Below are 86428 nucleotides of genomic sequence, written 5' to 3'. Positions count from 1 at the left end.
CCCTCAAGGCTTCGGTGGGTACCGATCCGATCGAACGGCGACCCAGCTCGGGCCGTCACCCGGGCTGGGCCATTCCTCACGGAACGGCACCATCATACGCGATCGCGCTAATACAAGGGTGGGTTAGCGTAGCGTAACCCACCGCTTCTCCATCTGCGCGTTGACAGAAATCGGTGGGTTACGCCTTCGGCTAACCCACCCTACGCAGCTACACGACCGCTACTACCACCCCTCCAGCACGATCTTGCCGCGTGACTTGCCGCTTTCGAGCAACGCATGCGCGCGCTTGAGGTTGGTCGCGTTGATCGTGCCGAAGGTCTGATCGAGCGTGGTGCGAAGCACACCCCTGTCGATGAGATCGGCGACGTCGTTGAGCAGGTGATGCTGCGCGATCATGTCGGGCGTCTGGAACGAGGAGCGCGTGAACATCGATTCCCAGTGCACCGAGATCGCCTTGCCCTTGAACACGCTCATGGTGAATTCCGGGGGATCGTCGATCAGGCCGAACCTGCCCTGCGGCGCCATGATATCGGCGATCGCCTTGTAGTGCTGGTCGGTGAAGGTGAGGCTTGCCACCAGCGCGACCGGCGGCAGCTTGAGCTTCTCGATCTGCTCCTTCATCGGCTTGCCGTGATCGATCACCGCGTGTGCGCCGAGATCGAGGCACCATGTCTGCGACTCCGGGCGCGTCGCGGTCGCCAGTACCGTGAGCCCGGTGAGGCGGCGCGCAAGCTGGATCAGGATCGAGCCGACGCCGCCTGCGCCGCCTGTGATCAGGAGCGTGCGCGGATCGACGCTCTTGCCGGGCACGGCGCCCAGCCGATCGAACAGCAATTCCCAGGCGGTGATGGAGGTGAGGGGGAGCGCGGCGCCTTGCGCGAATGAGAGCGATTTTGGCTTGCGGCCGACGATTCGCTCGTCGACCAGATGGAATTCTGCATTGGTGCCCTGGCGCAGGATCGAGCCGGCGTAAAACACCTCGTCACCCGGCTTGAACAGCGTGACATCAGGTCCGACCGCATCGATCACGCCGGCCGCGTCATAGCCCAAAATCTTGACCTCGCCCTCGGGCGGGGCGGCACGCTTGCGCACCTTGTAATCGACCGGATTGGCCGAGATCGCCTTCACCGCGACGCGGATGTCACGTCCCTTCGGCTCAGGCTTTGCGGTTTCGAAATCGATCAGGGACTCCTGATCCTCGATCGGAAGCGATTTTTTGTAGCCGACGGCCTTCATGTCTCAAGTCTCCATCAGATGGTGAGATCGCCTGCCGGGTTAAGTGTCCGGGTAGCTCCGATTTGGCAAGTACTGTAAAAATGGGGATATAGTCCCCGCTTGGATACTATTGGGGAAACCTCGCATGAAACGGCGCAATTTTGCCCAGCGTCCGGGCTGCTCGGTGGAGGCCACGCTGGACCTGATCGACGGCAAATGGAAGGGCGTGATCCTCTATCACCTCCAGAGTGGCACGCAGCGCTTCGGCGAATTGCGCCGCCTGATGCCCGGCATCACCCAGCGCATGCTGACCAAACAGCTTCGTGCGCTGGAGGAGGACAAGCTCATCATTCGCAAGGTCTACGCGGAAGTGCCGCCGCGGGTGGAATATTGTCTCTCCGAGCTCGGTGAGAGCCTGCGGCCGGTGATCGACATCCTGAAGGCCTGGGGCGAGAGCCACCAAGAGCGGCTGTCCTGCGCGCCGCCGCCGGACGTCGTGAAGAAGCCGAAGCGCGCGGCATAGATGTTTTTAGCGAAGCGGTCGCCAAACACTTAGTGTCGTCCCGGCGAAGGCCGGGACCCAACCCCAGGGGTTGTCATTTCGCGAACCCGTATCTCCGAGTCATCGCAACCACATCTGCCTGTGGTTACGGGTCCCGGGCTCGCGCTTTCGCGCGCCCCGGGACGACGAGCGATAATCAGAACGCCCACTGCGTACGCATGGCGACCGCGTCGAACTTCGAGCCGACGTCCGCCGTCGAGACCGGAGAGGCCTGTCTGGACACCGTGCCATGCAGGTAGTCGAGCATGAAGCGGATGTTGTTATTGACGTACCAGTTGAGTGCCAGCGTGTAGACGTTCTGCCGTCCGCCAGCGATGCCGGTTGCGGTCGCAAGCTGATTGTTGAGGTCCATCGTCGAGAAGCGGCCCGCGATCTCCCACGCACCCCAGCCGCCGCCGTCGAGCGAGAACGGATGCGCCGGCTTGATGCCGCTATAGGAGGCGCTCGATGGATTGTAGGCATGGTTCTCGCCGGTCAGGACGTAGCCGGCCTGCGCATAGCCGCCCTGGAAATGCAGGCTCGGCGCGCCAATCGGCGGCAGACCGGTATTGGCGCTGCGATCGACGTTGAACCAGAAGTATTCGCCCTGCAGGATCAGTGGTCCATAGGTCGCCGCCGCTTCGACGCTGTAGACCTGCGCACCCGAGACATTGGCAATCGCGCCGGTCGATATCAGGGTGGTCGGATCGATCCGCAACTCCGGCCGGTCGCTGAGCGTCAACGTCTGCGCGCCCGTCACCTGATTGCGCGGCGGCTGGATCAGCCATTGTGCATCGGCGCCGAGATGCACCGAGTAGTCCTTGCCGCTGACGACCTGGCCCGCGACGCGGGCGACGGCGCCGTATTGCTCGCTCGTGCCGACTGCCGCCGGCGCTACGCCTGATGCGGAGTGGATTGCGCCCGTGGTCGGGCCGGTGACATAGGCGCCAGCCCAGAACACGTCGTTCCACCAGCGCGTGCCGACGGTCGAACGGAAGTCGCCGGCCGCGATATTCTGCGCGATGATGCCGGACGAGGCCCGCTCCATGAACAGGATGTCGTTGGAGCTCGTGGCTTCATCGAGCGTGTAGGGGATGTCCATGATGCCGCCTTCGACGGCCATTTTGCCACCGAACGGCTTGAGGCCCGTGTAGCTGATATAGGCGTTCTCGATGCCGGACACAGCGCCGCCCGGCAGCGATCCCGGCGCGGCGCCGCCAAAACCGTCCGCGGTGCCGCCGAAGTCGTAGATCAGGGCGAAATTCCAGTCGCTGAACAATTTGCCGATCACGCCGATCCGCGCGCGGCGGACGTTCTCTCCGCTATCCAGTTTCTGCGGTACCGTCGCTGCCGTGTTCGGACGATACTCGTAGCCGCCGACGTCCCAGTGCACCCGGCTCGTGATCGCGACACAGTTCTGTTCGTCCGCGGTGCAGATCGTCGGCCGGTTATTCGGCATGGTCACGACGACGCCGGACGGCGCCACCGGACCCTTGACCGGAATGGCGGCGTTGGCGTTTGCGACCACCGCCTTTGCCTCGGACCTCGCTTCGGCTTTGGCCTCGGCCTTTGCTTCGGCCTTGGTCTTCGCTGCGGCCGCCGTGTTCGCCGCGGTCTGACTTTGCAGTTTATCGAGCTTCTGCTCGAGCAGCTTCAATTGCTGCTTCAGGAGTGCGATCTCCTGTTCGCTGCTGTTCGCCGATTGGGCATGTGCCTGTGAAGCCGCGAGCGCGCCTGCAAGTCCGAGCGCTGCGGTTGTGAATCGTTTCCTGCTCACGTCATCCACTCCCTTGCTGATCAACATCCCCACTCACCACGGAGAGTCGTACGATCGGCAGATGACCACTCCGCGACGAACGCCGCGCACGATGCCGGTTCCCACTGATGCAAATTCGCCGCAGCCGAATCGTGCCTCCATTCACATTGGAGGATGACGGGCGTCATGCCAATCCCGCAGGACCGGTAAAATGGCCGTCCTGCGCCCCGAATTTGCCTGCAGGGGGCGGGCAAAGGGGGGCCAATATTGGCGGCTGCCGCCCTTCTATTGGGGAGCGAACATGCCTATATTCCGGCGTCTTTTCCGAGAGGTAGGAATGTTTCGATTGATCCGTGCCACCCTTATTGCCGCAAGTTGTGTGACCTTCCTGGGCAGTCTCGATCCCGCCGTCGCGCAGGACCGTCGCGTCCCGTCGTCTCCGGCGGAGCTCAAGCTGTCCTATGCGCCGATCGTGCAGCGGGTGCAGCCGGCGGTGGTCAACGTCTATGCCGCCAAGGTGGTGCAGAACCGCAATCCGCTGCTGGATGACCCGATCTTCCGCCGCTTCTTCGGCGTGCCGGGCCAGCAGCCCGAGCAGATGCAGCGCTCGCTCGGCTCCGGCGTCATCGTCGATCCCTCCGGCCTCGTCGTCACCAACGTCCACGTCATCGAGGGCGCCGACCAGGTGAAGGTGTCGCTCTCGGACAAGCGGGAGTTCGAGGCCGAGATCCTGCTCAAGGATTCCCGCACCGATCTAGCGGTACTGCGCCTGAAGGACACCAAGGAGAAATTCCCCACCCTCGATTTTACCAATTCCGATGAGCTGATGGTCGGCGACGTCGTGCTCGCGATCGGCAACCCCTTCGGCGTCGGCCAGACCGTGACCCACGGAATCATTTCGGCACTCGCGCGCACGCAGGTCGGCATCACTGATTATCAGTTCTTCATCCAGACCGATGCGGCGATCAATCCCGGCAATTCCGGCGGTGCGCTGGTCGACATGAACGGCAAGCTCGCCGGCATCAACACCGCGATCTATTCGCGCTCCGGCGGCTCGCAGGGCATCGGCTTTGCGATCCCTTCCAACATGGTGCGCGTCGTCGTTGCCACCGCCAAGAGCGGCGGCAAGGCGGTGAAGCGGCCGTGGCTCGGCGCGCGGCTTCAGACGGTGACGCCCGACATCGCGGAGAGCCTCGGCCTGCGCTCGCCGTCCGGCGCGCTGGTCGCAAGCGTCGTGCCGAACGGGCCTGCGGCGAAGGCCGGCCTGAAATCCTCCGATCTGATCGTCGCGATCGACGGGCAGGCGATCGACGATCTCAATGCCTTCGACTACCGTCTCGCCACCCGCCCGCTCGGCGGCACCGCGCAGCTCGACGTGCAGCGCGCCGGCAAGCCGGTCAAGCTCACAGTGCAGCTCGAGACCGCGCCTGACACCGGCCGCAATGAGATCGTGATCACCGCGCGCTCGCCGTTCCAGGGCGCGAAGATCTCGACCATCACGCCGGCGGTCGCCGACGAACTGCACCTCGATGCCGACACGGAAGGCGTGGTGATCACCGAGATCGGCGACGATACGACGGCTGCGGGCGTCGGCTTCCAGAAAGGCGACATCGTCCTCTCCGTCAACAACCAGAAGATCGGCAAGACTGCCGACCTGGAGAAGGTGGCGGGGACGTCGTCGCGGCTCTGGCGCATCACGCTCGTACGCGGCGGCCAGCAGATCAACGTCACGCTTGGCGGATGAGCGCGAAGCGACCACAGGAGACGCCAACGCTCTTTGCCGCGGCGGGGCTCGATCACGATGCCCCGCATCCGCTGCCTGATCGCCTGCGCCCGCGCGCGCTGTCTGAGGTCGTCGGCCAGGACCACATCCTCGGCCCCGATGGCGCGCTGACGCGCATGCTGGAGACGCGTACGCTCGGCTCGCTGGTGTTCTGGGGCCCACCGGGCACCGGCAAGACCACCGTGGCGCGGCTGCTCGCGGATGCCACCGACCTGCATTTCGAGCAGATCTCCGCGGTGTTCTCGGGCGTCGCGGACCTGAAGAAGGCCTTTGACGCCGCGCGCGCCCGCCGTGAGATGGGCAAGGGTACGCTGCTGTTCGTCGACGAGGTGCACCGCTTCAACCGCGCGCAGCAGGATTCCTTCCTGCCCGTGATGGAGGACGGCACGGTGGTGATGGTCGGCGCCACCACCGAAAACCCGTCCTTCGAGCTCAACGCGGCGTTGCTCTCGCGCGCGCGCGTGCTGGTGTTCCATTCGCTCGACGCCGCCGCGATCGAAAAGCTGTTCACGCATGCCGAGGCGGTCGAGGGCAAGAAGCTGCCGCTGGATGCGGAGGCGCGTGCCGCGCTCGCGCGCATGGCCGATGGCGATGGTCGCGCCGCGCTGACGCTGGTCGAGGAAGTCTGGCGCTCCGCGCGCGCGGGCGAGATCTTCAACGCCGCGCAGTTGCAGGACATTTTGCAGCGCCGCGCGCCGATCTACGACAAGTCCGCCGACGGCCACTACAACCTGATCTCGGCCTTGCACAAATCCGTGCGCGGCTCAGATCCCGATGCCGCGCTCTATTATCTGGCGCGCATGCTGGACGCCGGCGAGGACCCGCTGTTCCTGGCGCGGCGCGTAGTACGCATGGCGGTCGAGGACATCGGCCTTGCCGATCCGCAGGCTCTCGTCATCGCCAATGCAGCCAAAGACGCCTTCGATTTCCTCGGCCATCCCGAAGGCGAGCTCGCAATCGCGCAGGCTGTCGTCTATCTCGCCACCGCGCCGAAATCGAACGCGGTCTACACCGCCTTCGGCGCGGCGATGCAGACCGCAAGACAGGCCGGCTCGCTGCTGCCGCCGAAGCACATCCTCAATGCTCCGACCGGTTTGATGAAGTCGGAAGGATACGGCGCGGCTTACGAATACGACCACGACGCGCCCGACGCCTTTTCGGGCCAGGACTATTTCCCCGAAGCCCTGGGACGCCAGACCTTCTACGACCCGCCCGAGCGCGGCTTCGAGCGGGAGATCAGGAAGCGCCTGGAGTATTGGGCCAAGCTGCGGAAGGAGCGGGGCGGCTCGCGTTGAAATCGGCCATTTCGTCGTGACGGGAGGCCGCTTTTAGGCTAGGCAGGCGATCATGAGCCGCCGCATCAAGAGAATGAACCCAAAGCCCCGCTCGCGCGACGAGCGCAAGGAGGCGCGCCCGTTCAAGGCGCGCAGCGCGCACAAGGCGGGACCGCGGCCCGGCGGCAAGCCGGGCGCAAAACCGCAGCGCTTCGCGTCCGAACGCGCCGAGCGGCGCACGTCTGAAGCCGCGCCGAGCAAGCCCGTCGAGGCGTTGCTGCCGACCAAGGTGCAGACGGTCACCGTGACGGCCGACGAGAACAACATGCGCGTCGACCGTTTTCTGGAGGCGCGTTTCCCGGGACTGTCGTTCTCCCACATCCAGCGTGTCGTACGCAAAGGCGAGCTACGCGTCGACGGCAAGCGCGTCGACAGCAAGGACCGGCTGGAAGAGGGCCAGAGCGTCCGTATTCCGCCGTTGAAGCTGGATGCGCCGAAGCTGCCCGGAGCGCTCTCCGAAGCGGCGCAAAAGACGCTTCAGGCGCTGAAGGAGATGACGCTCTACGAGGACGATGACGTCCTCGTCCTCAACAAGCCGGCGGGGCTCGCCGTGCAGGGCGGCTCCGGCACCACGCGGCACATCGACCAGATGCTGGAGGTGATGCGCGACGCCAAGGGGCAGAAGCCGCGCCTGGTGCATCGTATCGACAAGGACACGTCGGGCTGCCTGTTGATCGCCAAGACGCGCTTTGCCGCAACCCATCTCACGGGCGCCTTCCGCTCACGTTCGGCGCGCAAGATCTATTGGGCGCTGGTGCCGGGTCTGCCGAAGCCGAAACAGGGCCGCATCTCGACCTTCCTCGCGAAAGAGGAGAGCGAGGACGACACCATCATGCGCATCGCCCAACATGGCGATGAGGGCGCGAGCCACGCGGTGACCTACTATGCGGTGGTCGAGACCGCCGGCAACAAGCTGACCTGGGTGTCGTTGAAGCCGGTAACGGGGCGCACCCACCAGCTTCGCGCCCACATGGCCCATATCGGTCATCCCATCATCGGCGATCCCAAATATTTCAACATCGAGAACTGGGAATTGCCGGGCGGCCTGCAAAACCGGCTGCATCTGCTCGCGCGCCGCATCGTGATCCCGCACCCGCGCGGCGGGGTCATCGACGCCAGCGCCCCGCTGCCGCCGCATATGCAGCAGTCGTGGAACCTGCTCGGCCTTGACGCAACAAGATTTGATCCGATCGAGAACGCGCCGGAGGAGTAATCTGGTTGCGAGACTATCGGAGGCGCACGACATGTCCTCCATGAAGGCCACGCTGCCCATCCTTTTGGTTCTAGCCGCGCTCTCGGCGGGGCAGGGTAGCTTCGCGCAAACGCTGGTGCCGGGCAGCTCGCCGCTGTTGCTGCCGCCGCCGCCGCCTCCGCCGCCACCGCCGAAGATCGAGATACCGAAAGTCCCGAAGCTCGATGCACGGCCGAGCTACAATTACAAGCCGCCGCAACGGCCCTCATTCAGCGACCGCATCAGCAAATGCCTCGATGACGCGGCTGGCGCAGGCCTGACCCCCGCCGATCGTGGCACGTATTCACGCATGTGCGCGAACCAGTAGGTATCTCGCCACACTCTCAGCCGTCATCGCCCGGCTTGACCAACGACCAACCTGTCAGTGATGTGTCCGAACAGGTGTCAGCCATGTCTCCGGACTAAACATCAAGCCGGGGCATGACAGCGGTGAGTGTGGTTGGGATCGCGACGCCCTAATTCCGAAATTGCTCCAGGAACATCCGTAGGCTGTCGTGCGGGCTCTCGACGTCGGTGATCAGCCAGCCTTCCGGACCGTTGACCAGGATGAAGTTCAGCGTCACGCGGCGGCCGTTATTGTCGAACAGCGCTGCGACATAGGTCTTGTCGTATTGCTTGCGAACGACCGAGATCGCGACCGGGCCGAGCGTCCAGGTCGGGCTCTGCACCAGGAAATCGTAGGGCTCGCTTCGAGGGCCGCTCCAGGCCTTGCGCAAACTGGGATCGAAGAACTGGCGCGTTGTCGCGGCATCCCGCGGCAGGCCCTTCGAGAGCTCCGGCGCACCCCGGCCGTAATAGGCATAGACGTTACGCACCAGCGATTCCGGCGAGCGGAAACCAGCCTCGGCGATGGCCGGCCAGAACCCGGCGAACAGGGCCAGAATGCCCGTGATTTCCTTCATGCCTGCCGCTCGCTTTATCGGCTGCCGGACTTACTTTAGAAGCCTAGGGCATGATCCGGAAAAAGTGTGTAGCGGTTTTCCGAACAAGATCATGCCCAAACAATAGCCCAAAGCGCGCTGCCATATCGCGTTTTGGTGGGATTAGGGTCGAAAACCGAATGCGTGAATTGTTTGACGGGGTCGCGGGCCAGTCCCGGCTCGATCCGCAGGAGGCGGTGCGGGCTGCCTCCCGTGCGCCCCTGCGCAAGCGCTTTTATGCGGAGGCGGGCGTCGTGGAGGCCGAGGGCGGCTTCGCCATCACGCTCGACGGCAAGCCGATCAAGACGCCCTCCGGCCGCCAGGTCGTCATCCCCGCGAAGCTTCTCGCCGACGCGGTCGCCGCGGAATGGGCCGGCCAGGCGGAGACGATCGATCCCATGACCATGCCGCTGACCCGGCTCGCCAACAGCGTGGTCGAGGGCGTGGTCGACCGCGTCGACCTCGTCAGCGATGACCTCGCAAAATACCTCCAGTCCGACCTGTTGTTCTATCGTGCCGGCCATCCCGAGGGCCTGGTGGCGCGCGAGGCCGCGCATTGGGACCCCGTGCTGTTCTGGGCGGCGGAAACGCTTGGCGCGCATTTCATCCTGTCCGAGGGCATCGTGCATGTCGCCCAGCCGGAGCAGGCAATCGCGGCCGCGCGGGCGGCCCTGCCCAGCGATCCCTGGTCGGTCGCGGCGCTGCATGTGATCACGACATTGACGGGCTCGGCGCTGCTGGCGCTCGCCCTGGCGCACGGGGCGCGCGATGCCGACCAGGTCTGGGCCGCCGCCCATGTCGACGAGGACTGGAACATCGATCAGTGGGGCGTGGACGAGGAGGCGGCCGGCCGCCGCGCCGCCCGGTTGAAGGATTTTGCCGCGGCGGTGACGGTCCTCGAGGCCGTGAACGGGCTCCCGACGCAAGGTCCTTAACGAGAGGTTTACGACGGACGGCTAGGGTTGCTCGCGTTCCGCGGGCCCTTAGAACATGCCGACGCCGATAAGCTCGATCGTTCCCGTCAGTGCCGCCACCTCCGTGGCCGATGCGGCAACGCCCGAGCTCGTGCTCCAGGCAGGCTCCGTCGTCGACGCCAAGGTCGTCAGCGTGATGGCCGACAATCTCGTGCGGATCGCGATCGCCAATCTTTCGATCGACGTGATGTCGGAGGTGGCGCTGTCGCCGGGCCAAAATCTCCAGCTCGCGGTGTCGCAGAACGATGGCACGGTGCGGCTTGCGATCGTCAACGGGGCGGGCGGGGCGGCGACCGATCAGGTCACGCTGACACCTGCCGCGGTCGCGCTTACCGACGCGCCGTCGCTCGTGCCGTCCGCGACCGCCGCCCGCAATCTCCTGACGCCGCTCGAGCAGATTGCCGTTTCGGTGGCCTCCACTGGGGCCGTGACCAGGCAGGGCAGCCAGGGGCCGCTGTTTGCCAATCTCGCCTCGGTCGTCACCAGCAGTGACCTGCCGGCCGGGCTGAAGCAGGCCGTGCTGGATGTGCTGGCGCAGCAGACACCGCTCAGTCCGCAGCTCGACGGTGGCGACATCGAGTCCGCGTTCCAGAAGTCCGGGCTGTTCCTCGAGGCCTCGCTGGCGTCAGGGCTGGCGCCTGCAAGCGGCAGCGTTCCCGATCTGAAGGCAGCGCTGCTGGTGCTGCGCCAAACGCTGGCGGCAACGTCGGGCGCGCATGAAGCCACCGTGCCGCAAGTGGCGGCACCGGCGACCGCGCTTCCCGCGGCGCCTGCGGCCGTCGCGCAGGCCGTGACGTCGTTCGAGCAGATCGCAGGCGAAGCGCTCCAGGCGGCGCCGCTGTCACCTGAAGCGGGCCCGAGCCAGACGCTGCCGGTGCCGCGTGGCGCCAATATCGCAGCAGCCGTGCTCGCCGAAGCCGTGACCGAAGCCGTGCTGCCGCGCGCGATGTCGCCCGGCGTTGCGCTGAGCCTGCTCCAGGAGGCGGTGCAGGAGCTGCCGCATGCGATGGGCGCCGCTTTCACCGCGCCCAAAGCCGCGGCGCCGGACGCTCACAGCCTCGACCTCACACCGCGCGCCGCCACAGCGCCGCCGCCATTCCGCGGCGCACTGCCGTCGCCGCAGGCGGTCGCGGCACCCTCGCTCGCATCAGATGCGCCGCTCAGTCAGACCGTGCATCGCCTGCTCGACGACACCGACGCGGCGATCGCCCGGCAGACGCTGTTGCAGGTCGCATCGCTTCCGGACCGCGTCGACGCCGGCGGCCATCGTGTCGATCCCTCGGCGCCGCAGTGGAGTTTCGAAATTCCCTTCACGACGCCGCAGGGCACCGCGATGGCGCAGTTCGAGATCTCGCGCGACAGTGGCGGCAGCGAGGCCGATCCTGCGAAGAAGGCCTGGCGGGCGCGCTTCTCGCTCAACGTCGAGCCGGCCGGTCCCGTGCATGCGCTGATCACGCTCAATGGCGACAAGACCTTTGTGCGGATGTGGGCGGAACGCCCCACCACCGCGCAGCAATTGCGCGACGGCGCCGGCGAGCTCAGCCAGGCGCTGGCCAAGGCCGACCTCAAGCCCGGCGATATCGTCATCCGCGACGGCACGCCGCCGCAGCCTCAACCGGCCCGCGCCGGGCACTTTCTGGATCGCGCGACATGAGCGAGGAGAGCAAGCTCGCCATCGCGCTGCATTACGAGAAGGGCAGCGGTGCGCCGCGGGTCGTCGCCAAGGGCAAGGGCACGATCGGCGCCAAGATCGTGGAACTGGCCAAGGCCCACGACATCCCGATCGAGGAGAACGAGGTGCTGGCCGGCGCGTTGTCCAAGGTCGAGCTCGGCGACGAGATCCCGCCGGACCTGTATAAGGCCGTCGCCGAGGTGCTGGTGTTCGTGCTGCGGCTGTCGGGCCGGGTGCGTTAAACAGCTGTCATTGTTTCACCACGAAGTCGGCTGCACTCTCGCCGCCTCATCGAATGGATATCGCCCTTGCTGACCCGTCGCTCCACGCTCGGCCTTCTCACTGCGGCCGCCATCTTGCCGTCGCGCGCGCTCGCCAATGTCGCGCCGCCGCTCAGCGAAGTTCGCGATAGCCTTGCGAAGCGCTTTGCAGATGCCGGCACGGCCGGGACCTTCGTCGGCTACAAGGTCGACGACTACATGATCATCCTGAGCGACAAGGAACGCTCCGCCGAGCCGCGGCTGCCGGCCTCGACCTTCAAGATCCCGAATTCGTTGATCGCGCTCGAAACCGGCGTGGTGCAGGACCCCGACAAGGACGTCTTCCCATGGGACGGCGTGAAGCGCGACATCGAGGCCTGGAACAGGGATCACACGCTGCGCAGCGCCATCGCGGCGAGCGCGGTGCCGGTCTATCAGGAGATCGCGCGCCGCATCGGGCAAGAGCGGATGCAGCACTATGTCGATCTCTTCGAATACGGCAATCGCGACATCGGTGGCGGCATCGACCAGTTCTGGCTGACCGGAAACCTGCGCATCGATCCGATGGACCAGATCGACTTCGTCGACCGGCTGCGTCGCCGCGCGCTGCCGATTTCCGGACGCAGCCAGGATCTCGTCTGCGATATCCTGCCGGTGACGAAGGTCGGCGCCTCCATCATCCGTGCCAAGTCGGGGTTGACCGGGAAAGAGCAGGGCTCGCTCGGATGGATGGTCGGTTGGGCCGAGAAGGACGACGCCCGCACGGTGTTCGCGCTCAACATGGATTGCCGCGAGCCGCGCCACATCGCCGACCGCATGACGTTGACGCAAGCCTGTCTTGCCGATATTGGCGCAATTTGACGTAGCAACTCTGGCCTCTGTCGCGCCGCTCGACTAGCATCGCTCCGCCGCCAATGGGCCGTGCGGCGCAATCGCTGCGTACGAGACCTTGTATGATGCTGCATCGTCGCTCGGTTCTGCTCGGGAGCTCCGCACTTCTTCTCGGCGGGGCGCGGCTGCATGCGCAGTCGGCGCCTGAGCAGGAGCTGGTTGCGCTACTCAGGGAGCACATCGAGGCCGGCCACGAGACGATGGGGCTCGTGGCGGGCCGCATCGATGATGGCCGCCGCATCGTCGCGACTTATGGGCGCTCTGGCGCTGCCAATAATCGCCCGCTCGACGCCGACACCGTCTTCGAGATCGGCTCGATCACGAAAGTCTTCACTGCTCTGCTGCTGGCCGAGATGGTCGGGCGGGGCGAGGTGGCGCTGGATGATCCCGCTGCCAAATTCCTGCCCGAGCGGGTGAGGATGCCGGAGTACCAGGGCGTGCCGATCACGTTGCTGGATCTTGCGACCTACACCTCCGGCCTGCCGCGCATGCCCGACAATTTTGCGCCAAAGGATCCCGCCAATCCCTATGCCGACTACACCGCCGATCGGCTCTACGATTTCCTGTCGAGCCACAAGCTCGGCTTTACGCCGGGCAAGCACTACGAATACGCCAATCTCGGCTTCGGCCTGCTCGGGCACGTGCTGAGCTTGCGCGCCGGCAAGAGCTATGAGGAACTCGTCACCTCGCGCATCTGCGCGCCGCTCGGCATGGACGACACGCGCATCACGCTTTCCGCGGCGATGCGCGAACGCCTGGCGCAGGGCCACGATACGGCGTTGGCGCCCGTCGCGAATTGGGACCTCGATGCGCTCGCAGGCGCCGGCGCGCTGCGCTCGACGCTGAACGATCTCTTCAAATTCGTCGAGGCCTATCAGGGCACGCGCGACACACCCCTCGCAGCCGCCATGAAGATGACGCTGTCGGTGCGGCGTCCAAGAGAGTCGCAGCGCGACGTCGCCATGGGCTGGTTCACCAGCCTGCGGTTCGACGACGAGGTGATATGGAAGGACGGAGGCACCGGTGGTTACGCGACCTTCATCGGCTATTCGACCAGGACGGGGAAGGCATCCATTCTGCTGTCGAATGCGAACGACTATGCCGCCAACACCTCGCTCGCGGTGAACATGATCAACCCGGCCTATCCGCCGCCGAAGATCAGGCGCGAGGTCCCCGTCGATCCCGCGCTGCTCGCGGCCTATGTGGGCCGCTACCAGATCGTGCCGACCTTCGTGCTGACGGTGCGTGCCGACGGCAGTCATCTGTTCGTGCAGGCGACGGGGCAGGCCGAATACGAGGTGTTCGCCGAGAGCGAGACGGATTTCTTCTATCGCGTCGTCGATGCCCAGCTCACCTTCGCGAGGCCCGGGGACGGCGCCGCGCCGATGCTGACGCTGCACCAGAACGGCAAGGACATGCGCGGGCGGCGGATGCCTTAGAACGCGGCGGAGGTTAGGCTTGATTGCTGCGACGAAGGTGGTGCCCTCCCTCTCCCGCTTGCGGGAGAGGGGTGGGGTGAGGGTGCTTCCGCATTGGGATTGTCCCGTTGCGGAAAAAGCCCTCACCCGGCGCTGCGCGCCGACCTCTCCCGCAAGCCGGATAGGTTGAGCGAACTCGCGGCCCAATCGATTCAACCTAAAGCCATTCCGCCCTAAAGCGCGATGAGATTAGGATGAATCGTCATCGCGCTTTAGGTTGTTGTTTGCGCATGATCTTTTCGGAAAACCGCTTCACACTTTTCCGGATCATGCTTTAGGAATCAGCGGCCTTCTTCGCCGCCAGCGCCTGGTCGATCGCGCAGCCGCCGATCTCGCTGATCGCGTGCGAGATCACGTCGCCGTTCTTGGCAAAGCCGTCCGACAGGATATCGAACTGCGTACGGGCGAGGCGTAGCATTACGATCGGCACCGCCACCGCGGTCTCGTTGAACGCGTCGACGGACTTGCGGAGCGCGTCGAACTCGGCGGTCACATCGGCGACATGGGCTTCGGCGTCCTGCATCAGCTTCAGCATCCGCCCGCGCTCCGCTCCGAAGTGTGCACGCTCGGTCGCGCCGGTCGCGGTGATCTCCGCAAGCTGCGCGCGCAGCCCCTCGACCTCCCGCAGCAGCCCGTCGGAGGTGACCTCGGCGATCTCGCGCAGTTCGGCATTGCGCGTGCTCTGCTCCAGCTGACGGTGATAGAGCTGCTCGGCCGATGTCGCCCGCTGCGACAGCGCTTCGATCGTTGCGGCGGCGCGCATCAGCATCTCGCCGTTGCGGCCCGAGACCATGCTGGCCATCCGCCGCAGGAAATCGACGGTTTCGTCACCGGTTTGGGGTGGCAGGGATACGACCGTGGCGGACATCCGTGATGCCTGGGAGCGGGGTCAAAAAATAGCCGAAGAAAACAATCGAGCGTACTGATCGCCGCCGTACCGACTGAAAGCTCACGCGAACCCATCGGCGCTGATCGTTGATCGAAACAAGCCTGAATCGGCGGGATCGGTCAATCCGCCCCGAGGCCCAATCGACCGGAAAGGCACGGCCGAGCCAGCCATTCACGCTTTCCCCAAGGGATCCTTGGCTCGTCCGATCCGCCCGAGATGGGTGAAGCCGAAGCCGGCCTGATATTTCAGCCCGTAGCCCAGCGCCCGGTCGAGGCCGATATGGGCGAGCCAGATCATGGCGATGGAGAGCAGGAGCGGCCATTCCAGCGCAAAACCCACGGTGAGCAGCGCCACCGGGACCATGTAGCTGTGCGCGGCATTGTAGACGATCGCGCCCGACCGGCTGTCGGCGAGGTATGCCAGGAAGCTCAGATCGGGGGCCAGGAAGAGCAGGGCGAAGACTGCCCAAGACCCGCCCCAGACCGCATAGAGCAGCACCATGCCCGCAAACAGCGTCAGCCCCTCCAGCCGGAGCAGGACCTTGACGCCGCCGGTCACCTCGCCGGTCGCCGTGACTGCATCATGCATCTTTATCGCCTCCGATAGGCCCCTGTAATTCCTCGGGCTTTTAGCCGCCTTGGGCGCGGCGGGCATGCGCAAAGCCGCTTCCCGGTCCGCAAAATGCCGTGTTAGAACCGCCGCCAATCGCACCTTAAGAACTGGCGGGAGCAAATGAAACACATCCTGGACGCCCTCGAAGAACGTCGCGCCGGCGCCAAGCTCGGCGGCGGGGAAAAGCGCATCGAAGCGCAGCACGCCCGCGGCAAGCTGACCGCGCGTGAGCGTATCGAGCTCTTGCTCGACAAGGGATCGTTCGAGGAGTTCGACATGTTCGTCGAGCACCGCTCCATCGAGTTCGGCATGGAGAAAAACAAGGTGCCGGGCGATGGCGTTGTGACCGGCTGGGGCACCGTCAATGGCCGCAAGACCTTCGTGTTCGCCAAGGATTTCACCGTGTTCGGCGGCTCGCTGTCGGAAACGCACGCGCTGAAGATCACGAAGCTCCAGGACATGGCGATGAAGGCGAGGGCGCCGATCATTGGCCTCTATGACGCCGGCGGGGCGCGCATCCAGGAGGGCGTTGCGGCGCTCGCGGGCTATTCCTACGTCTTCCGCCGCAACGTCATCGCCTCCGGCGTGATCCCGCAGATCTCCGTCATCATGGGCCCCTGCGCCGGCGGCGACGTCTATTCACCTGCCATGACCGACTTCATCTTCATGGTGAGGAACACCAGCTACATGTTCGTCACCGGCCCCGACGTGGTGAAGACCGTCACCAACGAGGTCGTCACCGCCGAAGAGCTCGGCGGCGCCTCCGTGCACACCACGCGCTCCTCGATCTCCGACGGCGCGTTCGAGAACGACGTCGAGGCGATCTTGCAGATGCGCCGCCTGATCGACTTCCTGCCGTCGAACAACGCCGACGGCGTGCCGGAATGGCCGAGCTTCGATTCCATCGAGCGCATCGACATGTCCCTGGACACGCTGATCCCCGACAATCCGAACAAGCCCTACGACATGAAGGAGCTGGTGCTGAAGGTCGTGGACGAGGGCGACTTCTTCGAGATCTCGGAGGCCTTTGCCAGGAACATCATCACCGGTTTCGGCCGCATCGCGGGCCGCACCGTCGGCTTCGTCGCCAACCAGCCGATGGTGCTGGCCGGTGTGCTCGACAGCGACGCGTCACGGAAAGCCGCGCGCTTCGTCCGCTTCTGCGACGCCTTCAACATCCCGATCGTCACCTTCGTCGACGTGCCGGGCTTCCTGCCGGGCACCGCGCAGGAATATGGCGGCCTGATCAAGCACGGCGCAAAACTGCTGTTCGCATACTCGCAGTGCACAGTGCCGCTGGTGACGATCATCACCCGCAAGGCCTATGGCGGCGCCTTCGACGTCATGGCGTCCAAGGAGATCGGCGCCGACATGAACTACGCCTGGCCGACCGCCCAGATCGCCGTGATGGGCGCCAAGGGCGCGGTCGAGATCATTTTCCGCAGTGACATCGGCGACCCCGACAAGATCGCTGCGCGCACGAAGGAATACGAGGACCGCTTCCTGTCGCCGTTCATCGCAGCGGAGCGCGGCTACATTGACGACGTGATCATGCCGCACTCGACGCGGCGGCGGATCGCGCGGGCGCTGGCGATGCTCAGGGACAAGAAGGTCGAGATGCCGGCGAAGAAGCACGACAATTTGCCGTTGTAGGGGAAAGCGTAGGGTGGGTTAGGCGAAGCCGTAACCCACCTGCAAACCAACCGCGTGTCAAAGCTTTGGTGGGTTACGCTACGCTAACCCACCCTACGGTTTGATCTTGATTGCAATGACCGAAGACGATCCGACCGACGAGATCTCAGACATCGAAGCGCGGATCGAGGCGCTGGCCGAGATCGCCGAGCGATGCCGGAAGTTCATTCTGGCTTCGAAGATCGCGATCGCTGGCGGCGTTGCGTTGCTGCTTCTCACGATCCTCGGCCTGCTGGGATCCGGTCAGATCACAGCGCTTGGATCGATCGCCTTGGTGCTGGGCGGAATCGTCTCGCTTGGATCGAATGTCAGCACGTTGCGACAGACCGATGCCGCCATCAGCGCCGCGGAGGCGCTTCGATCCCAACTGATCAGCAGGATCGACCTTCGCATGGTTGCTGATGCGCCAATGAAGCTGATGTGATGCGCTTCGCAGGGTGGGTTAGCGTAGCGTAACCCACCATTTCGTTTGATGCATGCGTTGGTGGATTACGCTTCGCTGATCTGCCCTACGAGCTCTCTCCGGGAAATCCTGCCATGTCCACGCTTTTCGCCTTCCTCCATCACCTCTGCGCCTTCACGCTGGTTTCGGCCGTCGCGATCGAGTTCACGCTGATCCGGCAGGAGATCACGGCCGCCATCGCGCGGCGGCTCCAGGTCACCGATCTGGTGCTCGGCATTGCCGCAGGCGCGCTATTCATCATCGGGCTGCTCCGCGTATTCTTCTTCGAGAAAGGCTGGGATTACTATTTTCACAGCCATGCCTTCCTGACCAAATTCGCGCTCTTCATCATCATCGGGCTGCTGTCGATCGTCCCGACGCGCGAGTTCCTGTCGTGGAATGCGGCGCTGAAGGCGGGGCAGGTGCCGGTGATCGACGCGAAGCGGAAAAGGCTGGTGACGGCGATCATCCATGGCGAGCTTGCCGCCATCGTCATCATCGTGCTGTGCGCGGCCATCATGGCGCGGGGAGGGTGGGTCTAGCCCCATGGCAACTCGCTCGTCACTGTCCCGGCTTCGCCAGCGCGGAGCCGGCCGCCTTTGGCGGCTTGCAATCGTCGTCCATTGGCCTACCATGATTTGCGTGTCTACCTTGAGGGAGCGCAGCCATGGAACTCACCGTGGTGCCCATCATCAAGCCGGACGCCGCCAACTTCATCTTCGGCCAGTCGCATTTCATCAAGACCGTGGAAGACCTCCACGAAGCGCTGGTGGGCGCCGTCCCGGGTATCCGCTTCGGGCTGGCCTTCTGCGAGGCCTCCGGCAAGCGGCTGGTGCGCTGGTCGGGCAACGACGAAGCCTCACTTGCGCTGGCGCGCGACAACGCATTGGCCATCGGCGCCGGCCACACCTTCCTGATCTTCCTCGGCGACGGCTTTTTCCCCGTCAACGTGCTGGCCGCGGTGCGCGCCGTGCCGGAGGTCTGCCGCATCTACTGTGCGACAGCCAACCCGACCGAGGTGATCGTCGCGCAAACGGAGCAGGGCCGCGGTGTCCTCGGCGTGGTCGATGGCGCCTCGCCGCTCGGCGTCGAGACTGACGCAGACATTGCGTGGCGGAAAGACCTGCTGCGAAAGATCGGCTATAAGCTGTAGTGGCTGGATGCAGCCGAAGTGACGGGCCTGCATCGACACTCTCGTCGAACCCACGATCGTGAGACGCCCGGCACGTTAACCACCGGCGCTCTCAAGCTCCAGACCCGAGGAGCAACAGCATGAAGCAGAACATCCCCGAAGAAGTTTCCACCGGCTTGATGGATCGGAGCCGCTTTGTGATCACGGTCAGCGCGATGCCGCCCCGGGATCCTGATGACGAAGACGATGACGATGACGATGACGATGAGGAAGAAGAGGAGGACGACGACGAACCGGCGGTCGTACGCGAGCCGGACGAAGACTAGAAAAGTGGATGGCAGTTGGCGTACAATGTCTCCCATGAGTTGGGATGCGAAAGACGTAGCGCTGCTCAAGAAGCTCTGGGTCCAGGGACAGAGTGCCGCACAGATCGCGCGCCGTCTCGGGTGTAGCCGTAACGCCGTCTGCGGCATGCTGACCCGCTTGGGCCTGAAGCGTGGCCACAAACCGCCAACGGCAAAACCCAAGATAAGGCCGGTCCGGAAGCAAGAGCCGGCGTTGTTGGTGGCCTGTGCCCAGCCGGTGGCAAAGAAGGTCTCGCGGAAGACAACAGACAAGCAGCCCAAGGAATTCAGCAAGCGCCAGCTTTACGCCATGCTGGCTGAAGCGGTCAGGAATACGGGCTAGCGGCTCACGGTGGCGCCGCTGCGGCGCTATTTCGATAGCGGGCAGCGATAGCGCCGCCAAATGGCTTGGGTTGCCAGCCCTGCGACATGCACGTCCTTTCAGCCGCGATATCGTGCTAGGTTCGTGCGCAGCAGGGAGCACCTGCTTCCTGCTTCATAACGAACGGGAGGACGACATGCCTGAGAGCGTCTACAAGGTCATAGAACTGGTCGGTACCAGCAGCGACTCCTGGGAAAAGGCCGCTGCCAACGCGGTCGAGCAAGCCGCGAGATCTCTTCGGGACCTTCGCGTCGCAGAGATCGTCAAGCTCGATATGCAGCTGGATGCCAAGGGAAAAGTAGAGGCCTATCGCGCCAAACTCAACGTGTCGTTCAAGTTCGAGGGCACCTGAGCTTAAGCAAACCTCGCCTCGCTTGCGGGGCGAGGTCGGATCTGACGCGCAGGGTAGCGCTCAAGCGGTCGACGTGAATTGTGTCCCTCCTGGAGAGCGCACGATCATGAAGGTCTTGCCGCTGCTCGTGTTCGCCATGGGTGTCGTCGCGTGGGAGGCGACGGCACAGGACGCACAATGCGTCCGCGAACGCGCCGCCATGGTCGAGACCATCCGGGCCTACGCCCGGTCCGCCGCCGGTGTTTTGGGACAGCAGGGCGTGTCGGAGGGGGTCCTTGAGGTCATGGCGCAAACGAAACGCCATCTGTTCATCCCTGAGCGAACTTGCTCCGTCGCATACGCGGATACACCGGTACCGATCGGCCTCGGCCAGACCATATCGCAGCCGTACATCGTGGCCTTGATGACCCAGTTGGCCGAGGTCGCGCCCGATCACACCGTGCTCGAAGTGGGTACGGGTTCCGGCTACCAGGCCGCCATCCTTGCGCGCCTGGCTCGAAAGGTCTGCACCATCGAGATCATTCCGCAATTGGCCGAGACCGCCGCGAAAACCTTAAGAGACCTTGCGTATGACAACGTGAGCGTCAGGCTTGGCGATGGCTACGATGGCTGGCCCGAATGTGGTCCTTTTGACGCAGTCGTCGTGACTGCCGCGCTCGGGGAGTTACCGCCGCCGCTGATTGAGCAGCTTAAAGTAGGTGGCCGACTCGTCATGCCGGTGGGACCCGGTTACAGCACCCAGCAGCTCACGGTCGTCGAAAAAATCGCTCCTGGCAAGACGACGACGCGCGCCGTCGCCCTGGTGCGCTTTGTCCCGTTTACGCGTTCACAGAACTGAAGGCCGGCAACGACCCGGCGTATCAGGCGGGTTAGGCGAAGCCGTAACCCGCCGCTTCTGCGACTGACCGATTGGCGATTGACGCTAGCGCCAATCCGCCCTTCGAGGCCTACGCCGCCTTGTTTTGCTGCTTCATGGCCGCGGCCGCGCGCTTCTTCAGCTCAGCCGGCGATACGTCCTCGATGTGGGTGCCGATGTGCCAGCGGTTGCCGGCCGGATCCGTCACGCCGCCGCTGCGGTCGCCATAGAACTGATCCGATGGCTCCATCAATGACGTGCCGCCAGCCTTGATCGCCTTCTGATAGACCGCATCGACATTGGGCACGTAGAGATACAGCATCGTGGAGGTGGCTTGTGCGCGCTCCGAGGCGTCCGAAATCATCACGATTGAGTTTCCGATTTTGAACTCCGCATGTCCGACCTTGCCGTCGGGGCGCATCAGCGGCTCGAAGACCGGTTGGGCACCGAAAGCCTCTTTCATGAAGCGGATGATCTTCTCCGCGCCGTCGACGACGAGATAGGGCGTGATGGTGTGGTAGCCCTCGGGAACCGGCTTTACCTGTGTTGCCATGGCTGTCTCCTCTGGTCTGCTGGGTTTGATCCATGCTGGACGACCCCGCGCGCCCCCATCTTGTTCGAAATGTTCGATCCCTTCTTTGGACAAAGTATGACGGCCGTTGTGTCATTCTGACCGCGTGCATGCTTGTCAGTTTTGCGCAATCTACCTGAATGCAAGGTTCAGCCTGAGTTCATTTCCTCGGCGCGACACTTCCTTCGCATCATTCAACGCTGATTGAAGAGGAAGACATCATGGAGCGCCGGGACTTTTTGAAACTCGCATTCGGTGCTGCAGCTGGTGCCGCTGCATTGACGGCGGCCGCGCAGGCCGCGCCGCTGGCGCCACAACCCATCGAAGGCCCGGCCAACCTGCCGCGCGGCAATCCCGAGGTCCATCCCGCAGTCACCAGCAGCGAGGAGGCCGGGCAGCTCAAGCCCGAGCAGGTTCGCTGGCACGGCGGCGGTCATCACTGGGGCTGGCACCACCACCGTCATTGGGGCTGGCGCCGCCGGCATTGGGGTTGGCATCACCGCCATCGCCACTGGGGCTGGCGGCACCGCTGGCACCGCCGGCACTGGCGTCATTGGTAGGGTGTGCTGCAAGCAACAAGTCGAATCAAGAAAGGGGATCGCGGTGGCGATCCCCTTTCTTGCCCGTGAAAACGGCGGGCGCTCAAAAAAGAAGATGGCCGCGCACTGGAGTGCGCGGCCACGCTGCTGTGCAAAATCAGATCAGACCGGGCGGCAGCGGCCAGCCCACCAGCGGAAGCCCCACGGACAGACGCGCGGACGGGGAGCGACGACCACGACCGGCGCGGCGGGGGCGACCACGACCGGACCGCCCATCGGACGGCAGCCGCCATAGGGGCCGCGATACCACCCCGGTCCGCAACCGCCGGCAGCGCTGGCTGCCTCGCTGAAACCTGCAACAGCGCCGGCGAGCAAGACGGCGGCAAGAAGATATTTCATATGAGCTCCCTCTCTGGTCCTTGGGTCACGCCCTTGCGGCGCACAATGAATCAAAAGGTACGATTCGGCGTGTTAAATTTTGGCGACATGCCGAAGCGGCGCGATCCAAATTGGCAATCGTGACCTGAATACGGCATGAACACCGCTGTTCATGCTGTTTGAAGCGACATAAAGGCTTTTAGCGGCCGAGAAAGTCGAGCACCAGGTCGCGATATCTCTCGGGCGCCTCGAGAAAGACGAGGTGGCCAGTGTCGGGAATGATCTCTGCCCGCGCATTCGGCATCTTTGCAGCGAGCGCTTTGGCGAGATCGGCATTCTGCCCCATCTTCGGCCGCAGCGCCTCCGGCGCATTCGGTCGGCCCGGCGCGTTGTGGTCGTCGGCCCCCATGATGAACAACGTTGGTTGCGTAATGAGCGGGATCTCGTGCGCCACCGGCTCGCGATAGATCATCTGGCCCGAGCTGACGAAGGCGCGCAACCAGCGCGGATAGTCGGGGCTGCCCTTGAGGTTGAAACGTGCGTCGATGAACGGCGTGATCGCTTCAGGCGGCAGCTTGATCGCGTAGTTGGTCTGGAGCTGCTTGCGATAGCCCTCGGCCGTGAGCCTGTCCTCGGTCTCGATGATCTTTTCGGTCGGCACCGGCGGCACATAAAGGCGGTAGTCTTCAAGCCCGATCGGCACGGTCAGCACCAGATGCGACACGCGTTCCGGATAGGCCCGCGCGATGCGTACCCCTAACATGCCGCCCATGGAATGGGCGACGATCTCGGCCTTGTCGATCTTGAGATGATCGAGCAGCGCGATGGTGTTGCGCGCCAGCGTATCGAAATGCAGCTCTCCGAGCGGCTTGGACGATTTGCCGAAGCCGATCTGATCGGGCACCACGACGCGGAAGCCGGCCTCGCTCAGCATCTTGATCACGGGCGCCCAATAGCTCGACGGAAAATTCCTGCCGTGGAGCAGCACGACGGTGCGGCCGTTCGGCTGCTGAGGCGCGACGTCCATATGGGCCATGCGAAGCTCTTCGCCGTCGTTGACCAGCGGCAGCAGGCTCACGGGGTAAGGATAGGCAAGGCCCTCGAGGCCGATGCCGTAGGGCTCGCGCGGTGCGGGCTCGGTGGCGCTAGCGGAGGTGAGCGGAAAGGCGAGGAGGGCGGCCGCGAGCGCGGCCGGGAGGATGCGGGTCATTGAAGGCTCTGATTGGAACTGAAGCTGCGAGACACAGTCTCCGTTATGCCCTGGCGCAAGCACGAAGCAGCTCTTCGCACAGATGTTCCGGGCATCCACAGTGCGAGCCGCAATAAACGCGCGGATGGCCGGGTCAAGCCCGGCCATGACGGAAGCCTTCGTTCACACGCGATTGTGTAACTACTCGTGCCCGCTGCCGAACAGCGCGGCAAACTGCTTCTCGCCGGCGCGGGTGAAATTCACCACGCGGCTGCCGGGCGTAGCATCGCGCGCCGCCCATTTCAATTCGGTGAAGCGCTTCATCATGGCCGCGCCCAGCGTGCCGGCGAGGTGATGCCGCCGCTCGCTCCAGTCGAGGCACGCTTTGCAGACCGGTCGGCGCGGATGGGTGAGCATGTCGGGCGAGATCTGCAAATGCCTTGCGAGGAAGCGTTCGCCCTCGACCGTGAGCTCGATGTCCTGCTTCTTCTGCTTCACCAGGCGCCGCTCGCGCAGGCTGTCGAGCATCTGCACGCCGAGATCGCCGGCGAGATGGTCGTAGCAGATCCGCGCCCGCCGCAGCGCCGGATCCTTCGGCCCGGTGCGCACGCGCATGTGGCCGGCGCGGGCGGCAAGCCCTGCGAGGCCTTCGAGCACGCCCGCGACATCGGGATCGGTGAGGCGGTAGTAGCGATGGCGGCCCTGCTTCTCCGGCTCGATCAGCCCGCCGGCCTCGAGCTTTGAAAGATGCGAGCTCGCGGTCTGCGGCGTGATCCCGGCCTCCTGCGCAAGCTCGCTCGCGGTGAGCGCGCGGCCGTTCATCAGCGCTGTCAGCATATTGGCGCGGGCGGGGTCGCCGACGAGCGAAGCGACCATGGCGATGTCAGGTCCTGCTTTCATGCTTCGATGATAGCCGAAGCATTGTGGTCGAGCAAGGGCGTAGGCTTGCAGCCGCAAACACGTCATTGCGAGCGAAGCGAAGCAATCCAAACTGCTTCCGCGGCGACGGTCTGGATTGCTTCGTCGCTTCGCTCCTCGCAATGACGGGAAACACCGGAGCAAACCATGTCCATCACCGTCTTCATCCGCTACCAGCTCGATCCCTTCAAGCGCGCGCAGTTCGAGGAATATTCGAAGCGCTGGCTCACCATCATCCCGAAATGCGGTGGCGATCTGATCGGCTACTTCATGCCGCACGAGGGAACCAACAACATTGCGTTTGCGCTGATCTCCTTCGAAAGCCTGGCGGCGTACGAGGCCTATCGCACGCGGCTGCGCCAGGACGCCGAGGGGATGGCGAACTTCCACTCCGCCGAGGAGAACAGGTTTATTCTCGCCGAGGAGCGGACGTTCCTGCGCAAGGTGGTATTGTAGGCGCAAACAACAACAAGGGAGGCGCCCATGATCGCCGTGATCTTCGAGGTCTGGCCGAAGCCGGAGCACCGGCAGCACTATTTCGATCTCGCGGCCGATCTGAAGCCGATCCTGCAAACCATCGATGGCTTCATCTCGGTCGAGCGATTCGAGAGCCTGACCGAGACGGGCAAGATCCTGTCGGTGTCGTTCTGGCGGGATGAGGCCGCCGTGGAGGCCTGGCGCAAGACGATGGAGCATCGCCGCGCGCAGGCCAAAGGCCGCGGAAACTTCTTTGCCGATTATCGCCTGCGCATCGCCAGCGTCGTCCGCGACTACGGCATGACCGATCGCGACGAGGCGCCGAAGGACAGCCGCGCCGTGCACGACGCGCACTAGCGCGAACCTGCTCGCATCCCCATGTCTGCGCGACCAACAAGGGAGAAGAAACATGCACGTCACGACCGCGGACAAGCGCGCGACATTTCGCAAGATGCACGAAAGCGGCTGCTTCATCCTGCCCAATCCGTTCGACGTCGGCAGTGCCAAGGCCTTGCAGCATCTCGGCTTCAAGGCGATCGCCTCATCGAGCGCCGGCTTTGCCTGGACCATCGGGCGCGCCGACAACCGCGTCACCGTCGACGATGTCTGTCAGCATCTGGCAGCATTGTGCTCGGCGGTCGACATCCCCGTGAATGCGGATTTCGAGGGCGGCTTCGCGGTCGAGCCGGACAAGGTCGCGGAAAATGTCGAACGCGGTGTGCGGACCGGCGTTGCCGGGCTGTCGATCGAGGATTCCACCGGCGACAAGGACAAGCCGCTCTATGATCGCGCGCTCGCGGTCGAGCGCATCAAGGCGGCGCGCAAGGCGATCGGTGATAGTGGCACGCTGCTGGTCGGTCGCTGCGAGGCCTACTTATGGGGCGTGAGCGACCTCAAGCTTGTCATCGACCGGCTCGCGGCTTACGCCGATGCCGGTGCCGATTGCCTTTACGCGCCGGGCCTGAAGACGCGCGAGGACATCGCAGCCGTCGTGAAGGCGGTGCATCCAAAGCCGTTCAATCTCCTGATCGGCGCACCCGGCCTGTCCCTGCAAGAGGCTGCCGATCTCGGCGTGCGCCGGATCAGCGTCGGCGGCTCGCTCGCCCGCGCCGCCTGGGGCGGTTTCATGCGCGCGGCGAAAGAGATGGCGGAGAAGGGCACTTTCGCCGAGCTTGGGAGCGGCTATCCCGGCGGCGAGCTGAACAAGATGTTCAGCTGACGCATGACAAAAGCGGCGGGACACTATCGTCCCGCCGCTTTCGTATTTCAGGAGCGTTACTGCGCCTTGCCGCCGTCAGACGGCGCAGCCGGAGCTGGCGAAGCCGGCTGGCTTGGCGCCGCACCCGTGGTCACGCCCGGGGAGGCGTTGTTGCGCGGCGTCACGTCGCGCATGCCCGGAGGCGCGGCCGGATTGGCAGGCGTCGTCTGCGCGGTCTTTGCTGGCGGCTCGGTCGTGGCCTGGTTCACGCTGGTATTGTTCAAGCCGTAGAACACTGCGCCGAGCACCAGCGCGATCGCGACCGCAAACAGCGCGATCTTGCCGCTGGAGGCGGGGCCTTCGCCGAGCTCGGGGTCTGCCTGAAGGTCGGCATCCCGCCGCGCCGCGCGCAGATACTCATCCTCGCCGATGGGGCGATAGGGGTCATTCGGAAAACGCTCGTCGGCCATCGCTTGATCTCCTCGAATGGACTGACGAGACAACCCGGGCATGCGAAGTTCGGTTCCGGGGGATCTCATGCTTTCGTCGGATGTTGCCGCGCGCGCGGGAATCGGGAACCTGTTCACGTCGGATGAAACCTTGTTCATCCTGGAACTTGCGACGTAAGTTCCGCTCTCGAAACGGGATGACAAGCGATGTGGAGCCTGCCACCAAGCGACAGCGTGCTGAATTTCCTTTCCCTCGTCGCGGTCGCGGCGCAGGGAATGACGGCGGCGCTGGCCGCGGGCCGGCGCAGCATGGACTGGCTCGGCGTCTGCTTTCTCGGCTGCATCACGGCGCTCGGCGGCGGCACGCTGCGCGATCTCTTCCTCGGCCATTATCCGCTCGCCTGGGTGCAGCACCCCGTTTATCTCGTGCTGAGCGGCGGTGCCGCCTTCATCACGATTCTGATCGCGCGCCTCGTGCATCGGCTCAAGCTCGCCTTCATCGTGCTCGACGCGATCGGGCTCGTGGTCTTCACCATGGCCGGCTGCGACGTCGCCTGGCAGATGAATGCATCGCTTCCCATCGTGATCGTCTCCGGCATGGTGACGGGCTGCGCCGGCGGCGTGTTGCGCGATGTCCTCTGCAACGACGTGCCGCTGCTGTTTCGCTCCGAGCTCTACGCCAGCGTCTCGGTAGTGACGGGCCTGTTCTATGCCACCGCGTTCGGGCTGAAGATCAACGACGAGCTCTGGACCATTCTCACCTTCGTGCTCGGCATCAGCTTCCGCCTGCTCGCCGTCCGCTACAAATGGGAGATGCCGAAGTTCGTGTTCACGGGCGACGAGGATTGACTACGGCCCCTGGCTCCGTGCCTTCCCGACCTGCGCGGCCGTGACCAGCGACGCGGCATTGCCCCAGGAGTTGCGGATGTAGTTCGTCACCGCTGCGATCTGCTCGTCCGACAATTGCTTGGCATAGGCCGGCATCTCGCCGGTGTTCGGTGCGCGCGGCGTCGTCACGGTGTGCGCGCCGTCGAGGATGACGCGGAGCGTGGAGGACGGATTGTCCGATTGCAGCAGCGCATTGCCCGGCAGTGGCGGATAGATGCGCGGCGCACCGGAGCCGTCGGCTTCATGGCAGGCGATGCAGAAGCGCGCATAGACGGCCTGGCCCGCCTTCATCTCGCTTTCCGATGGCGGCGTCGTCGCGGCCTCGTTCGGTCCCGGCGGCAGCCCCTTCAGATAGACTGCGATGGCGCGCACGTCGGCATCGCTCATCTTCGAGGTCGAGTTGACGATGACCTCGGCCATCAGCCCGTCGGCGTGGCTCTTGGCATTGCGGCCGCTTTGCAGATATTCGGCGATGTCGTCCACGCTCCAAGATTTCAGCCCGCTGCGCGCGGCGCTATCGAGCCTTGGTGCGAACCAGCCGCCGACCTCGTTGCCGGAGAATGCCAGCTCGCGCTTGTCGGCGCCAAAATAGTTCTTCGGCGAATGGCAGGCCCCGCAATGGCCAAGCCCCGTGACGAGATAGCCCCCGCGATTCCAGGCCGTCGTCTTGAACTGGTCGGGCTCGAACAGGCCGGGCTTGAAGAACAGCCAGTTCCAAGCGCGCATCAGGGATCGATAGCGAAATGGCCAGCGCAGCTCTGGCGGCTTGACGCGGTTCGCAACCGGTGTCTGCGTCGCAAGATACGCGCGGATCGCCAGGGTGTCGTCCTTGGTCATTTTGGTGAAGTAGGGGTAGGGGAACGCCGGATAATAATAGGAGCCATCCGGCGCCACGCCGAAGCGCAGCGCGCGGGTGAAATCGGCGTCCGTCCAGCCGCCGATGCCAGTGTCGCGGTCCGGCGTCAGGTTCGGCGCATAGATGCCTCCAAAGGGCGTATCGATGCGTTTGCCGCCCGCGAACGGCTTTGCGGGATCGGCGGTGTGGCAGCTTGCGCAGTCGCCGGCTTCCACCAGCGCCTTGCCGTGGGCGATCGCCTCCGGCGACGGCTCGCTGGCGGTTGCTGCAACTGCACTGCACAACGCGAGCCCCGACACCAGAGATGCCAGAATCGTCCGCATTCCCAGCCTCCCCCTGCGACCAATCGCCATGGGGCGCATTATAGACGCGTTACGTCGTTTCGCGACGCCCCGGGTATGCTGACACAAATTGAAAAGGGCGGGCCGATTTGCCGCCACGAAATTGCGATTTTCGCCGGTGCCCCGCTCTGGACCAGATTTGTGATGCGGAGGCTTAAAATTCCGACATAGAGTGGCGCGGGCACCCGGGGCGCCCTAGCTAAAAACAACGGGCACGCCAACGACTTAAGAGGGCGAAGAGGACAAAAATGGGTATCAACCAGGGTCCGATCAGTCTCGATCAGAAATACACCCAATCCACCGGACACGTGTTCACCACCGGCATCCAGGCGCTGGTCCGCCTGCCCATGGCCCAGATCCGGCGCGACCGCGCCGCAGGGCTGAACACCGCAGGCTTCATCTCCGGCTACCGCGGCTCGCCGCTCGGCGGCTACGACCAGCAGCTTTTCGCCGCCCGCAAGCACCTCGAACAGTACAACATCAAGTTCCAGCCCGGTGTGAACGAGGATCTCGCCGCCACCGCGATCTGGGGCTCGCAGCAGCTCAATCTCTCGCCCGGCGCCAAGTACGACGGCGTGGTCGGCATCTGGTACGGCAAGGGCCCCGGCGTCGACCGCTGCGGCGACGTCTTCCGGCACGGCAATGCCGCGGGCTCGGCCAAGAACGGCGGCGTGCTCTGTCTTGCCGGCGACGACCACGGCGCAAAGTCCTCGACCGTCCCGCATCAGTCCGACCACGCCTTCATCTCGGCGCTGATGCCTTACCTCTATCCATCCAGCATCCACGAGATGATCGAGATGGGTCTCCTGGGTATCGCGATGTCGCGCTACTCGGGCTGCTGGGTCGGCATGAAGGTGATTACGGAGACGGTGGAGACCACCGCCGAGATCGATCTCACCGACGAGATGAAGCCCTTCATCATTCCCGCCGATTTCGAGCTGCCGCCCGGCGGCCTCAACCTGCGCTGGCCCGACGATCGCTTCGAGCAGGACCGGCGCCTCCAGGACTACAAGGGCTATGCGGCGATCGCTTTCGCCCGCGCCAACAAGGTCAACCGCGTCACGATGGATTCGCCGAACGCCCGCTACGGCATCATGGCGTCGGGCAAGAGCTACGAGGACGTGCGGCAAGCGCTGCGCGAGCTCGGCATCACCGAGGAGGTCGCGGCCAAGATCGGGCTTCGCCTCTACAAGATCGGCATGCCCTGGCCGCTGGAGCCGGAGGGCGTGCGACAGTTCGCGGTCGGCCTCGAGGAGATCTTCATCATCGAGGAACGCCGCGAGATCGTCGAGAACCAGGTCAAGCAGGAGCTGTTCAACTGGCGCGACGACGTCCGCCCGCGCATCATCGGCAAGATGGACGACCACGACAAGCGCTTCCTCACCTTCGCCGCCGAGCTCAGTGTCGCCTCGCTTGCAAGCTCGATCACCGAACGACTCCTTCGACTTAATCTCAACCCTGAAATCGCCGAGATGCTCCGCGCCAAGGCCGACTGGTTCAACGGCCGTCAGGCCACCCAGATGCAGGCGACCGCGCCCGTCTCCCGCACCCCGTACTTCTGCTCCGGCTGCCCCCACAACACATCCACGAAGGTCCCCGAAGGCAGCCGCGCGCTTGCCGGCATCGGCTGCCACTTCATGGCGCTGTGGATGGATCGCTCGACCGAGACTTTTACGCATATGGGCGGCGAGGGCGTGCCGTGGGTCGGCATCGCGCCTTTCACCAACGAGAACCACATTTTCGCGAACCTCGGCGACGGCACCTATTTCCATTCCGGCATTCTGGCGATCCGGCAGGCGATCGCCTCCAAGGCCAACATCACCTACAAGATCCTCTACAACGACGCGGTGGCGATGACCGGTGGCCAGCGCCATGACGGCGACCTCTCGCCGCAGCAGATCACCTTCCAGCTCCATGCCGAAGGCATCCGCGAGCTCTATCTCGTCTCGGAAAATCCCGACGCCTATCCCGCAGATACCATTGCGCCCGGCGTGAAGAAGTATCATCGCGACGAGCTCGAGAACGTCATGAAGATGTGCCGCGAGTACAAGGGCACGTCCGCGATCGTCTTCGTGCAGACCTGCGCCGCCGAAAAGCGTCGCCGCCGCAAGCGCGGCCTGATGGAGGATCCGGCGCGCCGCGTGATGATCAACCCGGCGGTCTGCGAGGGCTGCGGCGACTGCTCGGTGCAGTCGAACTGCATCTCGGTCGAGCCGCTGGAGACCGAGTTCGGTCGCAAGCGCACCATCAACCAGTCCTCCTGCAACAAGGACTATTCCTGCTTGAAGGGCTTCTGTCCGTCCTTCGTCACCATCGACGGCGGCGCGCCGCGCCATCGTGCGCCGGCGGAGCTTGCTGATATCGGCGAGCTGCCGGAGCCCGCGTCGAAGCCCTCGCTGGACAAGCCCTACAACATCGCCGTCGGTGGCGTCGGCGGCACCGGTGTGCTCACGATCGGCGCGCTGCTTGGCATGGCCGCCCATATCGAGGGCAAGGCCTCGATGATCCTCGACATGTCGGGCCTCGCGCAAAAGGGCGGGGCGGTGCTGAGCCACGTCCGCCTGTCGGATCATCCGGCGGAGGTGACGTGCTCGCGCATCGTCACGGGCACGGCCGATCTCGTGCTCGCCGCGGACGAGGTCGTCGCGGTCGCCAAGGACACGATCTCGCTCTGCGATTCCAGCCGCACCCGCGGCATCATCAACAGCCACGTCATTCCCACCGCCGATTTCATCCTCAACCGCGACTTCAACTTCCAGACCCGCAAGCTGAACGCGGTGCTGGAAACCGCTCTGCACGAGGACTCCACCTTCTTCGACTTCACCAAGCCAGCCGAGCAGCTCCTTGGCGATGCGATCGCCACCAACATGATGATGATGGGCTATGCCTATCAGAAGGGCCTCTTGCCGGTTGGCGCCGAGGCGATCGAGCAGGCGATCGAGGTCAACGGCGTCTCGATCAAGATGAACAAGGAAGCCTTCCGCCTCGGCCGTCTTGCGGTCGCCGATCCCAAGCGGCTCGCCGACATGCTGAAGGGCCAGGACGATGTGGTCGCGCCGAAGAGCCTTGAGGCAATGACGCTGGATGAGATCATCGAGCATCGCTCCAAGCATCTCACCGCCTACCAGAACGGCCGCCTTGCCAAGCGCTATCGCAAGCTGGTCGACCGGGTCCGCGACGCCGCGGTGAAGGGCGGCCATGGCGATGCGCTCCCGCGCGCTGTGGCGATCAACTACGCCAAGCTGCTGGCCTACAAGGACGAGTACGAGGTCGCGCGGCTCTTTACCGACGGCCAGTTCGAGCAGCAGCTCCGCGACCAGTTCGAAGGCGACTTCAAGTTCAGCTTCAACCTCGCGCCGCCGATCCTCAGCAGTGGCGTCGATGCACAGGGCCGCCCCAAGAAGCGCGCCTTCGGCCCGTGGATGCTCGGCGTCTTCCGCTGGCTCGCAAGATTCCGCTTCCTGCGCGGCACCCCGCTGGACATTTTTGGCTACTCGGCCGACCGCAAGCTCGAGCGCGACCTGATCAACGGCTACGAAAAGGACGTCGCCACCGTGCTCGGCCTGTTGTCGCCGGTCACCCATGACACCGCAGTGGAGCTGTTGTCGCTGCCCGACCGCATCCGCGGCTACGGCCCGGTCAAGGACAAGGCGGTGCAGGCCGCGAAAGCCCGCTATGCCCAGCTCGCCGCCGACCTCGCAAGCCCGCCGCCCGCGCCAAGGCAGATCGCGGCGGAATAGGGTGGTCGCTTGATGAGCGAGTGGCTGGGGCTCCACTGGGGCGAAGTGTCGCTCGGTTTCGTGTGCGGAGTGATCTGCTCGCCGACCAAGCTTTTTTGGGAAAGAGTCTTGTTCGCAGGCGGGCTTGTCCTCGCGATCTACTTCCTGATGGTTCGCGCGGTGGCCCATGCCGGATTCAGGTGGAACAACGAAATTGCCGCCCTTTGCCTGCTGGGCGCATTTCTCGGATGCCTTGTGCGCCCCGCGCTGCTCCTTTGCATGGGGTTGATTTCGAAAAAATAGAAAATAGCTTGTGCCGTCGGGCAAATCACCTTTATGATCTTGGCTAATCTCTCTTGCCCCGGACGCAGCGCAGCGCCTCTTAGCGGTGCGCTGCAGAGCCGGGGCCGATTTCGCAACGATGCGCGCGGCGGCATGGGTCCCGGCTCTGCGCAGCAACGCTAGAGCGTTGCAGCGCGTCCGGGACACGAGACATCTGCCCACTTGCGCCAAGCCGCTGCCCGCTCGCCCGACGGAATATTTCCGCGCTTGCCAATACTGGCCCGGCGCGTCAGAAAAACCGACAGAAGAAACGTCAGCGGAGACTCCACTTGACCATCAAGGGCAAGGCCTACATTGCCGGGATTTATGAGCACCCGACCCGGCATGCGCCGGACAAATCCACCGCGCAGCTCCACGCCGAGGTCGCCAAGGGGGCGATCGAGGATGCCGGGCTGAGCAAGGACGACGTCGACGGCTATTTCTGCGCGGGCGATGCGCCGGGCGGCGCCTGGCCGATGGTCGATTATCTCGGCCTAAATACGAAGAAGCTGAGCCACGTCGATTCCACCGAGACCGGCGGCTGTTCCTACATCATCCATCTCGGCCATGCGGCAGAAGCGATCGCCGCGGGCAAATGCTCGATCGCGCTGATCACGCTCGCGGGCAAGCCGCGCACCGGGGTGATGCCGCCACGGGCGGCCGGTGCCGAGCTCGATTTCGAGGCCGCATACGGCGCGACCACCCACAATGCCTATGGCATGTGTGCCATGCGCCACATGCACGACTATGGCACCACGAGCGAGCAGCTCGCCTGGATCAAGGTCGCGGCCTCCCATCACGCGCAATACAATCCGCACGCGATGCTGAAGGACGTCGTCACCGTCGAGGACGTCCTGAATTCGCCGATGATCTCCGATCCCCTGCATCGGATGGACTGCTGCGTCGTCTCCGACGGCGGCGGCGCGCTGATCGTGACGACGCCGGAGATTGCCAAGAGCCTGAAGAAGCCGCAGGTGCGCCTGATCGGCCATGGCGAGGCGATGAAGGGGCCGCGCGGCGGCAAGGATCTCGACCTCACCTACTCCGCAGGCGTGTGGTCCGGCCCTCGTGCCTTCGAAGAAGCGGGCATCACGCCGAAGGATATCAAGTATGCCTCGATCTACGACAGCTTCACCATCACGGTGCTGATGCAGCTCGAGGACCTCGGCTTCTGCAAGAAGGGCGAGGGCGGAAAATTCGTCGCCGACGGCAATCTGATCTCGGGCGTCGGCAAGCTGCCTTTCAACACCGATGGCGGCGGCCTGTGCAGCAACCATCCCGTCAACCGCGGTGGTATGACCAAGATCATCGAAGCCGTCAGGCAGTTGCGAGGCGAGGCGCATCCGAAGGTGCAGGTCAGGAATTGCGATCTCGCCATCGCCCACGGCACCGGCGGATTGTTGGGCGTCCGCCATGCCGCCTCGACGGCCATTCTGGAGCGCGTGTGATGGGTGATGCAAAGAAATATCCGGCACCGGTGACGAGCGCGGAGACGGCGCCGTTCTGGGACGCCGCGAAGCAGGGCAAGTTCATGATCAAGCGCTGCACGGCGTGTGGCGAAGCACATTACTTTCCGCGCGCGATCTGTCCGTTCTGCTTCTCCGACAAGACGGTGTGGGAGGAGTCTTCGGGTGAGGGCACGATCTACACCTACAGCCTGATGCGGAAGTCGCCGACCGGACCTTATGCGATCGGCTACGTCACGCTGAAGGAAGGTCCGTCGCTCCAGACCAACTTCGTCGATTGCGATCTGACGACGCTGAAGATCGGCCAGAGGGTGAAGGTGGTGTGGAAGTCCACCGACGGCGCGCCGCTGCCGTTCTTTACGCCGGTGTAGGTCTTTGTTCCTTCTCCCCTCGTGGGAGAAGGTGGCGCGAAGCGCCGGATGAGGGGTTCTCTCCATGGAGAGACTTTCGCTGCGGAGCGAACCCCTCACCCCAATGAGTTTGTTGCGACGAGAGCGCAGCCCTCTCCCACAAGGGGAGAGGGCACAACAACTGGCGACGTCGCTCGCGGAAAGGATCTCTGGAGGAATGCGATAATGTCGGCCAGATATGAAGAACTCAAAGGCCTGAAAAACCTCGGGCAGAAATACGCCTACAGCGATCGCGAGGTGATGCTCTATGCCTATGGCATCGGGCTCGGCGGCGATCCCATGGACGAGAAGGAACTCGCCTTCGTCAACGAGGGCACGCTGACGCCGCGGCCGCTCAAGGTGGTGCCGACGTTCGCCTCCGTCGCGGCCTGGGGTTCGGGGCCGGGCGAGATGAATCTGAATCGCGTCATGGTGGTCGACGGAGAGCGCGACATCACTTTCCACCAGCCATTGCCGGCCGCGGCTCACATCACCGCCGACTCCTCGGTGCTCGAGGTCTACGACAAGGGCAAGGACAAGGGCGTCGTGATCAGCCACCAGACGGTTCTCAAGAACGAGAAGGGCGAGAAGCTCGCTACCCTCGTCGCCTCGCGCTTTGCCCGCGGCGACGGCGGCTTCGGCGGGCCGAACCTGACGCAGCCCGATCCCCACAAGATTCCGTCGCGCGAGCCCGACAGGACGATCGACATCTCCACGCGTCCCGACCAGGCGCTGGTCTATCGCCTCTGCGGCGACCGCAACCCTCTGCACAGTGATCCCGAGTTCGCCAAGAAAGCCGGCTTTCCGCGACCGATCCTGCACGGCATGTGCACCTACGGCATCACCTGCCGCGGCGTGCTCCAGACCTATGCCGACTACGATCCAAGCGCCTTCCGCCAGCACATCGCGCGGTTCTCATCGCCCGTCTATCCCGGCGAGACCGTAACCATGGAGCTCTGGAAGGACGGCAACGTGATCTCGTTCGAGGCGAAGGTGAAATCGCGCGGCGTCACCGTGATCAAGAACGGCAAGACGGTGCTGGGTTAGGAAGGTCTCGTGCCCCGGACGCGGCGCAGCACGTAAGAAATGCGCCTCTGAGCCGGGACCCGAGAAAAACGAGAACAGGGAGAAGCCATCATGGGACTACTCGACGGCAAGGTTGCGCTGATCACCGGCGCGGGCGGCGGGCTCGGTGAGGCCTACGCAAAACTGTTCGCGCGGGAAGGGGCGGCGGTCGTCGTCAACGACCTCGGTGGCCCTCGCGATGGCTCAGGCGCTGACAAGTCGATGGCCGAGCAGGTGGTCGACGCGATCAAGGCCGAAGGCGGCCGCGCGGTCGCCAACGGTGCCGACATCTCCACCATGGAAGGCGGCCAGTCCGTGTTCGACGACGCCATCAAGCACTTTGGCCGCGCCGACATTCTCGTCAACAATGCCGGCATTTTGCGCGACCAGACTTTTGCCAAGGCCGCGGAAGCCGATTGGGACCAGGTCATCAAGGTGCATCTGAAGGGCACCTTCTGTTGTACCTTGCCGGTGTTTCGCTGGATGCGGGAAAATGGCGGCGGCGTCATCGTCAACACCTCCTCGACCTCGGGCCTGATCGGAAATTTCGGCCAGACCAATTACGGCGCGGCCAAGGGCGGCATCTGGGGCCTGTCCAACGTGCTGGCGATCGAGGGCCGCAAATACAACATCCGGATCTGGACGCTGGCGCCGGGCGCGCTGACCCGCATGACCGCAGACCTGCCCCGCTATAAGGAGAACCCAGGTGCGGCGCTCGGGCCGGACGGCATCGCGCCGGCCGTGCTATACATGGTCAGCGATTTGTCGGGCGACCAGACCGGCAAGGTGCTGGGCGTGTCCGGGCCCCGCGGCGTGCGCGAAATGCGGATGATGGAGATGGAAGGCTGGAAACCGCCGCACACGGGCTGGAAGGCCGAGGACATCGCAGATCATGCCAAGGAGATCTTCTTCTCCGAGGAGGAGATCAGGAAGTCGGCGCGGCGGTTTTGATTTTTGGAGAGTCGTTCCAGGGCATGCCAAGCATGAACCTGGAACCTCGAGACTCCGGGTTCGGTCCTGCGGACCGCCCCGGAATGACTGATGAGAGGATAAAGGACGAATGAAACTCACCGCCGAAGCCAAGGGCACCTTCGCGATCGCGCCGACGCCGTTCCATGATGACGGCCGGATCGACGAGCGCTCGATCGACCGCCTGACCGATTTCTACGCGGAGGTCGGCTGCGAGGGCGTGACGGTACTCGGCATCCTCGGCGAGGCGCCGAAGCTCGATGCCGCGGAAGCCGAGCAGGTGGCGGTCCGCTTCGTCAAGCGCGCGAAGACAATGCAGGTGATCGTCGGCGTCTCCGCGCCGGGTTTTGCCACGATGCGTTCGCTGGCGCGTGCCTCGATGGACGCAGGCGCCGCCGGCGTGATGATCGCGCCGCCGCCAAGCTTGCGCACCGATGATCAAATCATCGGCTATTTCAAGCAGGCGGCCGAAGCGATCGGCCCCGACGTGCCGTGGGTGCTTCAGGATTATCCGCTCACGCTCTCCGTGGTGTTCACGCCCGCGGTGATCCGCAAGATCGTCATGGACAATCCGAACTGTGTGATGCTCAAGCACGAGGACTGGCCGGGACTCGAAAAGATCTCGACCCTGCGCAATTTCCAGAAGGACGGCTCGCTGCGCCCGCTCTCGATCCTCTGCGGCAATGGCGGCATGTTCCTCGACTTCGAAATGGAGCGCGGCGCCGACGGCGCGATGACCGGCTATGCCTTCCCCGAGCTGTTGATCGATGTCGTTCGCCTGTCGAAGGACGGCAAGCGCGATGCCGCGCACGATCTGTTCGATGCCCATCTGCCTCTCATGCGCTACGAGCAGCAGCCCGGCGTCGGCCTCACGGTGCGCAAATACGTGCTCCAGAAGCGTGGCATCATCGCCTCCAGCGCGCAGCGCAAGCCCGGCGCGACCATCACGCCGGCAGCGAAGGCCGAGGTCGAGTATCTGCTGTCGCGCGTGGCCCGCGTCGACAAGCGCGCCAATCTCCAGCCGCAATCGAGCGCGGCGGGTTAACGCGATGGCCGAGATCGCCGCCACGCGTCCCGCTTCGACCATCCTCCTGCTGCGCGACAGCGCAGCAGCGAAGGAGATCGAGGTCTTCATGATGGTGCGTCACCATCAGATCGAGTTCAACTCGGGCGCGCTGGTGTTTCCCGGGGGCAGCGTCGATGCCGGCGACAAGGAAATCATCGCGCGGCCTGCGCTTTACGCGGGCGGCGAGGGGCTCTCCGAATCCGATCTCGGCTTCAGGATCGCGGCGATCCGCGAGACGTTCGAGGAGAGCGGCATCTTGCTGGCGCGCGAGAAGGGCTCTTCCGCGCCGGTCGACGCCAAACGTGCCGGCGCGATCGCGGATGCCCATCGCATCGCGCTCAACGAGCACAAGATCAGCTTCCTCAGCATCCTCTCCGACAACGGCCTCCAGCTCGCGCTCAACGCGCTGGTACCCTATGCACACTGGATCACGCCGGAGGGCATGCCGAAGCGCTTCGACACCTGGTTCTTCCTCGCCGCGGCGCCGCCCGACCAACTCGGCGCCCATGACGGAAGGGAGTCGACGGACTCGATCTGGATCTCCCCGCGCGAAGCCGTGGCGGGTGGTGAAAGCGGCCGCTTCAAGCTGCCGTTTCCGACCACGCGCAACCTGATCCGGCTTGCCAAGCAGCCGACCGTGACGTCCGCTCTCGACCATGCCCGCGGCATGTCCATCGTCACGGTGATGCCGGTGATGAGCAAGACTGAAACGGGTCGCCAGCTCCGCATCCCCCGCGAGGCCGGCTATGACGGCGAGGTGTTCGAGGTCGGCGCCCTCGGCTGACACACTTCGATACGGAGCGAAGTATTATCGGCTGCGTGCGCGGTAGGTTGCGTCTTGCTCATAGCGAGACGGAACGCGCGCCATGGACGGCTCACATCGGGAATCGTCGATCACCTTCGAGCTCGCATTGCTGCTCCTGCTTGCGACGCTCTGGGGCGGCTCCTACACCTTCATCAAGCTCGGCGTCGCCACCATTGCGCCGATCACGCTGATCGCGGCGCGCACGGCGATCGCGGGCACGCTGCTGTTGATGGTGATGCGCCTGCGCGGCATCGCCATGCCGGCTGATCTTGCGACCTGGCGCCGCTTCGCGTTTCAGGCCTGCCTCAACAGCGTGGTCCCCTGGACCCTGATCGCCTGGGGCGAGCGATATGTCGATGCGGCGCTCGCCACCATCCTTAACTCGGCCGCACCGATCTTCACCTTCCTGTTCACGGCCCTGGTGACCCGGCACGAAGCCACCACGGCGCGAAAACTGCTCGGCGTCATCGCCGGCATGGCCGGGATCTGCCTGATTGTCGGCGCCGATGCATTCCATGACATCGGCCGCGGCCTCGCCGCCGAAGCTGCGATCGTCGCGGCGACGCTCTGCTATGCCTGCGCGGCGATCTTCAGCCGCGGCTTCAGGGGGCTCGATCCGATGGCGCCCGCAGCGGGCTCGCTGCTCGCGGGCGCCGCGGTCCTGATCCCGGCCTCGCTTGCCATCGAGCAGCCCTGGACGCTGTCGCCCTCGGCCAGTTCCGTCCTGGCACTGCTGGCGCTCGCCGTGTTCTCGACCGCGGCGGCCTTCGTGATCTATTTCCGCCTGATCCAGACCCTCGGCTCGGTCGGCACCACCGCACAGGCCTATCTGCGCGTGCCGATCGGCGTCGCTATCAGCGTGGCGTTCCTCGGCGAGAGCCTGAGCCGGACGGCATGGATCGGGCTCGTCTCGGTCGTCATCGGCGTCGCCGCCATGACCATCCCGGGAAGCGCCGCGCGGATGGCTAAAGTATAGTAAAGACCAGGCCGCCCGGCCGGTCGAGGCATGTTCCCCCGGGGGTGGAATACGTCGTATATTGGGGCCGTATGGAGTCCGGTCCTGACCAAATGCCTGCCGAACTGACGCCGAATTCGCACCCGAAGCGAGCGTTTTCGCTTTCTATCGGTCAACTGACGTTCGGCAGCTTCATCCTGGTGCTGGCCGTGATCATCGTCACCTCGACTGCGAGCGTGATCGCGATCCGCCACATCGGTTCGACCTTCGCCGAGCTGCAGCGCCTGCAAAGCGTGGGCGACCTCGCCGAGGATATCGACCGTCGCATGAACGACTTGCGGCTCACCGCGCGCGACTTCGTCACCGATCCCGGCGCCGGCATCCAGTTCAAGCAGGTTGGCGAAGCCGCCTCGACGCTGAGCGACATCCTGAAGAAGACCCGCATCGAGCTTGCGCCCGAGCAGCAGGACATGATCGACGGGGTCACCGAGCGGCTTGCGACCTATCGCAGTGGCCTCGACCGGATCTCGACCATAATTGACCGTCGCGCCCAGCTGCTGGCCGGCCTGCCGCCGCTGCGCGACCAGTTCGACGCCGCCGTCGCCGCAACCGCGGACCGGGAACTCGCCTCGCGCCTGTCCGAAGCCCAGAGCCATATCGCGCTGGGGCTGCTCGCGCGCAATCCGTCCGCTGCCGAGCAGGCGGCGCAGAGCATGCGGACGCTGACCATCGCCGATGCCAGGCTGAAATCGGCGGTCGACGATTATGCCGAAGCCATCATCGCGGTCGCGGTCCGTGAGCGTCAGATCGCCGATATCGATCGCGAGGTGCTGGGCACCGAGGGACGCCTGATCGGGCGCGTCACCGAGCTGCTGCGCGAGGTCAGCGCGCGGCGCGGGCATGTGCTGTCGCGCGATTTCGCCCGGACGCTGGCGGAAGCGAGGTGGCAGAGCATCGTGCTCGGCACCATGGGCGTGCTGATCGGCATCATCGCTGCCGGGTTCGTGGTGCGACGGACGGTGCGTCCGCTGGCCCAGATTGCGCGATCCATTCGCGCTCTTGCGGCGGGCGAGAAGAACACGTCCATCCCGTCCGCCGATCTCGACAACGAGATCGGCGACATCGCGCGCGCAGCGGAGGTGTTCCGCCGCGCCCTCGAGGAGGCCGACACCGCGCGCGAAGCGGCGGTCCGCGCGCTCACCGAGCAGCGCCTCGCGGAAGAAAGCTATCGCAAGCTGTTCGAGGGCTCGGTCGACGGCATTTACGTCACCACGCCGGCCGGCGATCTCCTCAACGCCAATCCGGCGCTGGCGCGGATGATGGGCTATGACAGCCCGCAACACCTCATCGACAGCATCAACGACATCGCCCATACCATCTACGTCCATCCCGAGGCGCGCGCGGAGTATCAGCGGCTGATGGAGCGAGACGGCATCGTGCGCGAGTTCGAGTACCAGGTGCGCCAGCGCAGCGGCGATATCCTGTGGCTCTCCGACAGCGCAACCGGGGTGCGGGGTGAAGACGGCAAGATCATCCGCTACGAAGGCACGCTGCGCGACATCACCGACCAGAAGCGCGCGGAAGACGCCATCGCCGAAGGCCGGCGGCTGTTGCAGCAGGTCATCGACACCGTGCCGGCCGTCATCAACGTGAAGGACCGCGACCTCCGCTACGTGCTGATGAACCGCTATATGGCCGGCATCTTCGACATCGAGCCCGGTGACGCGCTTGGTCGCACCACGGCCGACCTGATGTCGCGCTATGGCGCGGCCAAGACCGACGAGAACGACAAGCGGGTGCTGAAGTTCCGCAAGGGTCTCGGATTCTACGAGGAGGAGTACCAGGACGCCTCCGGCAACATGCGGCAGTGGCTGGTCAACAAGCTACCGCTGCTCGATGCCGATGGCGAGATCGAGCGGATCGTCACCGTGGCGCTCGACATCGGCGAGCGCAAGCGCGGCGAACAGGAGATGCGCAAAGCGAAGGAGGCCGCCGAAACTGCGCTGCGCAATCTGCGCGAGACCCAGGCCTCGCTGATCGAGGCGGAGAAGCTGGCGGCGCTCGGGCGGCTGGTTGCCGGCGTCGCGCACGAGGTCAACAATCCCGTCGGCATCAGCCTGACGGTGGCGTCCGCGCTGGAGCGCAAGACGGCGGTGTTCTCGGCCGATGTCGAGCGCGGCGAGCTGCGCCGCTCGAAGCTCAACGACTACCTCAACACCAGCCGCGATGCATCTTCTCAGCTCGTCGCCAATCTCAATCGTGCGGCCGAGCTGATCCAGTCGTTCAAGCAGGTCGCGGCCGACCGCAACTATTCGGACCAGCGCACCTTTGATCTCGCCGATCTCACCGAGCAGGTGGTGCTGAGCTTGCGGCCCGGCCTGCGCAAGCACAACCTGACGCTCAACGTCGAGTGTCAGCCCAACCTGATCATGAACAGCTATCCCGGCCCGTACGGGCAGGTGCTGACCAACCTGTTCCTCAACTCCGTCGCGCACGCCTTCCCGGACGGGCGGCCCGGGCTGATCGATATCCAGGTGCGCGAATCCGGCAAGGACAATGTCGAGATCATCTTCTCCGACAACGGCTGTGGCATGTCGCTCGACGTCCGCCGCCGCGCCTTCGATCCGTTCTTCACGACGCGGCGCGACCAGGGCGGCACCGGGCTTGGCCTGCACATCGTCTACAGCATCGTCACCAACCGGCTGGGCGGGCGGCTCGATCTCGACTCCGAGCCCGGCGGCGGCACACGCATCCAGATGATCCTGCCGCGCGTTGCGCCGCTGGAACAGGCCGCGGAATAGCGCGCATCTAAAGCACGATGAGATTGGGATGAATCGTCATCGCGCTTTAGCTTGTTGTTTGAGCATGATCTCCGCGCAAACGCGTTCCGCGTTTGTCGCGAGGGAAAACCGCTTCGCACTTTTCCGGATCATGCTCTAATCAATGTCTGCGAGCTTGCGCAGGGTGGCGCCAAAGATCTGGCTCGCCTTGCCGACGAGCGCGGTTCCCGTCATCTCCGCGCGCGTATCGGTGAAGGTGCCGCTGACGCCGACGCCGACGGGTGCCGGACCGCCGAACAGGGGATTGTCGTCGCCGCGTGGGGAAGTGTGCCGCTGCACCAGCACCTCGCCCTTGAAGGCGTTGTCCTTCACCGTGTAGCTGCCAGTGTAAAAGAGGTAGGCATCGCCGCCGAGAATCTGGCCGTCGCGAAACAGGATCACGCCGCTGCCTTTGCCGACGCGTCCATCGAGCAGCGTCACGTGGATCGAATAAAGACCGTTCTTCATGACGTCCCGTGGCCGGCTGCCTTCGCCCTCAGCACGCCGATGTTGTGTTTATGCCAAAGCGCCATCGCTCGTGCAACGCGGCAGTTCACCCGCTGGCCGCGCGGCGAGCCGTAGTTGTCCTGGCTTGCGCATGACAAGGGTATGACGGCCTCATAATGCAGCGAGGCCCTGTGAAGCGAATCAAGTTGGCCCGCGAAATGCATAAACCCTAGTTGCACCGGCCGCGGGGTGCTGGAGCAAGACGAACGTGACCAACTGGATCAATTCCGGCGGCGATGAGCCGCGTCTATGCAGTGCGCGTGTAGACAATGTCAGTTGTGAAGCAAGCCTTTGTAAGACAAGTCATGGGCAGATCGGCCGTTCGACGCGCTGGAGACGCGCGGCGAAACTCGGTTGTGCCATACTCCTGGTGGTGCTTGCGGTCCCCTTCGGGCACGCACGCGACCGCGGCCAATTCGTCAACACCAATGCCGAATTGAAGGCGTGGTTTGACGGCTTGCGCAGCGGCAAGGGGCCGTGTTGCTCCGATGCCGACGGGTCGGCGATCTCGGATTCCGATTGGGAAAGCAAGGACGGGCACTACCGTGTCCGCGTGCCGCGCTATGGCTTCATGATCAACGGCCAGCAGCAGGAGCTGGTGTGGGTCGATGTCCCGGAAGAGGCCGTGATTTCGGAACCGAACCGGGTCGGGCGCACCATGGTATGGCCGATCTACGGCTACATGGGTGTCACGATCCGCTGCTTCATGCCGGGCAGCATGACATGAGAATGTCCAATCCGGCGTAGCTCGGTGGTGCCGCGCCGGATGGATCGGACGATGCGGCACGTCGCAGCCTCAGGCGTATTTCTTGTCGCGCTCGAGCAGCTCGACCGAAATACCTTCCGGGCCGCGGATGAAGCAGACGCGAACACCGGGCCGGATCGTGGTTGGTTCGCGCGTGAACTCAACGCCTTTCGCCTTCATCTCGGCGGCGACGGCGTCGATGTCCTTCACCGTGACGCCGAAATGGTCGAGGCCCTGATGGGGATGAGGCGGGGGCGGGTTCATGGGCTTGCCGGGCTCAAGCGGTGCGATGAAGATGTTGGCGCCGCCGAGCTTGACGTCGATGCGTGCCGGGCCGCGCACGATTTCGCCACCCAGCACGTCCCGCAGCCAAGCCGCCGTCGCCTCCGGGTCGGGGCTGCGCAGATGGACATGGTCCCAGGTGACTACCGGCATTTCATTCCTCCCGTCGAGCTTTGCGGCGTTGCGGTCATGTTAGCGATCCCCTCGGTCGATCGCCACTTGCGTATTCCTGTTACCCGAGATTCGGCTGCCTACGGGAACCCAAATCTGCCTCGCGGGTTGAAGGGGCGGCCCGGCGCAGCGCCGCAGAACGGCCGTATCGGCGCGTTAGGGCGGAAGACGGTACGCGCGAGACGCGCGTCGTCGCATTTTGGGTGACGCATCCATGCTCGCAGGGCTCTATCGCGTCGATCTCAATAGTCTCGTCAAGCTCGGTACGTTGCTGAGACCGGCTTTCTCAGTCAAGCGAAGAAGCCCATTGTGGCTTGCGGCAGTGGTCCTGGTCGGCGCCAGCGCCTGGGGGCTGATGTCCGCTTCCGAAGGCAATGAGAGCGACGGGATCGAGTTGGCAACCGTCCAGCCTGAGCCTGCGCAGTCTGTGCCACCCGAAGCCGCAGCGACCCAGGCATCCGTGCCAGCCGAACTCGATCGCTTGCACATTTCGTCGCAATCCTGGCGCCGTGGCGGGCTAGGATCGCGGGCGCTGGTCACCTTCACTGTGCGAAATGACAACGACTATGCCGTGAAGGACGTCGAGATCCTCTGCGCCTTCGCCCGCCGTGACGGCAGCCACCTAACCGATCGCAGGCGCGTGCTTGCCGAAGCCGTGAGCATGAAAAGCCGCAAGACGTTTGCGCATGTGCCAATCGGCTTCGTTAACGTAAACGCCAGTCAGGCCAAGTGCTCGCTCGCCGCAGCGCGACGTGTCTAAAGGACCATTGTCGCGCTGGCGGAAAAGTTACCGTCATGCCGCCGATCACGAAAAAAGTTCGCGTTGACGTTGAACCGGGCGGGCTCCACAGGAACCAATTAAAGGATCGCCAGTTGAGGCGAAGGGCCCGTGCGCTGCTGTGCGGGTGGAGCGCTGCCAGATGCCCATCCTTCGGTATTTCATGTATGTCGGCGGCGCGCTGCTCGCGCTGCTGTTCGCTGTGAACCTTGGGCTGCCCGAAGCGCCGGTCGCCCAGAACATCGTGACATCGAGCAATGAAGCGCCGCTGATCCGGATTCGTTCGGATCGCAAGCTGCCGGAACGTGTGGTGCTCGATACCAGCCAGGCGACGATTGCGCCGCCCGCACCGGCAAAGACGGCGGGCGTTGCCACGCAACCGCCTGCGCAGCCGAACGCGTCCCCGGCACTCGGTGATATGTCGGCCAAGGCGCGGGTCCGCGAAAGCTTCGCCCAGTTCACCCCAACGGAACCGAAGGGCGATGCGGCGTCGGTCAAGAAGCCGGTCCAGCCAAAGCGCAAGGTCGCCAGGCGGTCTCCGCCACCGTACTATTACGGGCAACCGACCTATTTTGGCCAGCCGACGTTCGGTGGGCCGGTGCGGATGGCTCAGCAGCCCCATTTCGGCCTCTTCAACACGACGTGGTGAGCGTCCCTGTACCTGCCCGGATCGGGCAGGTAGGGCTTTTGCTCGTTAAACCTCTCTGCTAATCCCATTGCATCCGAACAGCCGGGCGCCCCAGCCTGACGAAACTCGGAACTGGCCCGGTCCCGGGCAGGATGCGCTCGTAGCTCAGCTGGATAGAGCATCGGATTTCGATTCCGAGGGTCGGGAGTTCGAATCTCTCCGAGCGCGCCAGTTATCAGACTGATGCCCAAGCACTTTTGGCAGCCTCCCGGTTCTCATTCTGAACGCCGTCAGATGCCGCATTCTGGATAGATGTCGCCGTTTCGTTCGCAAGGCGATGCGCGTAACGCTTCCTGGTCGCCGATTGCATGCACTTGGTCGTTTTCTTGGCGTAGCCTTCGTAGGCCTTCTGGGGCTAGTGAGCGGACAGGGCGCGGCCTTGACCATCCGTTAGCTCTGCCTCCTCCAGCTCTGTCATCCCACCATGCCGGCAGGCGTCTAAAGCGCGATGAGATTAGGATGAATCGTCATCGCGCTTCAGGTTGTTGTTTGCGCATGATCTTTTCGGAAAACCGCTTCACACTCTTCCGGATCATGCCTTAACGTGAAGTGCGGCGGCACACCGTCGATCTTCTTACTAAGCCGCGCCACGGCATGGTTAAGAGAGCTGTAGATCCACGGGACGGCCACCCCCTCGTTGCGCTTCTCCTTTTTGGACTTCTTGCCAACCTCCCGCAGGATCATCGGCACGCCGAGCGCTCAGCTTCTCGACATGGACCTATCCGTCGTGGTTTCGGTGCACGTCGAGTTCCAGCCCGGGAGTTGGCCGAACTTTGGAACCGCTCGCAGGGGCGCTCTCCAAGCGCACAATACAAGGCGCATTCGCTTACCTGCGCCTACCCCAGAAATATTCACAGAGTTTGAATGAAAAGCGTTAGCAAATTCAATGCCATGAGACGGTTTGCAGCATTGGCCGCATTTGTGAGAGAAATGTGGTTCATGGGGCTTACGTTCGGGCTCCGTCGCCGCGGCGACATAGGCGAGAACCGGAGCGGATAATGGCCGATTGGGCAGCCTATTGTGCCAGCCTGCTAGCAGAAAGAAAAAGCAACGTGGTGGCCATACGGGCCGAGGCGATATGATCCTAAGCACTCACGCAATTGTCGGCGGCGCCATCGCTAGTCTGTTCCCGTCGCACCCAGTCCTCGTTGCGGTTGCGGCCTTCGCAAGCCACTTTGCGATCGATGCGATCCCGCATTGGGATTATCCACTTCGAGCGATCAGATCAAAGCCCGGCGCCAACAATCGCCGTCTGCTAGCCGACCCGAAGCTTTTCCTCGATTTAGCTCTTATCGGCTGCGATGCTTGCGCGGGTCTATTAATAGCAATTTGGCTTTTCGCGACGCCGGCAACGATTGGAGTGATCGCGCTCGGCGCCCTCGCTGGGATGACGCCAGACCCCCTACAGGTCGTGCACAGGTTGCTTCCGAAGCAGCCCCTGACGACATTGCAACGATTTCATAGATGGGCCCACACGAAGCGGAGGCTTAGGTGGCCGCTCGGCATCAGCTCGCAAGCACTCTTTGCCGCAACCGTATCCTGGATAGTTTTGACCGTCCGGTGAGGTGGCAACATGATGCAGATGAGGGTCTGAGTGAAGTCCGAGACAAAGTCTAGGATGGCGCTACTACAAGACCGTAGCGCGTCGCGATCCGAGCGACCGCAGGGGGGATGCTTCACCGCCTCAGCCTCCAGCCGTATTCTTGGTGTGGAATCGTGGCGGTGATGTCGGCGTCCGCGTCGGCCGAAAGTCGCCAGGCTGCCACTCCGACGAATAAGGTCAGGGTCAGCGCGGTGGCAAGCAAAAGCACTGAGACAAGCTGGCTCACGCGGGTACACCCAGAAATGTAAAGCCTTTAGGCAAGAGCGAGCACGGATTGCCGATTCGGAAAATGCAGAGGCGCTGACCTAAAGCTAGATTTCCCCAGCCTGATCGGAAGTCGAGCGCAAGGGGCGTTCAGTGCGACCCCAAAAGATCGCCATGACCAGCAGAGATTCTCTGGCGAATGCTTCGTGTAAGAAAGGACTTCGTGTCCGGTTCCAAGCGGCTGGCGTGTTACAAAGTAGTGCCATCGAGGAGCCTATGGTGAGTATCGAAAGCACAGAAGACAAGTTGCCGAATAGAGACCGAGTTGCAGTTCTTCTCGCGGAATACAATTCGCTCCGAACCGAGTCGCAGCATCGTGTGACACTCGTTATTCAGTCCGCTACCATTTGAGCCGTCGACTTTTCGCGGCTCAGCGGGGCCTATCCGTAGAGCACCGACCGGCAAATCAACGACGTGTCTGGATCATACGCGCCTTTGCATTCGCTGGCTCACGATGCCAGAAATGACGAGCCCGAAAGCGAGCATGGTAAACACTATCCCGACCATAATTTCCCCGATCGTTGCGATGCGCGCTGTCGGCGATAGTGGCGCGATGTCGCCAAATCCCGTCGTCGTGAGCGTCGTCAGGCTGAGGTAACTCGCGCTCCCGAAATCGAGTCGATGCTCGGCGCTTCTTGCGAAGGTGAAGGCGTTCGCGTCGGGCCGATCAATAAGAAGGTAAAGATAGGCGAAGCCCTCGACAAAAAGCGCGTAGGCCAACAGGACAAGCTGGATCGCGCGCTTGAGCAATATCGACCGCGCGTCGCGCCCGCCCAGCATCTGGTTAGTCGCCACCGTGAGCGCGCCGAACGCGATTGAGATGAGCATGACAGCGCTGATCCCAGCGTATATCTGCATAATCTTGCCGTCGGCCGTATTTCGCGCGATTAGAATTTCGTACGTCACCGGCACAGCGAGCGCGATAATTGCCATACCGATGACCAACGTGCCCGTGGCAAAGGGTAAATCCCTGCCACTATTGGTGGATTTGCTGCTTTCAAACTTCCGCTGCGCAAGTTCGATCACCAAGTTCACTAGGGCAGGAAGCCCGATGAAACCGATCGTCACGACATTCGAAAGTTCCGCCACGAGCGCCCAGCGCGATCGGCTTGTGCACGCGTAGATATCTCCGTAACCGACCGTGGCAAAGGAGATAACGGTGAAATAGATGGAATCGATAATGCCGAATTGTTTCGGATCGATCGGATCCGCGCCAGAGCAGAAGGGAAAGTGTGCGTCCTCTGCGGTCCGCGCAAGAAAGACGTAGAAGTAGGACCACATAGCGATCAGAAGGAAGAAATAGACGGCGAGGGCTATAGCGGGCACCGCGAAATTGGCGGGCGGGTGTTTCTTTATATTTTCGAACCACAGCAAGAAAATCCGGATGGCCAGCCAAACCAGCAGACCCGAGCCGATAGCCGCAACAAATGAAAGTAAGGTGGTCGCAGGCGATGGAGTCACGAGCCAATAAAAGAACCCACTAGAAAGCAGCCACCCCACATTCATGCCGGTAGACTTCAGCAGTGCTCTCGTTGGGTCGTCCATCTAGTGTCTCCTCTAGGTTTGATGACGGGCCTAAAGGTGTGCTTGCTCACGCTAGTATCGATCAAGGGGAGGCTGCCGGCGCACTCTGATTGCCGACACCCTTGCGGTGAGAGCTTCCTGCTGTGCATTAACGCCCGTCACGCAAGTCATTGCACCGGCTATGACGCTTGGTGCCAGACCACGCATTTAGATGCTCGCACCGATGATCGCTTATCCTTTCGCAACCAGAGAACGAGCGCAAGGGGGAGGGCGAGTTGCAGAACGAGCCACTCGTGTTAGAAGGCCGCTCCCAACCAATCGGAGTGATGATGGCCAAGAAGACCAAAAAGAAGGTGGTGCGCCGTGAGTATACCAGGGCAGACATCAAAGAGCTGCGAGCGCATTCGAAAGCTAAGACCCCCGTAGCTAAAATCGCAAAATTGACGAAACGCAGTGTAGGATCGTTGCGCCAGAAGGCGCTCAAACTCGGGATCAGCCTTGGCCATCGCCGCTAGCGTGCGAGCGTAAGGGGGGGAGGCGTGCCTCATCCATTGAGCATCGCCTTCACCGCATCCCCGCCCGAGGGATCGATCAATGACCACACCGGCTATGACACAGTCGAGGCGGGCGTATTCTCGACGCTCGACGGCATCAGGCTCGACCCGTGGCAAGGCAATGCGCCGATGATCATTTGCGAGTAGCGGTCGCTGTCGAGCGTGCGGGCGAACATCGCCCACGAATATCGCGTCAAGATCGCGTCGACTGTCGCGCAAACCCCTCTGAGATGATCGGCGCGCAGTCTAGTGCTAATGAAAGATCAGGCGCTCTTTATTCGGACAATCCCATAGGACGGAAGCTCAAAGGTTCCCACCTTGCGGATAAACGCGCTGTCGCTGTTGAGCCAGGCGGGATCGTGCACCGCCGCTTCAAAGCTTTTTTCGTCGAGAACGTCCAGTCTGGCACGGCCATCGAAGCCCTTGACCTTCAGGCGTTGAGGTTCCCCTGACAGGTTGGCAAGCCAAAGCACGTCACCAGCCTTGTTGCGATGGGCAAGAGCGGCAAGCTTTGAGGGTGCAGACGAATCCGTATCGATGCGTCTTGCTCCGCTGGCAGCGGCAAGACCTGCAATCACATGATAGATTGGGAAGAGTCTGGCGTCGCGGCCGTCGAACCACGGCTGCGCATGGGCCAATTTGCGATAGATCATCCCTTGGGATCCGGTGGCAGAGCCGAGGGCCACGGCGTCGACACCGGCTCTTGCCGCTGCCGACACATAGCCGAGGTTCCATGCGGCGGCGAACAGGCCGCGCTGTCGAGGATCTAAATCGGAGAGACAGACCCGCCTGTTGTCGGGGTTGGGCGCAACAGCAGCGCCATAAGGGTTGTCACGACATGGAATACTGGTCGGCCCGATGTGATAGGGTACCTTGCCGATCATAGCGCGTGCTGAAGCGAATATCCACGGAAGGGTCTCAAGCGTCTCCATGACCGAGATGTCGTCTGGCGCATGCACAATTGGGCAGCCGGTGTGCGTGATGAAGTCAAACACGCCCCTTGGCACCGGCTTGCGGTTCAGTTCGGTGAAATAGGAGAGCATGCCACCACCAAGCAGTGCATTCGGGAAAGAGGCTCGGGTCGCCGTCGCCATTTCCTCGTAGGTGGGCCCCCAGGGTCTCGGTGTGTTGGGCTGAAACGATTTGAGATCGTGCATCTGGGTGATGACAACGGACGCGGGTGTGAGCCCCGCAGCATTCACTTCGCTCGCGATCGCTGCCACTTCCTTATCGGCAGGCTCCCTGGCCGGCAAAATGATCTCAAGTGTGACCGGAGCTCCTGTCTGGCTTGACAGATCGCGGAAGCTTGCGGCGGCCTCTTCCTGTCCTTGCTCGCGTCCGTCGATCTGACAAACGAGCGCCTGAGGCTTCGCCGCGGCGATGAAGTCCACAGCCTCGAGTGCCGCTGCGGCTTCCGCCATCGGCACGCCGACGCCGATTTGCGGGATGCGGCCTTTCGTGCCCCCAAGGGTTATGGTCGTGCCGGCATCGGAGGTCCTTGGCCTAGATTTGGGCGGTTTGCCCGAGACTGTGAGTGTGATTGACTGGCTGAAGCTCTTGCCTCGCTCGAGCGTGTACGGCCAGGGATCGAGCAGAGAGCACACATAGGTCTTGTAGGAGGCATCCATCCAGTTTCGATGGTCCTCCATCTCGAACTTGTTTCCCTCCATAAGGACGGTCACCGCAACTCCGGACAATGGCTCGTGCTTAAGTGAGCGGATTTCGAAGATAGGCTGACCTGGGCTGATGAATTTCGGAAACTTACGTTTTTCTCTCTTGCCATCCGTGTGCACGACTTCAACCGGTCGTCCCACCGTTCCTGCTAGCGGATGCAGCACGACAAAGCCCGTCCTATTGGTGAGGAAGTCGGAAAGCGGTGTTGCTTCTGCCGAGAACTTCAGTGTCCCATCACCGCTTGCGTCGATCTGCGCGGAATAACGGATCGCCTGGTTCTGGTCCCTGCAGGTGGCGTGATAAGCGATGGCAAAGCCGTTCTTGCTTTGGCGGATCTTCAGGTTCTCGATTGCCGGAGTATAGGTACCCCAGTCCTTGTCGCGCACGAGATAGGCAATTCCGCGCAAGACTTCTTCGCCGTGATAGCGGATGTAGCGCAAGGCGCCGCTGTCGAAGACTGCCGAGATTGGTCCCGCTCTCAATTCGCGGCGTTTACCGTCAGGGGCTTCGGTTCCGAAGAGCTTAACAGCACGGGTCGGCTTCTTCTGGGCCATGGCGGCTTCCTCAAATGACCTTGTCAGTTTGCGGATCGATCAGAACGGCGCGGGTCATGTCGATGTCGATGCGGACCTGTTCGCCCGGAGTGGTGACCTCGTGGGCTGCGAATTCCGCGGTGATGCTGATTCCGCCGAGCGGGATGTTGACCTGCACCCGCGAGCCGGTCGGTTGGACGAGCTCAACGGTGGCGGCCAGTTGCGCGTGACCCGGCGCAGCGCTCGCACCCGCCTTGGCAATGTGCTGAGGCCTGAGCCCCAAAACGACGGCCTGGCCGTTAATCGCGTTGCGCGCGGCGGGCAGGGGGAGCCTCGTTCCGTCGCGAAGGATCACTTCGCCGGCTTCGATGGTGGCAGAAAGGAAGTTCATCTTCGGGCTGCCGAGGAAGCCGGCCACGAAGCGCGTTGCTGGCCGCTCGAACAAATCGAGCGGCGTGCCGAGCTGTTCAATCCTGCCGTCGCGCAGCAGCGCGATGCGGTCAGCGAGCGTCATCGCCTCGATCTGGTCGTGAGTGACGTAGATGATGGTGCGGCCGAGCTCGTGGTGGAGCCGTTTGATTTCAACCCGCATGTCGTCGCGAAGCTGGGCATCGAGATTGCTCAGCGGTTCATCGAATAGAAATAGCAGCGCGTCGCGAACGATCGCGCGGCCGATCGCGACGCGCTGGCGCTGGCCACCAGAAAGCTCACGTGGAAATCGGTCGAGAAGCTGCGCGATGCCGAGCATGTCGGCGGCACGCTTCACGCGTTTGTCTATTTGGGTGGATGCAACTCTCCTCGCCCGCAAGCCAAATGCTATGTTCTCGTAAACGTTGAGATAGGGATAGAGCGCATAGTTCTGGAACACCATTGCGATGTCGCGATCGCGCGGGCGTGCCCACGTGACGTTCTTTCCGCCAATTTCAACGGTGCCAGCGCTCGCTTCCTCGAGTCCTGCTATGGTGCGGAGCAGAGTTGATTTGCCGCATCCCGATGGACCAACCAGTACCGTGAATTCGCCCGAGGGCACCTCAAGATCGATTCCCTTGACGGCATGGTATGTGCCGTAGTGCTTGTGGAGCCCGGTAAGCTTCAGGTCTGACACGAGTTAACCCTTGACTGCGCCCATGGATATGCCGCGGACGAGATAGCGCTGCAGCGTTGCGACGGTGATGAACACGGGAATGGTCCCGAGCACCGACATCGCGGCGATCTTGGACCAGAAGTTCGATTGGCCGCCAAAGTAATGCGTGACCTGTACCGTGTAGGTCATGACCTCGGTGCGCGTGAGGATCAGTGCAAACAGAAAGTCGTTCCAGGAAAAGACGAAAGTGAAGACGGCGGTGGCGAACAGCCCGGAGCGCGCCATCGGAAGCACCACCTTCCACAGGACCTCCCAACGATTGCAGCCATCGATGAGAGCGCTCTCTTCGAGCTCTAGCGGGATCTCCTCGATATAGCCGCGCATCATCCAGATCACATAGGGCAGGCTGAACGCCGTATAGAGGATGATGAGCCCGATGTAGGTATCGACCCAGCCGAGCCAGACATAGAAGAGGAAGATCGGGAATGCGATGGCCACGGGAGGCATCATGCGCTGCGATATGATCCATACGGCGAGGTTTTCGCCGCCTGTCTTGAAACGCACCAGCGAGTAGGCGGCGATGGTGCCGAAGATCATGGCGAACAAGGTGGATACCGAAGCAAGTACCAGGCTGTTGCCGACCGTTTTGGCATCGCCATCCTTGAACAGCACCGCATAATTATTGAACTGGATGCTCTTCGGATACCACACCGGCGGAAAAGCGAAGATCTCGGCTGGCGTCTTGAACGAAATGGCAAACAGCCAGTAGATCGGAAAGACAAAGATGACGACGAGGAACGCCGCGATGAGATAGCGCAAGACGAGCTTCGTTTCCTTTCGACGATGAAACGGTACGCCTTTCATTTTGCCAGCCCCATGCGCCGAATGGCCCAGGTCACGATGACGGTGAGAAGCGCGATGACAAGGAAGGCGATCGCCGCCGTGTAGCTCGTTTCGAACTGCCTGAAGCCCTGGACATAGGTATAGACCGAAATGGTCTCGGTCATCGTGCCGGGACCGCCCGCCGTGAGTGCCCAGATGATGTCGAAGATGCGGAAGAGGTCGAGGCCGCGGATCAGAATGGCGATCGACATGACCGGAAAGATTGCGGGGAGGACAACGTAGCGGAAGCTGCGCCAGAACCGCGCTCCGTCAATCTCAGCGGCCTCGGTCAACGAGCGGTCGACATTGGAAAGGGCGGCGAGCAAGATCAGGAACATGAACGGCGTCCACTGCCAGATCTCACAGAAGATGATGGCGGGATAGACGAGTCCGGGATTGACTGTCCACAGTGCGGGCACAGGGTGGCCAGCGAACCAGCCAATGATCTGGTTGATCGGCCCATATCGGTTATCGAACAAGAGCCGCCATGTGGCGCCGGCGACGATCGGTGAGATGATTGTTGGCAGCACCAGCAGCGAAACCAGAAGCTGGCGACCGGGTAAGCGGTCGAGGAACAGATAGGCCATGGCGAGGCCGAGGAGCAGCTCGACCGGCAGCGCTATGACCATAATGAGCACCGTGTGGAGGAGCGACTGCCATAGTCTCGCGTCATGAAAGAGCTGGGCATAATTCGCCAATCCGGCAAAGGATGTGTCGGTCTCCAGCATGGTGACGCGCATGAAGCTCACCACCAGCGAGAAGATCAGCGGGAACAGGCCGACCAGCAAGAGCAGGAAGATGGCCGGCGAGATCAGCCAGTATTTGAAGTTGCGGTCGGGATGGGCGATGGCGGTCATGGCTGAAGTCGGGATGCGTTCCGCTTGGCCTCGTGCTGTCGTCGACTGCGGGCGGAGCCTCTCCCGCTGGAAGGCGGGAGAGGGCAGGGGCGTGCTTATGTTTTTGGATAAGCGCCGGACTCAGCGGCCCAGGCCGCATAGACCATCTTCTGCTTATCGACACCGATTTTCTGCGTAATGTCGTTCCATTGGGCGGCCGCCGCATCGAGGATCGTTTTCGGATCGTCGCCCGCCCAGAGCTTTGAAATCGCCTGGCGCATGACCTCCTCGTATTTGTCGGTCTGTAGGAGCGACAGATCGAGAAGGCCCGTCTGCGAGGCCTGCTTCAAGGCTGCCAGATAGTCCTTGGCGTTTGGCCAAAGAGCGAGATAGCCAGGATCCGAATAGTGCGAGTCGCGGAACGGATCGCGTAGCGTATAGGGAAGTTGAACGCGCTGGCGGCTCACATCTTCGCTGTTGAGCCACTGGATGAACAGATAGGCGGCATCTTTGTTTTTCGAGGTGGACGAAACCGACAACGCAAAGCCTGCAGCGAGCTCGGGATGTCCCCCGGGCGGTAGGGCGTAACCCACCTTGCCTGCGATGGTTGTCTTCGGGACCCAGTTCAGTGCCTCCTGGTCCGTACCATAACCCTCGGCCCAGCGCCCATAGGGTGGCCAGGAGATGGTCATGGCCGATTGGCCTTGCAGAAAAGTCGCGAGATTCTCGACAAAGCCGAACTGCTCCACGCCTGGCGGCATGAATCTGTTCTCGTTGCGCATGGCGGTGAAGACTTTGACGCCGATATCGGAGTTGATCGTGGCCTTCATGGTGTCAGGATCGAAGAACTTGCCGCCTTCATTACGGAAGCGTTCCTCGAACATGTACATCGCGTAGGGGGGCTGCCGGAAGAAGGAGGCGCCGTAGATTCCCTTGTCCTTTAGGACGTCCGTAAGACCAGCTCCGACGACATCGAAATCCGCCCATGTCTTCGGCACTGCGAGGTCCTTGCCTGTCTTGTCCTTGAAGGCCTTCTGTACGGCTGGATCCTCGAAGAGGTCGCGCCGATAGTACATCAGGAAAACGTCGCCATCGTCGGGGAAGCCGTAGATCTTGCCGCCCACTTTCATCTGGTTGTCGCGGTAGGTCGGCGCAATTGTCTGTAGCTCGGAGGCGTAACCGTATTTCTCGACATAGGGGTCAAGCGCCTCAAGCGCGCCGGCCTGGGCAAGATCGGGCATCCAGGCTGGAATCACGTTGAGAGCGTCATAGGCGCCGGCTCCCGACTTGTAGTCTTGCATGATCTTGGTGAACATCTCGGCAGTAGCGACCTCGACCACCTTCACGTCCATCCCGGTCAACTCCTTCCACTTTGGACCGGAGAAGTGAGTGGGATCGAGCGACTGAAGTCCTGCCTCCCAGACAATCGTGATCGTGCGTCCCTTGTATTGCTGGGCGGCCTTGACGGCGGTGTCGGCAGCCGACGCGGCCCATGCCGGCCGTCCCATTGTCGCGACGAGGCCGGCACTAAGACTGATCTTTCCGAAATCACGTCTATTGATCATCGTGTCCTCCCGTTCCTTGATTGACATTTCAAATGTCCCTCGCTCGTTTGCGGCGAGGAATTCTCAATTGGCAAATTGGCGGCGGTACTCCTCTAGTTTGCGTTGGAAGTTCGGTTTCTCGAGTACCGCGCGATTCACGATACCGCGCGGGATTCGCCCGTGCTGAATGTCGAGCACAGCCCTGATATCGGCTGCACCATTTCCGGCGAAGCACTGATCGGTCCAGCAAAGTGCGTGAGGCGTCACGATGACGTTGTCGAGCGCGAAAAGAGGATCGGACGGATCGGTCGGTTCCAGCTCGAACACGTCGAGGGCCGCGCCAGCGATCCGCCCTTTTGCTAGAACGTCTGTGAGCGCCTTTTGATCGACGATTGGTCCGCGCGCGGTATTGATGAAGAAGGCGGTTTTCTTCATCAGGGCGAGGCGGTCGGCGTTCACGAGGTGGCGCGTCTCGGTCGTCAGTGGACAGTTCACCGTAACGACGTCGGCTCGGGCGAACACGTCGTCGAGACCAACGAGTTCGACTCCGACCGCGGCCGCCAGCCCGGTATCCGCAAATGGATCATGAGCGATGAATCTCATGTCGAACGGCTTGGCGAGCCGGAACAGCTCAGCGCCGATATTACCGATACCGATCGACCCCAACACCTTGCCGACCAGACCAAAGCCCATATGCTCGCCGCGGGCCGCAAAGCCCTCTGGACCTTGCCGGGTGAGCTTATCCTTCACCATCAGCTTTCCGGCGAGGGCCAGAATGAAGGTCATAATCGACACCGCGACTGGGCGGCGCACGCCGTCCGGCGTGATCGCTAAAGCGATGTCCGCAGCGGTACAGGTCGGCACATCCACCGTGTCATAACCGACGCCAAAGCGGGCGATGATGCTGAGCCTGCCGTTTTTCGGCGCGCTTTCGGGCGCGAAGCGGTGAGCCAGCAGGATAAGTGCGTCGAAGTCTTCAAGATCGCTGCTGCGAAGAGGGTTGGCGTTATCCAAATAGGCTATTTCCACGCCGGGGGCCTCCAGCAGAGGCGTCAGATCGAAATCAGCATAGACGGCCGAGCCATCGGCCTTCTTGAAATCGCCTGAAAGGGCAACACGGAAAGGCGCGTTCATGTCATGCATCCCTTCCGCAAGGTGGTGATTGCGGCGGCCAATGCATCCCGAAGCACCCACACGTCACCCGAATAGCAGCAAAAATCGAAGCCCTGCTTGTAAAGCGCTATGCCGACTTCGGTGGTCGGTACAAGGCGGCCCAGTGCCTTCTTGTGCTTCTTGGCCGCCGCAATTGTCTGCTCAACCGCCCTCAGAAAATTCGGATGGTCGAACTGGCCGGGGATGCCTAGCGATACTGACAAGTCAAAATGGCCGACCCAAAGGCAGTCGACGCCATCGACGGCGGCAATCCCGTCGGCATTCTCGGCGCCTTCAGCAGTCTCGATTTGGCAGAACAGCGTTGTCCGCTCGTTGGCAGCCGCAAGCTTCTCGGGCACGGGGCCCTGCCCATAGGCATCATGCGCAATACTCAAGGCAACGCCACGTCGCCCGTCCGGATAATATTTCATGCAATCAACGACAGCCTCTGCTTCTGCGGCAGTGCTAACCATCGGGATCATGATCCCTTCCGCACCCGTATCGCACGCGCGCGCGATGTGATGATATTCCTTTGATGGCACGCGTACGATGGCCGGTAACCCTGCGGCTTCAAAATAGCGTGCAGCACTTTTGACGGTTTCGAAGCCGAAGCCGGAATGCTCCAGGTCGAAAAGTGCGAAATCGCAATCCGCTTGTTTGAGGATATGACCGATTCCCGGAGTGGCAAACTCGACGATGAAATGACCAAGCTTGGCCTCTGGCGTGCGGGTCATCTGCTTGAGTCCGGCACGAGCCATTGTTCATCCTCCCGTTTGGCGTCTGTTGTTCGATCCCTCGAATTTGGGATCAAACCCAGTCAGCGTTCTTGTTCACGATCAGGTCGGCGTCGGTCCTGTTGAATGCGCTAGGCACGGTGGTTGATAGTGCGTGTCGAACGCCGCGCGACGATTGTAGAGTTCATAAGGCTGGGCGCGTTCGTCGACCTACCGATACGACGGCGAAGCGCAGACGCGGCAACCCGGCTCGCGCTCGCGCAATCGATGAGCTTGCGCCATCGCAGTCGGCTTTGGCTTGAACTCGGTGGAGACCATGAACCGTTCACTTGGCCGCCCTCCGGACTTTCCAGTAGAGCTTACCAACTTGATCGAGGTGCGAGCGCATGCGGGCATCGGCAAGTTCCGGATCGTGTGCCTTGATCGCTTCGAAGATCGCGACATGCGCATCGAAAGCGACCCGGTTCTGGCCGGGATAGCTTAGCGTCACACGTCTCTGGTCGACGAGCCAATCGATAATGGCCCGGTGCATGACCAGATAAATGGGGTTCTTGGGAATCGTAGCGATCGCGTAGTGAAACGTTATATCGGAGTCCTCAAAGCGTCCGACGTCGCCAATGGACTTGTAGTTCGCATCAAGCGCATCGCTCAGGTAGCGGATATCCTTGGCGGTGGCATTGCGTGCAGCATCACGTGCCAGGCCGGTCTCAAAGAGGGCACGCGCATCTTGGAAATGACGGATGCCGTTGTCATCGGAGAGCAGATATTTGGCGCTGCTCGACAGCGACGTCATAACGACTTCAGCATTCGGGGCTGTGACCCGTGCCCGCGAACCCGCCCGGAGATCAACAAGGCCCGCGCGCTGCAGATGAAACAGTGCCTCGCGGATAGCTGTCCGGCCGACGCCAAACTCCGCCATGAGCTGACGTTCTGATGGCAACTCGGCACCAGCCACCAATTCCCGACCGCGTATCCTCTGCTCGAGGATATCGACGACCTGCTCAAAGAGACGCGATCGTTTGAGCTGACGGGACATTGGTATACCTAGTATACCAGCATACGCTAGGTCCTGCTGATGGCGCTGTCAATAAGCGCCATGATCGACGAGACTTTTCCGAAGAGATGGCTCTAGCTTACAAGCGCAGCAAATGTCGACATGCGAGCCTTTAATGCAATGCGCCATACGCCCTTCGCAAAAGCGGACTATCGAAGCAGAGTGTCGGGGCACGGTTGTTTCGCGACCGACCGGCCGTTGGGGCGCAGCTAGTAGGAACAGGATCAAAAAGTAGGGTGGATCTCCCCTCTCGACGAACTCTTGGCCATTACCGATTAGAATGAGGCAAAAGGAACGAACGCATTCCGGTGTCTCGGCCAGGCGAACGGAGGGAGCACTGAGCGCCTGCCGTATATGGTAGGATGGCCGTGGCCGACTTCCATCTACAGCAGATTATGGTGGGGCCAACTTTCGCCCTGCTATCCCGAAAACGAGATGTCTTAGCCGAATAAAAATCGAAAGAGGACGCGCTCATGCAGTGGCTTGAGGAAACCTTTCATGTCAGCAAGCCGATCATCGCCATGTGCCACTTGCAGGCATTGCCGGGCGATCCCGGATACGATGCGGCCGGCGGCATGAGGAAGGTGATCGAAATGGCCTTTGCCGATCTCGACCATCTTCAGAACGGCGGTGTCGACGCCGTAATGTTTTCCAACGAGTTCAGCCTGCCTTACCTGACCAAGGTACGTCCCGAAACCACCGTGGCCATGGCACGCGTCATCGGTGAACTCATGCGCTTCATCAAGGTGCCGTTTGGCGTCAACGTCCTGTGGGATCCCATTGCTTCGATCGATCTTGCCGCCGCCACCGGAGCAAGCTTCATCCGCGAGATCATGAGCGGGGTGTACGCCAGCGATTTCGGGCTCTGGAATACCAATGTCGGTGAAACGGCGCGCCACAAGGCAAGGCTCGCCCCGAAGCTTAGGCTTCTATTCAACATCGTGCCCGAAGCCGCCGCCTATCTGGGTGACCGCTCGATTGCAGATATCGCCCGCTCGACTGCGTTCAACAACCGGCCTGACGCCATCTGCGTATCGGGCCTTACTGCTGGTGCCGAAACCGACACCCACGTCCTTTCCACGGTCAAAAAGGCCGTGCCGGGTACAGCCGTGCTTTGCAACACGGGTTGTCGGCTCGACAATATCGAACGGCAGCTCGCTGTTTCGGACGGGGCAGTCGTGGGATCGACTTTCAAGGTCGACGGCCTCTTCGAAAACCCGGTCGATCCGACGCGGGTCAAAGCCTTCATGGAAAAAGTTAAGGTGATCCGCTCTGCCTCGCGCGCGGTCGTTTAAAAAACGCTCAGCTTGATCCGGCACTCCCCGGCGCCGGTTCGATCCAGATTTGATGAACAGCAAAGGTCCTTTGCCGGACCGGATTGGACCCAAGTGACGATTGACCAGCACAGCCTCGCCCGCATCGAGACATGGACCAAGGAGCTCTGCCTGATATCCGGTCTTTCCGGTTACGAAGATCCGGTGAGCGACTACATCCGGGCCGCCTTTTCCGACCGCCGCGTCGAGAATCACCTCGATGCGTTCGGAAATCTGACTCTCACGGTGAAGGGGACCGACGCCGCAGCTCCATCGGTGATGGTCTTCGCTCATACCGATCAGCTTGGCCTGTTGGTACGGCGGATTGAAGCGAACGGCTTCGTTCGGGTGGAACGGCTCGGGGGCGTGCCCGAACGTGTGCTGCCGGGCCTGCGTATGGTGATCATGAACAAATACGGCAAGCAGGTTCCTTGCGTCATCGGTATCAAGGCGCACCATGCCACGTCGCAGGATGAAAAGAGCCAAGTGCTCGGCTATGACAAGCTCTTCCTCGATCTTGGCGCCAAGTCGGCGGAAGAGGTGCGGGCCCTCGGCGTCGAAATCGGTGCGCCCGTCACTTACTGCCCCGCTTTCGAACGGCTGGCCGGTACGCGTGTGTCCGGAACGGCGGTCGACGACCGCGCTGGCTGCGCCGCGCTGATGGACCTTGTGCAGAGAGTTTTGGATGAACCCGTTCCCACAACGCTGCATGCGGTGTTTTCGGTTCAGGAGGAGTTCAACCTGCGGGGCGCCATGCTTGCGGCCAACCGTCTGAGGCCAGATGCTGCCATTTCGATCGACATCATGGTCGCTTCCGATACACCGGATCTCGCGGAGCGCGGCGAACTGCAGCTCGGCGGCGGCCCAGCGCTCGGCCTCTACAGCTTCCACGGACGCGGCACGCTCAATGGTACGCTTGCCCATCCCGCACTCCTCAATCATCTTGTGGAGACAGCAAGTCGTGTCGGCATGCCCATCCAGCGCAGCGCTCATACCGGCTGCCTCACGGATTCCTCCTATGTTCAGCTCGTGGGCGAAGGAATTCCCTCCATCGATATCGGCTACCCGACACGCTACACGCATGCGCCGATCGAAACCTGCGATCTGGCCGATCTTGAACAGATAGCGGCGCTGCTTGCCCTGGCTCTGCGCGATATGAAAGCAGGTTTCTCCTTCAAACGGAGGAGATATTCATGCGCCACCTCCTAGGCATCGATATCGGCAGTTATTCCAGCAAAGGCGTCCTCCTCGATGAGTCCGGTACTATTCGGGCAACGGCGCAGCGCAAGCACGATATGAGCGTGCCAGGGCCAGGACTCGCTGAACATGATGCGGTGCAGGATTGGTGGGAGGGCTTTCGTACGCTGAGCCAGCGGCTGATCGCGGACAGTGGGATCAACCCGGCCGCGATCGCTGCGGTCGGGTGCAGCGGGATTGGCCCCTGTGCACTGCCTGTGACGGAAAGGGGCGAGCCCCTACGCCCGGCGATCCTATATGGGGTGGATACACGCGCCGAAGCCGAAATCGATGAGCTCAATGCTGACCTCGGCGCGCAGGCAGTACTGGCCCGAACCGGCAATCCGCTGACGACACAATCTGTCGGCCCGAAAGTGCGATGGCTTGCCAAGCACGAGCCTGACACCTTCCGCAGAACGGCGCGGATCGTCGGTTGCCCTACCTTTATCGTCCACCGATTGACGGGACGGTGGGTCGTCGATCACTACGGCGCGTCCTGCTATTCGCCATTCTATGACCTCGCCGCCAAGGCCTGGCATCGGGAGACGACCGAACGGATTTGCCCTGTCGACTGGCTACCTCAAATCGCCTGGACCACGGAGGTTGTCGGCCACGTGAGCACTGAGGCCGCAGCAGAAACCGGGCTTGCCGCCAGCACGCCCGTTATTGCTGGCACCATCGATGCGGCGAGTGAAGCGATCAGCGTCGGCGTACAAAAGCCGGGTGACTTGATGATAATGTATGGCACTACGGCCTTCTTCATCCAGGTCAATGCCGATCTCGTCGTCGATTCCCGCTTCTGGGCTGCGCCGTTTCTGTTCGAGAACACCTGGAGCGTCATGGGCGGGCTTGCGACTGGAGGCGGTCTCACCCAGTGGTTTCGCAAGGAAATGACCGGACTTTCCGACGATGATTCATCCTTCCAAGCGCTGATGGAAGAGGCATTCAAAAGCCCGCCCGGCGCGAACGGCATTTTGATGCTCCCCTATTTCAGTGGTGAGCGAACGCCGATCAATGATCCGCAAGCCAAGGGCCTGATCTTCGGGTTGACGCTCGCGCACCGGCGTGGCGATATCTATCGTGCGCTGATCGAAGGGATCGGACACGCGACCCGGCATAATCTCGATGGCTTTGCCGAAATTCAGCCGGCCCGAAGCATTTATGCGGCTGGAGGCGGAGTGCAGAATCGACTCTGGACACAGTGCGTCAGCGACATTGCGGGCATCCGTCAGAATATACGCCGGGAGACGGTAGGTGCTGCGCTCGGATCTGCCTTTCTCGCAGGTATAGGCTGTGGGATCTTCGCGCCGGAAGATATCGACCGCATTAACCCGATCGCGTCCAAAATCGTGCCGAATGAGGCCAACCGTATTCGCTACGACGCCGATCACGTGGCCTTCAAAGCGCTTTACGTCAACAACAGAGCCGCGATGCGATGGTCCACCGCGAGCTAGTCATTCGCCCTTTTTGGGGGAGCGGCCGCGCACATACCCGCGGAGGAGTGAGCTGCCTAAAGGGTTGGGTCGTTAGGGCAGGGACCTCATGCTACGACTGAGGAGTTGGTCGCGCTCCTCAGTATTAGAGCTCTGTACTGGCCTGATCGCGAATAGGCGGAAATCGCAGTGTGACCAAAATCGTTGTCGTGGGTGCGACGGCAAGGACGCCGACGGCCCGGCCCTTGCCCTATGAGCGTAGATGGCCGGGGCGCTTCCGTGGCGGGCGCGTACTGTCGCGGAGCGCTAGAGTGGCGGGAAGATTAATATCCTTCCGCAGCCCCGCTTTGCCGGTCGTCATCAGAGCGATCAGTTCGGCCGCGGCGGTGGCCCCAAGGTCCCGGCGCGGCTGGACAATGGTCGTCAAGGTCGGCTCGCAATAGTCGGCATAGGCAATGCCGTCGAAGCCGACGACGGAGAGATCATCCGGGATCTGGAGGCCGGCTGCGTGCACGGTCTTGATCAGGCCGATCGCCATTTCGTCATTGGCCGCAAACAGTGCGGTCGGACGCGCTACGGGCTCGAGCGCAAGCAGCGCCCGGCCGGCCTCGACACCGGCGCGGAAGGTGAAATCGCCGGGCAGAATCAACCCCGCATCGGCCGCAATTCCCGCCTCGCGCAGGGCCTGCAGATAGCCTTCGAGACGCTGCTGCTCGAGGATGTTGGATTTGGGCCCGGACAGATAGGCGATACTTGCGTGGCCCAGTTCGATGAGGTGTCCCACCGCCTCGCGCGCAGTGCCGACATTGTCGATTGTGACCTGCGGGAAGTTTTCGCGGGGGATGTATTCGCAAGCGGCAACCAACGGCACGCGCGCTTCGCGCAAGTCGCGGTCGGGGCTACGGATCACGTGGCCGCACAAGAGCAAAACGCCGTCGGCCTGGCCCGCGCAGACCAGGTCGACGTAACGCGCCTCCTTCTCGGGCGGGCCGGCCAGATTGGCAATGATGAGTCCGTAGCCGGCGACCGACAGCGTGTCGTCGATGCCCTGTAGAACCTCGGCGAAGAACGGGTTGGCGATGTCCGGCACCGCCACCAGCACGACCATGGTCTTTCGGACGCGCAGGTTCCTTGCGGAAATGTTCGGCATGTAGCCGGTATCACGCACGGCAGCGAGCACGCGTATGCGGGTTTCCTCAATCACGACCTCGGGGCGGGCCAGCGTCCGGCTGACGGTCGCAACCGATACTCCTGCCAGCCGCGCAACGTCGGCGATCGTGGCTGCCTTTTGGCGAGTCACTCTGGTTCGCTTGGCCATATCGAGGTTCGCCATCTCGGCGTCATGACGGGACTTGCAAAATCTTGAAGTTCTGCTAGCATGAAAATGTAATCGATTACATGCGGCATGTAAAGCCACAGCGAGTCCATAAGGGCCGTAAGACGAATTACACAGGCCTGCAAAGGCAAATCCGGGAGGGAATGATGAAGCGCACCTTGTTCGCATCGGTAGCGATTGTCGCCATGGCCTGGGCCTCGGCGCCAGTTTCCGCGGAAGAGATGAAGGCCGAAGTCATCCACTGGTGGACCTCCGGCGGCGAGGCGGCCGCTGTGAAGGTGTTTGCCGACCAGTTCACCAAGGCCGGCGGCACCTGGATCGACAGCGCGGTCGCCGGCGCTGCGAATGCGCGAAACGCCGCGATCAGCCGCACCGTCGCCGGCAACCCGCCGACCGCCATGCAGCTCAACACCGGCAAGCAGTTCGACGAGTTGGTGGAAGGCGGTCTGCTCGCAGACGTCGATGCGATCGCAACCGAAGGCAACTGGAAAGGCGTGATGCCCGCCGCGATCATTGCCGCGGCGACCCGCAACGGCAAGATGTATGCGGTGCCGATCAACATCCACGGTCAGAATTGGCTCTGGTACAACAAGGCTGTGCTCGCCTCCGTCGGCGCCGCCGAGCCGAAGACCTGGAATGACGCTCTCACCATTCTCGACAAGCTTAAGGCCGACGGCAAAGTGATCCCGTTGGCATTCTCGGGCCAGAAGAACTGGGAGCAAAACCTGTTCAACTCGGTCATGATCGGCGTCGGCGGCGCCCAGATGTGGACCGGCATCCTCGGCAAGCGCGACGTGTCGCTGGCGCGGAGCGCCGAATTCAAGGCGGTCGCCGTCACCTACAAGAAGCTCAAGGACTATGTCGATGCCGGCGCGCCCGGCCGCAACTGGAACGACGCGACCAACCTCGTCATCCAGGGCAAGGCCGGAATGCAGATCATGGGCGACTGGGCCAAGGGCGAATTCATCGCGGCGGGCAAGGTCGCCGATAAGGACTATGGCTGCACGGTGCTGTCCAATGGCAGCGGCGGTTATGTGATGGGCGGCGACGTGTTCGTATTCCCGAAGGCGAAGGACTCATCCGCCACCAAGGCGCAGATGACGTTGGCGAGACTGATGCTGACGCCCGAGACCCAGATCCAGTTCGCGCTGAAGAAGGGCTCGATCCCGGTGCGTAGCGATGTCGATACGTCCGCACTCGACGCTTGCGCCCAAAAGGGCATGCGCTATGTCGCAGACAAGGCCCAGCAAATGCCGTCCGGCGACATGCTGGCACCGCCGGCGCTGATCGGTGCGCTGCAGGATGCCATCTCGCAGTATTGGAACACCAATATGAGCGCCGATGAATTCTCCGTCAAGGTCGCTGCGGTGCTGAAGTCCCAGGAGTGATGCATCACAAATGGCGGCTGACGAACTGTCGGCCGCCTTTCCTGCCCGTGGACCTCTCTTCAATCCGGCGATGCGATGCGTCTTTCGCTGAACTCGCGACTTTCCACGATCTCCGCGCTCTTACCGGCGCTGCTGGTGATGCTCGTCGTCTATATCGGTGCCACCAGTTGGACCGTGTGGATGTCGCTGACCAATTCGCGCATGCTGCCGAACAACAATTTCGTCGGGCTGCGGCAGTATGAGTTGTTGCTCGGAAACGACCGCTGGATCACCTCGGTCCACAACATCGTCATCTACGGCGTGCTGTTCGTTTCACTCGCGCTTCTGGTCGGCTTCCTGCTTGCGGTTGCGATCGATCAGCGGGTGCGCGCCGAAGACACGATCCGCTCGATCTATCTCTATCCCTACTCGATGTCCTTCGTCGTCACGGGCCTGGTCTGGCAGTGGTTGCTCAACCCGACGCTGGGCATCCAGCATGTGCTGCGCAGCTGGGGCTTCGAAGGCGCGACCTTCGACTGGATCGTGCGGCCGGAGACCGCAATCTACTGCCTGGTCATCGCGGGTGTCTGGCAGGCATCCGGCCTCGTGATGGCGATCATGCTCGCTGGTCTGCGCGGCGTCGACGAGGAGATCTGGAAGGCGGCGCGGGTCGACGGCCTGCCGAAATGGCGGGTCTATGTCTCCATCATCATTCCGATGATGGGTGCAAGCTTTGCGACCGCCGCGGTGCTGCTATCGACCGCAGTGGTACGCCTCTACGACCTGTCGGTCGCGATGACCAATGGCGGGCCCGGCATCGCGTCGGAGGTGCCTGCCAAATTCGTCATGGATCATTTGTTCGAACGCGCCAATATCGGGCTTGCGACGGCGGCGGCCACCACCATGCTCATCACGGTGATCGCGGTGGTCGCGCCTTATCTCTACTGGCGCGCGCGCAAGGGAGAGGTGCGATGACCGCGGTAGCGCAGCCCTTGCCCGCCGCTCGCCGGCCGAAGCGCATGACCGCGGCGCGCTGGGGCCTCTATGCCTTCATCTTCGTTACCGCGCTCTACTTCCTGCTGCCGCTCTATGTAATGGTCGTCACCTCGCTGAAGCCGATGGCGGAGATCCGGCAGGGGAATCTGTTGGCCTTGCCGGCAGCGCCCAGCATCGACGCGTGGATCAAGGCCTGGACGTCGGCCTGTACCGGACTGACCTGCCAGGGCATCAAGATCGGTTTTCTCAACTCGCTGCGCATCCTGGTGCCGTCGGTGGTCATCTCCATCCTGGTCGGCTCGCTCACCGGCTATGCGCTGTCGCTGTGGCGTGTGCGCGGCGCCAACATCCTGTTCGGAGCGATGATGGTGGTCGCGTTCATTCCCTATCAGGTGTTCATCTATCCCTTGGTGCGCGTGTTCTCCTTCACCGGGCTCGGGCAGTCGCTCTCAACCATCGTGATCATCCACACGATCTTCGGCCTTCCCACGATGACGCTGCTGTTTCGCAACTATTTCGCGTCGCTGCCGGTCGAGTTGTTCAAGGCCGCCCGCGTCGACGGCGCCGGCTTCTACCAGATCTATGCGCGGATCATGATGCCGATGGCCACCCCCATGATCGTGGTCGCGGTGATCCTGCAGACAACCGGCATCTGGAACGATTTCATCCTGGGGCTCGTCTTCGCCGGCCGCGACAATCTGCCGATGACGGTGCAACTCAACAACATCGTCAATTCGACGCAAGGCGAGCGCGCCTACAATGTCGACATGGCGGCAACACTGTTGACCGCGCTGTTGCCGCTCGTCGTCTATTTCGGCTCCGGCCGCTGGTTCGTGCGCGGCATCGCCGCCGGCGCGGTGAAAGGCTGACCCAGCATGCAGAAATCGAATGTCGACATCAGGAGTTTGCAGATCGGCTTTGGCGGCCTGAAGGTGCTGGAGAACCTCAATCTCCACGTCGAGACGTCCGAGTTTCTCGTGCTGCTTGGGCCGTCCGGCTGCGGCAAGTCGACATTGCTCAACGCGATCGCGGGGCTGATCGAGGTCAGGGGTGGCGAGATCCAGATTGGCGGCCGCGATGTCACCTGGGCAGAACCGAAGGATCGCGGCATCGCGATGGTGTTCCAGAGCTACGCGCTGTATCCGCGCATGAGCGTGCGCCGGAATATGTCGTTCGGGTTGACGGTCGCGGGCACGCCGCGAGACGAGATCGAGCGCCGCGTCGGGGAGGCCGCGCAGATGCTGCGGCTCACGAGCCTGCTCGACCGCCGTCCCAGCGAACTCTCCGGCGGCCAGCGCCAGCGTGTCGCGATCGGACGAGCGCTGGTGCGCCATGCCGGCGTCTATTTGTTCGACGAACCGCTCTCCAATCTGGACGCCCAACTGCGCGCCGAGCTCAGGGTCGAGATCAAGCGGCTGCATGCGCGGCTGGGCGCCACGATGATCTACGTGACGCACGATCAGATCGAGGCGCTGACGCTCGCGGACCGGATCGCGGTGATGCAGGGTGGCGTGATCCAGCAGCTCGACACGCCGAAGAAGATCTATCGCGAGCCCGTCAACCGCTTCGTCGCTTCTTTCGTCGGCTCGCCCGCGATGAACTTCATTCCCGGTCGGCTCGCTCGCGGCAGCGAGATCGCATTCATCGCCGGTGTAAACCGTGTTAGCTTAAACGGTTATGCCTTCCGCAGCCAGCCGACCGATGCGCCGGCTGTTCTCGGCATCCGGCCCGAGCATATCGAGTTGACCGCGGCCAACGATCCATCCTCCGTGTCCGCGCGCATCGAGATGGTCGAGCCGATGGGCGCCGACACGCTGATCTGGTGCCGCCTCGCCGACGGCACCGCCTTCTCCTTCCGTCATGATGCCGACGCGCAAGTGCGCGTGGGGGACACGCTCACCGTCTGCTTCCCCGCCGACGCCCTGTCGCTGTTCGATGAGACAAGCGGACAGCGTCTCTAGATCCTCCACCCAGCAGAAAGCGAGACATGACCAAGCCGATCGACCGATTCTCCATCCAGCTCTATTCTGCGCGCTCCATCACCCCACTCGAGGCGCAATTCGCGCTGCTGGCCAGTCTCGGCTACACGATGGTGGAGCCCTGGGGCGCACTGTTCAACGATCCCGAGACGCTGAAGAAGCTCCTCGAGGTCCACGGGATGACAGCGCCGAGCGCCCATGTCGGCCTCGACCGGCTGCGCGGGGACGCGGTCGGCACAGCGAGGATGTGCAAGGGAATCGGCATCGAGACCATCTTTGCGCCGGCCCCACCATTGGACGAGCGCGAGGGTGGAGAAGAGGAATGGCGCGGTATTGGGCGCGAGCTTGCTGAGATCGGAAAGATGATGAGCGGCGAGGGGCTCAAATTCGGCTGGCACAACCATCATTGGGAATACGGCCGTAGCGCGAGCGGCAAGACCTATCTCGAATGCTTGTTCGAGGAGGCCCCCGACCTCGTCTGGGAGGCTGATCTCGCCTGGATCGTGCGAGGTAGCGGCGATCCGGTCGCCGAGATCAAGAAGCATGCGCAGCGCCTGGTCGCTTGCCACATCAAGGATCTCGCACCATCTGGACAGTGCGCCGACGAGGACGGCTGGGCAGATCCCGGCCACGGCACCATGAATTGGTCGGCGCTGCGCGCGGCGATGAAGGAGGCCGGGGTCTCCCTGTTTGTCGCTGAACACGACAAGCCGAACGACGTCGCCCGCTTCGCGCGCAGGGCGCGCGAGACCGTGTCGTCATGGACGTGACGGGGAGTTGATCATGAGCAAGCTGGGAGTCGGCATCGTCGGATGCGGTAACATCTCGACGATCTACATGCACAACATGCCAAAATTCCGCGATCTCAAGCTAATCGCCTGTGCCGACCTGCGGCCTGAGGCCGCGCAAGCCCAGGCGGCGCAGTTCAGCATCGAGGCGTTGTCGATCGAAGCGCTGCTGGCGCGCCCCGATATCCAGATCGTCGTCAATCTCACCACGCCGAACGCGCACTACGGCGTAAGCCAGGCGGCGTTTAACGCCGGCAAGCACGTGTTCGGCGAAAAGCCGATCACGGTGGAAGCCAACGACGCCGCGGCACTGGTCGCGGAGGCGGCGCGTCGCGGCCTGAAGCTCGGCTGCGCGCCGGATACTTTCCTTGGCGGCGGCGGGCGGATGGCGCGCGAGTTCGTCGATACGGGTCGGATCGGCAAAGTGCTATACGGCACCTGCTTTCTGATGTCGCATGGCATGGAGCACTGGCACCCCGATCCAACGTTCTTCTTCAAGCCGGGCGGCGGGCCGATCCTCGACATGGGGCCCTATTACCTTGCGACGCTGATCAACCTGTTGGGTCCCGTCGCGCTGGTGCAGGGGCGCGCGAGCGCCGGCTTCGCCTCGCGATTCGTCACCTCGAAGGGGCCGATGAACGGCAAGACCATCGCAGTTGAAACCCCGACGACAGTCATGTCGCTGCTGCATTTCGAGTCAGGCGCCGACATCATCTTTGCGATGAGCTGGGACGTCTGGAAACACGGACATCCGCCGATCGAACTCTACGGCACCGAGGGCTCGCTGCGCGTGCCGGATCCCAACTTCTTTGGCGGCGCGGTGCAATACACAGAGAGGGGTGGCGACTGGATCTCGGTCCCCGCCGACGACCGGCCGTTCGGCAAGCCCAACTGGCGCTCGCCGAATTGGGCTGATCACATGCCCAACCAAGCCAACTATCGTTGCCTGGGCGTCGCCGAACTTGCAAGCGCGGTCCTGCACGGCACGCCACACCGATCCTCCGGCGCGCTGGCGAGCCACGCGCTAGAAGTGAAGCACGCGATCCTCAAGGCCAGCGTCGAAGGCGGAGAGATCGCAGTGCACTCGCGCGTCGAGCGACCAGCGCCGCTGTCCGACGTCGATGCGACGGCGTTGTGGACCGGGGAGACGTTCTGAAGCGGGACATGCTCCCAGATGCGATCGCCCGGTCTACCGTTCCGTCTCCTGAAACCAGCAATGGGAGGCAGGTTTTGGTGGGGTATCGAACTCAGCGGGCGCGTATTGGCGGAGCGTCCAGGTTAGAAGGAAGCATTTGATGAAGATGATCAAGGGACCAGCGATATTCCTCGCTCAGTTTGCTGCCGACGCGGCGCCGTTCAATTCCTTCGACTCGATCTGCGGATGGGCCGCCTCGCTTGGCTACAAGGGGGTTCAGATTCCCAGCTGGGATGAGCGGCTCTTCGACCTGAAGAAGGCCTCGGAGTCGCAGACCTATGCCGACGAGGTGAAAGGTATCGCAGCCCGTCACGGCCTTTCCATCACCGAGCTCTCGACCCATCTCCAGGGCCAGCTCGTCGCCGTTCATCCGGCCTATGATATGGCGTTTGACGGCTTCGCCGCACCTGAGGTTCGCGGCAATCCGAACGCGCGCACCGAATGGGCCGTCGACCAGGTCAAGCGCGCGATCTTAGCCTCTAAGCGCCTCGGGCTCACGGTGCATGCAACCTTCTCGGGCGCACTTGCCTGGCCCTACATCTATCCGTGGCCGCAGCGTCCGGCTGGCCTCATCGAGGCCGCCTTCGACGAACTCGCGAAGCGTTGGCGGCCGATCCTTGACCATGCGGACGAGCAGGGCGTTGATCTCGCCTACGAGATCCATCCGGGCGAAGATTTGCACGACGGTGTCTCCTACGAGATGTTCCTCGAGCGGGTGAATAACCATAAACGCGCGAACCTGCTCTACGACCCATCGCACTTCGTGCTGCAGCAGCTCGACTACCTCGACTACATCGACATCTACCAGGCGCGCATCAAAGCCTTCCATGTCAAGGACGCCGAGTTCAATCCGACCGGCCGCCAGGGTGTCTACGGCGGGTTCCAAAGCTGGGTCGACCGTGCCGGCCGCTTCCGCTCGCTGGGCGATGGCCAAGTCGATTTCGGCGCCATTTTCACGAAGTTGACGCAGTACGATTACGCGAGCTGGGCGGTGCTCGAATGGGAATGCGCGCTGAAGCATCCTGAGCAGGGTGCGCGCGAGGGCGCGGAGTTCATCAAAAACCATATCATCCGCGTCACCGAAAAAGCTTTCGACGATTTCGCAGGTTCCGGTACGGACCAGCAGGCGAACCGCAAGATGCTGGGCATCTGCTGAGCGAGGGGACAATATGGCTATCGAAGCAAGCAATGAAGCTGGCGGTCATCGTCGTATCCGGCTCGGCATGGTCGGTGGCGGCCAAGGAGCCTTTATCGGCGCCGTACACCGGATCGCGGCCCGTATCGACGACCAGTTCGAGCTTGTTGCTGGTGCGCTCGCGTCCGATCCGGTTCGGGCCAAGGCTTCGGCAAAGGAGCTCGGCATTGCCGACGATCGCGCCTATGGCTCTTTCGAAGAGATGGCGAAGGTCGAAGCCGCGCGCGCGGACGGCATTGAGGCGGTCTCGATCGTAACTCCAAACCACATGCACAGCCCGGTCGCGAAGACCTTCCTTGAAGCCGGCATCCACGTCATCTGCGACAAGCCGCTGACGACAACCGTCGCAGAGGCCGAGGAACTCGCGGCGCTCGTCAGGAAGAGCGGCAAGGTGTTCGTGGTGACGCACAACTATACGGGCTATCCCATGGTCCGCCAGGCCCGTGCCATGGTCGCGAATGGCGACCTCGGCGAGATCCGGCTGGTACATGCCGAATATCTCCAGGATTGGCTGACCGAGCGGTTGGAGGCAAGCAGCCACAAGCAGGCGGCGTGGCGCACGGACCCGGCGCGGTCCGGCGCTGGCGGGTGCATCGGCGACATCGGCACCCACGCCTACAATCTCGCCTGCTTCGTCACCGGGCTCGAGCTCGACGAAATGCTCGCACAACTGTCGACCTTCGTTGAGGGGCGGCGCCTCGATGACGATGTCCAGATCCTCCTTAGGTGGAAAGGCGGCGCCAAGGGCATGCTGTGGGCGAGTCAGGTCGCCGTCGGCAATGAGAACGGCCTCAGGTTGCGCGTCTACGGCAGCAAAGGCGGCCTCGAATGGGCGCAGGAAAACCCGAACCAGCTCTGGTTCACGCCCTACGGCCGGCCGAAGCAGCTCCTGACCAGGGGCGGCGCCGGCACCTTGGGCGAGGCGGGACGGGTCACCCGCGTCCCCTCTGGCCACCCGGAGGGCTACCTTGAAGGTTTCGCGACCATCTATGCTGAGGCAGCGCGCGCCATCCGCGCGGCAGAGGCCGGCCAAAAGCCGGATCCTGAGGTGATCTTCCCAACCGTTGAGGATGGCCTCGCAGGCGTGAAGTTCATCGATGCTGCCGTGAAATCCGCGACATGCAAAGGCGCCTGGATTCGGATGACGTGACTGCCGACGCGTCCATGAGGCAGTCGGTCGATGGGCCCTCGCTGCTGCAGGCCATCGTGTTGAGGCTGCATGTGAGGTTACCTACATGACGCCGGCCGTCGGCATGTCACCGGCCGCGGAAAGCTTCTTGGCCGCGCTGGTGAAGATTCTCGGTGGTCGAGGGCGCGAACCGAAACGGATTGGACCGAGAGTTTAGGTCTTTCAATTGGTTAGAGCGCGTCGTGTGCGCGACGTGTGCACCGGGAGATCAAGAAAAATCTATTCACAGCTAACGTGATCAGGCCTTCCGATGTGGATGGCGCCCGCATCGGTCCACTCGACTGCTCGCCCGCCTGCACTGTTCGACAGTTTAGGTCGAGGCGCGGGGTAGCAGATGCGCCGTCCGCGCCGGTTCGCGCGCGGGGGCCGAAGGAGGCCGTTCGGAACTGAGCGCAGGGCGAACGTGATTCAAGCGGGCATTTGTTGCCAGTCGCTCTCGCGCGCGCAGCGCTAGCTGCATCGAGCGCGACAGGGGCGCCATAAGAATTCGCTATGGCGGCAGACCGCAGTCGTGCTTCCCCTGTCATCGAACGTAAATCTATTTTTTACCGTCGGCCGCAGCAAAAAGTTCCAAGGGCAAGACCACTGAAGTGGCAGAGTTTGCGGGCCGCATCATTTTGTAGCAGCAATGGAGCGGGCAAATGACGATCGAGTTGAGCCGACGGGGATTTTGCATCGGGACCGCCCTGATTGGACTTCAGACCGTTTCCTCCAGCGCCTTTGCGGCTCGAAGCGAAGATGGGACCGTCAGGCTGGGTCTCGTCGCTCCGATGAGCGGACCGAATGCCCGGTATGGCTCCTTCTCGATGCGCGGTGCGCAGATGGCGGCCAAGGAAATCAACAGCGTTGGGGGCGTCGGCGGACGCAAGATCAATATCCTGCCCGGTGACAGCCAGGGCACCCCAGTCGAGGGCGTTTCCGCAACCCGGCGCTTGATCGACCAGGATCACGTCGACTTCATCATCGGCGATGTCTCGAGTTCCGTGACGCTTGCGATGCAGCCGGTGGCCGAGGACGCCGGCGTGCTCCTCCTCAATGCCGCCTCGTCGAATCCGAAGATCACCTACAAGGCGGGCGTCGGCGGGTTCAAATGGACCTATCGCAACTATCCGACTGACGAGAACCGCGCTCTCATCGTGCTGCAATACGCCGCTGAAAAGAAGGGCTTTACCAAATACGCCGTGCTCTCGGTCGACACCGACTACGGGCGGGCGGCCATCGAGTTCACCAAGAAGTACCTGCCGCGCTTCAAGAGCCAGATCCTGACGGAAGACTATTACAAGGAAGGCGAGGTGGATTTCCGTAGCGTGCTGTCCAAGATCCGCGATTCCGGCGCCCAGGCCATCATCATGTACGGCAACGCCGATTCCACGCCCATCGTCGGGCGTCAGATGATGGAGGTCGGGATTGCCGGCAAGATCCCGCTGATCGGGAATGCCGAGTTCAACACGGCAAGCACCATCAAGGCCGCGCCCAAGGCGCTCGAAGGCGCGATCGAGGCGGCGGCCTGGCTTCCGGCCTACGAGTCCGAGAAGAGTAAGGCGTTCGTCGAAAAATTCACCGCCGAGTATCGTGAAGCGCCCAACAACCACGCCTATGTGCACTGGGAGACGGTGCATTTGCTGGCCAGGGCGATCGAGGAGGCCCAGAGCATCGATCGCGAGAAGGTGCGGTCCGCGCTCTCCAACATTCACTATACGAGCGCGGTCGGCGAAGTGACCTTCGACGACCACAATCAGGCGCGCTTGCCGATGATCCTTCTCGAGATCGAGAACGGCAAGCCTGCTATCAAGGGAGCCTATTCGGCCGAGATCGACTATCCCAAATAGGGCAGCGGTAATCACATGTTCTTCACGGTCATCGAGCAGGTCGTTAACGGCATCGTTTCCGGATCGGTCTATGCGATCGTAGCCGTCGGCATGACGATGATCTTCGGCGTACTGCGCGCCATCAATTTCGCCCACGGCGAATACTACATGCTCGGCACTTTCGGGGCCTGGTTCGCGATCGAGTATTTCGATCTGCCCTATCCGGTCGCGGTGGTGATCGGTGTGGTGACAACGGCGCTGATCGCGGTCATCGTCGGCAATTTCGTGATGCAGCGGATCGTGGGCGCGCCGGCCGAGGCCGGCGTGCTCGCGACCCTTGGCGCCGCGCTGATCCTGCAGAACACGATCATCCTGGTGTTCGGCGGCAGCTACAAGTTCTTTTCCGGCGGCTACATCGAGCCGGTAACGCTGTTCGGCTTCACGCTGGCCGAGCAGCGCATCCTGATCATCATCGTCGGCATGATCGTGTTCGTCGGCCTCGAGCTGATGGTCACCTACAGCCGGATGGGCAAGGCGATGCGCGCGGTCTCGCAGAACATCGAGTGCTGCGCGGTGGTCGGTATCGACGTCCGTCATATCGCGCTCTGGACCTTCATCCTCGGCGCCGGTCTTGCGGCGCTCTCGGGCGTGCTGACGGCGCCGGTGAATGTCAGTGTCTATGGCGGCATGGGCGAGCTCATCACTTTCAAGACGTTGCCCATCATCATCATGGGCGGACTCGGCAATGTCCGCGGCACGTTCGTCGCGGCGATGATCCTCGGCATCGCGGAGAGCCTGGTGGCCACCTATATCGGCCTGCAGTTCCGCGACACCGTTGGCTTTGCGACGTTGATGCTGGTGTTGATGTGGCGCCCGCACGGGCTGTTCTCCGCGCAGGCGCGCTTCTGATCGCGATGGGATTTGGCATTTGACCGAGATCGTCAGAGAAGTGACCGTGACACCAGCCGAACGCACGGTCGCAGCGGGGCGGGATCTTCGTGGTCCCTTCGGCGTCGCACTCATTGCGCTCGCCTGCATCGCGCCGCTGTTCCTCGGCAATTATCCGCTGCACGCCATCATCATTGCGCTAATCTTCCTGCTGCCGGCGCATGGGCTCAACCTGCTGCTCGGCTATACCGGGCTATTGTCGCTGGCGCAGGCAGCGTTCTTCGGCATCGGTGCCTATACCTCGGCGCTACTGGCGGTGCATTTCGGCACGCCGTTCTACGTCAACTTCCTCGCCGCCGGCGTTGTGACCGGCATCATCGCGCTGCCGCTCGGAATCCCCGCGCTGAGATTGCGGGCCACGTCGTTCGTGATGTGCACGCTCGGCTTCGTCATCATCGGGCAGGCGATCGCCAAGAACTGGATCAGCCTGACGCGTGGCGACATGGGGCTCGCGGGGGTGCCAAAGCCTCACTTCGCGCTGGGGCCGGCCTCATTCACGGTCTCCGGAACCGTTGGCTTCTATTATCTGGTGCTCGTCATCGCTGCGCTCGCGACCCTCGTCGTCTATCTGATCGTGCGCTCGCCGGCGGGCCGCAACATGATCGCCATTCGCGAGAACGAGACGCTGGCTGAATCCGTGGGCATTCCGACCTGGCACTACAAGCTGGTCGTCTTCATGATCAGCGCGGCCTTTGCGGGTTTCGGCGGCAGCCTCTATGCGCACTATCTGACCGTGGTCAGCCCGCTGACCTTCCAGATGTACTATTCGACGACGATGCTGATCATCGTGCTCGGCGGTGGCGCAGGGACCATCTCGGGCGTGATCTTCGGCAGCCTGCTGTTCGTCGGCCTCACCGAAGCGCTGCGCGTCGCGCCTGAATTGCGCATGATCGCCTACGGTTTCTTCCTGCTCGGGCTGGTGTTCTGGTTCCCGAACGGGTTCGCACCGCTGATCGGCCGCTTCTCGTCTTTCCTGGAGAAGCGCAAATGAACGGATTGCCGATCCTCGATATCTCCGGCCTCTGCAAATCCTACGGCGCCGTGCGCGCCGTCGACGGTGTCGACCTCCATGTCGATCGCGGCGAGATCTGCGGGCTGATCGGTCCGAACGGCTCCGGCAAGTCCACCTTCTTCGACTGCGTAACCGGGCTCGCCCGGCCGAGCGCGGGCGCCGTGAAGCTCGACGGCCAGGACATCACCGGGTGGTCGCTGAACGACATCGCGCGGGAGGGGCGCATGCTGCGCTCGTTCCAGAAGACCGTGGTGTTCTCTGCGCTCGACATCGAGGAGAACCTTGTCATCGCCGGGCAGATGTTCACCTTTCCCGGGATCCTGTCGACCTTCGGGATCGGGGCCGCTGCCCGCAATCGCGTCGCAGCGCTCAGGGACCGGGCGCGCGAGCTGATCAAGATCGCGGGCCTCTGGGACGTGCGCTTCCAGCCGGCCGGCAAGCTCTCCGGCGGCCAGCAGAAGCTGATCCAGTTCGCCTCGATGCTGATGCCCGAGCCAAAACTCATTTTGCTCGATGAGCCCATGGCCGGCATCAATCCGAAACTGATCGAGCGTGTGGTCGAGAGCATCCGCCTCGCCAACACCTCCTTCGGTGTCAGCTTCCTGATCATCGAGCACAATATCGACGTGGTCACGAGCCTGTGCCAGCGCGTGGTCGTGCTCGACCAGGGGCGCAAGCTCGCGGAAGGAATGCCCGGCGAGATTGTCCAGAACCAGGCTGTGCGGGAGGCCTATCTCGGTGGCTGAACCCTCTCTCTCGATCAAGGGCCTGCGCGCGGGCTACGGCTCGCTCGACATCCTCAACGGCGTCGATCTCGACGTGCCGCAGGGGCAGTTCGTCGCGCTGATGGGCCCGAACGGCGCCGGCAAGTCGACGCTGCTGAAGACGCTCTACGGCATGACCACGATCAAGGGCGGTAACATCAACTGGCAGGGCAAGGACATCACGGCTCTGAAGTCGCGCGCGATCCTAGCCGAAGGCATCTCCTGGGTGCCGCAGGGCCGCTGCAACTTTCCGGTCATGACGGTCGACGAGAATTTGCAGATGGCCGCCTATACGCTGCGCGACGGCCAGGTGAAGGCCGAGCGCGACTATGTCTACGATCTTTTTCCGATCCTGAAGACGCGTCGCAACACTCTTGCGGGCAACATGTCCGGCGGCGAGCAGCAGCTGCTCGAGGTCGCGATGGCGGTGTTGCAGCGGCCAAAGATCCTGCTGGTCGATGAACCGTCGGTCGGCCTGTCGCCGACCGCGATCGGAATCGTCTTCGACGAGCTGCTGCGCATCAATGCTGCCGGCCAGACCATTCTGCTGGTGGAGCAGAATACCAAGAAGGCGATGGCGGTTGCGCAGCGCGCCGTCATCCTGCGGCTCGGCAAGGTGATCTGGGACGGCCGTCCCGCCGACATCACCCATGACGAGCTCGGCGAGCTCTTCCTCACCGGCCGCATGCGCGGTGAGACCGAGGTCGAACACTGACACCGCGCTCGCTGGGCGGGCGCTGACACATTCGCAACCAAAGGACGACCACAGTGACGATCTTCGTGCCGGCCGCGCGCGTCTCGCGCATCAAGATATCTCCGACCACGGCAGCCTCCGCGCGCGTGCGCGAGCTGAAGGCGGCCGGTCGCGACATAGTCGACATGGCGATCGGCGAGCCCGATTTCGACACGCCGGATCACGTCAAGGTGGCGGCGCATGAGGCGATCGATCGCGGCGAGACCAAATATACCGCCGTCAACGGCACCGTCGCCCTGCGCAAGGCCGTTATCGCCGACTACAAGCGGCGCCTTGGCCTTGACTATGCCGACAACGAGATCTGCGTCGGCGGCGGCGCCAAGCAGATCCTGTTTCTCGCGCTGATGGCGAGCGTGGAGGAGGGGGCGGAAGTTATCATTCCTGCGCCCTATTGGGTCTCCTATCCAGATATGGTCATCGCCAATGACGGCAAGCCGGTCATCGTCCGCTGCTCGGAGAACCAGGGTTTCAAGCTCACAGCGGATGCGCTGGAAGCTGCGATCACGCCGCGAACGCGCTGGCTGATCCTGAATGCGCCCTCGAACCCGACCGGTGCGGCCTATTCCCGCGCGGATCTCAAGGCGATCGGCGACGTGCTGTTGCGCCATCCCCACGTGCTCGTGCTGTCCGACGACATCTATGACCAGATCTGGTACCGCGACGAGCCTGCAACGACGCTTGCCGCCGCGGCGCCCGCGCTCAAGGACCGCATCCTGCTCACCAATGGTGTGTCCAAGACCTATGCCATGACCGGATGGCGGATCGGTTATGCCGCGGGTCCCGCGCCGCTGGTTGCCGCCATCAACAAGCTGCAATCGCAGATCTCGTCCTGCCCGTCGTCGATCAGCCAGGCCGCCGCCGCCCATGCGCTGGCCAGCGACCAGTCGTTCGTTCGCGACAGCGTCAAGCTTTACAAGGAGCGCCGCGACTATGCCTGCGCGCGGTTGAACGCGATCCCCGGCCTGTCCTGCCTGGTGCCCGACGGGGCCTTCTATCTTTATCCCGGCTGCGCCGGCGTGATCGGCAAGACCACCCCTGATGGCAAGGTCATCGAGAACGATCTCGATTTCGTGCTCTATCTGCTCGATGATTTCGGTGTCGCCGCGGTGCAAGGCGCGGCCTACGGGCTCTCCCCGTATTTCCGCCTCTCGATTGCGACCTCGATGGAGGCGATCAAGCAGGCCTGTGACCGCATCGAGAAGGCTTGCAGGGCGCTCCGCTGAGGGCGGAGCCGGCGTTGCCTGCCAAATCGGCGCGAAGGCGAAGAAACCGATTGAAATCAAGGGGCTAGATAAAGGATAGTGCCGGTCCAGACCGCGTTTTCATGAATGAACCGAATGGGCGCCCCCGTTGGTTCAGGACCAGCGTCCGACACAGATGAGCGTCGATTTCAGGAAGCTCAAGAGCTTCGTCAAGGTCGTCGATGCCGGCAGCGTCTCGCGCGCCGCCGGCCTGCTGCGCACCGCGCAGCCGGCGCTGTCCCAGCAGATCGCGGCGCTCGAGAGCCACTTCAAGCACAAGCTGCTGCTGCGCAGCAATCACGGCATCGTCCCGACTGAGGCCGGTCTCATCCTCTACCGTCATGCGCAATTGCTGCTGAAGCAGATTGAGCAGGCGCAGATCGACATCGATCAGTCGACCAAGGCGCTGGCCGGGCGGGTGTCGATCGGGCTCGCGACCTATTCGGCGTCGAGCACGTTGTCGCTGCCGATCTTGAAGGAGATGTCGGCGCTGCATCCGCAGATCGTCGTCCATATCAATGACAGCTTCGGCCATGTGCTGAGCGAGCTGATCATGACCGGCAAGATGGACATGGCCATGATCTACGGCTCCGGTCCGATCAAGGGCGTCAAGCTCCAGCCGCTGTTCCGCGAGGAGCTGTATCTGGTCTCCCGTGCGGAGCCTTCGGCGAAGAAGCCGACGGACGAGCCGCTGCCGCTGTCGGCGCTGGCCGACGTCAAGCTGTTGCTGCCGAGCCAAGGGCATTTCCTGCGCCGCCTGATCGATGAATCGCTGGCGCGGGCACGGGTGACGCCGAACGTCGCCTCCGAGATCGAATCCGTCTCCGCGCTCGGCGCCGCCGTAACGGAAGGGCTCGGCTCGACCATCCTGCCGGCCTCGGTCGCGGCGACCGCGTCGAGCTTTGGCGGTGTCGAGGTGCGGCGCCTGGTGCGGCCGGCCATCGAGGCGACCGTCTCGCTGTGCGTCTCCGATCACCTACCGCTGTCGGAGCCTGCACTCGCCACGCGCTCGGTGCTTCTGACCGTGGTCGAGAAGCTGATGCGTAGCCATCCGCAGGGCATTAAAGCGATCTAGCTAACACTGCTGGACGTTAAAGCCCGGCTTGCGCGGCAACTGCGTCGCGCCGATTTCGTCAGGCCATAAACAAAACCTATGGCGGCAGACGGGAGTTGTGGTGGTCGGCCCCAACCGCATTTCCTACGCTCGAAGACAATCGCTTCGAGGACAAAGATGGCCAAGCTCGCATTCGATACCGGGGGAACTTTTACCGATTTCGCGCTGCTCGACGACAAGGGCGAGCTGCATCTTCACAAGGTGCTGAGCACGCCGGCCAACCCGGCCGAGGCCGTGGTTCGCGGTGTCTCCGAGCTGCTCGGGCAATTCGGTGATGTCGTCGATCTCGATGCGCTCCAGGTGCTGGGCGCCACCACGGTCGTCACCAATGCCGTGCTGGAGCGCAAGGGCATCAAGACCGGCTTCATCTCGACCGCCGGCTTCCAAGACATGCTGCGCATCCGTAACGAAGGGCGCTACGATCTCTACGATCTGGACCTCAAATATCCGGACCCGCTGGTGACGCGCGCCAACAGCTTCGGCGCCGTCGAGCGCATCGCCGCCGATGGCGAGGTGATCACGGCGCTGGAGGAGGGCACGGTCCGCGAGATCGCCGGCCGGTTGCGCGAGGAGGGCATCAAATCCGTCGCCGTCTGCCTGCTGCACGCCTACAAATATCCCGATCATGAGCAGCGCATCGCGGCGCTGCTGCGCGAGGAGGACCCTGACATCTTCGTGTCGCTGTCTTCCGAGGTGTGCCCGGAGGTGCGCGAGTTCGACCGCGCGTCGACCACCGTCGTCAACGCCTATACCCGGCCGCAGATGTCGGGCCACGTCGCCCATCTCGAGCGCGAATTCGCCGCCAGGGGCATCGATCGCCAGGTGCTCTGGATGACCTCGTCGGGCGGCCTCGTGCCGAGCAGCCGCGCCGCCGAGCTGCCGGTGCGCCTGATTGAATCGGGACCGGCCGCAGGCGCCGTCGCCGCCGCCGAGTTCGGCCGCATCGCCGGCGAGGGCAGCGTGCTGTCCTTCGACATGGGCGGCACCACCGCAAAACTATGCCTGATCCCGAACGGCGAGCCGACCGTCGGCACCGATCTCGAGGTCGCGCACTACCATCGCTTCCGCAAGGGCTCGGGCTTTCCGCTAAAAATCCAGTCGATCCGCATGCTCGAGATCGGCGCCGGTGGCGGCTCGATTGCAGCGAAGAACCCGCTCGGCCTGCTCGACGTCGGGCCGCGCTCGGCGGGCGCGATGCCGGGGCCGGCCGCGTATCAGCGCGGCGGCACCGAGCCGACCGTGACCGATGCGGATATCCTGCTCGGCTACATGGGCACGGAATCCTTCGTCGGCGGCTCGTTCAAGGTGTCGAAGGATGCCGCGCTCGCGGCGATGACGAAGCTTGCATCCTCGCTCGACGTCAGTGTTCCCCGCTGTGCCTGGGGAATCCACGATCTCGTCAATGAATCCATGAGCAAGGCGGCAGCGGTGCACGCGACCGACCTTGGCGTCGATCCGCGCAGCTTGCCGATGGTCGCTTTCGGCGGCGCGGGCCCGGTGCATGCCTATGGCATCGCGCGCAAGCTCGGCATCAAGCGCATCATCTGCCCGACCGGCGCCGGCGTCACCTCGGCGATCGGCCTCTTGATCGCGCCGGTGGCGGTCGATCTCTCCGCGAGTTTCCCCATGCAGGTCGACAATTGGGATTTCGCTGCGATGGATCGCCTGCTCGGCGATCTCGCGGCCGAGGGCGCCGAGGTCGTCCGCGCCGCCGGCGTTGCGTTGGAGACGATCACCAACACCTACACCGTTGACATGCGCCACGTCGGCCAGGGCCACGAGATCACAGTCGCCCTGCCGGATCGCAAGCTCCCGCCGAAGCAGTTCCACGAAGAGCTGCTCGCCAACTTCTACAAGCTGTATCGCGAGCTGTTCGGCCGAATCGTTGCAGGCTCGTCCGTCGAGGTGATCACCTGGCGTCTGCGCTCCAGCGGGCAAAAGGGTCAGGTCACCCGCCCGCACACGCGGCACGCCGCCGAGGCGAGGAAAGGTGCGCGCGCGGTCTATTTCAGCGAGCGTAATGGCTTCGTCGAAACGCCGGTCTATGATCACTACAAATTGCCGGTCGGCGAGGAGATCAAGGGACCGGCGATTGTCGAGCAGCGGGAGTCCACCGCGGTCGTTGGACCGAGTGGCACGGCTCACGTCGACATCAACGGCAATCTCGTGATCAACATCGCCTGAGTACGAGGTATCCATGTCCGTGAACGCTGCCGACTTCAACGATCCCATCAATCTCCAGGTGATGTGGAATCGCCTGATCTTCATCGCCGACCAGGCCGACATCGTGCTCGGCCGCACCGCGTTCTCGCCGATCGTGCGCGAGAACCACGATTATGTGACCGTGCTGCTCGACAGCCGCGGCCGCGCGCTCGCGCAGTGCACGTGGTCGATCCCGGTGTTCATCACCTCGCTGCCGGTCGCCGCGCAGAAATACTTCCTGCCGAAGTTTCCGGTCGAGACCCTGGAGGAAGGCGACGTGCTCGCCACCAATGATCCCGAGATCGGCACCGGGCATCTGCCCGACGTCACGATGATCACGCCGATCTTCAAGAACGGGAAGGTCGTCGCTTACGCCGGCTCGATCGCGCATCTGCCCGACATCGGCGGCGCGCCCCTGCATTCCGAAGCCAGTGACATCTTCGAGGAGGGCATCCGCTTCCCAATCGTGAAGCTGCACAAGGCCGGCGTTCCCAACCAGGACGTGCTGGATGTCATCGCCGCCTCCGTTCGCCTCCCGACCGAGGTCATGGGCGATCTTGAATCCATGGTCGCGGCCAACAACGTCATGGGTCGCGAACTCCTGAAGTTTCTCGACGAGTACGATTTCGACAGCATCGACGGGCTCGCCGATGCGATCCATACGCGCTCCGAAGCGCAGACCCGGCGGGCGATCCGGCAATGGCCGAACGGCATCTATAGCGCCGAGGTGCTGCTCGACGGCTACGACACCGACGTGATGCTGAAGGCCTCCGTCATCGTCCGCGACGATTCCATCCACGTCGACTATGCCGGCACTTCCGACCAGGTGCTTCACTCGATCAACTGCCGGACCAATTATCGCTACGCCCATTCGGTCTATGCGCTGAAATGCCTGCTCGATCCGGACACGCCGAACAACGAGGGCTGCATCACCCCGATCACCGACGAGGCGCCGCTGGGCTCCATCCTCAATCCGCAGCAATGGACAGCCGGCAACTCGCGCAACCTGATCGGGCACGTCATTCCGTCGCTGATCTTCAAGGCGTTGCAGGGCGTGGTGCCGGGCAAAGTGATGGGTGACAGCGGCGGTGCGCCGATCTGGGCCGCCAATTGCGTCGGCCGGCGCGACGACGGCACGCAATACGGCTCGGTGCAGAATTTTCACGGCGGGCTGGGCGCCCGCGCCGAGTTCGATGGCCTCGACACGCTGAGCTTCCCATCCAATTGCAGGGTCACGGCCATCGAGATGTTCGAGCTCGCCGTGCCGGCGCTGGTCGAATGCAAGGAGCTCATCCCGGATTCCGGGGGCGCGGGCAAGAGCCGGGGCGGTCTCGGCCAGCACGTCGTGCTGCGCAACCTCGGCCGCAATCCGATGAACATCTACCTTGCTTCCGAGCGAGTGCGTCATCCCTGCTTCGGTGTGGTCGGCGGTCAGTCCGGCAGCGCGGGCAAGGTGTACAAGAACGGCGAACCGCAATTTCCTAAGGGCAAGGTGGTCTTGAAGACCGGGGATCGCCTGGAAGTCGAGACGCCCGGTGGCGGCGGCTGGGGCAAGACGTCCGAACGCTCGGCGGCATCCATCGAACTCGATCTTGCGGAGGGGTTGATTACACCGCAGGCTGCGCGGCAGTTCTACGGATATCGACGCTCAAGCCTGGCGGCGACCGCTGCCGAATAGGGGAATCATGGGGCTGCTCGACGGAAAGATTGCGCTCGTCACGGGGGCCGGCACGGGGATCGGGCGAGAGACCGCGATCCTGCTGGCCCAGGAGGGAGCGACCGTTGTCCTGACCGGGCGACGCATCGCGCCGCTCGAGGCCGTCGTGTCCGTCATCGAGAAGGCAGGCGGCAAGGCCGTGGCTCGCGCGCTCGACGTAGCCTCGCGCGAGGCGATCATCGAGACGGTTGCCTGGGTCAAGGGCAACGTCGGATCGATCGACATCCTCGTCAACAACGCCGGCAGCGCCAGCAAGGTGCTGAACGCGCGCTTCATCAGCGAAGCGGAGTGGAACGCCACGGTCAACGTCAATCTCACGGCCGTCTTCAACCTGACCCAGGCCGTGCTCGAGGACATGATCGCCAGGAAGGAAGGCACGATCATCACGGTGTCCTCGCTCGCGGTCGTCAACCCGAACCTGCTCGGCGGCGCCGCCTACGGCGCAGCCAAGGCCGGGGTGAAGAACTTCATGACCTTCTTGCACAACACGTTCCGCAATCAGGGCATCCGCGCGACGACGATCCTGCCGGGCGAGACGGACACGCCGATCATGGACAACCGCGCCCGCCCGCCGTTGGACAGCGAACGCGCCGTGATGCTCAATCCGCACGACGTCGCACGCGCGGTGCTGCTCTGCGCGAGCCTGCAGAAGGGCGCCATGATTCCCGAGCTGCACATCTGCCCGACCTACATGCGCGATACGTCCGCGGACATCGAGACGGCCCGCTGGGTCGGCGCGCCTGCGGGTCTTGTCGACAAGCCTAAGAGTTAGAGAAGAGGATCCCATGAACGGAGCCAAGTTGCGCGAGCGCCTTGCCGGGGGCGAGGCGGTCACCATGCTCACGCCGCATCACGCCTCATCGGGACTGGCGGTCAGGCTGGTCGAGCTCGGTGCGGACGCCATCTTCGTCGATTGCGAGCATGGCACCTGGAGCTTCGAGGACGTGCGCGTGACCGCGCAGGCCATCCGCGGTGCCGGTGGCGCCGCGATCGTTCGCCCGCATTCCCATGAACGGCCGGTCCTGATCCGCTATCTCAACGCCGGCGCGGACGGCCTGATGGTGCCGATGGTCGATACCGCCGAGCAGGCGCGTGCCATCGTCGATGCGGTGCGCTATGCGTGTCCGGCCGACCACGAGAAGCGACTTGTCATTGCGATGATCGAGACGCCCAAGGCGATCGACGATATCGACGCACTGCTCGCGGTCGAAGGCATTGACGTCTTCTTCATCGGGCCCGGCGACCTCTCGCAGAACATGGGCTATCCGCCGGCACCGCCGTTTGGACAGCCGCGGCCGCAGGCCGTGATGGAGCGGGTCGAACTTGCGGTCAAGAAGATCCGCGCCGCGGGCAAGATCGCTGGGACGCTCGTGACATCTGACGAACTACCGTTCTGGCTCGAACGGGGCGTCAAATATTTCTATATCCATTCAGACCCGTTCCTGCGGATCGGTTTGGCCGGCATCAAAAAAATGCTTGGGCGGTGATTTCAGCAGAGATCCATAAGCTCAACATCGGCATGCGACTTATACTCACTTTGCAGATTGAGTATAAACCTGTGGCAATTTCCCCGACCGATACTCGCGATAGTCTCTGATACTCGCTGCGCGCGTGGCCTGTGCACTCTGGCTCGCGTGTGCGTGACGTGTGCACTGATAATCCGAAAACGCGATTTCCGGCTCCAATTATACACATATGGTCCTAGAAGAGCCAAACAGCGGAAGCATGCTCAAACCTGATTTCTCAATCGGCCCAATTACATAAAGGACAGATCGGGGCCGAAATATCTCAGTGAAATGAATGACTTAGATCGAGAATTTTCCACGGCCCCGATGATGGATTGGAGCGAGAGTTTAGGTCTTTCAATTGGTTAGAGCGGGTCGTGTGCACCGGTGGCAACCAGTGTGAGCAGGTCTCCTAAAGTGGATAGGCAGCACCGCTAGGCGGGCACGTACGGCAAAGCTTCAGGGCGGAGCGGGTACTAAAGCGGGATGGGGTTAAGTTGAATCGATTTGGGATTCCCAAATCAGCCCGTTTCTGATTCACCATGCTGGCTGGAAGGAGGCCAGCATGGATG

The 86428-nt window shown here is 63.0% G+C and carries 84 protein-coding genes and 1 tRNA gene; 61 read left to right on the top strand and 24 right to left on the bottom strand.

Annotated elements, in window-relative coordinates:
* Nucleotides 1-222: 222 nt before the first annotated feature.
* A complete protein-coding gene (locus QQL28_RS37195) occupies nucleotides 223-1236 on the bottom strand; it encodes a zinc-binding alcohol dehydrogenase family protein (RefSeq protein WP_284273696.1) in 1014 nt (337 codons plus the stop codon).
* 124 nt (nucleotides 1237-1360) lie between these two features.
* Here QQL28_RS37195 and QQL28_RS37190 point away from each other — a divergent pair, with 124 nt between their 5' ends.
* Complete coding sequence (locus tag QQL28_RS37190; RefSeq protein WP_284273695.1) at nucleotides 1361-1738, top strand: winged helix-turn-helix transcriptional regulator; 378 nt, start codon at nucleotides 1361-1363, stop codon at nucleotides 1736-1738.
* Nucleotides 1739-1913: 175 nt separating this feature from the next.
* Here the strand turns inward: QQL28_RS37190 and QQL28_RS37185 are convergent, their stop codons facing one another.
* Nucleotides 1914-3533: an OprO/OprP family phosphate-selective porin gene (locus tag QQL28_RS37185; RefSeq protein WP_284273694.1), complete on the bottom strand. Its 1620-nt coding sequence runs from the start codon at nucleotides 3531-3533 to the stop codon at nucleotides 1914-1916.
* Between the two features lie 316 nt (nucleotides 3534-3849).
* Here QQL28_RS37185 and QQL28_RS37180 point away from each other — a divergent pair, with 316 nt between their 5' ends.
* Genes QQL28_RS37180 through QQL28_RS37165 form a run of 4 tightly spaced genes read left to right on the top strand, consistent with a single transcriptional unit; the run spans nucleotide 3850 to nucleotide 8188 of the window.
* Entirely contained in the window at nucleotides 3850-5256 is a 1407-nt protein-coding gene (locus QQL28_RS37180; RefSeq protein WP_284273693.1) for a DegQ family serine endoprotease, read from the top strand.
* Nucleotides 5253-6590, top strand: a complete 1338-nt coding sequence (locus QQL28_RS37175) for a replication-associated recombination protein A (protein ID WP_284273691.1) — start codon at nucleotides 5253-5255, stop codon at nucleotides 6588-6590. Before QQL28_RS37180 ends, QQL28_RS37175 begins: the two co-directional genes overlap by 4 nt.
* A gap of 52 nt (nucleotides 6591-6642) precedes the next feature.
* Nucleotides 6643-7842, top strand: a complete 1200-nt coding sequence (locus tag QQL28_RS37170) for an RluA family pseudouridine synthase (protein ID WP_284273686.1) — start codon at nucleotides 6643-6645, stop codon at nucleotides 7840-7842.
* Nucleotides 7843-7873: 31 nt separating this feature from the next.
* Nucleotides 7874-8188, top strand: coding sequence for a hypothetical protein (locus tag QQL28_RS37165; RefSeq protein ID WP_284273685.1), 315 nt, complete (start codon nucleotides 7874-7876; stop codon nucleotides 8186-8188).
* A gap of 148 nt (nucleotides 8189-8336) precedes the next feature.
* On the opposite strand, the gene QQL28_RS37160 is transcribed toward QQL28_RS37165, so the two are convergent.
* Nucleotides 8337-8783: a hypothetical protein gene (locus QQL28_RS37160; RefSeq protein ID WP_284273684.1), complete on the bottom strand. Its 447-nt coding sequence runs from the start codon at nucleotides 8781-8783 to the stop codon at nucleotides 8337-8339.
* Between the two features lie 158 nt (nucleotides 8784-8941).
* Here QQL28_RS37160 and QQL28_RS37155 point away from each other — a divergent pair, with 158 nt between their 5' ends.
* The 5 genes from QQL28_RS37155 to QQL28_RS37135 all read left to right on the top strand — a co-directional run bounded on the left by QQL28_RS37155 (nucleotide 8942) and on the right by QQL28_RS37135 (nucleotide 14037).
* On the top strand, nucleotides 8942-9736 hold the full coding sequence (locus QQL28_RS37155) for an ATP12 family chaperone protein (RefSeq protein WP_284273683.1): 795 nt from the start codon (nucleotides 8942-8944) through the stop codon (nucleotides 9734-9736).
* A 55-nt stretch (nucleotides 9737-9791) separates the two neighbouring features.
* A complete protein-coding gene (fliK, locus tag QQL28_RS37150) occupies nucleotides 9792-11429 on the top strand; it encodes a flagellar hook-length control protein FliK (RefSeq protein ID WP_284273682.1) in 1638 nt (545 codons plus the stop codon).
* Nucleotides 11426-11689, top strand: coding sequence for an EscU/YscU/HrcU family type III secretion system export apparatus switch protein (locus QQL28_RS37145; protein ID WP_254113110.1), 264 nt, complete (start codon nucleotides 11426-11428; stop codon nucleotides 11687-11689). Before fliK ends, QQL28_RS37145 begins: the two co-directional genes overlap by 4 nt.
* 66 nt (nucleotides 11690-11755) lie before the next feature.
* Entirely contained in the window at nucleotides 11756-12568 is an 813-nt protein-coding gene (gene blaOXA / locus QQL28_RS37140) for a class D beta-lactamase (protein WP_284273681.1), read from the top strand.
* A 92-nt stretch (nucleotides 12569-12660) separates the two neighbouring features.
* On the top strand, nucleotides 12661-14037 hold the full coding sequence (locus QQL28_RS37135; RefSeq protein WP_284273680.1) for a serine hydrolase: 1377 nt from the start codon (nucleotides 12661-12663) through the stop codon (nucleotides 14035-14037).
* Nucleotides 14038-14350: 313 nt separating this feature from the next.
* Here QQL28_RS37135 and QQL28_RS37130 read toward each other — a convergent pair whose 3' ends face one another.
* Together QQL28_RS37130 and QQL28_RS37125 are read right to left on the bottom strand one after the other, a co-directional pair.
* Nucleotides 14351-14944, bottom strand: a complete 594-nt coding sequence (locus tag QQL28_RS37130; protein WP_284273679.1) for a hypothetical protein — start codon at nucleotides 14942-14944, stop codon at nucleotides 14351-14353.
* A 192-nt stretch (nucleotides 14945-15136) separates the two neighbouring features.
* Nucleotides 15137-15553 carry a DUF4260 domain-containing protein gene (locus QQL28_RS37125; protein ID WP_284273678.1) on the bottom strand — a complete coding sequence of 139 codons (417 nt, stop codon included), beginning with the start codon at nucleotides 15551-15553 and terminating at the stop codon, nucleotides 15137-15139.
* A gap of 144 nt (nucleotides 15554-15697) precedes the next feature.
* On the opposite strand from QQL28_RS37125, the gene QQL28_RS37120 reads away from it, so the two are divergent.
* From QQL28_RS37120 to QQL28_RS37085, 8 genes are all read left to right on the top strand, one after another.
* The gene (locus tag QQL28_RS37120; RefSeq protein WP_284273677.1) at nucleotides 15698-17230 is read left to right on the top strand and encodes an acyl-CoA carboxylase subunit beta; all 1533 of its coding nucleotides are present in this window, start codon (nucleotides 15698-15700) and stop codon (nucleotides 17228-17230) included.
* Between the two features lie 115 nt (nucleotides 17231-17345).
* Complete coding sequence (locus tag QQL28_RS37115) at nucleotides 17346-17693, top strand: hypothetical protein (RefSeq protein ID WP_284273676.1); 348 nt, start codon at nucleotides 17346-17348, stop codon at nucleotides 17691-17693.
* A gap of 113 nt (nucleotides 17694-17806) precedes the next feature.
* Complete coding sequence (locus QQL28_RS37110; protein ID WP_284273675.1) at nucleotides 17807-18253, top strand: DUF2214 family protein; 447 nt, start codon at nucleotides 17807-17809, stop codon at nucleotides 18251-18253.
* 125 nt (nucleotides 18254-18378) lie between these two features.
* The gene (locus QQL28_RS37105) at nucleotides 18379-18864 is read left to right on the top strand and encodes an adenosine-specific kinase (RefSeq protein WP_284273674.1); all 486 of its coding nucleotides are present in this window, start codon (nucleotides 18379-18381) and stop codon (nucleotides 18862-18864) included.
* A gap of 119 nt (nucleotides 18865-18983) precedes the next feature.
* A complete protein-coding gene (locus tag QQL28_RS37100; protein ID WP_284273673.1) occupies nucleotides 18984-19169 on the top strand; it encodes a hypothetical protein in 186 nt (61 codons plus the stop codon).
* 34 nt (nucleotides 19170-19203) lie between these two features.
* Nucleotides 19204-19530, top strand: a complete 327-nt coding sequence (locus QQL28_RS37095) for a GcrA family cell cycle regulator (RefSeq protein ID WP_284273672.1) — start codon at nucleotides 19204-19206, stop codon at nucleotides 19528-19530.
* A gap of 175 nt (nucleotides 19531-19705) precedes the next feature.
* Nucleotides 19706-19921 (top strand): dodecin family protein, encoded by a 216-nt coding sequence (locus QQL28_RS37090; protein WP_284273671.1) that lies wholly within the window; start codon nucleotides 19706-19708, stop codon nucleotides 19919-19921.
* Between the two features lie 106 nt (nucleotides 19922-20027).
* Nucleotides 20028-20759 (top strand): protein-L-isoaspartate(D-aspartate) O-methyltransferase, encoded by a 732-nt coding sequence (locus tag QQL28_RS37085; protein ID WP_284273670.1) that lies wholly within the window; start codon nucleotides 20028-20030, stop codon nucleotides 20757-20759.
* 109 nt (nucleotides 20760-20868) lie between these two features.
* Here QQL28_RS37085 and QQL28_RS37080 read toward each other — a convergent pair whose 3' ends face one another.
* Entirely contained in the window at nucleotides 20869-21330 is a 462-nt protein-coding gene (locus QQL28_RS37080) for a VOC family protein (RefSeq protein ID WP_284273669.1), read from the bottom strand.
* 239 nt (nucleotides 21331-21569) lie between these two features.
* On the opposite strand from QQL28_RS37080, the gene QQL28_RS37075 reads away from it, so the two are divergent.
* Nucleotides 21570-21908 carry a twin-arginine translocation signal domain-containing protein gene (locus tag QQL28_RS37075; RefSeq protein ID WP_284273668.1) on the top strand — a complete coding sequence of 113 codons (339 nt, stop codon included), beginning with the start codon at nucleotides 21570-21572 and terminating at the stop codon, nucleotides 21906-21908.
* A 141-nt stretch (nucleotides 21909-22049) separates the two neighbouring features.
* On the opposite strand, the gene QQL28_RS37070 is transcribed toward QQL28_RS37075, so the two are convergent.
* The 3 genes from QQL28_RS37070 to QQL28_RS37060 all read right to left on the bottom strand — a co-directional run bounded on the left by QQL28_RS37070 (nucleotide 22050) and on the right by QQL28_RS37060 (nucleotide 24354).
* Nucleotides 22050-22286 carry a GCG_CRPN prefix-to-repeats domain-containing protein gene (locus QQL28_RS37070; protein WP_284273667.1) on the bottom strand — a complete coding sequence of 79 codons (237 nt, stop codon included), beginning with the start codon at nucleotides 22284-22286 and terminating at the stop codon, nucleotides 22050-22052.
* Nucleotides 22287-22464: 178 nt separating this feature from the next.
* The gene (locus tag QQL28_RS37065; protein WP_284273666.1) at nucleotides 22465-23475 is read right to left on the bottom strand and encodes an alpha/beta fold hydrolase; all 1011 of its coding nucleotides are present in this window, start codon (nucleotides 23473-23475) and stop codon (nucleotides 22465-22467) included.
* Nucleotides 23476-23655: 180 nt separating this feature from the next.
* Nucleotides 23656-24354, bottom strand: coding sequence for an ArsR/SmtB family transcription factor (locus QQL28_RS37060; protein WP_284273665.1), 699 nt, complete (start codon nucleotides 24352-24354; stop codon nucleotides 23656-23658).
* 165 nt (nucleotides 24355-24519) lie between these two features.
* Here QQL28_RS37060 and QQL28_RS37055 point away from each other — a divergent pair, with 165 nt between their 5' ends.
* The 3 genes from QQL28_RS37055 to QQL28_RS37045 are packed head-to-tail and all read left to right on the top strand — an operon-like array spanning nucleotide 24520 to nucleotide 26068.
* Complete coding sequence (locus QQL28_RS37055) at nucleotides 24520-24828, top strand: NIPSNAP family protein (protein ID WP_284273664.1); 309 nt, start codon at nucleotides 24520-24522, stop codon at nucleotides 24826-24828.
* Between the two features lie 27 nt (nucleotides 24829-24855).
* On the top strand, nucleotides 24856-25206 hold the full coding sequence (locus QQL28_RS37050; protein ID WP_284273663.1) for an antibiotic biosynthesis monooxygenase family protein: 351 nt from the start codon (nucleotides 24856-24858) through the stop codon (nucleotides 25204-25206).
* Between the two features lie 52 nt (nucleotides 25207-25258).
* Nucleotides 25259-26068 carry an isocitrate lyase/PEP mutase family protein gene (locus tag QQL28_RS37045; protein ID WP_284273662.1) on the top strand — a complete coding sequence of 270 codons (810 nt, stop codon included), beginning with the start codon at nucleotides 25259-25261 and terminating at the stop codon, nucleotides 26066-26068.
* Between the two features lie 56 nt (nucleotides 26069-26124).
* Here the strand turns inward: QQL28_RS37045 and QQL28_RS37040 are convergent, their stop codons facing one another.
* The gene (locus QQL28_RS37040) at nucleotides 26125-26517 is read right to left on the bottom strand and encodes a hypothetical protein (protein ID WP_284273661.1); all 393 of its coding nucleotides are present in this window, start codon (nucleotides 26515-26517) and stop codon (nucleotides 26125-26127) included.
* Between the two features lie 186 nt (nucleotides 26518-26703).
* Between QQL28_RS37040 and QQL28_RS37035 the strand changes: the two genes are divergently transcribed.
* A complete protein-coding gene (locus QQL28_RS37035) occupies nucleotides 26704-27345 on the top strand; it encodes a trimeric intracellular cation channel family protein (RefSeq protein WP_284273660.1) in 642 nt (213 codons plus the stop codon).
* On the opposite strand, the gene QQL28_RS37030 is transcribed toward QQL28_RS37035, so the two are convergent.
* Nucleotides 27346-28563, bottom strand: coding sequence for a c-type cytochrome (locus QQL28_RS37030; protein ID WP_284273659.1), 1218 nt, complete (start codon nucleotides 28561-28563; stop codon nucleotides 27346-27348). It lies immediately after the preceding gene.
* A 266-nt stretch (nucleotides 28564-28829) separates the two neighbouring features.
* Between QQL28_RS37030 and QQL28_RS37025 the strand changes: the two genes are divergently transcribed.
* The 10 genes from QQL28_RS37025 (at nucleotide 28830) to QQL28_RS36980 (ending at nucleotide 42137) form a co-directional block, all read left to right on the top strand.
* Nucleotides 28830-32321, top strand: coding sequence for an indolepyruvate ferredoxin oxidoreductase family protein (locus QQL28_RS37025; RefSeq protein WP_284273658.1), 3492 nt, complete (start codon nucleotides 28830-28832; stop codon nucleotides 32319-32321).
* A 12-nt stretch (nucleotides 32322-32333) separates the two neighbouring features.
* Nucleotides 32334-32603, top strand: coding sequence for a hypothetical protein (locus QQL28_RS37020; RefSeq protein ID WP_284273657.1), 270 nt, complete (start codon nucleotides 32334-32336; stop codon nucleotides 32601-32603).
* Nucleotides 32604-32911: 308 nt separating this feature from the next.
* A complete protein-coding gene (locus tag QQL28_RS37015; RefSeq protein ID WP_284273656.1) occupies nucleotides 32912-34069 on the top strand; it encodes a thiolase domain-containing protein in 1158 nt (385 codons plus the stop codon).
* Nucleotides 34069-34458 carry a Zn-ribbon domain-containing OB-fold protein gene (locus QQL28_RS37010; protein WP_284273655.1) on the top strand — a complete coding sequence of 130 codons (390 nt, stop codon included), beginning with the start codon at nucleotides 34069-34071 and terminating at the stop codon, nucleotides 34456-34458. Before QQL28_RS37015 ends, QQL28_RS37010 begins: the two co-directional genes overlap by 1 nt.
* A gap of 204 nt (nucleotides 34459-34662) precedes the next feature.
* On the top strand, nucleotides 34663-35523 hold the full coding sequence (locus tag QQL28_RS37005) for a MaoC family dehydratase (protein WP_284273654.1): 861 nt from the start codon (nucleotides 34663-34665) through the stop codon (nucleotides 35521-35523).
* A 90-nt stretch (nucleotides 35524-35613) separates the two neighbouring features.
* On the top strand, nucleotides 35614-36492 hold the full coding sequence (locus QQL28_RS37000) for an SDR family oxidoreductase (RefSeq protein ID WP_284273653.1): 879 nt from the start codon (nucleotides 35614-35616) through the stop codon (nucleotides 36490-36492).
* A 109-nt stretch (nucleotides 36493-36601) separates the two neighbouring features.
* Nucleotides 36602-37555: a dihydrodipicolinate synthase family protein gene (locus QQL28_RS36995; protein ID WP_284273652.1), complete on the top strand. Its 954-nt coding sequence runs from the start codon at nucleotides 36602-36604 to the stop codon at nucleotides 37553-37555.
* A gap of 4 nt (nucleotides 37556-37559) precedes the next feature.
* Nucleotides 37560-38360 (top strand): NUDIX hydrolase, encoded by an 801-nt coding sequence (locus QQL28_RS36990; protein ID WP_284273651.1) that lies wholly within the window; start codon nucleotides 37560-37562, stop codon nucleotides 38358-38360.
* 82 nt (nucleotides 38361-38442) lie between these two features.
* Complete coding sequence (locus QQL28_RS36985; RefSeq protein WP_284273650.1) at nucleotides 38443-39357, top strand: DMT family transporter; 915 nt, start codon at nucleotides 38443-38445, stop codon at nucleotides 39355-39357.
* A 92-nt stretch (nucleotides 39358-39449) separates the two neighbouring features.
* On the top strand, nucleotides 39450-42137 hold the full coding sequence (locus QQL28_RS36980) for a PAS domain-containing protein (protein WP_284273649.1): 2688 nt from the start codon (nucleotides 39450-39452) through the stop codon (nucleotides 42135-42137).
* A gap of 135 nt (nucleotides 42138-42272) precedes the next feature.
* Here QQL28_RS36980 and QQL28_RS36975 read toward each other — a convergent pair whose 3' ends face one another.
* Nucleotides 42273-42623, bottom strand: a complete 351-nt coding sequence (locus QQL28_RS36975) for a GrlR family regulatory protein (protein WP_284273648.1) — start codon at nucleotides 42621-42623, stop codon at nucleotides 42273-42275.
* 247 nt (nucleotides 42624-42870) lie between these two features.
* Between QQL28_RS36975 and QQL28_RS36970 the strand changes: the two genes are divergently transcribed.
* The gene (locus tag QQL28_RS36970; protein WP_284273647.1) at nucleotides 42871-43389 is read left to right on the top strand and encodes a hypothetical protein; all 519 of its coding nucleotides are present in this window, start codon (nucleotides 42871-42873) and stop codon (nucleotides 43387-43389) included.
* A 69-nt stretch (nucleotides 43390-43458) separates the two neighbouring features.
* Here the strand turns inward: QQL28_RS36970 and QQL28_RS36965 are convergent, their stop codons facing one another.
* Nucleotides 43459-43842 (bottom strand): VOC family protein, encoded by a 384-nt coding sequence (locus QQL28_RS36965; protein ID WP_284273646.1) that lies wholly within the window; start codon nucleotides 43840-43842, stop codon nucleotides 43459-43461.
* A 232-nt stretch (nucleotides 43843-44074) separates the two neighbouring features.
* On the opposite strand from QQL28_RS36965, the gene QQL28_RS36960 reads away from it, so the two are divergent.
* The 3 genes from QQL28_RS36960 to QQL28_RS36950 all read left to right on the top strand — a co-directional run bounded on the left by QQL28_RS36960 (nucleotide 44075) and on the right by QQL28_RS36950 (nucleotide 45497).
* Nucleotides 44075-44620 carry a hypothetical protein gene (locus QQL28_RS36960; RefSeq protein ID WP_284273645.1) on the top strand — a complete coding sequence of 182 codons (546 nt, stop codon included), beginning with the start codon at nucleotides 44075-44077 and terminating at the stop codon, nucleotides 44618-44620.
* Nucleotides 44621-44780: 160 nt separating this feature from the next.
* On the top strand, nucleotides 44781-45287 hold the full coding sequence (locus tag QQL28_RS36955; protein ID WP_284273644.1) for a hypothetical protein: 507 nt from the start codon (nucleotides 44781-44783) through the stop codon (nucleotides 45285-45287).
* Nucleotides 45288-45420: 133 nt separating this feature from the next.
* A tRNA-Arg gene (locus QQL28_RS36950) sits at nucleotides 45421-45497 on the top strand.
* A 306-nt stretch (nucleotides 45498-45803) separates the two neighbouring features.
* On the opposite strand, the gene QQL28_RS36945 is transcribed toward QQL28_RS36950, so the two are convergent.
* Together QQL28_RS36945 and QQL28_RS36940 are read right to left on the bottom strand one after the other, a co-directional pair.
* Nucleotides 45804-46016, bottom strand: a complete 213-nt coding sequence (locus QQL28_RS36945; protein ID WP_284273643.1) for a hypothetical protein — start codon at nucleotides 46014-46016, stop codon at nucleotides 45804-45806.
* 1600 nt (nucleotides 46017-47616) lie between these two features.
* A complete protein-coding gene (locus tag QQL28_RS36940) occupies nucleotides 47617-48738 on the bottom strand; it encodes an ion channel (RefSeq protein ID WP_284273642.1) in 1122 nt (373 codons plus the stop codon).
* Between the two features lie 308 nt (nucleotides 48739-49046).
* Here QQL28_RS36940 and QQL28_RS36935 point away from each other — a divergent pair, with 308 nt between their 5' ends.
* Entirely contained in the window at nucleotides 49047-49232 is a 186-nt protein-coding gene (locus QQL28_RS36935) for a hypothetical protein (protein ID WP_284273641.1), read from the top strand.
* 24 nt (nucleotides 49233-49256) lie between these two features.
* Nucleotides 49257-49418 (top strand): hypothetical protein, encoded by a 162-nt coding sequence (locus QQL28_RS36930; RefSeq protein ID WP_284273640.1) that lies wholly within the window; start codon nucleotides 49257-49259, stop codon nucleotides 49416-49418.
* A 116-nt stretch (nucleotides 49419-49534) separates the two neighbouring features.
* Here the strand turns inward: QQL28_RS36930 and QQL28_RS36925 are convergent, their stop codons facing one another.
* From QQL28_RS36925 to QQL28_RS36890, 8 genes are all read right to left on the bottom strand, one after another.
* Nucleotides 49535-51499: a D-apionate lactonase family protein gene (locus tag QQL28_RS36925; protein ID WP_284273639.1), complete on the bottom strand. Its 1965-nt coding sequence runs from the start codon at nucleotides 51497-51499 to the stop codon at nucleotides 49535-49537.
* 10 nt (nucleotides 51500-51509) lie between these two features.
* Nucleotides 51510-52583 carry an ABC transporter ATP-binding protein gene (locus QQL28_RS36920; RefSeq protein WP_284273638.1) on the bottom strand — a complete coding sequence of 358 codons (1074 nt, stop codon included), beginning with the start codon at nucleotides 52581-52583 and terminating at the stop codon, nucleotides 51510-51512.
* Between the two features lie 3 nt (nucleotides 52584-52586).
* A complete protein-coding gene (locus QQL28_RS36915) occupies nucleotides 52587-53381 on the bottom strand; it encodes a carbohydrate ABC transporter permease (RefSeq protein ID WP_284273637.1) in 795 nt (264 codons plus the stop codon).
* Nucleotides 53382-53422: 41 nt separating this feature from the next.
* Nucleotides 53423-54301 carry a carbohydrate ABC transporter permease gene (locus QQL28_RS36910; protein ID WP_284273636.1) on the bottom strand — a complete coding sequence of 293 codons (879 nt, stop codon included), beginning with the start codon at nucleotides 54299-54301 and terminating at the stop codon, nucleotides 53423-53425.
* 95 nt (nucleotides 54302-54396) lie between these two features.
* The gene (locus QQL28_RS36905; protein ID WP_284273635.1) at nucleotides 54397-55845 is read right to left on the bottom strand and encodes an extracellular solute-binding protein; all 1449 of its coding nucleotides are present in this window, start codon (nucleotides 55843-55845) and stop codon (nucleotides 54397-54399) included.
* A gap of 63 nt (nucleotides 55846-55908) precedes the next feature.
* Entirely contained in the window at nucleotides 55909-56958 is a 1050-nt protein-coding gene (locus QQL28_RS36900; protein ID WP_284273634.1) for an NAD(P)-dependent oxidoreductase, read from the bottom strand.
* The gene (locus tag QQL28_RS36895; protein ID WP_284273633.1) at nucleotides 56955-57734 is read right to left on the bottom strand and encodes an HpcH/HpaI aldolase family protein; all 780 of its coding nucleotides are present in this window, start codon (nucleotides 57732-57734) and stop codon (nucleotides 56955-56957) included. Before QQL28_RS36895 ends, QQL28_RS36900 begins: the two co-directional genes overlap by 4 nt.
* A gap of 301 nt (nucleotides 57735-58035) precedes the next feature.
* Nucleotides 58036-58746: an FCD domain-containing protein gene (locus QQL28_RS36890; protein WP_284273627.1), complete on the bottom strand. Its 711-nt coding sequence runs from the start codon at nucleotides 58744-58746 to the stop codon at nucleotides 58036-58038.
* A gap of 491 nt (nucleotides 58747-59237) precedes the next feature.
* Between QQL28_RS36890 and QQL28_RS36885 the strand changes: the two genes are divergently transcribed.
* The 3 genes from QQL28_RS36885 to QQL28_RS36875 all read left to right on the top strand — a co-directional run bounded on the left by QQL28_RS36885 (nucleotide 59238) and on the right by QQL28_RS36875 (nucleotide 62767).
* Nucleotides 59238-60059, top strand: coding sequence for a BtpA/SgcQ family protein (locus tag QQL28_RS36885; RefSeq protein WP_284273626.1), 822 nt, complete (start codon nucleotides 59238-59240; stop codon nucleotides 60057-60059).
* 93 nt (nucleotides 60060-60152) lie between these two features.
* Nucleotides 60153-61286 carry a M42 family metallopeptidase gene (locus QQL28_RS36880; RefSeq protein ID WP_284273625.1) on the top strand — a complete coding sequence of 378 codons (1134 nt, stop codon included), beginning with the start codon at nucleotides 60153-60155 and terminating at the stop codon, nucleotides 61284-61286.
* The gene (locus tag QQL28_RS36875) at nucleotides 61271-62767 is read left to right on the top strand and encodes an FGGY-family carbohydrate kinase (protein WP_284273624.1); all 1497 of its coding nucleotides are present in this window, start codon (nucleotides 61271-61273) and stop codon (nucleotides 62765-62767) included. Before QQL28_RS36880 ends, QQL28_RS36875 begins: the two co-directional genes overlap by 16 nt.
* A gap of 229 nt (nucleotides 62768-62996) precedes the next feature.
* Here the strand turns inward: QQL28_RS36875 and QQL28_RS36870 are convergent, their stop codons facing one another.
* The gene (locus tag QQL28_RS36870; RefSeq protein ID WP_284273622.1) at nucleotides 62997-64046 is read right to left on the bottom strand and encodes a LacI family DNA-binding transcriptional regulator; all 1050 of its coding nucleotides are present in this window, start codon (nucleotides 64044-64046) and stop codon (nucleotides 62997-62999) included.
* 182 nt (nucleotides 64047-64228) lie between these two features.
* Between QQL28_RS36870 and QQL28_RS36865 the strand changes: the two genes are divergently transcribed.
* The 19 genes from QQL28_RS36865 (at nucleotide 64229) to QQL28_RS36775 (ending at nucleotide 85838) form a co-directional block, all read left to right on the top strand.
* Nucleotides 64229-65470, top strand: coding sequence for an ABC transporter substrate-binding protein (locus tag QQL28_RS36865; RefSeq protein WP_284273620.1), 1242 nt, complete (start codon nucleotides 64229-64231; stop codon nucleotides 65468-65470).
* A gap of 75 nt (nucleotides 65471-65545) precedes the next feature.
* Nucleotides 65546-66424 carry a carbohydrate ABC transporter permease gene (locus QQL28_RS36860; protein WP_284273618.1) on the top strand — a complete coding sequence of 293 codons (879 nt, stop codon included), beginning with the start codon at nucleotides 65546-65548 and terminating at the stop codon, nucleotides 66422-66424.
* Nucleotides 66421-67314 (top strand): carbohydrate ABC transporter permease, encoded by an 894-nt coding sequence (locus QQL28_RS36855; protein WP_284273616.1) that lies wholly within the window; start codon nucleotides 66421-66423, stop codon nucleotides 67312-67314. The genes QQL28_RS36860 and QQL28_RS36855 overlap by 4 nt, the downstream gene beginning before the upstream one ends.
* 6 nt (nucleotides 67315-67320) lie before the next feature.
* Entirely contained in the window at nucleotides 67321-68406 is a 1086-nt protein-coding gene (locus QQL28_RS36850; RefSeq protein WP_284273614.1) for an ABC transporter ATP-binding protein, read from the top strand.
* A 26-nt stretch (nucleotides 68407-68432) separates the two neighbouring features.
* Entirely contained in the window at nucleotides 68433-69194 is a 762-nt protein-coding gene (locus QQL28_RS36845) for a sugar phosphate isomerase/epimerase family protein (RefSeq protein ID WP_284273611.1), read from the top strand.
* 13 nt (nucleotides 69195-69207) lie between these two features.
* Entirely contained in the window at nucleotides 69208-70368 is a 1161-nt protein-coding gene (locus QQL28_RS36840) for a Gfo/Idh/MocA family protein (protein ID WP_284273609.1), read from the top strand.
* A gap of 139 nt (nucleotides 70369-70507) precedes the next feature.
* Complete coding sequence (locus QQL28_RS36835) at nucleotides 70508-71563, top strand: sugar phosphate isomerase/epimerase family protein (protein WP_284273608.1); 1056 nt, start codon at nucleotides 70508-70510, stop codon at nucleotides 71561-71563.
* 13 nt (nucleotides 71564-71576) lie between these two features.
* Nucleotides 71577-72752 carry a Gfo/Idh/MocA family protein gene (locus QQL28_RS36830; RefSeq protein WP_284273606.1) on the top strand — a complete coding sequence of 392 codons (1176 nt, stop codon included), beginning with the start codon at nucleotides 71577-71579 and terminating at the stop codon, nucleotides 72750-72752.
* Nucleotides 72753-73432: 680 nt separating this feature from the next.
* On the top strand, nucleotides 73433-74620 hold the full coding sequence (locus QQL28_RS36825; RefSeq protein WP_284273604.1) for an ABC transporter substrate-binding protein: 1188 nt from the start codon (nucleotides 73433-73435) through the stop codon (nucleotides 74618-74620).
* Between the two features lie 15 nt (nucleotides 74621-74635).
* Entirely contained in the window at nucleotides 74636-75508 is an 873-nt protein-coding gene (locus tag QQL28_RS36820; protein WP_284273603.1) for a branched-chain amino acid ABC transporter permease, read from the top strand.
* A 19-nt stretch (nucleotides 75509-75527) separates the two neighbouring features.
* Nucleotides 75528-76538, top strand: coding sequence for a branched-chain amino acid ABC transporter permease (locus QQL28_RS36815; protein WP_284273601.1), 1011 nt, complete (start codon nucleotides 75528-75530; stop codon nucleotides 76536-76538).
* A complete protein-coding gene (locus QQL28_RS36810) occupies nucleotides 76535-77305 on the top strand; it encodes an ABC transporter ATP-binding protein (RefSeq protein ID WP_284273599.1) in 771 nt (256 codons plus the stop codon). The genes QQL28_RS36815 and QQL28_RS36810 overlap by 4 nt, the downstream gene beginning before the upstream one ends.
* On the top strand, nucleotides 77298-78038 hold the full coding sequence (locus QQL28_RS36805; RefSeq protein ID WP_284273597.1) for a branched-chain amino acid ABC transporter ATP-binding protein: 741 nt from the start codon (nucleotides 77298-77300) through the stop codon (nucleotides 78036-78038). Before QQL28_RS36810 ends, QQL28_RS36805 begins: the two co-directional genes overlap by 8 nt.
* A 53-nt stretch (nucleotides 78039-78091) precedes the next feature.
* Nucleotides 78092-79300 (top strand): aspartate transaminase, encoded by a 1209-nt coding sequence (locus QQL28_RS36800; protein ID WP_284273595.1) that lies wholly within the window; start codon nucleotides 78092-78094, stop codon nucleotides 79298-79300.
* A 154-nt stretch (nucleotides 79301-79454) separates the two neighbouring features.
* Nucleotides 79455-80393, top strand: coding sequence for a nitrogen assimilation transcriptional regulator NAC (gene nac, locus QQL28_RS36795; RefSeq protein ID WP_284273593.1), 939 nt, complete (start codon nucleotides 79455-79457; stop codon nucleotides 80391-80393).
* 156 nt (nucleotides 80394-80549) lie between these two features.
* Complete coding sequence (locus tag QQL28_RS36790) at nucleotides 80550-82616, top strand: hydantoinase/oxoprolinase family protein (RefSeq protein ID WP_284273591.1); 2067 nt, start codon at nucleotides 80550-80552, stop codon at nucleotides 82614-82616.
* Between the two features lie 13 nt (nucleotides 82617-82629).
* The gene (locus QQL28_RS36785; RefSeq protein WP_284273589.1) at nucleotides 82630-84312 is read left to right on the top strand and encodes a hydantoinase B/oxoprolinase family protein; all 1683 of its coding nucleotides are present in this window, start codon (nucleotides 82630-82632) and stop codon (nucleotides 84310-84312) included.
* Between the two features lie 7 nt (nucleotides 84313-84319).
* Nucleotides 84320-85123: an SDR family NAD(P)-dependent oxidoreductase gene (locus tag QQL28_RS36780; protein WP_284273587.1), complete on the top strand. Its 804-nt coding sequence runs from the start codon at nucleotides 84320-84322 to the stop codon at nucleotides 85121-85123.
* Nucleotides 85124-85136: 13 nt separating this feature from the next.
* A complete protein-coding gene (locus QQL28_RS36775) occupies nucleotides 85137-85838 on the top strand; it encodes an HpcH/HpaI aldolase family protein (RefSeq protein ID WP_284273585.1) in 702 nt (233 codons plus the stop codon).
* The last annotated feature ends 590 nt before the right edge of the window (nucleotides 85839-86428 follow it).

The sequence above is a fragment of the Bradyrhizobium iriomotense genome (assembly GCF_030160715.1).
Classification (GTDB): Bacteria; Pseudomonadota; Alphaproteobacteria; order Rhizobiales; family Xanthobacteraceae; genus Bradyrhizobium; species Bradyrhizobium iriomotense.
The sequence above is the reverse complement of the archived record's forward strand: the minus strand, read 5'-3'. Positions and strand labels throughout refer to the sequence as shown.

Excerpts from the sequence above, each read along its gene's own strand:
- QQL28_RS36820 (WP_284273603.1), top strand. The coding sequence starts at position 74,636 with ATGTTCTTCACGGTCATCGAGCAGGTCGTTAACGGCATCGTTTCCGGA.
- QQL28_RS36965 (WP_284273646.1), bottom strand. The coding sequence starts at position 43,842 with ATGCCGGTAGTCACCTGGGACCATGTCCATCTGCGCAGCCCCGACCCG.
- QQL28_RS36885 (WP_284273626.1), top strand. The coding sequence starts at position 59,238 with ATGCAGTGGCTTGAGGAAACCTTTCATGTCAGCAAGCCGATCATCGCC.
- nac (WP_284273593.1), top strand. The coding sequence starts at position 79,455 with ATGAGCGTCGATTTCAGGAAGCTCAAGAGCTTCGTCAAGGTCGTCGAT.
- QQL28_RS36975 (WP_284273648.1), bottom strand. The coding sequence starts at position 42,623 with ATGAAGAACGGTCTTTATTCGATCCACGTGACGCTGCTCGATGGACGC.
- QQL28_RS37115 (WP_284273676.1), top strand. The coding sequence starts at position 17,346 with ATGACCGAAGACGATCCGACCGACGAGATCTCAGACATCGAAGCGCGG.
- QQL28_RS36875 (WP_284273624.1), top strand. The coding sequence starts at position 61,271 with ATGCGCCACCTCCTAGGCATCGATATCGGCAGTTATTCCAGCAAAGGC.
- QQL28_RS37145 (WP_254113110.1), top strand. The coding sequence starts at position 11,426 with ATGAGCGAGGAGAGCAAGCTCGCCATCGCGCTGCATTACGAGAAGGGC.
- QQL28_RS37045 (WP_284273662.1), top strand. The coding sequence starts at position 25,259 with ATGCACGTCACGACCGCGGACAAGCGCGCGACATTTCGCAAGATGCAC.
- QQL28_RS37195 (WP_284273696.1), bottom strand. The coding sequence starts at position 1,236 with ATGAAGGCCGTCGGCTACAAAAAATCGCTTCCGATCGAGGATCAGGAG.
- QQL28_RS37175 (WP_284273691.1), top strand. The coding sequence starts at position 5,253 with ATGAGCGCGAAGCGACCACAGGAGACGCCAACGCTCTTTGCCGCGGCG.
- QQL28_RS37170 (WP_284273686.1), top strand. The coding sequence starts at position 6,643 with ATGAGCCGCCGCATCAAGAGAATGAACCCAAAGCCCCGCTCGCGCGAC.
- QQL28_RS36850 (WP_284273614.1), top strand. The coding sequence starts at position 67,321 with ATGCAGAAATCGAATGTCGACATCAGGAGTTTGCAGATCGGCTTTGGC.
- QQL28_RS36785 (WP_284273589.1), top strand. The coding sequence starts at position 82,630 with ATGTCCGTGAACGCTGCCGACTTCAACGATCCCATCAATCTCCAGGTG.
- QQL28_RS37090 (WP_284273671.1), top strand. The coding sequence starts at position 19,706 with ATGCCTGAGAGCGTCTACAAGGTCATAGAACTGGTCGGTACCAGCAGC.
- QQL28_RS37160 (WP_284273684.1), bottom strand. The coding sequence starts at position 8,783 with ATGAAGGAAATCACGGGCATTCTGGCCCTGTTCGCCGGGTTCTGGCCG.
- QQL28_RS37130 (WP_284273679.1), bottom strand. The coding sequence starts at position 14,944 with ATGTCCGCCACGGTCGTATCCCTGCCACCCCAAACCGGTGACGAAACC.
- QQL28_RS37190 (WP_284273695.1), top strand. The coding sequence starts at position 1,361 with ATGAAACGGCGCAATTTTGCCCAGCGTCCGGGCTGCTCGGTGGAGGCC.
- QQL28_RS36825 (WP_284273604.1), top strand. The coding sequence starts at position 73,433 with ATGACGATCGAGTTGAGCCGACGGGGATTTTGCATCGGGACCGCCCTG.
- QQL28_RS36810 (WP_284273599.1), top strand. The coding sequence starts at position 76,535 with ATGAACGGATTGCCGATCCTCGATATCTCCGGCCTCTGCAAATCCTAC.
- QQL28_RS36790 (WP_284273591.1), top strand. The coding sequence starts at position 80,550 with ATGGCCAAGCTCGCATTCGATACCGGGGGAACTTTTACCGATTTCGCG.
- QQL28_RS37000 (WP_284273653.1), top strand. The coding sequence starts at position 35,614 with ATGGGACTACTCGACGGCAAGGTTGCGCTGATCACCGGCGCGGGCGGC.
- QQL28_RS36960 (WP_284273645.1), top strand. The coding sequence starts at position 44,075 with ATGCTCGCAGGGCTCTATCGCGTCGATCTCAATAGTCTCGTCAAGCTC.
- QQL28_RS36935 (WP_284273641.1), top strand. The coding sequence starts at position 49,047 with ATGGCCAAGAAGACCAAAAAGAAGGTGGTGCGCCGTGAGTATACCAGG.
- QQL28_RS36940 (WP_284273642.1), bottom strand. The coding sequence starts at position 48,738 with ATGGACGACCCAACGAGAGCACTGCTGAAGTCTACCGGCATGAATGTG.
- QQL28_RS37035 (WP_284273660.1), top strand. The coding sequence starts at position 26,704 with ATGTGGAGCCTGCCACCAAGCGACAGCGTGCTGAATTTCCTTTCCCTC.
- QQL28_RS36995 (WP_284273652.1), top strand. The coding sequence starts at position 36,602 with ATGAAACTCACCGCCGAAGCCAAGGGCACCTTCGCGATCGCGCCGACG.
- QQL28_RS36910 (WP_284273636.1), bottom strand. The coding sequence starts at position 54,301 with ATGACCGCCATCGCCCATCCCGACCGCAACTTCAAATACTGGCTGATC.
- QQL28_RS37055 (WP_284273664.1), top strand. The coding sequence starts at position 24,520 with ATGTCCATCACCGTCTTCATCCGCTACCAGCTCGATCCCTTCAAGCGC.
- QQL28_RS37180 (WP_284273693.1), top strand. The coding sequence starts at position 3,850 with ATGTTTCGATTGATCCGTGCCACCCTTATTGCCGCAAGTTGTGTGACC.
- QQL28_RS36830 (WP_284273606.1), top strand. The coding sequence starts at position 71,577 with ATGGCTATCGAAGCAAGCAATGAAGCTGGCGGTCATCGTCGTATCCGG.
- QQL28_RS37105 (WP_284273674.1), top strand. The coding sequence starts at position 18,379 with ATGGAACTCACCGTGGTGCCCATCATCAAGCCGGACGCCGCCAACTTC.
- QQL28_RS37005 (WP_284273654.1), top strand. The coding sequence starts at position 34,663 with ATGTCGGCCAGATATGAAGAACTCAAAGGCCTGAAAAACCTCGGGCAG.
- QQL28_RS36780 (WP_284273587.1), top strand. The coding sequence starts at position 84,320 with ATGGGGCTGCTCGACGGAAAGATTGCGCTCGTCACGGGGGCCGGCACG.
- QQL28_RS37085 (WP_284273670.1), top strand. The coding sequence starts at position 20,028 with ATGAAGGTCTTGCCGCTGCTCGTGTTCGCCATGGGTGTCGTCGCGTGG.
- QQL28_RS36990 (WP_284273651.1), top strand. The coding sequence starts at position 37,560 with ATGGCCGAGATCGCCGCCACGCGTCCCGCTTCGACCATCCTCCTGCTG.
- QQL28_RS37070 (WP_284273667.1), bottom strand. The coding sequence starts at position 22,286 with ATGAAATATCTTCTTGCCGCCGTCTTGCTCGCCGGCGCTGTTGCAGGT.
- QQL28_RS37075 (WP_284273668.1), top strand. The coding sequence starts at position 21,570 with ATGGAGCGCCGGGACTTTTTGAAACTCGCATTCGGTGCTGCAGCTGGT.
- QQL28_RS36895 (WP_284273633.1), bottom strand. The coding sequence starts at position 57,734 with ATGGCTCGTGCCGGACTCAAGCAGATGACCCGCACGCCAGAGGCCAAG.
- QQL28_RS37065 (WP_284273666.1), bottom strand. The coding sequence starts at position 23,475 with ATGACCCGCATCCTCCCGGCCGCGCTCGCGGCCGCCCTCCTCGCCTTT.
- QQL28_RS37030 (WP_284273659.1), bottom strand. The coding sequence starts at position 28,563 with ATGCGGACGATTCTGGCATCTCTGGTGTCGGGGCTCGCGTTGTGCAGT.
- QQL28_RS36855 (WP_284273616.1), top strand. The coding sequence starts at position 66,421 with ATGACCGCGGTAGCGCAGCCCTTGCCCGCCGCTCGCCGGCCGAAGCGC.
- QQL28_RS36985 (WP_284273650.1), top strand. The coding sequence starts at position 38,443 with ATGGACGGCTCACATCGGGAATCGTCGATCACCTTCGAGCTCGCATTG.
- QQL28_RS36860 (WP_284273618.1), top strand. The coding sequence starts at position 65,546 with ATGCGTCTTTCGCTGAACTCGCGACTTTCCACGATCTCCGCGCTCTTA.
- QQL28_RS37060 (WP_284273665.1), bottom strand. The coding sequence starts at position 24,354 with ATGAAAGCAGGACCTGACATCGCCATGGTCGCTTCGCTCGTCGGCGAC.
- fliK (WP_284273682.1), top strand. The coding sequence starts at position 9,792 with ATGCCGACGCCGATAAGCTCGATCGTTCCCGTCAGTGCCGCCACCTCC.
- QQL28_RS37010 (WP_284273655.1), top strand. The coding sequence starts at position 34,069 with ATGGGTGATGCAAAGAAATATCCGGCACCGGTGACGAGCGCGGAGACG.
- QQL28_RS36955 (WP_284273644.1), top strand. The coding sequence starts at position 44,781 with ATGCCCATCCTTCGGTATTTCATGTATGTCGGCGGCGCGCTGCTCGCG.
- QQL28_RS36905 (WP_284273635.1), bottom strand. The coding sequence starts at position 55,845 with ATGATCAATAGACGTGATTTCGGAAAGATCAGTCTTAGTGCCGGCCTC.
- QQL28_RS36980 (WP_284273649.1), top strand. The coding sequence starts at position 39,450 with ATGCCTGCCGAACTGACGCCGAATTCGCACCCGAAGCGAGCGTTTTCG.
- QQL28_RS37110 (WP_284273675.1), top strand. The coding sequence starts at position 17,807 with ATGTCCACGCTTTTCGCCTTCCTCCATCACCTCTGCGCCTTCACGCTG.
- QQL28_RS37040 (WP_284273661.1), bottom strand. The coding sequence starts at position 26,517 with ATGGCCGACGAGCGTTTTCCGAATGACCCCTATCGCCCCATCGGCGAG.
- QQL28_RS37155 (WP_284273683.1), top strand. The coding sequence starts at position 8,942 with ATGCGTGAATTGTTTGACGGGGTCGCGGGCCAGTCCCGGCTCGATCCG.
- QQL28_RS36775 (WP_284273585.1), top strand. The coding sequence starts at position 85,137 with ATGAACGGAGCCAAGTTGCGCGAGCGCCTTGCCGGGGGCGAGGCGGTC.
- QQL28_RS36900 (WP_284273634.1), bottom strand. The coding sequence starts at position 56,958 with ATGAACGCGCCTTTCCGTGTTGCCCTTTCAGGCGATTTCAAGAAGGCC.
- QQL28_RS37095 (WP_284273672.1), top strand. The coding sequence starts at position 19,204 with ATGAGTTGGGATGCGAAAGACGTAGCGCTGCTCAAGAAGCTCTGGGTC.
- QQL28_RS37165 (WP_284273685.1), top strand. The coding sequence starts at position 7,874 with ATGTCCTCCATGAAGGCCACGCTGCCCATCCTTTTGGTTCTAGCCGCG.
- QQL28_RS37125 (WP_284273678.1), bottom strand. The coding sequence starts at position 15,553 with ATGCATGATGCAGTCACGGCGACCGGCGAGGTGACCGGCGGCGTCAAG.
- QQL28_RS37020 (WP_284273657.1), top strand. The coding sequence starts at position 32,334 with ATGAGCGAGTGGCTGGGGCTCCACTGGGGCGAAGTGTCGCTCGGTTTC.
- QQL28_RS36865 (WP_284273620.1), top strand. The coding sequence starts at position 64,229 with ATGAAGCGCACCTTGTTCGCATCGGTAGCGATTGTCGCCATGGCCTGG.
- QQL28_RS37120 (WP_284273677.1), top strand. The coding sequence starts at position 15,698 with ATGAAACACATCCTGGACGCCCTCGAAGAACGTCGCGCCGGCGCCAAG.
- QQL28_RS36835 (WP_284273608.1), top strand. The coding sequence starts at position 70,508 with ATGAAGATGATCAAGGGACCAGCGATATTCCTCGCTCAGTTTGCTGCC.
- QQL28_RS37135 (WP_284273680.1), top strand. The coding sequence starts at position 12,661 with ATGATGCTGCATCGTCGCTCGGTTCTGCTCGGGAGCTCCGCACTTCTT.
- QQL28_RS36925 (WP_284273639.1), bottom strand. The coding sequence starts at position 51,499 with ATGGCCCAGAAGAAGCCGACCCGTGCTGTTAAGCTCTTCGGAACCGAA.
- QQL28_RS37025 (WP_284273658.1), top strand. The coding sequence starts at position 28,830 with ATGGGTATCAACCAGGGTCCGATCAGTCTCGATCAGAAATACACCCAA.
- QQL28_RS37080 (WP_284273669.1), bottom strand. The coding sequence starts at position 21,330 with ATGGCAACACAGGTAAAGCCGGTTCCCGAGGGCTACCACACCATCACG.
- QQL28_RS37100 (WP_284273673.1), top strand. The coding sequence starts at position 18,984 with ATGAAGCAGAACATCCCCGAAGAAGTTTCCACCGGCTTGATGGATCGG.
- QQL28_RS37050 (WP_284273663.1), top strand. The coding sequence starts at position 24,856 with ATGATCGCCGTGATCTTCGAGGTCTGGCCGAAGCCGGAGCACCGGCAG.
- QQL28_RS36840 (WP_284273609.1), top strand. The coding sequence starts at position 69,208 with ATGAGCAAGCTGGGAGTCGGCATCGTCGGATGCGGTAACATCTCGACG.
- QQL28_RS36890 (WP_284273627.1), bottom strand. The coding sequence starts at position 58,746 with ATGTCCCGTCAGCTCAAACGATCGCGTCTCTTTGAGCAGGTCGTCGAT.
- QQL28_RS36845 (WP_284273611.1), top strand. The coding sequence starts at position 68,433 with ATGACCAAGCCGATCGACCGATTCTCCATCCAGCTCTATTCTGCGCGC.